Genomic DNA, 112,349 nt, shown 5'->3' on the forward strand with positions numbered 1-112,349 from the left:
ACGCCCGGTTACATTCCGAACCCGGAAGCTAAGCCTTACAGCGCCGATGGTACTGCAGGGGGGACCCTGTGGGAGAGTAGGACGCCGCCGAACAAATTTTGAGAAAACCCCCGTACCGGTTAATCGGTACGGGGGTTTTCTGCGTTTCGGCTACGGTGATCAGCATGAGCAGCATGAACTTCGAGATCCGTTCCATACGCGCCGACGAGTGGCCCGCCGTGAGGGAGTTGCGGCTGGTCTCGTTGCAGGACCCCGCCGCGCCCGTCGCCTTTCTGGAGACCTACGAGGACGCCGTCGCCCGGCCGGACTCCTTCTGGCAGGAGCGGGCCGCCGGGGGATCTGATCCGGCCGGTGGGGTTCTGCAGTTCGTTGCCGAGGCCGCTGACGGCACATGGGTCGGGTCCGTCGTCGTACTCATCGAGGAGGCCGGCTCCACCGACTGGGCCGGGTTCCCCGTGGAGCGGCAGCAAGGGCATGTCGTCGGGGTGTTCGTGCGGCCCGAGTGGCGTGGGGGCGGGGTGACCAAGGCGCTCTTCGACGCGGCCCTCGCATGGGCCTGGGGGCGTGGGGTCGAGGCTGTGCGGCTCATCGTGCACGAGGACAACCCGCGGGCACAGGGGTTCTACCGCAAGGCCGGGTTCGTGCCGAGCGGGAAGGTCGTGCCCTTGGAGGGGCATGAGGGGGAGAACGAGTTGGAGTTCGTCATGGAGGCGAGTTCAGACCGGTAGTTCGTCGTGCGGCCAGCGGGACCTTGCCTGTTCCCTGGAGCGGAGCAGGGCCAGGGTAGGCAGACCCCGGTCCGCTCCGGTGGTCAGGAGCTCCGGGAGCTGGGGAAGTGGGGCCACGGCGGCGACGTCGTCCAGGACGAGGGCCAGTGGTGGGTCGAGGCGACCGGATGATGACCGTTCGGCCATGCGCCGGCCACGCTCGACCACGCTGGAGACGAGGGCCGTCAGGAGTGGCATCGCGCCTGGGTTGGTCCTTGGGTCCTCGATGGACTCCCCCACTACGTAAAGCGTGCCCCCTTCATCGACGAAGGAATCCAAGGCGAGGCCATCAGTTCGGTTTGGAGTGCAGGCCTCGCGGATGTTGACCGTGAAGAGCGCGGAGAGAGCTCGGCCGGTCAACTCCTGGGCGATGTCCCGGCGTTCCGGGTGGGCCGTGAGGGTGGCCTCCAGTTCGCCCGCCGCGCCGGGGGCCGCCTTCGGGTTCGTACGGAGGATGCGGACCGCGTCCTGGATCTGGGTGCCCTGGGACCAGCGGTGGACGTGGCGGATGGTGCGGCCGTCTATGGCGGCGGCGTGCAGATAGCTTCGCAGGAGCGTTTCCGCGGTGTCGCTGACCGCTTGGTCGAGGCGGGCGGTCGGGCGGACCGGGGTGAGGAGCGCCGCGGCTCTCGCCTTCGCCGTCTCTCTGTCCTCGCAGCCTGCGGTGGGGGACCAGTGGAGGCGGGCCGGGGTGTCGCAGAGGTGGGTGGGGTCGTAGAGGTGGACGGGGCCCAGTTTGGCGCGGGCGTCCTTGGTGTCCGACCAGACCGCGGGGTTCGAGGTGACGACGAGGGTGGGGCCCTCCGCGTCGCGTACCGCCTGGATCGCCGTGAGATGGCGGGTCTCCCTGGGGGCGACCAGTACCTTCTCCACGCGCGCGGGTACCGCCACCGGCGTGGGCTCGGGTACCGGTTCCGTCCTCGGTGTCGGCACCTCGTGGTGGGTGACTCTCTCGACGGCGGGCTCGGGAGGCGTGCGTGGCTGCTCCACGGCATCGGTTCGCGGCGCCGGCTGAGGCGCTTCCCTTCGCGCCCGTCGTACCGCCTTCCAACGGGCGACCGTCCCCAGTACGAACACGGTGAGGACGACCAGCACCATCAACTGCCCGATGAGCAGGCCCCAGAACAGCCCGTACCCGGAGAGCTGGGCCGCCGGGGTCTCGGGCCACGCGCCCGGAATGTCGTGGGGGCGGCCGATCAACTGGCGCATGGCCAGGGGCGTACGGGTGAACGTGACGCCGTCGGGCCAGCCGCCGTGGGCGAACAGGCCGGCGAGACCGGTGGCCGACCAGACCAGCAGGGTCATGCCGATGAGGAAGGCGAGTATGCCGACCAACAGCCCGTCAGGGACGCCCCCTTGGCCTCCCTGACTCCCTTGGCCCTCCTGCCGACGGCGGTTGTCCGGTCTCACCACTGCCCGCCTCCCTGCCTACGCCACCGTCGACTCGGAGTCGCCCATGTGCTGCTCCATGTGCTGTTCCATGAAGGCCGCCGCCCGTTCCTCCGCCTCCAACTCGGCCGCGCGCAGGGCGTCGTCCGTGAGCGCGCGGTCGGCGGAGGACTCGGTCATCGCGCGGTCGGTGAAGACGAGCGGGCGTTCCGTCTCGGTGATCAGGTGTTTGACCACCTGGACGTTGCCGTTGACGTCCCACACGGCGATGCCCGGTGTCAGGGACGGGATGATCTCCACCGCCCAGCGGGGGAGGCCCAGCACCCGGCCGGTGGACCTGGCCTCGTCCGCCTTCTGGGCGTAGATCGTCCTCGTCGACGCCATCTTCAGGATCGCCGCGGCCTCCTTGGCCGCCGCTCCGTCCACGACGTCGGACAGATGGTGGACCACCGCCACGAACGACAGGCCCAGCCGTCGGCCGAACTTCAGCAGCCGTTGGAAGAGCTGGGCCACGAAGGGGCTGTTGATGATGTGCCAGGCCTCCTCGACCAGGAAGATGCGCTTCTTCCGGTCGGGGCGGATCCAGGTGTGCTCCAGCCATACGCCGACGATCGCCATGAGGATGGGCATGGCGATGGAGTTGCGGTCGATGTGGGACAGGTCGAAGACGATGAGCGGGGCGTCCAGGTCGATGCCGACCGTCGTCGGGCCGTCGAACATGCCGCGCAGGTCACCGTCGACCAGACGGTCCAGGACCAGGGCGACGTCGAGGCCCCACGCGCGTACGTCGTCTATGTCGACGTTCATCGCCTCGGCGGACTCCGGCTCGGGATGCCGTAGCTGCTCGACGATGTCGGTGAGGACCGGCTGGCGTTCGACGATGGTCTCGTTGACGTAGGCGTGCGCGACCTTCAGGGCGAAGCCGGAGCGCTCGTCCAGGCCGTGGCCCAGTGCGACCTCGATGATGGTGCGCAGCAGCGCGAGCTGGCCCGTCGTCGTGATCGCGGGGTCGAGGGGGTTGAGGCGGATCCCCATGTCCAGGGCGGCCATCGGGTCCAGGCGGATGGGGGTTATCCCCAACTCCTGGGCGATGAGGTTCCATTCACCGACGCCGTCCTCGCCCTGGGCGTCGAGGACGACGACCTGGCGGTCGCGGAAGCGCAACTGCCGTAGGACGTACGTCTTCTCCAGCGCCGACTTGCCGTTACCGGACTCGCCGAGCACCAGCCAGTGGGGTGCCGGGAGCTGTTGGCCGTAGAGCTGGAAGGGGTCGTAGATGTAGCCCTTGCCGGAGTAGACCTCGCGGCCGATGATCACGCCCGAGTCGCCCAACCCGGGTGCCGCCGTGGGCAGGTAGACCGCCTGGGCCTGGCCGGTGGAGGTGCGGACGGGCAGACGGGTGGTCTCGACCTTGCCGAAGAGGAAGGACGTGAAGGCGTCGGTCAGGACGGACAGCGGATCCCGCATCGGCGACTCAGCCCCTACCTTCGGATTCCGGTGGCGAACGGGAGTGTGTTCACGAAGGCGCGGTGGTGCTCGCGGTCGCACCACTCCAGCTTCAGATACGACTTTCCGGCAGAGGCCCGGATGGTCCGCTTGTCGCGCGCCAGCGCCTCGGGGTTGCGGGAGGAGACGGTGATGTAACCGACCAGGTTGACGCCGGCCGCGCCGCTCGCGAGGTCCTCGCCGCGCTGGTCGAGACGGTTGTGGGAGGCGACGTCACGGGGGTCGACGGTCCGGTTCATCTTGGCGGCGCGGGACGCCTCCGCCTCGTCGTTCGTCTTCTCCGTCAGCATGCGCTCGATGGCGACCTCGGTGGGTTCGAGGTCCATCGTCACGGCGACCGTGCGGATGACGTCCGGGGTGTGGACCAGGAGGGGCGCCAGGAAGTTCACGCCCACCGGGGTCATCGGCCACTCCTTCACCCAGGCCGTGGCATGGCACCAGGGTGCGCGGGTGGAGGACTCGCGTGTCTTCGCCTGAAGGAACGTCGGCTCCATGGCGTCGAGTTCGGCCGGCCAGGCGTTGCGCCTGGTCATCGCCTGGATGTGGTCGATGGGGTGGTCCGGGTCGTACATGGAGTGGATGAGCGAGGCGAGGCGGCCCTGGCCCAGTGGCTGTCGTACGCGGATGTCCGCCTCCTGGAGGCGGGAGCAGATGTCCGTCAGCTCGCGCGCCATGACCACCGCCAGGCCCGCGTCGCGGTCCAGCTTGCGGCCCGACTGGGGGCGCGCCGCGCGGGCCATCGCGTGGGCCTCGGCGGAGAGTTCGCGGGTGTAGTGCATACAGGCGACCAGGTACGCGCGGTGCTGCTCGCTGCTGGTGGAGACCATGGACTGCAACTGGTCGTACGACTGCATGAGCCAGCCCGGTGCCTTCTCGTCGCCGCGGACGGCCACGTCCTTGGCGTGGGCGTCGGGGTCGGCGGGGAGGGTGCGGGCGAGCATCTGGAGGCGGGTGACGAAGCCGTCGCCGTTGGCCACGTGCTTGAGGAGGGTGCCGAACCGGTCGACCAGCGCCTCCTGGTCCTCGGAGTCGCGCAGACCGACGCCGGGCCCCTCGATCTCGATCGCGGCCGTCACGGTCCTGCGGTCGGCGTGGAGCAGTACGGCGATCTCGTCGGGGCCGAAGGGGGCGGCCAGCCAGCTGATGCGGCCGATGCCGGGGGGCGGGCCGATCTCGACCTCACGGCCGTCGGTGCGGGTGCCGGCCTCCATGACGCCCGAGCGGTACACGGTCCCCTGCTTGAGGGTCCGCTTGTAGCTGCGGTTGATCTCGAACCACTTGTAGAACGTGCGGTGCTTGTACGGCACGTAGACCGCCGCGAGCGCGAGCAGTGGGAAGCCCATCAGCAGCACGATGCGCAGGGACAGTACCGGGACGATGAGCCCGCACATCATGCCGAGGAACGCGCCGCCGATGATGAGCGCGATCTCGCCGGTCTCACGATTTCTGCCGACGATCGCGTTCGGCCGGGCGCGGCCGATCAGATATGTACGGCGGGGCGTGACCGGATGGGACACGTGGGACTCGGTCGTCAACGCCCTTCACCTCCCGTGCGGTTGTTACTGCTGTTGCGGGTGTTGCTGGCATGGGGTGTGTTCACCGGGCTGCTCGACCGGGGCGAGGGGGCGGCGGAGGGGACAGATCCGCCGCCACCGCCGCCACCGTTCGAGCCGCGCGTGCTGTGGGCGGCGACGCCGCCGGAGGCCGGGTTGGAGGGGCGGGCACCGCCGCCGGAGGCTTGTCCGCCGCCGTTGTTGTCGGCGCGGGTGCTGTGGGTCTTGATGCCCTGGGCGACGAGGGTGGCCGGGGAGCTGATGACGGCCGCGGCCTTGCCTTCCGCGCCCTGCATGATGCGGTTGTTGCGGGAGCCGGCGATCTCGTCGCCGAAGCCGGGGACGAAGCGGTAGATCATCGCCGAGGCGAAGATGGCGAGCAGGATGATGGCGAGGCCGGAGACGACGGCGGAGAACGCGTCGGGGCCGTCGTCGGTGGAGAGCGCGCCGGCGAGGCCGAGGACGATGACGATCACCGGTTTGACGAGGATGACGGCGATCATGATGCCGGCCCAGCGGCGGACGTGGCCCCAGAGGTTCTTGTCGACGAGGCCGGCGTAGACGACGGTGCCGAGCAGTGCGCCGACGTAGAGCAGGGCGGCCCTGATGACGAGCTCCAGCCACAGGACGCCCGCGGCGAGGATGCTGACGAGGGAGACGACGATCAGCATGATCGGGCCGCCGCCGATGTCCTCGCCCTTGTTGAGGGCGCCGGAGAAGGTGCCGAAGAACGTGTCCGTCTGGTCGCCGGTCGACTTCGCGAGGACCTCGGTGATGCCGTCGGTGGCCGATACGACGGTGTAGAGGATCAGCGGGGTGAAGGCCGAGGCCAGGACGGTGAGCCAGAGGAACCCGATCGCTTCGCTGATGGCGGTGGTGAGGGGGACGCCTCGCACCGCGCGCTTGGCGACGGCGAGCAGCCACAGCAGCAGGGTCAGGACGGTGGACGCCGCGAAGACGACCGCGTACTGCTGGAGGAACTTGGGGTTCGTGAAGTCGACGTTCGCGGTGTCCTTCACGGCGTCACTGAGCTTGTCGACGGTCCAGGAGGCGGCGTCGGCACAGCCCTTGGCGAGGGAGGAGAGGGGGTCGAGGGAGGAGGTGGGGTCGAGGGTGGTGGATCCGCCGGAGCCGGTGCCCTGGCCTTTTTCGCAGTAGTCCTTGGCGGGGCCGTGGATCAGGTCGCAGGGGTCGTTGCTGCCTGAGGGCGACGGCGTGGGCGAAGGCGTGGGTGCGGCGAATGCGCGCGTGGCCATGAGAACGGCTGTGGTCTGCGCGGCCGTGATGACAGCAGAGAGCCTGAGTACGCGTCGGCTACCGGGCATAGGTGAACCCTCCGTACTCTTCGACGGCCTTAGCCATCTCGTCGGCGCTGGAGGCCCTGTCATCGCCGGGTACCGGCGAGGGGCCGTCCTTCTGGGAGTGCGTCACGATCTTCCAGTCACCACCGGTCCACTGGAGCTGCATGGTGATGGTGAACCAGGTGCTGGTGACCGGGTTGGTGGAGTTCTCGCCTGCCAGGCCGAGGAGGCCGCTGCACCAGACCTCGACGGTCGCGGCGTCGGCGGATGCCTGCGTGGCCTTGGTGCCGATCGGACTCGTACGGGATACGAAGGTGTAGCCCTGGGGTGTGGAGCCGTCCTCGTTGAGTCCGACGTTCTTGTTGAACTGGGGTGTGTATGCCTTGTCCAGGGTCGCTTCGAACTGCGAGACCCGGGAGGGCGTGATGATGGCGTTCAGGATGGCGTCACGCCGGGTCTTGTTGAACATTTCGGCCGAGCCCAGAGAAACCGCATAATTCGCCGCCGCACTCTGCGCCCCCTGCTCATCCCGCGCGAACCCCGACTTCACCGGTGTCTCCCCGGTCGCCGCCGTAGGTGAGGTCGCCGGTTTGTCGGTGCCGCCGGTTTTTGTGGCGGAGTCGTCTCCCCCGCGGTTCGCGAAGGCGATCGCGGCGATGAGGACCACCACCACGCCGACGACCGTGACGAGGCTTCGGGACGACGAGCGGCCGGCTCTGCGTGTCCCGCCGTACCCGTCGCCGCCACCGCTGTCCGGCAGGCGCGTGCGGGTCTGGCCCGTGCCCCCGTAACCGCCGGAGGTCTCGCGTTCGTCCCCGAGACTCATGCCGCGTACGCCCCCTCGACGTCGTGCGGAAACTCGTAGGCATACGACGGTAGCCGTGCTGGTTCCCGCGCGGGCGCGGTGTGGTGACTGGACATCAGGGAAACGCAACCTCAGCCGGTGGGCACGACGGGCGGGTGGGTGTTGGGGACGAGGTGAAGGGCCGGGCGTGCCCGGAGTGGCTAGACCGCCATGCCGTACACGATGGTGAACAGCGTGCCGAGTGAGCCGATGATGAAGACTCCGGTGAGGCCGGCGATGATGAGGCCCTTGCCCTGCTCGGCGCTGAAGGTGTCGCGGAGCGCGGTCGCACCGATGCGCTGCTTCGCGGCGCCCCAGATGGCGATGCCGAGGCAGAGCAGGATGGCCACCGCCATCACGACCTCGATCATCACCTTCGCCTCGTTGCCCAGGCTGCCGAAGGGGCCCCAGTCCGGAGCGATCCCGCCGATGATGGTGTTGATGTCTCCCTTGTCGGCCGCAAAGAGCATGTAAGTCACCGCCCCTGGTGGGTAGTTCCGCTTCCCCTGCGGGTGCGCAGAGGTCAGGCCTCATTGTCGCCGACAAATCCGCCGTCGTATGTCGACTTGGCGTCATTGATTGGCGGGTTTCGTACGAATGCTTGTCTGGTACTCGTCCGGTTACTCTGTGTATCACGGCAGGTCACGCCGGGCAATGAGGCCTGAGCGGAACCTGTCGTGTGGTTCCGTCGTTAGCCCCTCTTACGAGCTGGTGCGCTTGTGGCACCCATGTTCTGCGGGTGAAGGCTATCTCCCCCTACTGTTGCGGGCAGGGCGCTGAGTGACATAACCCGCTCCGAGGTGGAGAGGGCGACGCGGCTCGCGGTCGCTAGCGCGTCGTGCACTTGGGGTAGGCCGCTCCCTCGGCGCAGGAGTCGTATGCGCTGCTGCTGACGTCCACCTCCTCCTCGTCCCCGCTCTTCGTACGGACCGTCAGTTCGTACTCGGTGTGGCAGCTGCGGGTCTTCTTGCCGTTCTTCCGCTTCGTCTTGCACTCGTTGTCCGTGTCCTTGCCGACGACGGTGCCGGTGACGGGCTTCGAGTCGCTGCCGCAGGCTGTCAGCAGCGGTGCGGCGAGTACGGCGACGGTGGCAAGGGCTGCGAGTGTGCGCTTCATGTGAGCTCCCCCGTGGGTATCGGCCATGACGGACGAACGGGCCGCGGCTCGTCGCCACAGCCCGTTCCTCAGTATCAGTACCGGTGTCGGTACGGCGATACCGGTACCGCTCAGCCGGTGAAGGCCGTCACGCCTTCCGGGGTGCCCCAGCCGGTCGGGCCGTCGTAGCCCGACCTGGCGGTGCAGTAGTAGCTCGTGGTGCAGGTGCCGTTGTTGCCGGACGTGACGTCGTTGAGGGCTGAGGTGCCTGCCGCCGCGTAGGGGTAGGAAGCGGGGTAGTCGCTGCTGCCGGGCGTGCCCGCGAGGGCGTACACCGACGCGATGATGGGGGCCGAGGCGCTGGTGCCGCCGTAGGTGTTCCAACCGGTGCCGTCGGAGCCGTAGGAGTCGTAGACGGAGACGCCCGTGGCGGGGTCGGCGACGGCCGAGACGTCGGCGATCATGCGCTTGGTGCAGGTCGTGTCGGTCTGCCAGGTCGGCTTCGTGTCGTACGAGGAGCAGCCGGAGCCGGTGCCCTCGGTGCTGCTGGTGTTCCAGACGGACTCCGTCCAGCCGCGGCTGGCGGAGGAGGTGGAGAGCTTGGTGCCGCCGACCGCCGTCACGTACTTGGACGCGGCCGGGTACTCGGCGCCGTAGCCCTCATCGCCTGCACTGACCGTGATGGCTACGCCGGGGTGGTTGAAGTAGGAGGTGTCGTACGAGGTGTCGGAGGAGGACTCCGAGCCGCCGTAGGAGTTGGAGACGAACTTCGCGCCGAGCTTGACCGCCTCGTTCACGGCCGTGCCCAGGTTGGCCATGCTCGACGACTTCGCCTCCACGAGGAGGATGTTGGCGTTGGGGGCGATCGCCGAGACCATGTCGAGGTCGAGGGAGATCTCGCCGGCCCAGCCGCTGTCGGCGGTGGGCAGGGAGGTCGTGGAGCCGGTCTGGCTGACCTTCTTGAAGCAGCCGTTGGCCGTCGTGCAGGCCGGGAGGCCGTAGTACGAGCGGTAAGTGGCCAGGTCGGCAGCGGCGTTGGGGTCGTCGTACGCGTCGACGATCGCGATGGTCTCGCCGGAGCCGTTCGAGGCGGACGCGGACGTCAGGCCGTAGGCGGACTGGAGGTCGCTCGGGCCGTAGCCGGTGGGAGTGGCGGAAGTGGCGTTCGGCTTGAGGGACTTGGGGGTCGCGCCCTTCAGCGCGGCCTGCTTCTCCATGTACGCCGTGGTGCCCGCGGTGACGCGGAGCGCGTTGCAGGCCGCGTAGCCCTTCTTGGGGGTCGTGGCGCACGAACTCTCGTACCGAACATGCGCCTTGGCGACCTGGGCGGCGATGGCCGAGGGGCTCGCCCTGTGGGGGGTGGTGTCCGCGTGGGCCTGGGCGGCGGTGCCGAGGCCGGCGAGGAGGAGGGCGGTGGTGGCCGCGGCGGCGGAGCCCGCCTTGCGCCATCTGCCGGACATGTGGGGGTTGTTGGGCGTACGCAACGTACAGCCTCCTGTAAGTGGGGTTGCAGAGGCCTGCGGTGGGGGACCACCGGTGAGGTTCCCGGTGGGGGCGGCGACCCGCGAAGACCATCCCCTTGTTGAGTACGTGACAACAAGGCGCGTTGCGGAACTCTGACTTCCGCATGACTCAGGGGCGTGGGGGCTTACTGATCAATGGCGGCCCGATGGCCGTGTGTTGGCTGTGCCTTGACTGTGTGCACAGCGCACGCACAACAAGTGGCTATCGAGGCAACAGGCCGTGCAGCAGCAGGTGTACGAGGGTGTCGACCGCGTCGACGGCCGCCTGGGCGTCGGTGTGGCCGTTGGCCGCGAAGGTGGCGATGCCGTGCAGCGCGGCGCCCACGGTGAGGGTGAGCATGGCCGGGTCGCCCTCGATGATCTCGCCGCGCTCCTGGGCCGCGGCGACGATCGCCGCCAGGGATCCCACCGTGCGCTCGGCCGCCGCGGCCATCTGCTCGGAGGCGTCCGGGTCGTGCTTGAGGGAGTACATGAGCTCGATCAGCGCGGCGTTGTCGGTGGCGAACCGCAGATAGGCCCGGGTGAGCACGGTGAGGCGGGGCTGCAACGGGAGCGTGGCGTCGTCGGCGGTGGTGAGGGCCTGGAGGAGCCGGTCGTAGCCGTCGAGCGCCAGGGCGTCGAGCAGGGCCTGCTTGTCCTTGAAGTGCCGGCCGGGGGCGGCGTGGCTGACCCCGATGTCCCGGGCCAGCTCGCGCAGTGACAGCGCGACGGCGCCCTTGTCGCGCAGGGTGCGCTCGGCGGCGGTGAGCAGCGCTGAGCGCAGGTCTCCGTGGTGGTAGGGGCGGCTCATGGACATGGGCATCATCGTATCCGCATGTTGGCGCCGTCATCATTGTTGTCATTGACAGCATTGTTGGCAACGCCTACATTGAGGTCATGGCTGAGAAGCAGAACGCATGGAACCTGACCCACCTCCCTGACCTCGCGGGCCGTACGGCCGTCGTCACGGGAGCCAACAGCGGCCTCGGGCTCCGCACCGCGGAAGGGCTGGCCCGGGCGGGCGCGCACGTCGTGTTCGCCGTACGGGACGTGGAGCGGGGGCAGGCCGCGGCGGCGGGGGTGAACGGCAGCACCGAGGTGCGGCGGCTCGACCTCGCGGACCTCTCCTCCGTGCGGGAGTTCGCCGAGGGTTGGGAAGGCCGACCGCTGAGTCTGCTGATCAACAACGCCGGCGTGATGATGCTGCCCGAGCAGCGGACGCGGGACGGCTTCGAGATGCAGTTCGGCACCAACCACCTGGGGCACTTCGCGCTGACGAACCTTCTCCTGCCGTATGTCACGGACCGGGTGGTCACGGTGGCGTCGAGCGCGCATCGGCTCGGCGACCAGAAGATCCACTTCGATGATGTGAACCTGACCTCGCACTACAGCCCCACCCGCGCCTACGCCCAGTCCAAGCTGGCGAACCTGTTGTTCCTGCTGGAGCTCCAGCGGCGCCTGACGGAAGCGGGTTCCTCCGTGCGCGCCACCGCCGCCCACCCCGGCTGGGCCGCCACCAACCTCCAGAGCCACCACGCCAGTGCGCTGATGCGGCTGGGGATGGCGATCGGCAACAGGCTGATGGCCCAGGACGACCGAGCGGGTGCCCTGCCCACGCTGTTCGCGGCGACCGAGGACATCCCCGGCGCGAGCTATGTCGGCCCGGACCGGATGGGCGAGTGGCGGGGCGCCCCGACCCTGGTCAGCCGCTCCCGCGCGGCGAGCGACACGGTGGCCGCGCGGCGGCTGTGGGCGGTGTCGGAGGAGATGACGGGGGTGCGGTTCCCGCTGGAGGCGGCCGTACGGGGCTAGGGCCTTCCGCGGCAGGGGCCCCGGGGCGGCGACCGGGCCAGGGCCCTCCCGAGGCGCGGGCCCCTGCGGCCGGAGCGGTCCTGATGCTGCTCTCACCTTTGTCGGTCACAGTGGTTCTGATGAAGCACATGCCCCTCTGTGTCGCCCTTGTGCTGCTCGCCGTCACCTCCGCCTCCGAGGCGGCCGCCGACGACGGGCCGGGGCCCTTTGGTGTCACCGTCGTCGCGGCAGCGGGTGTGGAGACGGTGAGAGTCGGGGCGTTGTTCACGGGCGGTGAGCATTTCTGCACGGCGTCCGTGGTGCACAGCGCGCGCCGGGATCTCCTGGTGACCGCCGCCCACTGTCTCGACGGCGACGAGGACGACCTCGTGTTCGTGCCGGGTTACCGGAACGGCGAGGCTCCGTACGGGAGATGGCGGGTCACCGGGCGCGTTCTGCCCGACGGGTGGGACGAGGACAGTGACGTGGCCTTCGCGACGGTCGCCGAGCGGCAGGGCCGCGACATCGAGGACGTCGTCGGCGCGAACCGCTTCACCCCGGGCACCGCCACCGGCGCCACCGCCGTGACCGTCACCGGTTACCCCAACTCCCGTGAGGTGCCCGTCCGCTGCACCGACAAGCCGATCGCGCACAGCCGTACGCAACAGCGCATCGACTGCCCCGACTTCAGCGGCGGGACGAGCGGCAGCCCGTGGGTGAACGGGGACGGGCAGGTCGTCGGGGTGCTGGGTGGGCACGAGGGGGGCGGGGTCACGGACGACATCTCGTACAGCGTCGTTCTGGGGCGGCAGGCCGCGGAGTTGTACCGCCGGGCGGCCAACTGATCCATGTGGCAAGGTCACTTCGGTGGACGCACTGAGGGAACGGGACCCGGCGCACATAGGCGCGTACACCCTGCTCGCGCGGCTCGGGGCCGGTGGCATGGGGCAGGTGTATCTCGCGCGGTCGCCCGGCGGACGGCACGTCGCCGTCAAGGTCATCCGGGACGAGATCACCGACCATCCGGAGACGCTGGCGCGGTTCCGGCGGGAGGTGGAGACCGTGCGGGCGGTGCGCAGTGCCTACACCGCGCACCTCATCGACGCCTCGCTGGACACCGCGCCGTACTGGCTGGCCACCGAGTACGTCGCCGGACCCACGCTGAGCGCGGCCGTGGCCGCGCACGGGCCGCTGCCCGCCGACAGCGCACGGCGGCTCTTCGCCGCACTCGCCGAGGCGCTGGCCGCCGTCCACGCGTACGGCGTCACCCACCGGGACCTCAAGCCGCAGAACGTGCTCCTCTCCCCGCAGGGCCCGCAGCTCATCGACTTCGGTATCGCCCGGGGCGCCGCCGACACCGCCCTGACGCGGACCGGGCTCACGCCGGGGACGCCCGGATACACCGCCCCCGAGGTGCTGATCAGCGACCAGGTCGGCCCGGCGGCGGACGTGTTCGCGCTGGGCGCGACCCTCGCGTACGCCGTCAGCGGGCGGCCGCCCTTCGGGAGCGGGCCCGCGCACGCGGTGTCGTACCGCGTGGTGCACGAGAACATCGACGTGGCGGGGGTCGAGCCGGGGCTCGCCGCGCTGATCCAGGAATGCGTGGCCAAGGAGCCGGGGGCGCGGCCGGGGCCGGACGCCGTCATCGCGCGCTGTGCGGTGTCCTCCGCGCTCGCCGAGGATCCGTTCTACGGCCGTCTGGCCGCCGACTCCGTGGCCGCACCGTCCGACCTCCGGGCGGCGCGGGCGGCGGGCCTGGTGCCCCCGGGGCACGGCGTCCCGGCCGCCCCCGCGCACCGGCCGACCGTCGGCCCGGGCTACGTCCCGACCTACGTCCCGGCCCACGTCCCGACCTACGTCCCGACCCATGTGCCGACGACCGCGCCCGAGCCGCCGCGCCGCTCCCTTCGTAGACCCTGGCTGGTGGCCGTCTCCGTCGCGGCCGTGCTCGTCGCCGGGTCCGTGGTGGCGTGGCGGATGCAGGACGGGCGGGGCGACGGTGGGGCTCGGGCACAGGGCGGGGGTACGGCGTCGGCGTCCGCGAGCGGCTCGGCCACGGGGTTCGAGCCACCCGCCTACCTCGTGGACAACAAGGTCTCCAAGGACTTCTGGACGCTCTCGACCGACCCCGCCGAGGCCGCGGAGGGCAGGGGCGACTGCACGCCGGTCGCAGCGGCGAGCGCGCCGATGGAACTTCAGTTCAGCGCCACCGACGCGGACAGCCCCGACGGCGGGAACGTCCGGCAGCGGGCGAGGATCACCTTCCGGTTCAAGTACGCGGAGACGCTGAAGAAGAAGCCGGCGCCGTACTACGTCTCGGTCGGCGTGAAGTCGCCGCGCGACTTCGATCCGGAGACCGGCCTGCCGTACGAGGCGGGCGAGAACAAGACCATCGGCGCCACCAGCAGGCCGGCGGACATCTTCACCCACTGGAAGGAAGGCGGGGACGTCGAACTGGTCTACCCCGACGACTTCCAGGAGCACACGCCGGCCGGCAAGGCCTATGACGCCGTCCCCGTCGCCGACGACCCCGGCGACTGGACCGTCGTCTTCTACCACCTCACCGGCGGCGCCCCGACGGATTACGAGACGATCGGTTGCCACGGATTCCATGGGGGAAGCTCCTAAACTGACCCGGGCGGACTCCCGGCGGACTCCCGGGCGGCGAGGGGCGGTTGACGGTGCGTAAGGCGTGGCTCGTGGCGGGTGCCGCTCTCGGGGCGGGGCTGAGCTTCGTGATGCTGCTCGTGGTGGGGGTCTACGTCGCCGCGGGGAACCTGGCCAACGGGGTCGGGGGCGCGACGAAGGCGCTGGCCAAGGGGGCTGTGCCGGCCGCCTATTCGGGGCTGGTCCAGAAGTGGGGCAACCTGTGCACCGCCATCAACCCGGCCCTGCTCGCCGCCCAGCTGTACCAGGAGAGCGGGTTCAACCCGAAGGCGCAGAGCCCCGCGGCCGCGCAGGGGATAGCGCAATTCATCCCGGGCACCTGGGCCACGCACGGCATCGACGGTGACGGGGACGGGGACCGTGACGTATGGGATCCGAATGACGCGATTCCATCGGCCGCCTCCTACGACTGCAAGCTCGCCTCGTACGTGAAGGACGTCCCCGGGGACGCCACGAGGAACATGCTCGCGTCCTACAACGCGGGCGCCTACGCGGTCATCAAGTACGGGGGCGTACCGCCGTACAAGGAGACCCAGAACTACGTGAAGACGATCACGACGCTGGAGGAGAGCTTCGCCGCTCCCGTCACCCGCGTCGACCCGTCCAAGCAGGCCGCCGCCGCGATCACCTACGCGCAGAACAAACTCGGCACGCCCTACCTGTGGGGCGGTGACGGTACTGCTCAGGACGGGGGGCGGTTCGACTGCTCGGGGCTGACGAAGGCCGCCTACGAGAGTGTCGGAATCACGCTGCCGCGGGTCGCCAACGACCAGTGGAACGCGGGTCCGCATCCGGCCAGGGACGAGCTGCTGCCGGGCGATCTGGTCTTCTTCTCGGACGACCTCACCAACTCCCGCACCATCCGGCATGTGGGGATTTATGTCGGCGGCGGATACATGATCGACGCCCCGAGAACGGGTGCTGTGATCCGGTTCGACCCGATCGACACCCCTGACTACTTCGGTGCCACCCGGGTCACCGAAGATGGCGCGAAAGCGCTCCCGACGACGGTCTGAACGGGCTGTGAACCTACCCCCTGAGCTGCGGCGATGTGTCTCTCTTCGATAACGTCTGCGTGATCATTCAGTGGAGTGTGGAACGTATTAACGGGGACCGTGCGTTCCTGTTGTCGTAGCCGAACGCACATCGGATCTACATCCACGGGGGCCGAGAACGACGACGAAGGGGCCACAGCACCATGGCTGGACTCGCCGCATCCGGGTCGAACCCCGACGTCGAGCTGCTCTACGACATCAACGGCCTGGCCAAGGACGCGCCGCACTGGTTCGACCGGGTCATGGAGTTCGTGGGTGAGTACGGCATCCTGCTCGCCACCGTCCTGCTGGTGCTGTGGTGCTGGCTGTCCGTGCGCCGGCGCGGCGGAGAGGACGCCGCACCGTCCGTGGCCGCCCTCCTGTGGGCGCCGCTGGCCGCGGGCGTCGCCGTGCTGATCAACGTGCCGATACGAGGATTCGTGGAGCGGCCGAGGCCCTTCGTCGACCACGACGGCCTGGAGGTCCTGGTCAGCGGAAAGACCGACTACTCGTTCGTGAGTGATCACGCCACGATCACCATGGCCCTCGCCGTCGGACTGTTCGTCGCCAACCGGAAGTTCGGCGTCGCCGGCATCCTGCTCGCCCTGCTCGAAGGCTTCTGCCGGGTCTACATGGGCGTCCACTACCCGACCGACGTCCTCGGCGGCCTCGCCCTCGGCACCGCCGTCGCCCTCCTCCTCTCCCCGCCGGCCATGGCCCTGCTCACCCCCCTGACCAAGGCGATCGAGCGATCGCCGCGGGCAGGCCGGCTGATCCGGTCGAGGAAGTCCTCGGCGTACGGCGGCCAGGGCGCCGTCGTCCCCGGCGCGCGGAAGGGCTCCGGCGCCGAGGAGCGGGACCTCGCGGCCTGACCCGGTCGCTCAGAGCGCCTGCGGGAACGTGAAGAACCCCTGCGGGTCGTACTGCTTCTTCAGCGTCGCCAGCCGGGTCGCCGCGTCGCCGTAGTAGGCCTTCCGCCAGTTCGTCAGCGTCGGGTCCGTGTAGTTCTGGTACGCCGCTCCCGACGCGTACGGCTTCATCGCGTCGTGCGCCGCGGTCAGCCAGGACTGGCCGGTGGCGCCGGACGTGCCCGCCCGCCAGGACACGATGTACTGGGCCAGCATGCGGGAGCGGCGGTGGACGAACGCCGTGGCCGTCGGGGAGACGCGGTTGACCGCGCCGCCGAGCGCGGTCAGCGCGATGCTGCCGGAGCCGCCCCGGACCGTCTCCATCTGCTTCAGCAGGGCCTGGATGCCGGCCGTGGAGAGCGAGCGGTCGAAGAAGTCCGACTTCGCGGCGTACGTCTCCCGGTTGAGCGCGCCCTGCGGGGAGCGGCCGGGGGTCTTGCCGGGCAGATGGCACTGGGCGTCGGTGGCGAAGGAGGAGCAGCCGGCGTAGATCTCCATCGCCTCCTCGTAGGAGCGGCGGCGCAGGGAGACACTGCTCGCGGGGGCGCCCACCTTGTCGGCGAGGCGGTCGACCGCGTTCTGGAGCTCGCCGTAGGTGCCGAGGGAGAAGGCGGCGACGTTGATCGTGGTGTAGCCGCCGGTCGTGCCCGCCAGGTGCAGGGACGACCAGATCTCGTCCGACTGGTCCGGACCCCACTCCTGCCAGGCCTTCACCACCGCGGCCGCCTTCGACCAGGGCCAGGACAGATAACCGGTCACCGCCTGCGGGGCCGGGTGGGTCTTGAACTGGAGTTCCGTGACGATGCCGAAGTTGCCGTTGCCCGCGCCGCGCAGGGCCCAGAAGAGGTCCTTGTTCGTCGTGGCGTTCGCGACGAGCTGCTTGCCGTCGGCGGTGACGAGCGTGGCCTGGGTGAGGCTGTCGCAGGTCAGGCCGTAGGCGCGGGAGACGACTCCGTGGCCGCCGCCGAGGGTGAGGCCGGAGACGCCGACGGTGGGGCAGGAGCCGGCGGGGATGGTGACGCCCTTCGCGGTGAGAGCGCGGTAGACGTCGATGAGCTTGGAGCCGGCGCCGACGACCGCGGTGCCGCCGCTGGACCTGATCCTGTTGAGCTTCGACACGTCGATGATCAGACGACCGGTGCCGGAGGACCAACCCGCGTAAGAGTGGCCGCCGTTGCGGATCGCGACCTTGAGGTGGTGGGCGCGGGCGTAGGCGAGGGTGGTGCGGATGTCGTCGGTGTGGGCGACGTAGGCGACGGCGGTGGGCTTCAGGGAGTCGAAGCGGGTGTTGTAGAGCTGTTGGGCCGCGGGCCAGTTGGTGTCGCCGGGGCGCAGGAGGGGGCCGTCGAGGTCCCGGGCGAGGGCGGTCCAGTTGGCGGGGGCGGTGGGGAGGGCGGCGGACTTGGCGGACGTGGCGGCCGCTGTGCCGGAGGCGGTGGTGGTCTGGGCCGCGTCGGCGGAGTCGTTGCCGGTGCAGGCGGCTGTGGTGACCGTGGCTAGTGCGGCTACGCCGCCTGCGACGAACGTACGGCGTTCCATGGTGCGTGCCCTCCGTGGCCTCGGGTCGGCTGTCGTGGCTCTCGTGGAACGAGACGGGGTGCGGGAGGCCGGGGTTCCATGGTGCACGGAGTCGGGGCCGGGGCGGGTTTCGCTCGCCCGCGCCGGCGGGGTGCCGCCGCGCCCACCCGTGCCGCCCTGCGGCACGACTGCCCGCAGCTGAGCGCTCCGCGGGAAGTGCGGCGATGGGTCGTGGATCGTCTGCGGCGCCGCTGTGGCTGGTCGCGCAGTTCCCCGCGCCCCTTCAGGGCGCTGTGTCTACGTCGGCAGATGGTTCTGGGCGTCTGTCCTTGCCTGGCTTCTTGCCCTTCTCGCCGGGCCGCGCCAGCCGCAGGTGCAGCGGGCTGTGCAGAAGCGGCCCTGGTCGACCGTAGTCGTGAGGTGTTCCTGGGGGTCTGCGGGTGGGGGGACCCTGTCCTGCTGCGCCACGGGGACAACGTTACCGAGCCCGGGTAAAGGGGCGGTATGCGTGACGGCCCCACGGACCCGTCGTTAAGGGGAGCGACAGGGGGCCCGTGACGGAGGCAGGCGATGGCGGAGCGGCAGCACAGGGTCGGCGGGGCGGTCGCCGCGGGGGTCATGGTCTGGTGCGGGGTCAGTGGGTGCGCCGGGAGTGACACCGATCAGGACGCGCGGGGCGGTGATCCCGTCGCCGCGCTGCACGCCGCCGCCGCCCGCCTTGTGGAGGCCGGGAGTTCGAAGGCCAGCACGTCCATGGAGATGGCCACCGGCGGGACCCGCGTCACCATCCGGGGCGAGGGCGTCTATGACTACCGGCGGCAGATCGGGCAGTTGAAGGTGTTGCTGCCGCAGGACCCGGCCGGGCAGAGCGAGCACCGGCCGATCACCGAACTGCTCGCTCCCGGTGCCCTGTTCATGAAGAACCGGGGTGCCGGTGTCCCCGCGGACAAGTGGGTCCGCGTCGACACCGCCGGCCTCTCCGACGGGAACCTGGTCACCGGCGGTGCCACCGACCCGTTCGCCGCCGCCGAGTTGCTGCGCGGGGCGCGGACGGCGACCTACGTGGGGAAGACGGACGTGGCCGGGATCGACGTTCGCCACTATCGCGGGGTCGCCGATCTCACCGTCGCCGCGCGGGGGGCGACCGACGGGAACAAGGCATCGCTGGGGGCGGCGGCGAAAGGGTTCGCCACGGCGCGCGTTCCCTTCGACGTGTACCTCGACGACGACGGGCGCATCCGCAAGGTCAGGCACCGGTTCAGCTTCGTCAACGGGCAGCAGGAAGGCACCGTGGCCGTGGCGTCGACGACCTTGCTGTTCGACTTCGGCGTCGCCGTCGACGTACGCCTGCCGGACGGTGACGACATCTACGCCGGGAAGATCGTGGAGGAGTGAGCCGGGGGCCGGCCGGGGGCGAGCGGTCGTGACGGGCGTCAAGAACTAGCCCGTCCGTGCCATGCGCGGTGTGTAGACCGCTCCCTACTCTAGGAAGCGGTGACGGCAGAGAAGAGGTGATGCACGTGGCTCCGGTCGGCGGTACGGCAGTTCAGGACCACGTGGCCCTCGCCGAGATCGAGCTGTGCGGAGAGCTGATCATCGCGGCGTCGGCCGCCCAGGACCGGCTCAGTCTGGAGAGCATCGACGAGGTGCTGAAAGTGGCCGAGGAGCGCGAGGCCTCCGGCCGCTGAGCGGCCAAGGACGCCTGCCCCCCACCCGCTCGGTCAGGTCCGCATCATGCGGGCGATCGCCTTCGTGGCCTCTTCCACCTTCGCGTCGATCTCGTCGCCGCCCTTGAGGGCCGCGTCGGCGACGCAGTGGCGCAGGTGCTCCTCCAGCAGCTGCAGGGCGAAGGACTGCAGGGCCTTGGTGGAGGCGGACACCTGCGTGAGTATGTCGATGCAGTAGACGTCCTCCTCGACCATGCGCTGGAGGCCGCGGATCTGGCCCTCGATCCGGCGCAGGCGCTTGAGGTGCTCGTCCTTCTGCTTGTGGTAGCCGTGGGTGACGTTTTCGGTCACCGGCTCGGAGGGCGCCGTGGCGCCGGCCTCGGTCGTCGTCATCGCGTCCTCCACAGTTCCGGACAGGTATATACCCCTACTGGGTATATCGTACCGAACTTTGCTGGGTATAGGGCAGGCGGAAGGCCCCCGTGCCGACCACTGTGCCTGATGGGCGACACTGGGGGACGGCCCATTAGCCGTGGCCGGATGATGCACTTAGCATCAGCCTGACCGAAACCGATGCACCCCGAGGACCCCTTGTGCGCTTCCGTCTGACCCCCAGGGAGACGAGCTTCTATGACATGTTCGCCGCATCCGCGGACAACATCGTCACGGGCTCGAAGCTCCTCATGGAACTGCTCGGGGCGGACACCGCCGGCCGGGCCGAGATCGCAGAGCGTATGCGGGCCGCGGAACACGCTGGTGACGACGCCACACACGCGATCTTCCACCAGCTGAACTCCTCGTTCATCACGCCGTTCGACCGTGAGGACATCTACAACCTCGCGTCCTCCCTCGACGACATCATGGACTTCATGGAGGAGGCCGTCGACCTGGTCGTCCTCTACAACGTCGAGGAACTTCCCAAGGGCGTCGAGCAGCAGATCGAGGTGCTGGCGCGGGCGGCGGAGCTGACCGCCGAGGCCATGCCCAATCTGCGGACCATGGACAACCTCACCGAGTACTGGATCGAGGTCAACCGGCTGGAGAACCAGGCCGACCAGATCCACCGCAAGCTGCTGGCCCAGCTCTTCAACGGCAAGTACGACGCCATCGAGGTGCTGAAGCTGAAGCAGATCGTGGATGTGCTGGAGGAGGCGGCGGACGCCTTCGAGCACGTGGCCAACACGGTGGAGACCATCGCGGTCAAGGAGTCCTGAGCCCTTCATGGACACCTTTGCACTGATCGTGACCATTGGCGTCGCGCTCGGATTCACCTACACCAACGGCTTCCACGACTCGGCGAACGCGATCGCGACGTCCGTCTCGACCCGGGCGCTCACCCCGCGCGCGGCCCTGGCGATGGCCGCGGTGATGAACCTCGCCGGTGCCTTCCTGGGCAGCGGGGTGGCCAAGACCGTCAGCGAGGGGCTGATCGAGACGCCCGAGGGCTCGAAGGGGATGGGCATCCTCTTCGCCGCGCTCGTCGGTGCGATCACCTGGAACCTCATCACCTGGTACTTCGGGCTGCCCTCGTCCTCCTCGCACGCGCTGTTCGGCGGCATGGTGGGAGCGGCGCTCGCGGGCGGTACGACGGTCTACTGGCACGGGGTGCTGGAGAAGGTCGTCATCCCGATGTTCGTGTCGCCGTTCGTCGGTCTCATCGCCGGTTACCTGGTGATGACCGCGATCATGTGGATCTTCCGGCGTGCCAACCCGCACAAGGCCAAGCGCGGTTTCCGGATCGCGCAGACCGTCTCGGCGGCCGGTATGGCACTCGGGCACGGTCTGCAGGACGCGCAGAAGACCATGGGCATCGTGGTGATGGCGCTGGTCATCGCCGATGTCGAGGACTACGGCGATCCGATCCCGGTGTGGGTGAAGATCGTGTGCGCCGTGATGCTGTCGCTCGGTACGTACGCCGGTGGATGGCGGATCATGCGGACGCTGGGGCGGAAGATCATCGAGCTGGACCCGCCGCAGGGGTTCGCCGCGGAGACGACCGGTGCGTCGATCATGTTCACCACCGCGTTCCTCTTCAAGGCGCCGATCTCCACGACCCATGTCATCACCTCCGCGATCATGGGCGTCGGCGCGACGAAGCGGGTGAACGCCGTGCGCTGGGGAGTCGCGAAGAACATCGTCCTCGGCTGGTTCATCACGATGCCGGCGGCGGCGATCGTGGCGGCGGCGTCGTTCGGGATCGTGGATCTGGCGTTCCTGTAAGGCAGTACGCAAGGAGCCCGCCCCCTGATGAGCCAGGGGGCGGGCTCTTTTGCGTCCTCGCGGTGGCACCGCCATGCAGCACCGCGAGGGGTCCGGGTCGGCTCAGCCGAAGCGGCCGGAGATGTAGTCCTCCGTCGCCTGGACCGACGGGTTGGAGAAGATGCGCTCCGTCTCGTCGATCTCGATCAGCTTGCCGGGCTGGCCGACGGCGGCCAGGTTGAAGAAGGCGGTGCGGTCGGAGACGCGGGCCGCCTGCTGCATGTTGTGCGTCACGATGACGATCGTGAAGCGCTCCTTCAGCTCCCCGATCAGGTCCTCGATCGCGAGGGTGGAGATCGGGTCCAGGGCCGAGCAGGGCTCGTCCATGAGGAGGACCTTGGGCTCCACCGCGATCGCGCGGGCGATGCAGAGGCGCTGCTGCTGACCGCCGGAGAGGCCGGAACCCGGCTTGTTCAGGCGGTCCTTGACCTCGTTCCAGAGGTTCGCGCCCTTGAGGGACTTCTCGACCACGTCCGCGAGCTCGGACTTCTTGTACGAGCCGTTCAGACGCAGGCCCGCCGCCACGTTGTCGAAGATCGACATCGTGGGGAAGGGGTTCGGACGCTGGAAGACCATGCCGACCTCGCGGCGGACGGAGACCGGGTCGATCCCGTTGCCGTACAGGTCCTCGTCGTCCAGCATCACCTTGCCCTCGACCCGGCCGCCGGGGGTGACCTCGTGCATCCGGTTCAGGGTGCGCAGGAACGTCGACTTGCCGCAGCCGGAGGGGCCGATGAAGGCCGTCACCGAGCGGGGCTCGACGGTCATCGAGATGTCTTCGATCGCCTTGTGGGAGCCGTAGTAGGCGGTCAGTCCGCTTACGTCGATTCGCTTGGCCATGACTACTTCACTTCCAGAGATTCGTCGGTCGCTGTATGGCCGCGTCAGCGACCGGTCTTCGGGGCCTTCCAGCGGGCGATGCCGCGGGCCACCAGGTTCAGGATCATCACGAAGGCGATCAGCGTCAGCGACGCCGCCCAGGCGCGGTCGTACGCCGCTCCGGAACCCGCGCTGTTCGCGTACTGCTGGTAGATGTACAGCGGCAGCGACGCCTGCGCCCCTTCGAAGGGGTTGGTGTTGATGAACGGGTTGCCGAAGACGAGGAGCAGCACCGGAGCCGTCTCGCCCGCGATACGGGCGACCGCCAGCATGATGCCGGTCGTGATGCCGCCGATGGAGGTCGGCAGGACCACCTTCAGGATCGTGCGCCACTTCGGGACGCCCAGCGCGAGGGAGGCCTCGCGCAGCTCGTTCGGGACGAGCTTGAGCATCTCCTCGGTGGAGCGGACGACCACCGGCATCATCAGGATGGCCAGGGCCAGCGAGCCGGCGAAGCCGAAGGGCTGCATCTCGAACTGGAGCATCAGGCTGAGGATGAACAGACCCGCGACGATCGACGGGATGCCGGTCATGACGTCGACGAAGAACGTGATGGCCTTGGAGAGCTTGCCCCGCCCGTACTCGACCAGGTAGACGGCGGTGAGCACGCCGATCGGAGCGGCGATCAGGGCGGCGAGGCCGACCTGCTCCAGGCTGCCGATGATGGCGTGGTAGATACCGCCACCGGGCTCGGTGTCGGCGACCACACCCATGGAGTGGGTCAGGAAGTAGACGTCGAGGACCTTCACGCCGCGTGCGACGGTCACCCAGACCAGGGAGACCAGCGGGATCACGGCGAGCAGGAAGGCGACCCAGACCAGCGAGGTCGCGATGCGGTCCTTGGCCTGGCGGCGGCCTTCCACGCGGGCGGCGATGCCGTAGGTCCCGACGAGGAAGAGAAGCGCGGCGATCAGGCCCCACTGGACCTCGCTGTCGAGGCCGGCGGCCAGGCCGATGCCGACCGCGAGACCGAGCGAGCCACCCGCGATGGCGTACGGGGACCACTTGGGCAGACGGGCACCGCGCAGGGTGCTGACGGTTGCGGTGCTCATGCGTTGGCCCCCGAGTACTCCGCGCGGCGGGCGATGATCGCCCGGGCCGCGCCGTTGACCAGCAGCGTGATGACGAACAGGACCAGACCGGAGGCGATCAGCGCGTCCCGGCCGAACTCGGTGGCCTCGCCGAACTTGCTGGCGATGTTCTGCGCGAAGGTGCCGCCGCCCGGGTCGAGCAGGCTGGCCTGGATGTCGAAGGTCGGGGAGAGCACGGTGGCCACGGCCATCGTCTCGCCGAGCGCGCGGCCGAGGCCGAGCATCGAGGCGGAGATCACGCCGGAGCGGCCGAAGGGGATCACCGACATGCGGATGACCTCCCAGCGGGTGGCACCGAGCGCCAGGGCCGCCTCCTCGTTCATCCGCGGCGTCTGCCGGAAGACCTCACGGCTGACGTTGGTGATGATCGGCAGGATCATGATGGCGAGCAGGATGCCGACGGTCAGCATCGAGCGGGCCGCGCCGCCCTGCCAGGAGAAGATGCCGGTCCAGCCGAAGTAGTCGTCCAGCCAGCCGAACAGGCCGTTCATGTTCGGTACGAGGACCAGGGCGCCCCACAGGCCGTACACGATGGACGGTACGGCGGCGAGCAGGTCGATCACGTAGGCGATGGGACCGCTCAGCTTGCGCGGGGCGTAGTGGGTGAGGAACAGGGCGATCGCGACGGCGATCGGGACCGCGATGGCCATGGCGACGATCGAGGAGACGATCGTGCCGAAGGCGAGGACCGCGATGCCGAAGACCGGTTCCTGAAGGTTGGTGTTCCACTCGAAGGTGGTCAGGAAGTTGCCGTGGTCCTTGCTGATGGCGAGGGACGCGCGGTAGGTGAGGAAGACCGCGATCGCGGCCATGATCACCAGCAGGAAGATGCCCGAGCCGCGGGAGAGGCCGAGGAAGATCCGGTCTCCGGGGCGCGTGGCGCCGCGGGCGGCGCGCTTCTGCTCGGTCGCGGTGGGCTGGGCTGCGGGGGGAGGTGTGTCGGTTATCTGTGTGGTGTCCATCGGGTTCTCCGGTCTGCGGAGACGCACGGTGTGTGCGGCTCCTGGCGGCGGTGCACCGGACGGTGCGGCCCGGCCCCGGTGCGGGGACGGGCCGCACGCTCAGATCAGCTCAGGCCCTCGATGGTGGTGCGGACCTTGGCGATGATGTCGTCGGGGATCGGGGCGTAGCCGGCCGTGGAGAGCTGGCCCTGACCGTCCTCGGAGGCGATGTAGCGCAGGAACGCCTTGGTGCCGGCGAGGGTGTCCGACTTGTTGCCCTTGTCGCAGACGATCTCGTAGGTGACCAGGGTGATCGGGTAGGCGCCGTCGGCCTTGGTCGCGTAGTCCAGCTGGAGCGACAGGTCCTTGCCGGTGCCGACGACCTTGGCGGCCGCGATCGCCTTGGTGGCGTTCTCGACGGTGGCCTCGACCGGGGCGGAGGCGCCGGTGTCGATGGTGACCGGGACGATGCCGTCCTTGGCGTACGACAGCTCCATGTAGGAGATGGCGCCGGAGGTCTGCTTGACCTGCTGGGCGACACCGGAGGAGCCGGACGCCGACTGGCCGCCCTTGGCCTGCCAGGCCTTGCCGCCCTCGTACTTCCAGTTCGCCGGGGAGGCGGCGATCAGGTACTTGGTGAAGTTGTCCGTGGTGCCGGACTCGTCCGAGCGGTGGAACGCCTGGATCTTCAGGTCGGGGAGCTTGGCGTCGGGGTTGAGCTTCTTGATCGCCGCGTCGTTCCAGTTGGTGATCTTGCTGTCGAAGATCTTGGCGAGCGTCTCGGCGTTCAGGACGAGCTTGTCGACGCCGGGGACGTTGAAGCCGACCGCGATCGGGCCGCCGACCATCGGCAGGTCGATGCCCTGGCCGCCCTTGCAGACCGACTTGGAGGCGGTGACCTCTTCGGGCTTGAGCGCCGAGTCGGAACCGGCGAAGGCCACCTGGCCCTGGGTGAACGCGGTCACGCCGGCGCCGGAGCCGGAGCCCTTGTAGTTGATCTGCACACCGGAGCAGGAGGCCGTGAAGGCCTTCACCCAGGCGTCGATCGCGTTCTTCTGCGCGGAGGAGCCGTCGGCGAGCAGCTGACCCTTGGCGTCGTCGCACTTGATGGAGCTGTTGGCGGCGGTGGACGAGCTGGCGCCGTCCGAGGTGCCGGTGTCGTCGGAGCCGCACGCCGTGAGGGCCAGGGCGCCGGAGACGGCGAACGCGCCGAGAGCGAGAGCCCGCCGGTTCTTGCGCTGAAGCTTCACTGAGGGAGTTCCTTCCGAGAGCCGCCGTCCTGAATCCGGCGGCGTGCGAAGAGTGGGTGGCGCGGGCACGTCTTCGAGGTGTTCTCCCGACGCGCGGTCCGCACCGCGTAAGGCCGAAATTAGGCAGATCAGGTGAAGGCGCCGACTGGCGGAAATGAACGGGGGGTGAACCCCTGCGGAAGGTGCGGTTAGGTCACGGAACGGTTGCATTCCATACCGGCGCACCGGTCCTAGGCGAGGTGCAGCGCGGCCAGGAGATCGTCGATCAGCGCCCGGTCCCGCAGCTGGGTCAGCCGGTTCCGGGCCGCCGTCGGCGGGAGCCAGAGGATGCGGTCCACCTCGGTATTCGGGGTGAAGGACCCGGCCGCGGCCTCCGCCGCCCAGTAGCGGACCTGCTTGGGGCGGCCGTTCGCCACATAGCGGACGGTGGACAGCCGGGCACCCGGGGTCGCCTCGTAACCGGTCTCCTCCTCCACCTCGCGCAGCGCGCCGGCGAGCGCGTCCTCGCCGCGCTTCAGCTTGCCCTTCGGGTGGGACCAGTCGTCGTATTTCGGCCGGTGGACGAGGCAGATCTCCAGCTCGCCGTCGATGGGGGAGCGGCGCCACAGGACGCAGCCGGCGGCGTGGACGACGGTGGTGCCGGTCGGGTCGGTGTTGTCGGGAGAGCTCACTGGGCGCTCACCGTTCCTTCTCGGTTATGCGGTACTGACCGTTTCCTTCTGCCATGCCTGCTGGAACGCGAACCTCGCCGCCTCCACCTCGTGGCGCTGGTCGGCGTGGAGCACGCCGAGGGCGTACGCGGTCGCGGGGGCGATACGGGGCGTGCGCGCCGCCTGGGCCGCGGCGGCCGCCGCCTCCGACGCGTCCCGGTGCCGGTCCAGGGCCTCGCCGGTCGTCAGCAGGCGTACGTCGACGCAGTCGCCGTTCCGGAGGACCTCGCGGGCGTAGCGGTGCAGGCGCAGCAGCAGGCGGACCTGGTGCCAGGGGGCGTCCTGGGGGTGGGGGGACGGGTCCGGGGAGAGGCCGTGGATGAGGGCCTCGGCGTTGTAGGGGTGGCCCGCGGTGACCAGGGGGAGGGCGCTCACGGCGTCCCTGAGGCGGTCTTCGGCGGCGGCTGCGAGGGGGTGGAGGGGGATGGTGGTGGCCGTTGGGGAGAGGGGGACTTCGCTGGCGAGTACGGCGATGTTGTCGGCGACCGCGTGGAAGCGGGAGGAGCCGAGGGCCTGTAGGGCGGTGGAGTGAGCTCGGGTTCTCGCGAGGGTGAGCTGGCGGTCGAGGAGGGCGCCCGCTTTTGCCGCGCCCACTGTGAGGTTGCCGCGGTCCGGGGTGGGCGTACCGGGGTTTCCGCTCGCCGCGCCGGCGGGTGCCGCTGCGCCCACCCGTGCCGCCCCAGCGGCACGACTGCCCGCAGCTGGGGCGGAGGCGTCGACTGTGCCCGCCTGAGCCGGGAATGTCGCGCCCGACAACCTGTGCAGGGCCAGCAGCAGGCGTTCCAGCCTTGCCTCGTACGCGTGTTCCAGTGCCAACGTGCCCGACAGCCATGCCAGTTCGGGGCGGATGCGTTCCGACCAGTCCGGGTCGAGGAGCGGGCGGAAGGTGTGCAGGCTGGCGCTGATGCGGCGGGCCGAGCGGCGCAGGGCGCGGGCCGCGCCGACGGACGCCTCCGAACCGCCCGCCGCCGCACCGCCGTTCTCGCGGTGCTGGCGCAGGGCTCGGAGGAACTCCGTGGCCTGGGCGCGGAGATAGCCCGCGAGGGCGTCCGCCGTGACCGCCCCGGCCGTGGGGTCCGTCGGGTCAAGGTGTTGCTGTGCCACGCCGGCGCCTCCGGGCGTCTATGAGCATCTCCTGGACGTTGCGCAGGGGCTGGCCGTCCGCGTCGGTGGCGTGCCGCTCCCAGTCGCCGTCCGGGCCCAGGTGCCAGGAGGCGGTGGTGTCGGACATGCCGGTTTCCAGAAGGCGGTTGAGGGCTGCGCGGTGGGCCGGGTCGGTGACCCGTACCAGTGCCTCGATACGACGGTCCAGGTTGCGGTGCATCATGTCGGCGCTGCCGATCCACACCTCGGGCTCGCCGCCGTTGCCGAAGCCGAAGACCCGGGAGTGCTCCAGGAAGCGGCCGAGGATGGAGCGGACCTTGATGTTCTCCGACAGGCCCGCCACGCCCGGGCGGATCGCGCAGATGCCACGCACCCAGACGTCGACCGGCACGCCCGCCTGGGAGGCGCGGTAGAGCGAGTCGATGAGGGCCTCGTCCACCATCGAGTTGACCTTGATGCGGATGAACGCCGGGCGGCCCGCGCGATGGTGCTGGACCTCCTTGTTCACCCGCGAGATCAGGCCGTCACGCAGGGACTTGGGGGCCACCAGGAGACGGCGGTACGTCTCGCGGCGCGAGTAGCCGGAGAGGCGGTTGAAGAGGTCGGAGAGGTCCGCGCCGACCTGGGGGTCGGCGGTGAGCAGGCCGAGGTCCTCGTACAGGCGGGCCGTCTTGGGGTGGTAGTTGCCGGTGCCGACGTGGCTGTACCGCCGTAGCGTCTCGCCCTCCTGGCGGACCACCAGGGACAGCTTGCAGTGGGTCTTCAGACCGACGAGGCCGTACACCACATGGCAGCCCGCCTCCTCCAGCTTGCGCGCCCACTTGATGTTGGCGTGCTCGTCGAAGCGGGCCTTGATCTCGACCAGGACGAGGACCTGCTTGCCGGCCTCGGCGGCGTCGATGAGGGCGTCGACTATGGGGGAGTCGCCCGAGGTCCGGTACAGGGTCTGCTTGATGGCGAGGACGTCCGGGTCCTCGGCCGCCTGCTGGAGGAAGGCCTGCACGGAGGTGGAGAAGCTGTCGTACGGGTGGTGCAGCAGGACGTCACGGGCGCGCAGGGCCGCGAAGATGTCCGGCGCGGAGGCCGACTCGACCTCGGCCAGGTCGCGGTGGACACCGGCGATGAACTTCTTGTACTTGAGCTCGGGGCGGTCGAGCGAGGCGATGCGGAAGAGGCCGGTGAGGTCCAGGGGGCCGGGGAGGGGGTACACCTCGGCCTCGGAGATCTTCAGCTCGCGCACCAGCAGGTCCAGGACCTCGCGGTCGATGGACTCCTCGACCTCCAGGCGCACCGGCGGGCCGAAGCGGCGCCGCATGAGCTCCTTCTCCAGGGCCTGGAGCAGGTTCTCGGCGTCGTCCTCCTCCACCTCCAGGTCCTCGTTCCTGGTCAGGCGGAAGGCGTGGTGCTCCAGGACCTCCATGCCCGGGAAGAGCTCCTCCAGGTGGGCGGCGATGACGTCCTCGATGGGGACGTAACGGCCGGGGGAGCTCTCCAGGAAGCGGGACAGCAGCGGCGGGACCTTGACGCGGGCGAAGTGGCGGTGGCCGGTGACGGGGTTGCGGACGACGACCGCGAGGTTCAGGGAGAGGCCCGAGATGTACGGGAAGGGGTGCGCCGGGTCGACCGCGAGGGGGGTCAGGACCGGGAAGATCTGGTGCCGGAACAGGGTGAACAGGCGGGCCTGCTCCTTCTCCTGGAGCTCGTTCCAGCGGACGAGGTGGATGCCCTCCTCCGCGAGTGCGGGGGCGACGTCCTCGTGGTAGCAGGCGGCGTGCCGGGCCATCAGCTCACGGGAGCGGGCCCAGATCATCTCCAGCACCTCGCGCGGCTGGAGGCCGGAGGCGGAGCGGGTGGCGACGCCGGTCGCGATACGGCGCTTCAGTCCCGCCACCCGGACCATGAAGAACTCGTCCAGGTTGCTGGCGAAGATGGCGAGGAAGTTCGCCCGTTCGAGCAGCGGGGTGTTCGGGTCCTCGGCGAGCTCCAGGACGCGCTCGTTGAACGCGAGCCAGCTGCGCTCCCGGTCGAGGAAACGACCCTGCGGCAGGGGGACACCGTCTCCGGGGTCCTCCTCGTACGCGTCGAGGTCGGCGTCGATGTCGGGTTCCAGGTCGGAGACCGCGGCCGCGACGGTGTGCGGGCGGTGCGCGGCTATGGAGCCCACGGAGGGCTGCGCGTGCTGGACCTGTGCTGCCTGGGTGTTGGGCTGGCTCATGGACCCATTCTTCCGCGCCACGGGCGATACGGGCGCGTCGGACAGCGCGGGCGGGAGCGCGGCGGCGAGGCGGAGGTCCCCGTTCCCCGCGAACCCCTTGGGGGGCGGCGAAGGCTCTGGCACGGCGGGCGTCATTCGCCGAGCGTCGCAAGCCCGTCTGAACCGATGGTTACGGAGACATGGCGTGTGGGATATCGCGGGACGGCTCCCGGGCGTCCACCCGTCCGGCCGCGTGGCCGGGAACATGCCCGGGCCGCACCTCCCCCACCCCCGTGGGAGGACGTGCGGCCCGGAAGCGTGGCCCGTCCCGCCCGGATGTCAGGCGGTACGGCGGCGCAGCAGAAGGAAGGCGGCGAGGGTCGCGGCGGCTGCGACGGTGAGGAGGACGCCGGTCTCGACGTACTGGAGCGGCCAGTAGTGGGACACGGGGTGGTAGGTCAGACGGGTCTCGTCGGCCGACCAGTCGACCTGGTAGTACGAGCGCGGCGGCTCGAAGGCGCCGACGTGGGTGAGCGTGGGCCACAGGTTCCCGCGGAAGAGGTCCACGGTGTTGTACAGGACCAGACAGGCGACGAAGGCCGTCCCGGCGCCGGCCAGGGCGCGTCCGGTGAGCAGTCCGGCCAGGGTGCCGAGGGCGAGGCCCGCGAGGGCGTGGGCGACGGCGGCGGGGCCGGTGCCGATGAAGACGTCGGAGTAGTACCAGTCGCCGACCAGGTCGGGGTTGTCGTCGGTGCGGGCCCAGTTGCCGAGCAGGACGACCGTGGTGGTGCCCGCGGTGATCAGGGCGGCCGGGACGGTGAGCCGGGTCGCCAGCCAACGGGCCGGGGACGTCGACTGGGTCCAGGCGAGGCGGGCTGTCCCGGTCTCCAGCTCACGGCCGACGACCGCGCCCGCCCAGGCTGCCACCGGGAACATGAGGAGCGCCAGGCAGCCCGTGACCAGGGCGATGCCGTCGGCGTAGGTCGCGTCGGCGGTGATCGCCTCGACCGCCGAACACAGCGGCAGGTTGTCCTGGGCCGGTACGGCACAGGGGCTGACACCCTTGCGGGCCTCGTCGGCGAGGGCGTGCAGCCGGATCAGGTACCCGGTGGCGGCGGCCAGCGCGAGGGCCCACAGGATCGCGGCGGGGCGGTGCAGGCGCAGGGTGCTGCGGACGGCGAGCGTGGTGCGGACGTGGAGGGTGCTCACGCGGCGGCCCCGGTCTCCCGGCGCAGCAGCCGGAACGCGAGGGCGACGGCCACGGCGGCGACGGCGAGGAGGATGCCGGTCTCGATGAGCTGGAGGGGCCAGAAGTGGGAGGCGGGGTGGTACTCGGCGTAGAAGGCGACCGCGTGGTGGTCGGCCATGCACTGCGCGAAGTCGTCGCCGCAGTTCGGGTAGGGGATGTGGGCGCCGGTGGAGGTGAGCATGCCCTGGTCGCCGTACAGGACGTCGTCGCCGATGTTCGGCCACTGGGACTCCAGGGACGCGGTGGCGGTCTTCCACGGCCACAGGTCGGGGGTCACCAGGTCGGCCAGGTAGACGACGCCCCAGGTCACGGCGGTGCCGACGGCGAGGGCGGGCAGGGTGCGGCGCAGCAGCAGGCCGGTGAGGGCGCCGAGGGCGAGTCCGCACAGGGGCAGGGCGAGAGCGACGGGGCCGTTGGCGACGAAGGTCTCGGCGTCCATCCAGTGCAGGAACACCGGGAACGGGTTGTCCTCGTAGACCAGGCGGTGCAGCAGCACCAGCACGGTCATGCCGGCGGCGAGCACGGCGGCCGGTACGGTCAGCTTGGTGACCAGCCAGCGGGCCGGGGTCACGGACTGCGTCCAGGCGAGCTTGGCGGTGCCGTTCTCCATCTCGCGCCCGATGAGCGCGGCTCCGGCCCAGGCGGCGACGGGGAGGCACAGCCAGGCGAGGGCCATCTCGGGGAGGCGTACGGCCCGGTAGTAGCCGTTGATCGTGGTGTCCCACATACAGGCGTCGATGTCGTCGGGGCACTGCTGACGCCAGTTCGACCAGGCGTCGGTCGCGGCGGGGCCGTACGCCCACAGCAGGCTGCCCGCGGCGGCGGCCACGAGGAGCAGCCAGACGATCAGCGCGCCGCGGTGCAGGCGCAGCACGGTCCGGCCGGTGGCGGCGGGGCGCGCGGGTCTCGCCCGGACGGTCTCCGGGGCGGTGAGGGTCATACGGGGGCTCCTGGCGGGGCGTGCGGGCGGGGACGGGGCGGTGTGGTGCGGTGCGGTGTCCGGTCGGGCGGTACGCCGCCCGTGCTCATGAGGCGCGTCTGCGTGCGCCGGTCTCGCGGTGCAGCAGTCGGAAGGCCAGCAGGGTCAGCAGGGCGGTGAGGGCGAGGACCAGGCCGGTCGCGATCAGTTGCAGGGGCCAGTAGTGGGAGGCCGGGTGATAGGTGCGGTACCAGCCGACGGCGTCGAACCTGTCGTAGAACGCGAGGCATTCGTCGTTCTCGGAGTTGCCGCAGGTCAGGTTGGAGACGTGCGCTCCGGTGGCGGTGACGATGCCTTCGTCGACGCCGAGGCCGCCGCCGGTCGGGGCGAAACGCTTCAGATCGACCACGCTGGTGGACGTGGTCCACAGATGGGGCATGACCAGCTGGACGGCGTACCAGAGCAGGCCGGTGAAGCCGAGGCCCGCGACCAGGGCCGGCAGGGAACCGCGGCGGAGCAGGCCCGCGAGGGCGCCGCCGACCAGTCCGGCCAGGGCGAGGGCGACCACGACCGGGCCGTTGGCGTAGAAGGTCGGCAGGTCGTACCAGCTCTTGAGGGTGCCGATCCGGCCCTTGCCCGCCGACCACGCCAGGTGGTGCAGCAGGACCAGCAGGCCCGTGCCCGCGGTGACCACGGCCGCCGGAAGCGCCAGCCGGGAGGCGAACCAGCGGAGCGGGGAGGTGCTCTGCGTCCATGCCAGCCGGGCGGTGCCCGTCTCCACCTCGCGGCCGGTGAGGGCGGCGCCCGCCCAGGCGGCGACCAGGAAGGGCGCGGCGAGGACGGCGTAGGTCGTAAAGGAGTAGACGTCCTTGTAGTGGAGGATCGCGGCCTGGTCGTATCCGCAGGTCGCCGTGTGGCAGGCGTCGTACGCCCGCCAGGCCGCCGCGGACGCGTCCGCGAGCGGGCCGCGCAGCCACAGCAGGACGCCGGAGACGACGACCACGACGGCCGTCCACAGGAGGAGGGCCGGGCGGTGCAGGCGGATCAGCCAGCGGGTGAGATGCGCGGGGCCGGCCGCGGGCGGGGTGAGGGCGGTCACGCGACGGACTCCTCACGGGACTGCACCGCGGTGGTCGGCGTCGTCGCCCCGGGGTTGCGCAGATAGGAGAGGACCAGCTCTTCCAGGGTGGGTGTGCCGGTGCGCCAGTCGGCGGGGAGGGGCGCGGCCGGGCGGATCAGGGCGGTGAGCTGGCGGCCCGTGGTGCGGGACTCGACGACGGTGTGCGGGGCGAGGTCGGTGTCGGCGGTCGTCGACACGCGCGCGTGGGTCTCCAGCAGTTCGTCGATCTCCCCGGCGAGCCGGACCCGGCCGCCGCCGATGAGCAGGAGGTGGTCGCAGGAGTCCTCCAGCTCGGCCACCACGTGCGAGGACATGACGATCGTGGTGCCGTGCTGGGCCGCCTGGGACATCAGGACGCCCATCAGTTCATGCCGGGCCAGGGGGTCGAGGTCGGCCATCGGCTCGTCCAGGAGCAGCAGTTCGGGCCGTTTGCCGAGGGCGAGGGCGAGCGCGACGCGGGTGCGCTGGCCGCCGGACAGGGAGCGGACGCGGGCCTTCGGGTCGAGATCGCCGCCGGCCACGATGGCCTCGGCCGCGCGCGCGTCCCAGCGCCCGGGGTTGAGGTCGCCACCCATGCGGAGCGTCTCGGCGACGGTGAGCTGCGGGTAGAGCGGCTTGTCCTGGGCGACGAAGCCCACGCGTGCGCGTGCCTCGCCCGCGGGGCCGCCGAGGACGGCGAGGACGCCCTCGGTCGGCGCCATGAGGCCGGCGGCGAGGGCGAGCAGGGTGGACTTGCCCGCCCCGTTGGGGCCGACGACGGCACAGACGCGGCCGGCGGGGAGGGTGAAGGAGCAGTCCCGCAGGGCCCATCCGGCGCTCCGCCGCAGCCGGCCGAAGCGCTTGCCCAGCGCGGCTGCCTCGAGGGCGGTGTCGGTCATGAGGAGTCTCCCTGGCTGTGCTTGGTCGGGGCGGGCCGTTCGGAGAGTCGCTGCTCCGCGAGCCGCGGCGCCGAGAAGTGCTTGTCGAGTACGGCGGTGAAGAGTGCCGCCACGTCGTCCCGGTCGAGGCCGGACTCGAGGGCCTTCGCGGTCCAGTCCTCCAGCTCGGTGTGCAGGGGTGAGTCGGCGGGGGCGGCGCCGAGGCCGCGGCGCACGAAGGTGCCGAGCCCGCGGCGGGCCTCGACCAGTCCCTCGCGCTCCAGCTCTCGGTAGGCCTTGAGCACGGTGTTCGGATTGATGGCGGTTGCCTCGACGACCTCACGGGCCGTGGGCAGCTTGTCGCCGGGTTCCAGCAGGCCCAGGCGTAGCGCTTGTTTCGTCTGTTGCACGATCTGCACGTACGTGGCGACGCCGGAGTGCCGGTCGATGCGGTACTCGAGCACCCGTACAACCACCCTTTCACTAATTGAGTAGTGAAAGGGTGGTTCAAAGGTGGCCACAAAGTCAAGCCCGAATCCGTGAACCGATCGGTGGGGCTCGTGCGATGAGGGGTTGTGAGCGAGACGAGAAGCGACGGGGATCTGCTGCGGGCCGCAGCGGACGGGGACCGGCGCGCCTTCGAGGAGCTGTACCGGCGGTTCGCGCCCTGGCTGACCGCGCGACTGCGGGGCCGGTGCGCCGACGCCGGGATAGTCGACGACGTCGTGCAGGAGACCTTCCTCGCGATCTGGCGCGGCACGGCCCGCTACCGGGAGGACGGGGACGTGACCGGGTGGCTGTGGCGGATCGGGTCACGGCGACTGGTCGACGCGCTGCGCGGCGACGGCGCGCGGGGCCGGATGCGGCAGGCGCTGGCCCGGCTGCGGCATCGCCATGAGGCGTCCGCGGAGGAGCGCGTGCTCGCGGGGGTGGAGCACGGGGACCTCGCGGGCGCGCTGGTCCGGCTCTCCCCCGAACTCCGCGCGGTCCTCCAGGCGACGGTCATCGACGGACTGACCACCCGCGAGGCCGCCGTCGTCCTCGGCATTCCGCCGGGGACGGTCAAGACGCGGGCGCTGCGAGCCCGCAAGCAACTGCGAGAGGCGCTGGCATGAGCGGGCGGATGGACGGACGGGGCCCGGCTCTGCGGAGCCGTGGGCGGACGACGGAGGTGACGGCATGACGTGGCATGTGGATGCCGAGGATCTACGGGCCTACGCCCGGGGCGAGTTGGCGGCGCCCCGGCTCTGGTCCGCCGACACGCACCTGATGTCCTGCGCGGAGTGCCGTCAGACGCTCGCCTCGGTGAGCGACCCGGTCGCCCTCGACACCGGCTGGGAGCGGCTCGACGCCGAACTCGACGTCCCCCGAAGGGGGCTGTTCGAGGCGCTGCTCGTGCGTCTCGGCGTCGCCGACCATGTCGCGCGGTTGCTCACGGCGACACCCGTGCTGCGCCGCTCATGGCTGGCGGCGGTCGTGTTCCTGCTGCTGACCACCGTGGGCGTGGTCTACACCGCCGACTCGCCGACCCTCTTCCTCGCCCTGGCCCCGCTGCTCCCGCTCGCCGGCGTCGCGCTGTCGTACGGCCCCGCGCTGGACCCGACGTACGAGATGGCGGTCGTCAGCCCGGTGCACGGCTTCCGGCTGCTGATGATCCGCACGGTGGCGGTGCTCGCCGCGGGCCTGGGCCTCAACGGCCTGGCGACCCTCGCCCTCCCTTCCTACGGTCTGCGCGCGCTGGCCTGGCTGCTGCCCGCGCTCGCCCTGACCGCGACCGGCCTCGCGCTCACCCCGCGCCTGGGCCCGGTGCTCGCGCCGTCCCTGGTCGGCGGGGCGTGGATCGCGCTGCTCGTCGCCACCGACCGGGCCGGCGACGGCCCGCTCGTGCCGTTCACCGCGGCCGGCCAGGGCGTCGCCGCGGCGGTCGCCGCCCTCGCGGTCGGCCTGCTCTTCCTCGTACGTGACCGTTTCGACGTCTTCCACAGGAGTGCCGTATGACACCCACCGTCTCCGCCGAGGGGCTCAGTCTCCATTACGGCGGCACCCGCGCCCTCGACGACGTGTCGCTGCGGCTGACGCGAGGCGTCACCGGACTGCTCGGCCCCAACGGGGCCGGAAAGACGACCCTGTTGCGGGTGCTGGCCACGGCCGTCCCCGCCGACCGCGGCGCCTTCACGGTGCTCGGGAACGACCCGGGCACCGCGCGGGGCCGGCAGGAGGTCCGGCGCCGGCTCGGCTATCTGCCCCAGACCCCCGGCTTCCACCCGGACTTCACGGCCTTCGAGTTCGTCGACTACGTGGCGATCCTGAAGGAGCTCACCGATCGCGGCGCCCGCCATCGCGAGGTGCGACGCGTGCTCGACGAGGTCGACCTGGGCGACGTCCGCGCCAAACGCATCAAGAAGCTGTCCGGCGGTATGCGGCAGCGGGTGGCGCTGGCGGCGGCGCTCGTCGGCGACCCCGGTTTCCTGGTCCTGGACGAGCCGACGGTCGGCCTCGACCCCGAACAGCGCATGCGCTTCCGGGAATTGATCGCCCGGGCGGGCGAGGGCCGGACCGTGCTCCTGTCCACCCACCAGACGGAGGACGTGGCGATGCTCTGCCACCGTGTCGTGGTGATGGCGAGCGGCCGGATCCGCTTCGACGGCACCCCGGCCGAGCTGACCGCGGTGGCCGCCGGACGCGTGTGGCACAGCGCGGAACGCGACCCGGGCGCGAAGGCCGGCTGGCGCACCGGCACCGGCTCCTTCCGCAACGTGGGCAGCCCGCCCGCCGGCGCCGACCTCGCCGACCCCACGCTGGAGGACGGCTACCTGCTCACTCTCGACGACGCGGGCGTGGAGGTGGCGGCGGCATGAGCGCGGTACTGGAGACACCCCCGACCACCCCTGTGCACACCGGGCCCCGCACCTCCTGGGCGGCCGTGTTCGCCCTGGCGCGCTTCGAGGCCCGCCGGCTCCTGACGACCGTCCCGGTACTCCTCGGCTTCCTCGTCTACACGGCCTGGATCGTGTGGCGCGCCCAGGACTACGCGGACGGCTACCCGGCCCTCCAGGACGCCGACCGCGCCACCCAGGGCGGCCCCCTCCTCGTCGGCCTCGCGGTGCTGCTGGCCGTGAACCAGGCCGTGCTGAGATCCCGCCGCCACGACACGGAACGGCACTTCACGGTGCTGGTGATGAGCACGGCCCACCGGACGGCCGCGCATCTGCTGTCCGTGGTCCCGGCCGCGCTGCTCACCGCGGTGGGCGTGGCCGCGCAGTTCGGCTGGCAGGCGCTCAGGCCCGGTGCTCTCGGGCACGGTTCGCCGGGTGAGCTGCTGGTCGGGCCGCTGACGGTGCTGGCGTTCGGGGCGGCCGGGGTGCTGATCGCCCGCGTGATCAGGACGGCCTTCACGGCACCGCTGGTCGTGGTCTTCTTCCTGTTCCTCTTCCTCCTCAGCAGCGGCGCCGACGAGGGCTGGACGCGCTGGCTGACCCCGGTCATAGACGTGGCCAGCAGCAACACCCTGCCCTCCGACCTGATCGGCCGCCCCGCCGCCTGGCACGCGTTCTATCTCGCCGCGCTCGCCCTCACGGTGGCGCTGCTCGCGGGGCTGGCCGGCGGCGGACACCGGTCCCGGTCCGTGCAGGCCGGGTTCGCCGGGGCGCTGGCGCTGACGGTCCTCGGCGCGGTCTACCAGGGCCAGGGCGTCTCCCTGGAGGTCACGGCCGCCCGGGAGCGGGCCTCGCTCCACCCCGAGCAGGTGCAGACGTGCGTGGAGCGGGGCGGGTCGCGCTATTGCGCCTTCCCCGAGTGGCGGGGCCGGACCGCGGACTGGGCGCGGACCGTGGCCCAGGTGCAGTCCCTCGCCGGCGGCACGGCCCATGACCAGAGCCTGCTCGTCCGGCAGCGGATCGACGCCCGCTACGGCATGGACGGTGACGCCGCCCTCGACCCCGCCACGACCCCGCACCAGGTGACGGTCGGCACCGCCTGGGGCGGCAACCGCGTCCCGGAGTTCTCGGCCGCCGTCGCGGGAGTGCTGGTGGCCGGCGACGAGAAGACGACGGGTGAGCTGTGCGACGGCCGCATGGTCACCATCATGTGGCTGGCCCTGGCCGGACAGTCCGACCCGATCGGCAGCCTCAAGCACGTCCGCCTCGACGACAGCGTGAGCGGCTCGGCGATCGTCCTGTCCCAGACGAACCCGCTGTCGATGACCGCCGGTCAGACGACGGTCGTCCGCAAGCTGCTGGAGCAGCCCCGGGACGCGGTGGCGGCAAAGGTGAGGACGAACTGGACGGAACTGACGTCCCCGAGGGTGACGACGGCACGGGCGGCGGAGCTGCTGGGGGTCAGGGCGAAGGTGGGGGCGGACAAGTGCTAGCGAGGGGAGGGCCGGTGGTGCCGGTTCCGGGGGACGCCGGGGGTGGGCAGGTGCGGCTGATCGGCGCGCTGTTGGTTCCCGCCCTGCGCACCCTTCCCTGGCGGGCGCTCGGTGCCGCCGGAGCCGTGGGGCTGCTGATCGTCTCGATGGCGCGGCTGACGGAGGAGGCCGACGAGTTCCTGGCGCTGAACCTCCTGCGGGCCGCCGCGCTCGCCTTCGCCCTGGGCCTGGGCTTCCTGCTGGACGACCCGGCCCGGCACACCACGGCCGCGGTGCCGACCCGCAGACCCGTCCGGCACGCCCTGCGGCTGGCGCTCGTCGCGCCGGTCACCGCGATGTGGTGGTCGGCGGCGGTCCTGCTCGTGCCGGAGGACATACGGCCGCCCGTGGGTGACGTGACCCTGGAGGCGGGCGCGGCCTTCGCGCTGGCGCTCGCGGCGTCGGCGGCGGCCATCCGCTGCACCCAGGCGGCGGAGCCGGGGCAGGCGGTGGCCGGCGCGATGCTGACGACTGCCGTGCTCGGGCTGCTGCTCTGTCCGGAGCGATGGGCACTGTTCGTGGGGACGGAGGACCCGAGATGGGCGGCGGCGCACGACCGGTGGGGGATGGTGCTGGCCGGCGCGGTGCTGGTGTGGGGGGTGTGCGGGCCGGAGCCGCTGAAGCGGAGAGTGTCCTTGCGCCCGGTCAGGGCGTGAAGGTCCCTGCCCTGACTCACGTCTCCGTGCGGTACATCAGGTCCGTCTCATGGGTCACGAACCCCAGCCGCTCGTACACCGACACCGCCGCCTTGTTGTCCGCGTCGACGTAGAGCATCGCCGTCGGCAGCCCCTGCCCGGCGAGATGGCGCAACCCGATGGTGGTGAGGGACTTGCCGAGGCCGCCGCCCTGGACGCCCGGCTTCACCCCCAGCACATACACCTCACCCAGCCGCTCCGCCGCGTGGACCTTCGTCCAGTGGAAGCCGACGAGTTCGTCGCCGCGGAAGGCGAGGAAGAAGCCGGCGGGGTCGAACCAGGGCTCGGCCATCCGGTCGTCGAGGTCGCGCTGGCCGAGCGAGCCCTGCTCGGGATGGTGGGCGAACGCGGCGGAGTTCACGGCGAGCCAGGCGGCGTCATCGGTGCCGGGGACGAAGGACCGCACCGTCACACCGTCCGGCAGCACCGGGTCGGGCAGGTCCAGGTCGGTCAGGGACCGCCGCATCTGCCGTAGTTCACGGAACAGGGTCAGCCCGAGGACCTGCGCGAGATGCCGGGCGGCGGAGTGGCCGCCGTGGGCCCACACCCGCAGCCGCTTGCCGGAGGCGGCGAGCAGGGCGGAGCCGAGGGCCCGGCCGTGTCCGCGACCGCGGTGCGCGGGGTGGACGACCAGCTCGGCGGCCGGGGCCTCCACGGGGTCGGTGTCCTCCAGCTGGGCGTAGCCGATGAGTTCGTCGTCGACGGTCAGCAGCAGATGGTCCACGCCCTCGCGGGCGCCACCGCGCAGTTGCAACCGGCCCTGCTCCGAGACCGCCTGCTGGCCGTCGGTGCGGGCGGCCTCCGCGAGGAGCGCGAGGACGGCGTCGGTCTGGTCCGGGGAGAGCGCCGCGTGGTTCTGGATGGAGCGAGTGCTGCCGGGCCGCACGGTGTCGTCGCTGGTCATGCGTACGAGGGTACGGGGGAGAGCGCGCAAAGTGGCGGCACCGTAAACCCCGCAAAGTGCCTGCAAAGGAGAGGGCAAAGGGAAACCAGGATGTAACCAAGAAACCCCTGTCGCGCTACGCGCGTTGACTTTAGGCTGCGCCGGACGGGGCCCACTTGCTCAGACGACCCACAGGGGGGCGTATGCCAGCCATATCCCAGCCGCACCACCGCCGCAGACGGACCGTCCGACTGCTCGCCGCAGCCGCCGGTCTCGCCACCGCCGGTGCCCTCGCCGCCGCGCTGCCCTCGTCGGCCGCCCCGGTCGAATCGGGTAAACCGGGTAAGGCGCCCAGTCGTTACCAGGACGTCCAGCTGCTGTCCTTCAACGACCTGCACGGCAACCTGGAGCCGCCGTCCGGTTCCTCCGGCCGGGTCACCGAGCTCCAGGCGGACGGCACCACCAAGACCATCGACGCCGGTGGTGTCGAGTACCTGGCGACCCATCTGCGCGAGGCCCGGGCGGGCAACAAGTACTCCATCACCGCGGCCGGTGGCGACATGGTCGGCGCCTCCCCGCTGATCTCGGGTCTCTTCCACGACGAGCCCACCATCGAGGCGCTCAACAAGCTGGACCTGGACGTCACCTCGGTCGGCAACCACGAGTTCGACGAGGGCGCCAGGGAACTGGCCCGCCTCCAGAAGGGCGGCTGCCACCCGACGGCCGGCTGCTACACGGACGAGGAGTTCGAGGGCGCCGACTTCCCGTACCTCGCGGCGAACGTCCTGAACGAGAAGACCAACAAGCCGATCCTCAAGCCGTACTACGTCTGGCAGAAGAACGGCATCAAGGTCGGCTTCATCGGCGTCACCCTGGAGGACACCCCCGGCGTCGTCTCCGCCGAGGGCGTCAAGGGCCTGAAGTTCAAGGACGAGGTCGAGACGATCAACAAGTACGCCAAGGAGCTCCAGCGCCAGGGCGTGAAGTCGATCGTGGCCCTCATCCACGAGGGTGGCGCGCCGGCCTCCGGGTCGTACAACTACAACTGCGACTCCCCGGGCGCAGGCGACGGCATCTCCGGCCCGATCGTGGACATCGCCAAGAACATCACCCCGCAGGTCGACGCGCTGGTGACGGGTCACACCCACGCCGCGTACGCCTGCACCATCAACGACCCGGCGGGCAACCCGCGTACGGTCACCTCGGCCGCCTCCTTCGGCCGTCTCTACACGGACACGACGCTGACGTACGACCGTTGGACGGGCGACATCGCCCGTACGTCGGTGAAGTCGGCGAACCACGTGGTCACCCGGACCGTCGCCAAGGCGCCGGACATGACCGAGCTGATCGGCAAGTGGAACACCCTCGCGGCGCCCATCGGCAACCGCGCGATCGGCTACATCTCCGCCGACATCCCGAGCACCGGCACCGAGTCCCCGATGGGCGACCTGATCGCCGACGCGCAACTGGCGTACGGCAAGACACTCGACCCGGAGACCGACCTCGCGCTGATGAACCCGGGCGGTGTGCGCGCCGGGCTGACGTACGCGCAGAAGGGCACGGAAGGCGACGGAGTCGTCACCTACGCCGAGGGCTTCACGGTCCAGCCGTTCTCCAACACGGTGAACCTCCAGGACTTCACCGGCGCCCAGCTGGTCAAGGTCCTCCAGGAGCAGGTCAGCGGCTCCAACGCGGCCTCCCCGAAGATCCTCCAGCCGTCCTCGGGTCTCACCTACACCCTGGACCTGACGAAGACGGGCGCGGACCGGATCGTCGTCGACTCCATCAAGCTGGGCGGAGTCGCCCTCGACCCGACGGCCACCTACCGTGTCGCCACCAACAGCTTCCTCGCGGGCGGCGGCGACGGCATCACCACCCTGGGCCAGGGCACCAACGACCTCGTCGGCACGGACGACCTGGCGGCCCTGGAGCAGTACCTCACGGCCAACTCCTCGGCCACGAACCCGATCGCCCCGCCGGTGACGAACCGGATCACGATCACGCAGTAACCCCTCGGGGGCAGGAGAAGAGGCGGTCGCGTCGTATCGACGCGGCCGCCTCTTCGCGTATTAAAACCTGTGTGAGGAGAGGTTTGGTTCCGGGTTACTCCTGAAAACTTGTCTTAGCTGCAATTCATCGAGGTCTAAGAGGAATTGGCTTTTTCCGGGTTCGAGGTCCCGTAATGTTTTCCATGTCGAAACCGAACGGCGACGGAGAAATCGCCGTTATCCGCACCTGATAATCACCGAGGAGAATTCCATGAGCTTCCACAAGATTGCCCCCGTCGCCAAGAAGAACACCAAGCCCGCCGCCCCGGCGCCGAAGAAGAAGGCCCCTCAGCAGAAGAAGGCCGCTGCCACTTCGCAGCGTCGCCCGGTCGGCAACAAGAGTGGCAAGGGCTGCTGACACCCGAATGACGAGGCGGGGCCACCGACAGGGACTCGGTGGCCCCGCCTCGGGTATGTCCGAAGGGAGGGACGATGAAAGAGGTCCGTGCGGCCTTCCACCGGTTCTGGCCGCTCACCCGCGGCGACCGCAAGTGGCTGCTGGCGATCATCGCGTGTGTCGTGGTGTCGGCGCTCGCCGAGACCGCTTCCATTCTGTTGTTCGCGCAGCTGACCGACACCGCTCTCAAGGCCGGTTCGCTCGCCGCTTTCTGGGGTCCGGCCGGTGCCTGGCTCGCCGTCGCGGCGCTCGGTGCGCTCGTCGGCTACCTCGGCAACTCCCTCGCCACCTGGACCGCCGAGAGATTCGTGCTCCGGCTGCGGGCGAAGGTGTTCCGGCATGTGCAGGAACTGCCGCCGCATTTCTTCCAGCGGCACCGGCAAGGGGATCTCGTCGAGCGGCTGACCGGTGACGTGGAGGCCATCGAGCAGCTGGTCGTGTCCGGGGTCGTCGGTACCGTCTCCGCTGCCTTCTCGGCGGTCTTCTACTCCTGTGCAGCCCTCTGGCTCCGCTGGGACCTGGCCCTCGCCACCTTCGTCCTCGCGCCGCTGTTCCTGTTCGCCGCCCGCCGCTTCGCCGGGCGCGTCAAAAGCGCGTCCCAGGACGAGCGCGTCGCCGACGGCGCGATCACCTCGGTGGTGGAGGAGTCGCTCGGCAACGTGGTCCTCACCCAGGCCTACAACCGGTACAAGGACGAGGAGAAGCGGCTCGACCGGGAGGCCAGGGCCTGGATGCGGGCCAGTGTGCGCGGGGCCCGGCTCAGCGAGATGTACGAGCAGTTCGTCGAGGTCGTGGAGACGGTCTGCGTCCTCGCCGTCATCGGGCTCGGCGTGTGGGAGATCTCCGCCGACCGCATGTCCCTCGGTCAGCTTCTCGCCTTCGCCGCCTTCATCGGCTACCTCTACCCGCCCGTCCGCAACCTCGGCCAGCTCGGCCTCACCCTCACCGCCGCCACCGCCGGCGCCCAGCGCCTCAACGAGATCCTCGACGCCGAGCCCGCCGTCACCGACCCCGCCGAACCCGTACGGGAGTGGCCGGTGCGCGGGTGGGTCAGCGTCCACGGCGCGAGCTTCGGCTACCCGGGTGCCGGCACGGAGTCGCTCACCGACGTCACCTTCACCGCCGCCCCCGGCGAACTCGTCCTCGTCACCGGCCCGAGCGGCGCCGGCAAGTCCACCCTCGCCAAGCTGCTGCTCCGCTTCTACGACCCCTCGTCCGGCGTGCTCTGCCTGGACGGCGTCCCGCTGACGGACGTACCGCTCGCGTTCCTGCGCGAGAACATCGCCCTGCTCCCGCAGGAGACGCTGATCCTGCACGGCACCATCCGGGAGAACATCGCCTGCGGGCGGCCCGGGGCGAACCAGGAGGAGATCGAGAGGGCCGCCGCGGCCGCCGCCGCCCACACCTTCGTCACCGAACTCCCGGGCGGCTACGACACCGTCATCGCCCCCGGCACCGCCGCCCTCTCCGGCGGCCAGCTCAAGCGCATCGCCATCGCCCGCGCGATCCTGCGCGCCGCACCCGTCCTGATCCTCGACGAGCCGACGGCCGGCCTGGACGCGATGGCCGCGCGGCGGATCGTCCAGCCGCTGCGCCATCTGACGTCCGGCCGCACGACCCTCATGATCACGCACGATCTGAGCCTCGCCCCCGACGCCGACCGCATCCTCGTCGTGGACGGCGGACGGCTGGTGGAGGAGGGGACGCACGACGAACTCGTCCGGCGCGGCGGGACGTACGCGCGCCTGGCGTACGCCGGTCAGCGGGAGGTGCGGCCGACCGGTACCCCCGCCGGGCTCCTGAGCGTGTAGCCCAGCCCCCGCACGGTCTGGATGAGCCGCGGTTCGCCGCGGCTCTCCAGCTTGCGCCGCAGATACATGACGTACACGTCCAGGGTGTTGGAGGCGGGCTCGAAGTCGAAGCCCCACACCTCCTTGTGGATCTGCGCCCGGCTGAGCACCTTGGCCGGATGCCGCATGAGGTAGGCGAGCAGCGCGTACTCGGTCCGGGTGAGGTCGAGGGGACGGCCGCCGCGGGTGACGGCACGGGTACGCAGATCGATGGCGATGTCCTGGAACGACAGCTGTTCACTGGGTTGCGGCGGCACCACACGCGGCCGGCTGCGGCGCAGCAACGCCCTGACCCGGGCGAGGAGTTCCTCGGCGTCGAAGGGTTTGGCGAGATAGTCGTCGGCGCCGTTGTCGAGGGCGACGATGCGGTCGCCGACCGCGGCCCGTCCGGTGATCATCAGGATCGGGACGGTGGACCCGGAGGCCCGGATACGGCGGGTGGCGGCCAGCCCGTCGAGCTCGGGCATGGTGACGTCCATCAGCACCAGGTCCGGGCCGGCCGCCATGAGTTCCAGGGCACTGCGCCCGTCCCCGGCGAGGACGGTCTCGTACCCCTCGAACCGCAGCAGCAGCCCGAGCCCTTCTCGCACGGCCTCGTCGTCGTCGGCCAGCAGAATCTTCCGCGCCATCCGAACACGGTGTGACGAGAGCCTGTGGCGGAGCTGGCAACGCGATGAGCGTGGGCTTTAAGGCTCGGGACGACACCGGCGGGGCCGGCGGGGGCGCAGGGCGTCTCCTGGATGTCGTGCCACGCCCACTTCCGGGCCCGCACCGCTCCCACGACGGCCATCAGGACGGCTATCAGGAGCACCGCGACCCAGCCCGGCGTTCCCGCAAGGTCACACCCGAGCCGCCGCCGCCAGCAGCCCCTGCGGCAGATAGCCGGACCGGACACCGAGCTCCCAGCCATGGACCTGGACGGCGAGGCAGGCCGGCGCGAGGATGCCGAGGGGGAGGAGGGAACGGGGCGCGGGATCACCCGCATCGGCCTCGACGCCCTCCCGGTAGGCGGTCAGCCGGGCCGCGAGAGCCTGCTCGAAGGAGTCCTGGTCGTCGTCGAGAAGTACGCGCAGCAGCCGCTGGTCGGCGCTCAGTGAGTCGCCGGTCTCGTCCAGCCGCCGGGCGGCCTCCGCGCGCTCACCGGCCTCGGGCTTGCGCAGCGTGACGGCCGGCCAGTCGCGGGGCAGATGCCCGGCCGCCTCGGTGAGATAGAGGCAGAGCGCGTCCATGGCGGCGAGGTCGGCGGGCGCGGAGACGGAGGGGTACGGGTTGTAGGGGACGCCGTCACGGATGGCGGGTGCGTAGTCGCCCCGCAGCAGCAGACCGGTGACCCGGTCCCGGTCCCGCACGAGCCCGCTGACGACACACACCTCGAACATGTCGAGCCAGGTCCGCGCGGTGGGTGCCTCCTTGACGACATCCCGGAAGGTGAGGGGTCCGTCGCCGAATTCGTCGTCGTCGGGGTCCGTGCTGATCCGTTCCCTGATGAGGGGGAACCGGATCTCCTGGTCCCCGCCCGGGAAGCACAGGACGCTCAGCACTCCGTGCACACACTCCGCCGCGGTGACGGCGACCGCGCGCGCCTGCTCGTCGAGCCCCGGTTCCGTGCTCGCGCGGGCGGCGACATGGTCGAGGAGCTCGTCCGCCATGGCCTGTATCAGGGCCGGCGAGATGCTGCCGTACCGCAGGGAGTGCCAGCGCGAGTACGCCCGCCCGTGGATGTCGTCGAGCGCCTCGGCCAACCGCTGCTCACTGACCTGATGGCATGTCACGTCCTGCACGTGCCCCGTCCCTTCACACAGGTGCTGACTGGACGAGGCACGTTATCAACGGGCACCGACAGTGCCGGTGCCCGGCGTCAGGAAGCCGTCGGCGTCCAGTCGCCCAGCCAGTCCGCGACCTCCTGGTTCGCGGCCTGCGCGTCGGTCAGCTGGGGCCGGTCGCCGCTCGCTGCACCCGATCCGGCGCCCGTGTTCCTGTACTCGGCGAACCGGTCGTCCTTCCAGGAGAAGCCGCTCATGTCGGTCCACGGGGCCGATTTGATCGCCGCGCTCAGACTGGTGTTGCGGACGGTCGTCTGCGGGTCGAGGGTCGTGTCACCACCGGCGTGCCAGGGGCGGCCGAGGTAGAAGCTCGCGGCCGAGACATCGCCGTTGACCGTGGAGTTGGCGATCAGGAAGCCCTTGCGGTCGGCGGCCGTGCTGGGGGCGGTGACATAGCCGGCGGAGGTGCCGTTGTAGCGCTTCTTCAGCGTGATGACGGACTTGTCGATCACCGCGGTGGCGCGCCCGAAGATGAAGTCGACGTTGCCGATGACGTAGGAGTTGGTCAGGTAGACCCGGCCCAGCTTGTCCTTGGCGGCCGTGTCCACCAGCAGCGTGTCCTGGTCGCCGCTGACGATGACCCCGTCCAGGAACACCTTGTCGGCGCTGGTACGCAGGGCGACGGCCTGCTGGGCGATGTCGGTGTGGGCGGCCTCGTCGAAGTCGTTGGAGATGGTCAGGTTGCGCGCCTGGAAGTCATCGGCCTCGACGGCGACGGTGGCGCTGCCGCCGGTGCCGTAGGTCCCCGAGCCGTCCGGCTTCGGCGTCCCCGAGGCGTTGTTGTAGACGATCACCGTGTCCTTACGGCTGCCGCCCGTGCCCTGGATGGTGACGTGCGGCTTGTTGGACGGCACCTTCACCAGTTCGCGGTACGTCCCCGGCTTCACCTGGATGACGACCCGCGAGGCGTTGTTGGCCGGTACGGCGTTCACCGCGGCCTGCACGGTCGTGTACTGCCCGGAGCCGTCCTTGGCGACGGTGAGGGTGGTGGCAGCGGCGGCCAGGGTGGACGCGGTGGTGCCGATCGAACTCCTCGGCCCGGCCCCGGACTTGAGGAGCGAGGGCACATTGGCCGTCGCGTCGAGCGTGTAGGCGTAGTAGCTCTTCGGGTCGAAGGCGGTACCCCCGCTCTCGTTCCTCCCGCTCGTCCCGACGAAGGTGTTGCCCTTCTGGACGACGGTGGCGGTGCTGTCCTTGATGACGGGGTTGTTGATGCCCTGGAAGTAGGAGTTCTCCAGCACCATCTTGGTGGCGCCGCGCGAGTAGTTCCCGTACGACGACGTGATGTCGGTGCCCGCGACGTCCTCCAGGAAGTTGTTGTAGAGGTGGGCGTGCGCGGCGTTGTCCGTGGACGGGTTGCGCTGCTCGGTCTCCCGGATCCAGTTGTGGTGGATGGTGATGTCGGTGACGACGTTGTCGGTCCACCCGATGCCGAACGCCTTGTTGTCCTGGCTCATCTTGTTCCAGGAGACGGTCACGTACGTGCTGTCTTTCCGTACGTCGATGAGCCCGTCGGCCATGTGCCGCAGGTCGTTGTGATCGATCCAGACATGATGCGCGCCATCCATCTGGATGCCGTCGAAGTCATGCTCCTTGTCGTTCCAGACGCCCTGATAGGCGTCCCGGATGGTCAGGTTCCGGATGATGACGTTGTGGACGCCGCTGCCGAGGAAGAACCCACCGCCGACGATGTGCCCGGAGGTCCCGGAGCCGACGATGGTCTTGTTGGACTGCACCTTGATCTCTTTGCCGACCGGGTCCATGTTGATGGTGGCGGCGACGACGATGACGTACGGCTCGGCGGCCGTCGCGTACTTCTCCAGGTCGGCCGGCGTCTTCACGGTGACGATCTGGCCGTCCCGGCCGCCGTAGGTGCCGTTCTGTCCCAGGGCGTTGACCGAGGCGAAGCCGTCGGCGGTGGCGGTGGCCCAGGCGGGCGCGGCGGCGGTGGCGGCGGACGCGGCGTTCTCGGCGTCGTCACCGAAGACGGGGCTGTAGGCGAGAACACCGGCCGCCGTCAGGGCGAGGGGGGCGCCGACGACAAGAGCGGTCTTGCGCCGGCGATGGCGGGGCTTGCTGCGGGTGTCGGTCATCCGTACGGCTTCCGTTCCGTGGGGGTGCGGGACGGAACGTGGTTGCCGCGCGCGCCGGAAAGGTTGCCGGTACGGTCAGACCGTTTCCGGCGGAGGCGTCGGAGCCCCCGGCAGCCGTACGGTCGCGATCGTGCCGCCGCCGTCCGCGTGCCCCAGGGTCACCTGGCCGCCGGACTGCTCCACGGTGCGGGCGACGATGGACAGGCCGAGCCCCGAGCCGGGGAGGGCGCGGGCGCTGGGGGAGCGCCAGAAGCGGTCGAAGACGTGCGGGAGTTCCTCGGCGGGGATGCCGGGGCCGTGGTCGCGGACGGTGAGGACGCCGCCGTCCAGTCGTACGTCGATCGTGCCGCCCTCGGGGCTGAACTTCACGGCGTTGTCGAGGATGTTGACGACCGCGCGCTCCAGAGCAGCGGGCTCCGCACGGGCGTACCAGGGTTCCAGATGGGCGTTGATCGTCAACTCCGGCCCACGGAGCCGGGCCCGGCGCAGCGCCGACTCGACGGTGTCCTCCAGCGACACGACCTGCACGCGCTCGCCCCGCTGGCCCTCGGACCTGGACAGCTCCTGCAAGTCACCGATGAGCGCGGCCAGTTCGGTCATCTGCGCCTTCACGGACGCGAGCAGCGCCTTGCGATCCGCCTCCGGGATGGGCCGCCCCGTCTCCTCACTCCGGGTGAGAAGCTCGATGTTGGTCCGCAGGGAGGTGAGCGGCGTACGGAGCTCATGCCCGGCGTCGGCGATGAGCTGCTGCTGGAGGTCGCGGGAGTTGGCGAGGGAGGTCGTCATCGAGTTGAACGACCGCGAGAGCCGGGCGACTTCGTCCTCGGCGTCGTCCCGGACGGGGATACGGACACTCAGGTCCTCGGTACGGGCCACGTGTTCGACGGCCTCGGTGAGCTTGTCGACGGGACGGAGCCCCGCGCGGGCCACGGCGAGGCCGGCGGCTCCAGCGCCGAGGACTCCGATGCCGGAGACGAGGAGGAGGACGAGGGCGAGGTCGTTGAGGGTGTTCTGGGTGCCTTTCAGGGGGACAGCGACGCTGATCCCGATGTCGGGGCCGGCCTCTCCCGTAGCGGTGGTCGTGGTGCCGCTCAGATAGCGCGTCATCACCCGCACCGCGGTGCCGTCCTCGGCGGTGCCGTTCCGGAAGTAGACGTGATTGGGCTCCGCCCGTGCGATCACGTTCTTGTCGGCCTGGGTCACCTTGATCGCGCCCGCCGAGTCGTTGACGACACAGACCTTGCCGCCCTCCGTCACCACTTGTGTGTAGTCGCCGCGGGAGAAGGGGGTGCTCTGCGGAGTCTTGGAGCAGTTGTCGAGGGCGGACTGGGCCTGACTGATCTGCTTGAGCTGCGCGGGACCGCCTATGCCCCGCTGCAGGTCATTGTCCAGCTGGTCGTACAACTTCCCCTGCACGATGAACCAGCACGTCACCGAAACCGCCGCCACCGCGAACGCCACCGCCGCAGCCACCAGCAGCGACAGCCGTGCCCGGATCGGCAGGGTCTGGAACCGGCGCAGAACCCTTCTCACTCCGCGCCGCCCTGTCGGAGTACGTACCCCACGCCCCGTACCGTGTGCACGAGGCGGGGCTCGCCGCCCGCCTCGGTCTTGCGGCGCAGGTACATGACGTACACGTCGAGGGAGTTCGACGACGGCTCGAAGTCGAAGCCCCAGACCGCCTTCAGGATCTGCTCCCGGGTCAGGACCTGGCGCGGGTGCGCCATGAACATCTCCAGCAGCGTGAACTCCGTGCGGGTCAGCTCCACCGGGCGCCCGGCCCGGGTGACTTCCCGCGTCGCCAGGTCCATGCGGAGGTCCGCGAAGGTCAGCGCCTCGTCCTCCGGCACGGCCCCGGCCCCGGCCGCCGCGTACGAGCTGCGCCGCAGCAACGCACGGACGCGCGCGAACAGCTCGTCCAGCTCGAACGGCTTGACCAGGTAGTCGTCGGCGCCCGCGTCCAGGCCGGTCACCCGGTCGCCGACCGTGTCCCGCGCCGTCAGCATCAGGATCGGCGTGGTGGTGCCCGCGCCGCGCATCCGGCGGGCGGCGGTCAGGCCGTCCATGCGGGGCATCTGGATGTCGAGGACGACGAGGTCGGGCTGGTACGCGGTCGCCTTCTCCAGCGCGTCCGCGCCGTCGACCGCGACCTCCGTGTCGTAGCCCTCGAAGGCGAGGCTGCGCTGGAGTGCTTCGCGCACGGCCGGCTCGTCGTCGACGATCAGGATGCGCTGGGGGTCACGGTCGCCATCGGCGGGGCTCATCGCTCGCGGTTCCTCGGGGTGCGGTGGGACGTGGGCGCCTTCAGCGTCGCATGTCTGCCGGAGGTCGGGTCAAGCACGGGGCGGGTCAGGCGCGGCAGGTGCGTCAGGCGCGCACCCGGCGGCGCCGGGCCGTGCGGCGGGCGGCCGCCGTCGAGATCTCGGGGGCCCGGACCGCGGGAGCCGTCGGCGCGTGCAGTTCGTACGCCACTTCGAGGGCCAGCGTGAATCCGGCCGGGTCGTGGCCGGCCACCGTGTGGGAAACCTGCTTGATCATGACGTACTCCCTACGCGCTCAGTGGTTCAGCTGTCGGTGCCGCCGGCCCGCAGCTTCGCGAGGTCGGCCTTGACGGTGTTGATCGGGATGGCGAAGCCGAGGCCGACGCTGCCGGCGCTGGAGGAGGACGTGGAGTCCGCGGCCGAGTACATCGCCGAGTTGATGCCGATGATGTTGCCGTTCATGTCGATCAGCGCGCCGCCGGAGTTGCCGGGGTTCAGCGAGGCGTCCGTCTGGAGGGCCTTGTACGTGGTCGTCGAGGAACCCGTGTCGCCGTTGAACTGCTGGCCGCCGAACTCGAACGGCCACCCGCCGCCCTGCTGCTGTTGCTGCTGACCCTGGCTCTCGTCCGTCGAGACGGTCACGTCACGGTTCAGGGCGGAGACGATGCCGCTGGTCACCGTGCCGGTGAGGCCCTCGGGCGAGCCGATCGCCACGACCGTGTCGCCGACCTGGACGCCGTCGGAGTTGCCGAGGGTCGCGGTGGTGAGGCCGGAGGCGTTCTCCAGCTTGATCAGGGCGAGGTCCTTGGCGCTGTCGGTGCCGACGACCTTGGCCGTGTACTCCTTGCCGTCGCTCGTCGAGACCTTGATCGAGGTGGCGCCGGAGATGACGTGGTTGTTGGTGATGATCTCGCCGTCGCTGGTGATGATCACGCCGGAGCCGGTGGAGGAGCCGTTGCTGAGCGTCGCGTTGATCTCGACGATGCTCGGGCTGACCGCCTTGGCGACCCCGGAGACCGTGCCCTTGTCGGCGGACGGCACCACGTTGGTGCTGGTGCTGCTGGAGGTGACCGTGTCGTTGCCGGTCAGTTCCTGGATGCCGTACGCCGTACCGCCGCCGATCGCCGCGGCGACGATCGCGACGGCGGCCAGGAGGGCGAAGGGACCGCGGGCGCGCTTCTTCTGCGAGGGCGAGGGCGTGGGAGCCACCGGCTCCGCCGCCACCGCCGTCAGGACAGCGGTACCGCCGCCGTCGCCGTCACCGCCGGCGACCTGAGTCTGCGCCGGCCACACCGTGGTCCCCGGCTCCACCGTCACCGGCTGCGGCGCGGGGGGCTGGGTCGGCGGGGCCGGCCACTCGGGGTTGACGGGGGAGGAGGCGTGCTGCTGGGCGCCCTGGTAGGGGTTCGCGTACTGCTCGTACTCGCCGTCGCGGCGGAAGCTCTCGGTCATGACACTGAGCTTGTCGCCCGACCATGAGAGCTCCCTGAGTGCTCCCTGAGAACGCCGCCAGAACCTTGTTTGCCCGATATAAAGCCGGAACCGGCGCTATGGAGCGGCCTCTCAGAGAGGCTTAACAAAGGGCCCGGCGCGGTCTCATTCGCAGCCGCAGGACCGGCGTACGACCAGCTTCGACGGGAACACCTTCAACCGCTCCCGCCGCGACCCCGCCACCCGCAGCCCGTCGTCCAGGACGAGGTCCACCGCGGCCCGCGCCATCGCGGAGCGGTCCGATGCGATCGTTGTCATCGGCGGATCCGCGAGCGCGGCTTCCTTGATGTCGTCGAAGCCGATGACCGCCAGCTCGCCCGGCACGTCGATGCGCAGCTCGCGCGCCGCCCGCAGCAGACCGATGGCCTGGTCGTCGGTGGAGCAGAAGATCGCGGGGGGACGGTTGGGCCCCGACAGCAGTTCCAGCGCCACCTGGTAGGCGTCGTAGCGGTTGTACGGCGCCTCGAACAGCCGTCCCTCGGTGGGGAGACCGGCGTCCTCCATCGCGCGCCGCCAGCCCTCGACGTGGTCGGAGACCGGGTCGCCGACGGAGGGGGTGTCGGCGGTGCCGCCCATACAGGCGACGTAGGGGTGGCCGTGGCCCAGCAGATGCTCGACGGCCGCCTTCGCGCCGGTGAGGTCGTCGAGGACGACGGCGACGTCGTCGATCGCCTCGGGCCGCTCGTGCAGCAGCACCACGCGCGCGTCCCAGGCCTCGATCTCGGCGGCGGCCAGGTCGTTCAGGGCATGGCTGACGAGGATCAGGCCGGAGACCCGCATCCCGAGGAAGGCCCGCAGATAGTGGGTCTCGCGCTCGGCGACATAGTCGGTGTTGCCGACCAGGACCATCTTTCCGCGCTCGGCCGCGGCCTGTTCGACCGCGTGCGCCATCTCGCCGAAGAAGGGCTGACGGGCATCCGGGATGATCAGGCCTATGAGGTCCGTCCGGCGGGACGCCATCGCCTGGGCGACCCGGTCGGGCCGGTACCCCAGCTCCTTGATCGCGGCGAGAACACGCTCGCGCGTGGCCGGGGCGACCGGCCGGGGTCCGTTGTTGATGACGTAACTGACGACGGCAGTCGACGTCCCTGCCAGCCGCGCCACGTCATCTCGAGTCACCTTGGCCACGCGCGGAGTCTACGCGGATGGACCCGCTCTGGGCAGGGCGTACGCCGTCTTCCCTGTGCTCCGCCTGAGCGACCCCTGAGCATGCCGGACCCCGTCAGACGTCGACGTTGACCTCGGCGGCGTCCAGAGCGGCCGTCTCGTCCGCATCCTCCGCCTTTGACCGGTCGCTCCTGGCCTTGGCGTCGTCCGTCGCGCGCTCGCCCTTCTCCGGCGTAACGAATCGATAACCGACGTTCCGGACGGTTCCGATCAGCGACTCGTGCTCGGGCCCGAGCTTGGCGCGCAGCCGTCGTACGTGCACGTCCACGGTCCGGGTGCCACCGAAGTAGTCGTAGCCCCAGACCTCCTGGAGCAGCTGCGCGCGCGTGAAGACACGGCCCGGGTGCTGGGCCAGGTATTTGAGGAGCTCGAACTCCTTGAAGGTCAGGTCCAGGACCCGGCCCTTGAGCTTGGCGGAGTACGTCGCCTCGTCGACCGACAGGTCGCCGTTGCGGATCTCCATGGGGGAGTCGTCGTTGACGATCTGCTGCCGGCCCATGGCCAGGCGCAGTCGTGCCTCGACCTCGGCCGGTCCTGCGGTGTCGAGCAGGACGTCGTCGATGCCCCAGTCGGCGGTGACGGCGGCGAGGCCGCCCTCGGTGACGACGAGGATCAGCGGACAGCCAGGGCCGGTGGAGCGCAGGAGCTGGCACAGACTGCGGACCTGCGGGAGGTCGCGCCGGCCGTCGATGAGGATGACGTCGGCACCGGGGGTGTCGACGAGGGCGGGGCCTTCCGCCGGGGCCACGCGCACGTTGTGCAGGAGCAGGCCGAGGGCGGGAAGCACCTCCGTGGACGGCTGGAGTGCGTTGGTCAGGAGCAGCAGAGAACTCATACGGCTGGTTCCTCCTCGGTCCCGGCGAGGTCGTAGCTTTCGTATACAGGTGATCCGAAAGCACAAAAGGACCCGGGGGCTGCATTGCCCGAGTCCTCTGTTCAGGAGAATAGCCCACATGCACAGGGAGTCGGCAGGTCGTGTGGTGCGATCCACCTCAATTCCGCACTCTGAGACGAACAGAGGCACACCTATACGGACGTTTCTGTACACCGCCGACGGCGTGACGATCGATTCCGTATACGATCCGCCGGCCGTTGTATACGACAGCTCCCCGTCACCCTCCCGTGGCCTCGTGTTCGTCGTCGCGCACGGTTTCACGGGCGATGTGGATCGTCTTCATGTTCGCCGGGTGGTGGAGGCGTTCACGCAGTACGGGGCCGTGGTCACGTTCTCTTTCCGCGGCCACGGGGCTTCCGGCGGGGCCTCGACGGTCGGCGACCGCGAGGTGCTCGATCTGGCCGCCGCGGTGGAGTGGGCGCGCTCCCTCGGGCACGCGCGCGTGGTGACCGTGGGGTTCTCGATGGGCGGTTCCGTGGTGCTGCGGCATGCGGCGCTGTACCGAGATGAGCACGAGGGGCGCACGGGTGCGCACACCGACGCCGTGGTGTCGGTGAGTGCTCCCGCCCGGTGGTACTACCGGGGTACGGCGCCTATGCGAAAGCTCCACTGGCTGGTAACGCGGCCCGCCGGACGGCTGGTGGGGAGGTACGGATTCCGCACCCGCATCCACCACCGGGAGTGGGACCCGGTCCCGCTGTCCCCCGTGGCGGCCGTCCCGAGGATCGCCCCCACTCCTCTTCTCATCGTCCACGGCGACCGCGACGGCTACTTCCCCCTCGACCACCCCCGCATGCTCGCCGACGCCGCCCCCGGCCACGCCGAACTCTGGGTGGAGCACGGCATGGGCCACGCCGAGAACGCGGCCCCGGACGAGCTGCTGCGGCGCATCGGGGACTGGGCCGTCTCACAGGACGGCTAGCCTGACGGTGTTCAACACGGTCGAGTGAGGAAGCAGCGGAAGCAGATGCCAAAGGTCACGGTGCGCTACTGGGCCGCCGCGAAGGCCGCGGCCGGGGTCGCCGAGGAGGCGTACGACGCCGTCACCCTCGCCGAGGCGCTCGACGCGGTGCGCGAGCGACACCCCGGTGAACTCACGCGCGTGCTGCAGCGATGCTCGTTCCTCATCGACGGTGACCCCGTGGGCACCCGCGCACATGAGACGGTACGGCTGGCCGACGGCGGCACGGTCGAGGTGCTCCCGCCGTTCGCAGGAGGGTGAGCGATGACGAACCAGCCGTATGAGGGGCAGCAGGGGCAGCAGGGGTACGACCCTTACTGGCAGCAGGCGTACGAGGATCCGCACGCCGCCCAGCAGTACACCCAGCAGTGGCAGGGGCAGACCTGGGAGACGCAGATGCACGCGCCCGCCGCGCCTGCTCCGGCGGACACGGCGTATCTGCCGCCGCAGGGGTATGAGCCGGCCGGGTACCAGGAGCCTGTGTATCAGGAGCCTGTGTATGAGGAGCCCGCGTATCAGGAACCGGTCTCGGCGCCGGCTCCTGCCGCGGCTTCTTCCGGTGACTACGGACCCGCCACCCTCGGTGGCAACTCCCGTGTCACCGACGCCCAGCGCGCCCGCCTCGAAGGACGTTCGCCGATCATCGAGCCCGGGATGCAGCCCGCCGCCCTCACGGCGGTGCTGGGGCTGCTGCTCGCGGGTGCGGCGGCCGTCGGGTCGTACGCGCTGCTCGTGCCGCTCGTCCTCCTTCAGGCCGTGACGGCCGCCGGCTGGTTCCGGCTGAACGGCATGTGGCCCGCCCGGCAGGGCATCGCGCTGGCGTTCCTCGGGGCGGTCGTCGCGGACGTGGCGCTGCTGGCCGCCGACCGGTCGCCCGCGGCGATCCTCGGCACGCTGGGGGTGTGGGTGCTGCTGTGCCTGGTGCTCCAGCTGCGGTCGCACGCGGACCCCGATACCCGGATGTACGGCCTGATGGCGACCGTCGCCTCGTCGGCACTGGCGATCGTCGCGGGCGGGTACCTCGCCGCGTCGGCGGACGCGGTGTCGGTGGGCGCGGCCTCGGTCGCGGTGGCGGTGCTGGCGCGGGCACTGCCGCTGCCCACGGTGGCGTCGGTGGTCGTCTCGCTGCTGGCTGCGGCGGGGGCGGGTATCGCCGTCGGCGGGATGACCGGGGTGGGGGCGGAGGGTGCGTTGCTCGGGGTCGGCGCGGGGGTGTGTGCGCTGATCGGGCACCGGGTGGCCAGCTACGACTATCCGTCACGGTTCGTCCACTTCACCGCGGGCGTCGCGCTGCCGCTGGCCGCTGCCGCTCCGGCTGTCTATGTGCTGGGGCGGGCGCTCGGGTAGTCCGTCGGGGGCCGGACCGCGCCGGTTGCGGCTGTTACAGGTGATCAACAGTTTCGCGGGGTGCGTTGTCCGCGGCGCTACGGTGGCTGGGACGTAGACCGCCTCAGTGGGGGAACACAAAAGAATGCGCGCACTGCGAATACTGCTGATTGTTGTTGTCGTGCTGGGCGGGCTCTTCGTCATCGCCGACCGGGTCGCCGTGCACTTCGCCGAGGGCGAGGTGGCGGACAAGCTGCGGAACAGCGAGAACCTCGCCAGTACGCCGGATGTCTCCATCAAGGGCTTTCCGTTCCTGACCCAGGTTGTCTCCGGTGAGCTGGACGACGCCGAGGTGGGGATCAAGGACTACGAGGCGGCTGCCGGGACCGCGGGCGAGAAGATTCGGATCGACGACATCACGGCGAACTTCAAGGGCGTCTCGTTCTCCGGGGACTACAGCTCCGCCACGGCCGCCACGGCGAGCGGTACGGCCTCCATCTCCTACGACGAGCTGCTGAAGGCCGCCCAGTCCGAGCCGACGGAGATCTTCACCGGGGTGACCGCCGAGGTGGTCGGGCTCTCCGACGGGGGCAACGGCAAGATCAAGGTGAACGTCAAGGTCACGGCGCTGGGCAAGTCGACCACCTACCCCGTGCTCAGCACGGTCACCGTGGCCGGCGACACCGTGAAGGTGCACGCCGACAACCTGCCGAACCTGGTCGTCGAGGTCGCCGAGGGCAAGGTGCGGTCGATCACCGACTTCGAGCAGAAGATCGATGATCTGCCCGGCGGCATCCAGCTCGACAAGGTCGAGGCCGCGCCGGACGGTGTGGAGGTCACGGTGAAGGGTTCGAACGTCGAGCTGGCCGGGTAGGACCGCGTTCGGCGGACGGTGAGTGTCCGAGGAGCGAGACGGGCCGTCCGCGTACGTGGGTGTGATGACGGCCACCGGCGTCCGGAACCCGTGCGGACACGGCCCGGGCGCTGATCCATTCCCACATCGCGGACGATCGCGTCTCAAAATACGACACGCCGGTGACATGGCTGCTAGTCCGTCCCTACGATCGACGGCATGAAGCGACAGGCGGATCTCACAAAGCGGCGGGCAGTGGACCTGTGCCGCGTTGCCGCCATGCTCTGTCGCACTTTCTGAGCGGAAGCGCCGAGCGCCGTCCGCATCCCCCCGCCCTGAACCCAGGGCATCCGTGCGCCGAGGCCCCGTCGGCCCGCGCACCCTCACAGCCGTATGCCCCGCCGTAACTGCCCCGGAGGAGAAAGAGCATGAGCCGCAGCGACGTCCTGGTCGACGCCGACTGGGTCGAGGCCAACCTCGACAACCCGAACATCGCGATCGTGGAGGTGGACGAGGACACGTCCGCCTACGAGAAGAACCACATCCGCAACGCCATCCGCATCGACTGGACCAAGGACCTTCAGGACCCGGTCCGCCGTGACTTCGTCGACCAGGAGGGCTTCGAGAAGCTCCTGTCCGCCAAGGGCATCGGCAACGACACCCTGGTGATCCTCTACGGCGGCAACAACAACTGGTTCGCCTCGTACGCCTACTGGTACTTCAAGCTCTACGGCCACGACAGCGTCAAGCTCCTCGACGGCGGCCGCAAGAAGTGGGAGCTCGACGCCCGCGAGCTCGTCGAGGACGTGCCCTCGCGCCCGACGACCGAGTACCAGGCCAAGGCCCAGAACACGGCCATCCGCGCCTTCCGCGACGACGTCGTCGCCGCGATCGGCAGCCAGAACCTGGTCGACGTCCGCTCCCCCGACGAGTTCTCCGGCAAGCTGCTCGCCCCGGCCCACCTGCCGCAGGAGCAGTCGCAGCGCCCGGGCCACGTCCCGTCCGCGCGCAACATCCCGTGGTCGAAGAACGCCAACGACGACGGCACCTTCAAGTCGGACGACGAGCTCAAGGAGCTCTACGCCGAGGAGCAGGTCGACCTCGCCAAGGACACCATCGCCTACTGCCGCATCGGTGAGCGCTCCGCGCTCACCTGGTTCGTCCTGCACGAGCTGCTCGGTGTCGAGAACGTCAAGAACTACGACGGCTCCTGGACCGAGTACGGCAGCCTCGTCGGCGTTCCGATCGAGCTCGGCGCCAACAAGTAAGCAGACCCAGTCCCACCCCGACCGGCCTTCCTTCCGGTCAGACCTTCTGAATCTGGAGAAAGACATGTGTGGAGCGAAGGCCGGCGGCCCCGACGCCTCGACGATCAAGCCCGGTGAGACCACGATCCAGGGCCAGGTGACGCGTGACGGCGAGCCTGTGGTGGGCTACGTCCGCCTCCTGGACTCGACGGGCGAGTTCACCGCCGAGGTCCCCACCTCCGCGACGGGCCAGTTCCGCTTCTACGCGGCCGAGGGCACCTGGACCGTCCGCGCGCTGGTGCCGGGCGCGACCGCCGACCGTACCGTCGTCGCCCAGCAGGGCGGCCTCGCCGAGGTCGCGATCGCCGTCTGACGGACCTGTGTCGCACGAAGGGCCGCACCTCTCCGGGTGCGGCCCTTCGCCATGTCCCGGCCTACCCTGGACACATGCTGGCGCGCCGACGTCACGTCTACTTCGCCATGATGGGCACCTGTATCGGGCTCTTCGTCCTGGCCTGGGGTGTCGTACGTCTCTGGTCGATCCCGGTCGCTGTGGGGATGTGTGTGGTCGCCATGGTGATCCCGCCGGTCGCCGCCATGGTCGCCAACCGGCGCGGGCCGGACGACCGTTGGTGGGACGACCCCTCCGGCGACCCCAAGTCCGACGAGTGGTGGGACGAGCTGGACGGGAAGAAGCGGCGGCAGTAGGAAGGGGCCCATGTCGCCCATGAGGTTGTCGACCGTCGTACTCGACGCACCGGACGCCCATCAGCTCGCCGACTTCTATCAGCGCCTGCTCGGATTCGTGGTCCGCGAGGACGAGGCCGACTGGGTGCTCGTCGGGCCGCCGGGCGGAGGCGTGGGGCTCGCCTTCCAGACCGAGCCCGCGTACGTACCGCCCCGCTGGCCCGACCGCGAGCCCGGCGAGCAGCAGATGATGCTGCACCTCGACATCGAGGTCGACGACCTGGCGGCCGAGACCGCGCGGGCGATGGCCGAGGGCGCGCGCCTCGCCGAGTACCAGCCCCAGGACGACGTACGGGTGCTCTTCGACCCGGCGGGGCATCCGTTCTGTCTGTGGACGCCCTAGGGCCTGTCCGGCGGATCAGGTCGCGGGAAAGCAGCAGCGCCTCATCGACGCTGGTGAGCGGGGGCTGGCGCGTCGGAGTGCAAGGCGGAGGAGGGCGGCGACGCGGAGCGTCGGCAACCGACGACAACGCCGCAGGCCGGCGCGCCAGCCCCCGCGTCTGCGGCATGATCCGCCGGACAGGCCCTAGTAGACGAGCGCCTGTGTCTCGTCCGCGAGCGCTTCCTGTACGAACACCTGCGCGCCCGCGATCCGTACGCCCTCGATGACGTCCTTCTCCGTGATGTCCCGGCGGGCCGCGCACTGGGTGCACAGGGTCAGCGTGCCGCCGGCCAGGATCGACTCGATGAGGTCGGGGAGGGGGGCGGCGTGCGGCAGCTCGAACTCGGCGGCCCGGCCCGGCAGCGCGAACCACGCGGACTCGCCGGTCAGCCACAGGGAGACCTCGACCCCACTGGCCACGGCCACCGCCGCCACCGTGAACGCCTGCGAGCAGCGTTCGGGGGCATCGGCCCCCGCCGTCACCTTGATCACGAGCTTCTTCGCCATGACTGAATCGTAATCAACGCGGCTACAACCCAGGTCGCAGGCCGTGAGTCTTCTGTGCGCACATATGGAATGTGCACTTCACGTTCTGTGGGGGGACGTCTTGGAAGTACCTGAAGTTCAGGAAAACCCGGTACCTGACGAGGTGCCGGAAGTGCCGGAGCCGCTCGAAACGGCAGAGGCTCCCCGGCCCCGGCGGCGCGGCCGCACCACGCTGATCATCGCCGCGGCCGCCGTGCTCGGTGTCGTCGCCGGCACCTGCACCGGGTTCGTCGTACAGGCGAACCGCGAGCCCACCGCGCTGCCGCCGCTGTCGCAGCCGGTCGTCAAGCAGGCCAAGGGCGAGGTCGAGCCGCTGTCCGCCGCCCGGGACCGGCACGTCAAGGTGAACGGCGATCTGCGCAAGCTGCTGCTCAAGAAGCCCAAGGGAGCCCGGGAGCCCGACTTCGCGGCGGGCGTCGACGGCTGGATGGACATCGCCGAGTACGCGGACCTCTACGAGAAGCCGCAGAACGCCTTCGGCAACCTCGCGACCGACGAGTTCCGCCGGGCTGCCGTCACCGACTGGCTGGTCGGCGGCACGTACAGCGTCGAGATCGTGCTCACGCAGTTCCGCCAGGAGCGGGGTCTGACGGCCGCCGACTACACCGCGAACGAGCAGGGCTTCGCCGGTGACGAGGACGACACCGACAGCTGGCCCGTTCCCGGGACCGGTGACGGGTGGGCGTACGTCCACAACAAGCCGGACACGAAGCCCGGCTATCTGCCGCTGTACTCCGCCGAGGCGATGGCCACGCGCGGCGACATCGCCATGACGGTCTGGGTCTACGACACCAAGCCCATTCCCAAGAAGAAGATCATGGACCTGGCCAAGCGGCAGATGGAGCGGCTGTGAGCGAGACCGAGATCGCAGAGAACCCCGAGGTTCTCGAGGCTCCGCTTCCCGAGCCTGCGACCGTCGTGAAGAAGCGTTTCCCCCTTCGTCGCGTCGCCACCCTCACCGGCTCCGTCCTCCTCCTCGGCGCCGTCGTCGGAGGCACCGGCTACACCGTCGTGACCGTCCAGGACGCCGACCGGGACCCCGGGAAGCCGAGCTGGAAGTTCCCGAAGGCCGCCGCGGACCAGGGCACCGCGGAGGCGAAGGGGCTGCGCGGGATGCTGATGCCGTACGAGGAGAACGGGTTCGCCCAGGGCCCCGACATCGACGAGTTCGGCGCCGACGCCGAGCTCAGCGGCCGGCAGGCCACCGCCCTGCGCAAGGAGTCGCTCAAGGGACTCCCGCCCGCCGACCGGCGGAAGCTGGAGAAGCAGATCGACCGGCAGCGCATCAAGGGCGTCGTGATGCGCAGCTACCTCAACGCCAACGGCTACGCGGTCTACGACGACAAGGTGTCCTCGGTCAGCGTCACGCTGACGCAGATGGAGAGCCAGGCCGCCGTGCGGAACAGCTCGACGTCCGAGATCGAGTTCTTCGAGGCCCTCGGCATCATGCGCAAGGGCCCGAAGATCGACGGCCACAAGAACGCCAAGTGCTTCCTGTCGCCCAAGGACAAGGACGAGAAGATCGACTGGATGTTCTGCTCCGCCTACGTGGGAGACGTCCTGGTCGCCGTCAACGCGTCCGGGGTCGCCCCCCTCGACAAGGGCGGGATCGCCACCTTCGTCGCCGCCCAGCTCGACCGCATCGACGACCCGGGGAAGGCCGTATGAGCACCGAACAGCAGCAGCCGATCGGGGAGATCACCGAGGTCACCGAGGTCACCGAGGTCGCGGAGGCCGCGGAGGCGGGCGCTGGGACCACCGAGGGGTCACCGGTCGTCCCGGACGCCCCGGCCGTCCCGCCCACCCCGCCCGCCCCGGCCGTCAAGAAGGACCGACGGGTGCTGCGGGCCGTCCTGCGGTGGACCGCCGCCGTCGTGGTCTTCGCCGCGGCCGGGGCCGGGACGGCGTACGGGATCACACGGATGGAGCGGACGGACGTACCGGGACTCGCGACCGAGACGGACGGACGCTGGGAGTATCCGCCGATCGTGCAGCCGCCGCTGCCCGCCGGCAGCCCGCGGCCCTTCGACAAGGCGAACTCGTCCAACTCCCACTACGCCGACCTGCGCGCACTGCTCCTGCCCGCGCCCAAGGGCGCCAAGGCCGACAAGGCGCTCGACGGCGAGGACGGCTGGCTGGCGAGGAAGGACTTCCTCGCGGTCTACGAGGACAAGGACGACCGGGACGCCATCGGCCAGCTCCTGACCGACCAGGGGCTGCGGCACGTCGCCGCCCGGGGCTGGACCACGGCCGACGGCACGCACACCCGGATCTACCTGCTGCAGTTCGACACCGCGAGGGTCGTCGACTCCCTCCAGGAGAACAGCTTCACCGGCTACGACGCCCCCCAGTTCGCGCTGAAGGGCGCCTCCGAGGTGCACCTCGACGAGGCGTTCCCGGAGAAGGCCGAGGTGGAGAACGTACGGCACTACGCGTACGGCGAGGCCAAGCCGTACGGGGCGGAGCAGGTGCGGGAGGCGTATCTGGTCTCCGGCGACGTCCTCGGCCTGGTCGTGCAGTCGAGGAAGGGCGCGGCTGAGGCCGTACCGTTCCAGCAGACGGTGGTGCTGCAGAGCCAGCTGCTGGGCTGACGCCGTTGAGGTGTACCTCGCAGAGAAGGGCGGGCCCCGGCCGACTAAGCTGGGGCCCGGCTCTAGTACCGCCCGTTACCGCTCAGCAAGGAGCACCCCGTGCTTGAGGCATTCTTCGAAGCCCTGCTCGTCCTGGTCTGCGTCGGCGTCCTCGCCTTCGCCGGGCTGACGGTGAAGAAGCTGTACCAGGGCCAGCGCTGACCCGACGCTAGGAACTGTAGAAGCTCATGATCGAGATCCCGTCCGACCTCCACAAGGACCTCGTCCCCCTCGTCTTCCTGCTCGGCAACTGGGCGGGCGCGGGTGTGCACGACTTCCCCGGCTCCGAGAAGTGCAACTTCGGGCAGGAGGTCACCTTCTCCCACGACGGCCGTGACTTCCTGGAGTACCAGTCCCACACCTGGGTCCTGGACAACGACGGGAACAAGGTCCGTCCGCTGGAGTCCGAGCACGGCTTCTGGCGCGTCGACGCCGACCGCAAGGTCGAGGTGACGATGGTCCGCGACGACGGCGTCGTCGAGATCTGGTACGGCGAGCTGGCCAAGCAGAAGCCGCAGATCGACATCGTCACGGACGCGGTCGCCCGTACGGCCGCCTCCGGCCCGTACAGCGGCGGCAAGCGGCTGTACGGCTACGTCAACAGCGACCTGATGTGGGTCGGCGAGAAGCAGACCCCCGAGGTCGAGCTGCGCCCCTACATGTCCGCGCACCTGAAGAAGGTCGTCACCCCGGAGGACGTCGAGCGCTGGGCCAAGGCCCTCCCCGATGACATGCCTGACGACGGCATCGCCTTCTTCAAGTAAGCCCTCGCTCAAGTAGTCATACACTCGTCGGTGTGGTGAGCACCGACTGGAAGAGCGACCTCAGGCAGCGCGGCTACCGGCTGACGCCGCAGCGGCAACTCGTGCTCGAAGCCGTGGACACCCTTGAGCACGCGACCCCCGACGACATCCTCACGGAAGTGAAGAAGACCGCGTCGGGGGTCAACATCTCCACCGTCTACCGGACGCTGGAGCTCCTGGAGGAGCTGGGCCTGGTCAGCCACGCCCACCTCGGGCACGGCGCGCCGACGTACCATCTCGCCGACCGTCACCACCACATCCACCTGGTCTGCCGCGACTGCCAGAACGTCATCGAGGCCGACATCCAGGTGGCGGCGGAGTTCACCGCGAAGCTGCGCTCGACCTTCGGTTTCGAGACGGACATGAAGCACTTCGCGATCTTCGGCCGCTGCAAGGACTGTTCCCTGAAGGCTTCAACTACCGAGTCGTAGGCTTAGGCGTATGAAGAGCCCTCTGCTGTCCCTGCCCGGCGCCGTCCCCGGCGAAGGCGTGGACGAAGACGTCGCGGCCCACTACGGCGACCTGTTCCGCGAACAGCGCGCCCTCGCCGAGGGCACCGGATTCGTCGACCTCTCGCACCGCGGGGTCATCGCCGTGACCGGCGACGACCGGCTCAGCTGGCTGCATCTGCTGCTCACGCAGCATGTCGCCGAGCTGCCCGTCGGCGAGGCCACCGAAGCGCTGGTGCTGTCCGCCAACGGGCACATCGAGCACGCGCTGTACCTGGTGGACGACGGTGCGACGGTCTGGATCCACGTGGAACCGGGCACCCAGGAGGCGCTGATCGCCTACCTGGAGTCCATGAAGTTCTTCTACCGCGTCGAGGTCACCGACCGCACCGCCGACATCGCGGTGGTCCACCTCCCGGCGGGCTCCATCGCCGAGGTGCCCGAGGGCGTCGTGGTCCGTGAGACGGCGTACGGCCGCGACCTGTTCCTCCCCCGCGAGGACCTGGAGTCCTACGCGGCGAAGACGGGCCCGGCCGCCGGTCTCCTCGCCTACGAGGCCCTCCGCGTCGAGCAGCACCGCCCCCGCCTCGGCTTCGAGACCGACCACCGCACCATCCCGCACGAGCTGGGCTGGATCGGCACCGCGGTCCATCTGCAGAAGGGCTGCTACCGCGGCCAGGAGACGGTGGCCCGCGTCCAGAACCTCGGCAAGCCCCCGCGCCGCCTGGTCTTCCTCCACCTGGACGGCAGCGAGGTCCACCTCCCGCCCGCCGGCACGGACCTCCGCCTCGCGGCCGACGGCCCCGACGGCCGCAAGATCGGTTTCATCACGACGTCGGTACGCCACCATGAGCTGGGGCCGGTGGCGTTGGCGCTGGTGAAGCGGAACGTGGCCGTGGACGCGCCGTTGGTGGCGGGGGAGACGGCGGCGGCGCAGGAAGTGGTCGTCGAGCCTTAGACCGCTGGACCGGGAGGTCCTAGATCTCCAGCAGGACCGTGAACGGGCCGTCGTTCGTCAGGGACACCCGCATCTGGGCGCCGAACCGGCCCGTCGCCACCGTCGCGCCCAGGGCGCGGAGCTGGGCGACGACCTCCTCGACGAGGGGCTCGGCGATGTCGCCGGGGGCGGCTGCGTTCCAGGTGGGACGGCGGCCCTTGCGGGCGTCCCCGTACAGGGTGAACTGGCTGATGACCAGCAGGGGAGCGTCGGTGTCGCTGCACGACCGCTCGTCGTGCAGCATCCGGATCGACCAGAGTTTGCGGGCGAGTTGGGCCGCCTTCTCCTTGGTGTCCTCGTGTGTCACCCCGACGAGGACACACAGCCCCTCGCCGCGGATCTCCCCGACCGTCTCACCGTCGACCACGACGCTCGCGCCGTCGACCCTCTGCACCACTGCACGCATGGCCCCATGATGCCGTGCGACCGGCACGACATTCTTAGGGGGCTGTACGCGGCTTCTCAATGATCCTTAACCCCCCATCTGGGCCGTTCGGGGGCACTCGGTCACATAGCGGCCACTTGGGGTGGCACGATGCTCACACACGCCGGTCGAGGGGACGGTAGAGGCACATGAGCACACCGAGTACCGAGCAGCCACCCGGGTCCGCGGTCAGGCCACCCGCGCAGCGGCTGCCCGTGGACCCGCCGGAGCCCGACCTGACCGTTCTGAACCTGCCCGAGCTGCGCACGCTGCGCCGGGACGCCCAGCGTGACGAGGCGGACCTCAGCTATGTGCGGCGTCTGCTCCAGGGCCGTATCGACATCCTGCGCGCGGAGCTGGCCCGGCGCTCGCCGGCGGGCGAGGGGTCGGTGGTGGAGCGGCTCTCGGAGATCCTCACGGACGCCCCGGCCCGGCAGCGCTCCTCCGCCCGCCACGTCACGCTGGGCACCCCGCACAACGAGGAGTACCGGCGCCTCGCCGCCGACATGCTCGCCGAAGTCGAACTCTCCGACCTCGCCGCGCGTACGGACGCCGAGCTGAACGACGCGATGGGCCGCCTCGTCCGCTACGAACAGCAGGTCTCCCGCCGCCGACAGCACCTCCAGCGCACGACGGACGAGTGCAGCGGCGAGATCGCCCGCCGCTATCGGGAGGGCGAGGCGCAGGTGGACGACTTGCTGATGTGACACCGTTCCGCCTCCTCCAGCCCGTCCGGCGTTTGAGGACGAGGCCCTTTCGGGGCCGAATCGGGGGTCCGGGGGCGGCAGCCCCAGGGATGGGACGGGTGGGGGCGGCGGGGGCGAAAACAGTTGTGGCCCACACCCACCGCCCCCCTACCGTGACCCCATGACCACCCGCCACCGCCCGCACTCCGACATCGACGTCCGCCCCATCACCCAGGCCGACATCCCCGACTGGACCCGCGCCCTCCACACCGGCTTCCTCCGCAGCCCCGCCCCCACCCAGGAGGAAATCGACTCCCGCACCGGCTACCTCCTCGCCCACCGCACCCAGGGCGCCTTCGACACCGACCGCTGCGTGGCGACGTTCCGCTCCTTCGACCAGCAGCTCACCGTCCCCGGCGGCAACCAGATCCCCGCCGACGCCATCTCGAACGTCGCCGTCACCGCCACCCACCGCCGCCGTGGCCTCCTGACCCGCATGATGACCGAGGACCTCACCGCCGCGAAGGACCGCGGAGACGTCGCCGCCACCCTCATCGCCGCCGAGTACCAGATCTACGGCCGCTACGGCTTCGGCCCCGCCACCTGGATGACCGAGTGGACCGTCGACGTCCCCCGCGCCGGTCTCGACCCTCGCCGGTCCACTCCGGACGACGGCGGCCGTATCGACCTCGTCGACGCCGAGGACGTCCGCAAGCTCGGCCCCGACCTGCACGAGCGCCTCCGCCGCGGCCAGGCCGGCGCGGTCAGCCGCGACGACCGCTGGTGGCAGGTCAACACGGGCGTCATCCACCTGGATCCCACGCCGTGGGCGGAACCCTTCTACGCCCTGTACCGCTCCCCGTCCGGCGAACCCGAGGGCCTGGTGTCGTACCTCTGCGACGACACCTGGCACGACAAGCAGCCGCACGACACGGCCCAGGTGAAGTGGCTGATCGCGACGACCCCCGCCGCCGAACGCGCCCTGTGGCACTACCTCTGCTCGATCGACTGGGTCACCCAGGTGAAGACCGGCTGGCGCGCCCCCGACGACCTGCTCCCCTTCCACCTCCCCAACCCGCGGGCCGCGAGGGCCACCACGCAGGCGGACTGGCTGTGGGTGCGGCTGCTGGACGTCGTACGGGCTCTGGAGGCGCGTGCTTACGACGGGGAGGGCTCCCTGGTCCTGGAGGTGGCCGACGCGGCCGGGCTGGCCGGTGGACGGTACCGGCTGGAGGCGGCGGCGGACGGCGCGTCCTGCGTGCCGACCCGTGAGAGCCCCGAACTCTCGCTGGACATCGCCGACTTGGCGGCCCTGTGGCTGGGCGACGAGTCCGCCGTACGGCTGGCGGCGCTGGGCCGGGTCCGGGAAGAACGAGTGGGCGCCGCCCGGGTGGCCGACGCCCTACTGCGTACGTCCAGGCGACCGTGGTGCCCGGACATGTTCTGAGAACCCCCTTCGACGACGGACGACAAGAACGAATCCGTAGGTGTAGCTGTTGAGTCGTGCCTGTTCAGTTGTGGCTGTACAAAGCGATGTTCAGTTGTCGATGTTGAGTTGTGGCTGTGCTGTCTTCCGCTGACCGATCAGGCTCCCGGCTCCCCTCCGGAAGGGAGGCCGATCGGCCGGACTGACGTCGGACGTGGGCGGTCCCGTCAGCCGGACTGGGCGAGCAGCATCACGAGGATCGCCGCTCCGAGGCCGCCCACCATGGTGTTCCTGGCTTTGACGCCGACCGTGAGCAGCAGGAAGGCGATGATGCCCATCGGCCCCCATTTCCACTGCACGAGCTGCTCGAATCCGATGGCTAGGGCGGCGATGGCGATGGCGAACGGCATGACGATCCCCCCTGGGCGAAGCATGGTGTCGTGCGCGGCCTGCTGACGCCAACCACTTGGAAGTTTGACCATGTTGTGCAAGTTGGCGACCAACTTCACTGTACTTATCTCCGCTTGGATGCGTCTCATAACCACCTTCCTGCGAACTGCCCAAAGATGGCGGGAAGTTGTAGTGTTTGGTCGTGGACCCGAAACCCGCCTCCGTCAATGGGCTGGAGAAGGCGCAGCGGTCACAGAGGTCACCCCGTGCGGTGGCCGACGAGCTGCGTTCCCGTATCCGGTCCGGTGAGCTGCGGCCGGGTCAGCGCATGCCCACCCAGGCCAGGCTGGCGGACGAGTTCGGGGTGGAGCGCGGGGCCGTACGGCAGGCCCTGCGCATCCTGCAGTCGGAGCGGCTGCTCACCAACGTCTCCAAGGGCAGCCCCGCGACGGTCGCCCCCGACCTCGGCAGGGCGCTGACCGGCCCCGGAGCCCCGCCGCTGCCGACGATGGTCGCCCTCGCCCCGCGCGTGGCCGCCGCCTTCGCCGCCCCGCACGTCGAGATAGACGCCCTGTGTCTGACCTCGGTCTCCTTCAACCTCGCCCTCGGCGAACCGCTGCGCCAGATTCACGCCGGACGGCTGAAACCGGCCAAGGTCGACGTCCGTGTTCTGCTGCCGAGCCGGGACATCGACCTGGCCTTCCCGATCCCCGTGGACGCCTCGACGGACGGCCGGGTGCAGCGCCGCTGGCTGTCCCAGCGCAACGCCCAGGGGCAGGTGCTCCAGCACAACCTCCTCGCCCTGCGCGCCACCCACGGCATCGACGTCAAGGTCACCTTCCGGGCCCTGCCCTTCACCCCGCCGGTGAAGCTCTACCTGCTCAACAACACGGAAGCCCTCTTCGCCTACTACACGCTCACCAAGCGCGAGGAGGAGATCGACCACGAGCAGCTGGTGATGTACGACGCGGAGGGCACGCAGTCGATGCTGTTCGCCTTCGAGCAGGGTGCCGGGCTGCGGGACACCACCTTCGTGGAGCAGTCCCATCTGTGGTTCAACGCACTGTGGGAGACGATCAGTTCGGAGCTGACGCTCACGAGCTGAGGTCTCCCACAGGGGTGGATCCGGGTGGTTCCTCTTCATAGGGCGGGCCCCGCGACGAGGAGGGCGAGCATCACCGCGCCGACGGAGCTCAGGGCCGGGCTCTTGGCCTTGACGCCGACGCTGAGCAGCAGCAGGCCGAGGATGCCGGCGGCGCCGTACTTCCACTGGACGGTCTGCTCGACGCCGACGGCGAAGATGGCGGAGAGGAGGTAGATGGCGGGCATGTGGTTCCCCCCTTAGGGCGTGAGGCGGGGTGTGAGGCGGGGTTGGGCTACAAGGAGGCAAAACTTCCGCCAACTTGGGAAAGTTGGCAACCATCTCTAATCTAGTTGTCCCCACTTGGTGCCTACTTCGAAACAACTACCCGGCAACTCCCCATAGATGGGCGAGAGTTGTAGCGTTTGGTCGTGACCCAGGAGAACGTGGCAGTGAACGGCAGCAGAAAGCTCTCGCCTCAGGAGATCGCCGACATCCTCCGGGACCGGATCCGCGCCGGCGCCCTGAAGGCGGGCGACCGCCTGCCCACCCAGGCGGAACTCGCCGAGGAGTTCAACGTCGAACGCGGCACCGTCCGCCAGGCCCTGCGCGCCCTCCAGGAGGACGGCCTCCTCAGCAACGTGAGCAAGGGCAGCCCGCCCCGGATCGCGGAACCGGCACCGGTCAGGGGGGCGCCGCAGCCGACGATGGTCGGACTGGCGCCACGCCTGTCGGAGGCGTTCACGGCCCGCCACGTCCACGTGGACGTCGTGAGCCACACCTCCGAGACCCTGTTGCTGGCGCTCGGCGACTCCCTGCGCCGCATCCACGAGGGCGCGATCCGCCCCGAGTCCATCGACTTCCGCGTCCTGCTGCCGTCCCGGGACATCAACCTCGCCTTCCCGGTCCTGGTCGACCGCGACGCCGAGGAGGACCCGGTCCACCAGCGCTGGTTGGAGATGCGCAACGCGCAGGCCCACGTCCTCAAGCACAACCTCAACGCCGTCCGCGCCACCCACGGCATCGACGTCACGGTCACCTTCCGCGCCCTGCCCTTCACCCCGCCGGTGAAGATGTACCTGCTCAACGGGGACGAGGTACTGCTCGGCTACTACATGCTCGAACGCCGCGAGGAGGAGTACGAGAGCCAGACCCTGGAGATGTACGACGTCCTCGGCTCCCGCTCGGTCCTCTTCTCCTTCGTGAAGGAAGCGGGCCAGCGCGACGCGGCGTTCGTGGAGGAATCCCAGAAGTGGTTCGACGCCCTCTGGGAAACCATCACGACGGACCTGACACTCTCCTAGTGACTCCTGATACGACGCAGACTGATTCGGTGGCGGAAGAGACAGCGGAACTGCGAGAAGCGATCAAGCGGGCCAAGGTCGTGCTGTGGGACTTCGACGGCCCGATCTGCCGGCTGTTCGCGGGCCACTCTTCGGAGGAGGTGGCGGTGCGACTGGTCACCTGGCTGGAGAGCCGAGGTCTGCACGGCCTGGTGACGGAGGACGAACGCAGGTCCCTCAACCCGCAGGTGATCCTGGCCGCGGTCGACGCCCGGCATCCGGACAGCGACCTGGTCGCGGAGTTGGAGGAACGTCTCACCAAGGAGGAACTGCACGCCGCTTCCTCGGCGATGCCCACCATCTATGCCGACACGCTGATACGCACCTGGGCGGCAGTGGACGTCCGCCTGGCCGTCACGACGAACAATTCGGCGAAGGTGGTCCGTACCTACCTGGACGGACGCGATCTGCTCCGCTGCTTCGCTCCCCACATCTACGGCCGCACCCAGGACCTGAAGCAGCTCAAGCCGGACCCGTACTGCCTCAACCGTGCGCTCAACGCGACCGGTAGGGCCCCCTCGGAGGCCCTGATGATCGGCGACTCCCACTTCGACTGCCTCGCTGCCCGCAAAGCCAAGGTCCCGTTCGTGGGCTACGCGCGTAACGAACGCAAGGAGCGGGAGCTGCGCGAGGCAGGGGCCCTGATCGTGGTGCACTCGCTGGACGTCATCCAGTCCATGGTGAGGGATCAGCATCAGGCCTGAGTCATCATCGCCAGCCCCAGGGCCGCCCATGCCGCCAGCACCTGCCGGCCGACGGCGAGTTCCCCGAGCCCCTGAGTATCTGGATCAGAAGCATCCAGTCCCTCCTCGGGTCGCCGACGTGCTGCGCGGGCGGATGAGCGACGGCGCGTACGCGATGGGCTCCCCCCTGCCGCCACAGCGGGAGCTTGCCGAGGAGCTCGGCCCGCCTCGCGACGTGGCGTGACCCTCGGGCACCTTGTCGCCGACGCCTTCGAACGGCCCGAAGTCAGGCTGGACGTCTACACGTTGACCTCCGAGTCACTGGCCGCGCACATACGCTTCCAGGTGGACCGGGGCGAGGCCCGCGAGATTGCCCCGGAGCGCATCGCCGTACGACTGCTTCTGCCTCATCGGACAGAGCAGTTGGCCTATCCGCGGACCCAGGACGACCCCGAGGATCAGCGCCTTGGTGTCGTCCGTCGATCTCCAGGCGTTGTGACCGAGCGACAGATCGAACTGGACAGCGGAGAGGTCGTGGACGCTCTCGATGTCCTGGGCCTCGGTGCGACGCTGACTCGTCACCTGAAGGACGAGAGCAACCCGAATTCGCCCGGTTCCGTCTTCGTGGAGTCCATGTCCGCCTGGTTCGAGTCCGTCTGGAACCACCTCGCCAAGTGACCCCTCGCCGTGGCCGGGAAAACCGGCCGCATGCGATAGCATCCCCGAACCGCTTGAGCCAAACGCTCGGTCCCGCGCGTGTAGAGGGTGAGAACAACCTCATCCTCGGCCGGCCTGACGAGGTAGAGAGCCCGCCACCCGTAGTGGCTACTCGAGCTCGGCTCTGGTCGTGCCTGATAAAAACGGCATTTAGTGTTGCCTTGCCGTACCTAACCTCTCTCGCGCGAGTCATCCGGAGCGGCCCGTGGGCCCATCACCCCGTCCCCGTCCTCACCACGGGGGACGCGTCACGCCTGGCGTCGTCGAGGCCTTCGTCGCCCTGGCCGCGAGCGGAACCCCGGTTGCCGACGGACCGCACGGGCGGGTGTACGAACTGCCGTTGTCGCACGCGATGGCCCCCTTGGCGGGTCTCGCGGCCGGCACCCCGGTGATCGTGCGGGTCCGGCACCCCGAGACGCGGTCCACGACCATCAGGACCTGGCCCTACGAGGCGCAGGTCGTCCGAGCCGTCCGTGCCGTGCTGCCCGCTGTGCCGGAGCGGCTCTTCGGGGCCGAGGACTTCGTCGTCCACACGGCTGTGGACGGTCTCCCGCTCTCGGAGCTCTGCGGTGACGACAAGCACGTCGCCTCCCCGCTCATCGACGCCCTGACCGAGCAGCTCGCCCGGCTGACCCAGGTGCGGGGCACCGCGCTGCCGACCCTGCCGGTGGACTGGCCCGGCAACCACACGGACCGTCAGGGATTTCTGCGCATCCGGGCTCTCATGGCGCACCGGCAGGTCGTCCAGCCCAATTGGACTGCCTTCGGTGGCCTGTTCACCGCCCTCGGTGTCCCGGCGGACGCCATGCTGCGGCTGGCCGAGCAGGCTCCGGTCATGTCCCGGCGGCCGTACAGCGTGCTCCACACGGCCCTGAGCCGGGACAGCCTGATCATGCCCGGCGACGGCGGTTCACCCGTCCTCGTCGACTGGGAGTCGGCGACCTACGGCGATCCGCTCTACGAACTCGCCGCCCACGTCGTGCGTATGCGGTACCCGTCGGAGCAGTGGGACGAGGTGACCGAGTCGTGGGCGAAGGCGATGCGGTCGCCGCGTCCCGCGGCCGTCAACGGCCTGGGCAGGGATCTGCGCCACTACATCGCCTTCGAGCAGGCGCTGTGCGTGTACCAGACGGTGATGACGGCGGCGCGTTCCCTGCTCGACTCCTCCGGCGAGCGGCGGCTGGACGAGGCGACGGGGCGGGTGAGCCGGGCCCTGGAGGAAGGGGCGCGGTCGCTCGGCCTCGGCGGCGTTCCGGGCGAGCCCGAGCTCAAGCGGATCCTCTTCCGGTGGCGGGCGGCCAGAAACGGCGGTCGCGGCCTGTCGTTCAGCGTCAGCAGATGGAGCCAGGACCCGCGGCTCCCCGAGCACCCCGACTTTCCCCGCTCGGCCGTGCGCGAGGCCCTGATCGCGGAGGGCGCGGCACCTTCCGGCCAGGTCTTCAAAGGCACCGGGCACCTGAACTCGGTCGTGCGGGTTCCGGGGGTCGACTTTCCGGTCGTCGTACGGCGCAAGGTGGCGAACGTCTGCCGACGTGAGCGCGGCTTTCTGAGCGAGCACGCCGTGCTGCGGGCCATCGAGCGGTCCGGGGCCGGCGTGGCGGCGCCGAGGTTCCTGGCTCTGGGGTCGAGCTATGAGGGGGAACCTTTCGCCATCCACACCTACGAAGGGCCGCAGGACACGGACCAGCCGCCCAACCACCCCGTGCACGGCCTGCTGCCGCACGAGGCGGACGGGCTGGTGGACCAGCTCCACGCCCTGACCGTCGTGGACTACAAGCAGCTCGATCCCGCCGCGGGCCAGGGCGACTTCTATCCCTGGCTGAGCGAACAACTGGTCCTGCTCGTCGGCGGGCTGCCGAAGGAGTCCCAGCAGCTGGCCCGGATCCTCGGGCTGCCCGACGCCCCGCGTCTGCGCGAGATCCTGACCCGGCACCGGGTGAGCCACCGCACGCCCACCCTGCTGCACGGGGACCTGAACCCGTGGAACCTGGTGCGCCGCCCCGGCAAGCGGGCCCTGACCATCATCGACTGGGAGATGGCCGTCGTCGGCGACCCGCTCTACGACCTCGTCCGGCACATGCACCTCACCCCGACCCGGCCCGAGATCCGCGAGCGCATGTTCCGTCGTTGGTCGAGCCTGCTGTCCCCCGAGCACACCGTCGCGTGGGAGCGGGACTGGGACGTCTACCGCTGGATCGAGATCGTGCGCTCCGCCTACATCGACCTCGACCGCCTGGTCACCGGCGCGAGCCTGGACGCCCCCAACGTCCGCCGGGCGCTGGACTCCTACGCGATGACACTGGCGGCGGCGACGGCCTCCCTCGGTCTCCCGGCGCGCGCGACGGCCAGTCCGCACCTGGCCCGGGCGTTCGCGTAGCGCCTCCTCGCAAGGCGACTCACACCTTCAGCACTACCTTTCCCACCACGCCCCGCCCCTCGATCCGCGCATGCGCCTCCCCAGCCCGCTCCACCGGAAACACCGCCCCGACCACCACCCGCAACCGCCCCGCCGCGGCCTCGTCCAACGCCAGCGCCATGAGCCGTCGCACTTCCGCCGGCCCGAACTGCACGTCCCCGATGCCGTACACCTTGATGCCCCGCCGCTCGGCCTCGGCCGTGTCGACGGTCGCGAAGCCGCCGGTCGGCGCGCCGTGGGCCGAGAACCGTCCGCCGTCCGCCGTCAAGGCAAGGGCCACCGCGCCCAGTTGGCCACCCACCCCATCCAGGACCACGTCCGCCCCGTCCCGGCCCATCGCCTCCCGCACCCCGTCCCCGCCCCTCGCCTCCCGCACCCGTTCCGGCCAGTCGCCGGCCGTGATGTCCACCGCGGCCGTGGCCCCCAACTCCCGCACCAGCGCCAGCTTTTCCGCACCCCGGGCCAGGGCCGTCACCCGGGCGCCCCGGGATCGCGCCAGTTGGACGAGCAGCGTGCCCATTCCGCCCGACGCGCCCAGGACGAGCACCTGGTCGTCGGCGGTGACGGCGGTCAGCTCCAGCAGGCCCGTCGCCGTGACGCCGTCGTGGGCCAGGGCCGCCGCGGTGAGGAGGTCCAGGCCGGCCGGGACCGGCGTGAGGGAGGTGACCGCTGCCGTGGCCTTGGACGCGTAGCTGCCGGTGACGTGGGAGACGACGCGGCGGCCCAGCCAGGCGCCGTCCACGTCCGGACCCACGGCGGCGACGACTCCGGACACGCCGCCACCGGGGACGTACGGCGGTGTCGTCGGGAAGTACTCGCGGCCCCAGCCCGTGCGCAGCTGTGTCTCCACGAAGATCGTGTCGGCGTACGCGACCTCGATCAGTACCTCGCCCGGGCCGGGAACCGGGTCCGGGAGCTCCACCGGGACCAGCATCTCCGGGCCGCCGAACCCCTGCACCTGTGCCGCTCGCATGATCTGCCCCCATCGTTCGTCGTCGACGTGTCCGTGCGGGCAGTCTTCGACCTCGACCGGACTTGAGGTCAAGGGCGCCGGCAGGGGCATTGAGGGGTCTGTGCCGCGGCGCCCTTACGCTCGACCCCATGGACGAGATCGGGCTGCGCGAACGCAAGAGACAGCGGATGTACGAGACGGTCTCCGAGATCGCGATCCGGCTCTTCCTGGAGAAGGGCTACGACGCCGTCTCGGTCGCCGAGATCGCCGCCGCGGCCGAGATCTCCAAGCCGACCCTCTTCCGCTACTTCCCGGCGAAGGAGGATCTCGTCTTCCATCGCATCGCCGACCACGAGGACGAGGCCGCGCGGGTGGTGCGGGAGGGGCGGGGGGCGCCGCTGGAGTCGTTGCGGCAGAACTTCCTGGAGGGGGTCGCGCAGGCCGATCCCATCACCGGGGTCAGCGACCACCCCGCCGTCCGCGCGTTCTACGAGCTCCTCTACGGCACCCCGGCGCTCGTCGCCCGTATGTACGTCCACCTCGAACGTTCCGAGGAGGCCCTCGCCGCGGCCCTCGGCGGTGACCTCGACGCACGGCTGGCGGCCGGGCAGATCATCGCCGTACGCCGCGTCCTCGCTCAGGAGAACTGGCGGCGGATCGGAGCGGGGGAGTCCGTCGACGCGGTGCGGGCGGTGGCGCTCGGGGATGCCGAACGGGCCTTCGATCTGCTGGAGGCGGCGCTGCCGCGGTACTCCTAGGCCGACTCAGGCGAGCGCGTGATACTCGGTAAAAAAATTAACTCGGTTACGTTATGCCGGTAGGCTCGGTCCCATGACCTCACCCCACCCGGCCGCCCTCCCCGTTCTCCCCACCCTCCCCCTCGAACGCGCCCACCACGACATCTGCCGCGCCGCCCTCGCCGCCATGGTGGACGGCGCCCAGGAGCAGGTCGTCGTCGGTGAGAACGTCTCCGCCTCCGGGGCCGACGCCGAAGTCCTCGGGTACCAGCTGCGCAGCAAGGCCAAGGAGATGTGGGAGTTGCCCGAAGGGCCTTTGTTCTTCGGCCGGTTGGACTTCGACGGCGGTGAGCACGCCGGACAGGCGTACCACGTCGGCCGGCTCCGGATCAGTGAGCACCCCGCCGCCCCGCCCCTCGTCGTCGACTGGCGTGCCCCCGTCTCCCGCGCCTTCTACCAGGCGAGCGCCCACGATCCGCAGGGCGTCGCCGTGCGCCGGCGGTTCGGGTGGGCGCCGGGCAGCAAGGGGGAGTCACGGGACCTGACCGGTCACGAGGACGAGCACCTGAGCCGGGGGGAGGATCGCGCCAGCGACATCCTCGTCCGCGAGATCGAACGCCCCCGCGTCGGCCCCATGCGCGACATCGCCGCGACCATCCAGCCCGAGCAGGACGATCTCGTACGAGGGGACCTTGGCGTTTCCGTCTGCGTGCAGGGCGCCCCCGGCACCGGCAAGACCGCCGTCGGACTGCACCGGGCCGCCTATCTCCTCTACACCCACCCGCAGCGCATCCGGCGCGGCGGCATGCTGATCCTCGGTCCCAACCGCACCTTCCTCTCCTATATCGCGGAGGTGCTGCCCGCCCTCGGCGAGACCGGTGTACGGCAGTCCACGCTGCCCGAGGAGATCGGCCGGCACCCGGTCACCGGCCACGACGACGCACGCGCCGCCGCGCTGAAGCACGACCCGCGGATGGCGGAGGTGTTGCGGCGGGCGCTGTACGCGCGCGTGTCCGCGGCGAGGGCCGAGGAGATCGCGATTCCCGAGGGGGCGTACCGGTGGCGGGTGCCGGCCGGCGAGTTCGCGCGGATCGTGGCCGATGTACGGGCCGAGGAGCCGCCGTACGCCGTCGGGCGCGAGCGGGTGCGGACACGGGCGGTCGGCTATGTCCAGGCGCTGGCCGAGCGGCGGGCCGGGCCGCCGCCGCACGCGTGGGTGCGGAAGATGTCGACGGCGGTCAGGCCGTACGTCGACGCCGTCTGGCCACGGGTGCGGGCGGAGGAGGTCGTCGCCGAACTGCTCGGGACGGAGCGGGTGTTGGCGGCTGCCGCCGAGGGTGTGCTGGACGCCGAGGAGCAGCGGGCGCTGCTCTGGGCCGGGCCGCCGCGGTCATGGAAGTCGGCCCGCTGGTCGGCCGCCGACCTCGTGCTCCTCGACGAGGTCGGCGGACTGATCGAACATCCGGAGGGATACGGCCATGTCGTCGTCGACGAGGCGCAGGATCTCTCCCCGATGGAGTGCCGGGCCATCGCCCGGCGAGCCGCCTTCGGCTCGTTGACCGTGCTGGGGGATCTGGCGCAGGGAACCACGCCGTGGGCGGCCCGTACCTGGGGTGCGCTGCTCGCCCACCTCGGCCGGCCGGACGCCTCCGTCGTGCCGCTGACCACCGGATTCCGGGTGCCGGAGGCGGTCGTAGGGCTGGCCAACCGGCTGCTGCGACGCCTGGACGTCGACGTACCGGAGGCGCGATCCCTGCGCGCGGACGGGGAGTTGAGGATCCGGGAGGCGGGGGGCGACCTCTGCGGCGCGACCGTCGCCGCCGTGCGCGACGCTCTGGCCCGGGAGGGTTCGGTGGGCGTGATCACAGCCGACGCGGACCTGCCCCGGGTACGGGCGGCCCTCGACGCGGCCGGCGTCCCGGCGGCCGGACCCGACGACCTGGGCGCCCGTCTGACCCTGGTCCCGGCCTCGCTGGTCAAGGGCCTTGAGTACGACCACGTCGTCGCCGTCGAACCCGCGGCGATCGCGGAGGCGGAGGAACGGGGGCTGCACCGGCTGTACGTGGTGCTCACGCGGGCGGTGACGGGGCTGGAGGTGGTGCATGGACGGCGGTTGCCGTTCTGACCGCCCCCGGGAGTGGCGTGGCGCACTTTTGCAAGCGGGTGCTTGCAACAGTTAGCGGTCGTGCGGCACAGTGGAGCCATGGCATCGCTGAACGTCGGCAATCTCGGTGAGTATCTGCGTGAACAGCGGCGCAACGCGCAGCTGTCGCTCAGGCAGCTCGCCGACGCCGCCGGGGTGTCCAATCCGTATCTGAGCCAGATCGAGCGCGGGCTGCGCAAGCCGAGCGCGGAGGTCCTCCAGCAGGTCGCCAAGGCGCTGCGGATCTCCGCCGAGACGCTGTACGTCCGGGCCGGGATCCTCGACGCGGAGCGGGACCGGGACGAGGTGGAGACGCGTGCCGTCCTCCTCGCCGACCCGACGTTGAGCGGGCAGCAGAAGCAGGTGCTGCTCCAGATCTACGAGTCCTTCCGCAAGGAGAACGGATTCGGGACCGACGCCGACCCCGAGGCCGTCGAAGCCGACGGCACCACCGACATACAGGACCGCGGCGGCGACGCCGCGCCTGGCACCCGCACAGCCGACGGCAGCGACGCCGATCCGCAGCAGACGGCCAGTTGAGGCAGCCGCCCGACTGAGACAGGGCCCACTGACCGCGGAACCCGAAACCCTCATCTGCAAGCGACCCGGGAGAACCATCACCATGGCCATCACCGACGACCTCCGTAAGACCTTCAGCGACCCCACCCCCCTCTACTTCGCCGCCGGCACCGCCGACCTGGCCCTCCAGCAGGCCAAGAAGGTCCCCGGCATCGTCGAGCAGCTGCGCGCCGAGGCCCCGGCCAGGATCGAGGCCGTCCGCGGCACCGACCCCAAGGCCGTCCAGGAGAAGGCCGCCGCCCGCGCCAAGGAGGCCGGTGCCAAGGCCAAGGAGGCGCAGGAGTCCCTCCAGGCCAAGGTCGGCGAGTTCATCGCGAGCCTCGACGGCGACATCAAGAAGCTCGGCACCACCCTCGACGCCGATCTGAAGAAGTTCGGCGAGAGCGCCCAGGACTTCGCCCTGCGCAGCGTCGGCGTCGCCGCCGAGTACGCCGTGAAGGCACGCGAGACCTACGAGAAGGTCGCCGAGCACGGCGAGCAGGCCGTGAAGACCTGGCGTGGCGAGGCTGCCGAGGAGATCGAGGAACTGGCCATCGCCGTCGAGCCGAACGCCGAGCCCGTCGAGGTGAAGAAGGAGGAGCCCAAGCCGGCTCCCGCGCCCGCCGCCGCTCCGGCCGCCGCCGCTGCTTCGACGCCGGCCAAGAAGACGGCCGCCAAGAAGGCTCCGGCGAAGAAGACCACCGCCAAGAAGACGACGCCGCCCGCGAAGTAACCGACGGGCAGGAGTACAACGGGCCGGGCACCTCGGGGGTGTCCGGCCCGTTGTACGGGTACGGTGACCGCGTAATGACGAGCCGAGTCAGGTGGTGGACGTTGTGCTGATGCAGGGTTTCGCGGGATTGATGTGGCTGCTCTACCTCGCGATGCTGGCCTTCGCGGTGGTGGCCTTCGTGATGGCCGCCCTCTTCCGTGAGGACGCGTACCGCGCGGCCGACAAGCAGGGCAAGGGCTTCTGGCTGATCATCCTCGGCATCGCGGTGGCCGTGAACCTCCTGGTCCCGATGCTCTTCCTTCAGCTCGCGGGCCTGGTCGCGTCCATCGTCTTCTTCGTGGACGTCCGCCCGGCGCTGCGCCAGGTGTCCGGGGGGCGGGGCCGCAGGGGCGGCGGTTCGAGCAGCGACGGCCCGTACGGCCCTTGGAACGGCGGCAGGTAAGAGGCTCCTCGGGGCAGCGCGAGCATCGAGCGCGGGGCTGCGTCAGGCCGCCCGATCCAACAGGACAACCGCCACGTCATCGGCCAACTCGCCCCCGTTGAGCTCCCGCACCTCGTTCACGGCAGCCCGCAGCAACGCCTCGCCCCGCAGCCCTTCCCCGAGCTGTCGGCGCACCATCTCCACCATGCCGTCCTGCCCGAGCCGCTCCCGCCCCGCCCCGATGTGCCCCTCGATGAGCCCGTCGGTGTAGAGCATGAGGCTCCACTCCCGCCCCAGCTCCACCTGCATCCGCGGCCAGCGAGCCCCGGGCAGCAGTCCGAGGGCGGGGCCGTTGTTGTCGTACGGCAGCAGTTGTGCCGGCTGCCCGGGGCGGGCCACCAGTGGCGCCGGATGCCCGGCGAGGCACAGCCCGGCCCGGCGTCCGTCCGGCGCGATGTCGACCGTGCACAGCGTCGCGAAGATCTCGTCGTCGGCCCGCTCGTGCTCCAGGACCTGCTGGAGGGTCCCCAGCAGCTCGTCCCCGCACAGCCCCGCGAGGGTCAGCGCCCGCCACGCGATCCGCAGCTCCACCCCGAGGGCCGCCTCGTCGGGCCCGTGTCCGCAGACGTCGCCGATCATGGCGTGGACGGTCCCGTCGGCCGTGCGTACGACGTCGTAGAAGTCACCGCCGAGCAGGGCGCGCGAACGCCCCGGGCGGTACCGGGCGGCGAACCGCAGGGCGGACCCCTCCAGCAGCGGTGTGGGCAGCAGCCCGCGCTCCAGGCGCCGGTTCTCCTGCGCCCGCACCCGGCCCTCCGCGAGCCGCCGCTCGGCGGTGTCGGAACGTTTCCGCTCGACGGCGTAACGGATCGCGCGGCTCAGCAGCCGGCTGTCCAGTTCGTCCCGGAAGAGATAGTCCTGGGCGCCCACGCGCACGGCTTCGGTACCGCGCTCGGCGTCGCCGGAGGCGGTGAGGGCGAGCACGGCGTGCCGCGGGGCGAGCTGGAGCACGTGCTTGAGCACGGCGAGCTCGTCGTGGTCGTCGCCGCGCGCCGGGGCCGGCAGGGCCAGGTCGAGCAGGATGCAGTGGACGTCGTCGGTGAGCAGGCGCTCGGCCTCGGTGAGATTGCGGGCCGTGCGGACGCGGATGGGGTTGCCGGCCGAGTCCAGGAGCTCGGGCACGAGCGTCGAGCCGCCGGGATCGTCCTCGATCACCAGCAGCGTCAGAGGAGTGCCGTGGTGCTTCTCGACCGTGCCGTCCTTACGCGGGGCCTCGTTCTTCGGAGGGCCGCCGAGAGGGCTGCCGACCGGGCCGCCGACTGCTGTCGCGGCCTGCGCCTGACCACCTTCCACGGCCGGGATCGCTCTCTGCCGCGGTACGGGTACGGGCATCGTCTTGGGTTCCTTCCCTCCCCCCGAGGGCATGGTGGGGCGAGGGACCTCGACCCACCGACGGGGACCATAGCGGTAGTCGGCGCCGCAACGGAATGGTGCACGGCACGCGGCTCGGCGGGCGGCCACTGTCATATGCCGCGTTCCCTACCGCAGTTGGACACCCCGCCCGAGGTGCGGGAATGACGAACGTCACGTCCGCACCGCGTTTATACGACGCCCGAGGTGCCCTGCGTCACGTGACCCCGGTCTCAACCGCCCGCGGCCGGCTCACGCGTCCGGCCGTACCACCGCCAGGATCGGCATCGACCCCGCCCCCGCGATCGTCACCGTCCGCCCCGGCCGCGGGGCGTGCACGATCGCGCCGTCCCCCAGGTACATCGCGACATGGCTGGCATCGGAGTTGTAGATGATGAGGTCGCCGGGCCGCATGTCCTTGACGTCGATCTTCTTCAGCTGCTTCCACTGCTCCTGCGAGGTCCGCGGAATGGGCTGCCCGGCACTGGCCCAGGCCTGCGAGGTGAGCCCCGAGCAGTCGTAGGACCCCGGTCCCTCGGCACCCCACTCGTACGGCTTGCCGATCTGCGAGGTCGCGTACTCCACGGCCTTCTTGCCCTGCGCGGACGCCTTGCCGTTGATCTCGTCGAGTATCCCGGAGTCGAGCCAGGCGGTCTGCGCCTTGTAGGCGGCCTGCTGCTCCAGCCGCGCCAGGCGCTCCTTCTCCTCCTTCTCCAGCCTGGACTCGAGTTCCTCGGCGGCGGCGATCTGCTTCTTGACCTTCTTCTTGGCGGCGGCCTTGGCCTTCCGGTTGGCCTCCAGCTTGGTCCACTGCGAGGAGGCGTCCTCGGCGTACTGCTCCAAGTCCTGCTGGGTGCGGGTCATTTCCGCCAGCAGCCCTTTGGTGGCGCGCTGCCCCTGGAGCACCCGCCCGGCTCCGTTGAGGAAGTCCTCCGGGTCGTCGCTGAGCATCAGCTGCGCCTCGTCGGGCAGTCCGCCGCTGCGGTACTGGGCGGCGGCCGCCGCACCTGCCCGCTGCTTCAACTCGGCGAGCTTCTCCTGCCCCTTGACGATCTTCTTCGCCAACGCCACGATCGCGGCCGACTGCTGGTCGGCGGCCTCCTCGGCGGCGTTGTACTGATCGGTGGCGACGGCGGCGTCGTGATAGAGGGCGTCCAGCTGCTCCCGTACGGCCTCGAGGTCCTTGTTGGTCACGGCGGTGGCGGACGCCGAAGGCGAGGGTGTCGGAGTGGGACTCGGCGCCGCGAACGCCATACCCGGAGTCGCCAGCACCGTGACCGCACAGACCACGGTCACCGCCGCCGTCAACAGCCCCCGCTTGCCCGCACCCATACCCCAGCCCCCAAACCTGATTTACCGTCAGTAACTTACGGCCGCCTGGGGATCGTGCCATGTCGTGACAGAAAACGACAGAGTCAGTACGTGCCTCCCCCCGCCCCTCCCGTCGTAAGACGATCTCCCCGCCTTTGTGACGAACGACTCACGGAGATCGTTCCCTCCAGGTCAGCGGGGCGCCAACGCCTCCCACGCCACGGTCACTTCGCCCTGCCGCCACCGCACCGGCCCGTCCACCACCGGCCAGTCGGCCCGCAACTCCCGCACGGCCCGCATCCACCGCTGCCGAGCCCCGTACGACGCATAGGGCGCGGCAGCGGCCCACGCCCGGTCGAAGTCCCGCAGAAAGGCGTGCACCGGCTCCCCCGGAACGTTCCGGTGAATAAGGGCCTTGGGCAGCCGCTCGGCAAGATCGGACGGCCGCTCCAGCGACCCCAACCGCGCCGCGAAGGTGACGGTCGAAGGCCCCTCCACCCCGAGCGCGACCCACACATGCCGTCGCCCGATCTCGTCGCAGGTCCCCTCGACAAGCAGCCCACCCGGCGCGAGCCGGCCACAGATCCGCGCCCAGACCCCAGCCACCTCCCCCTCGTCGTACTGCCGCAGCACATTCGCCGCCCGCACCAACACGGGCCGCTCCGGGATCGGAATCTCGAACCCCCCGTGCCGAAACACGAGCCCCTCCCGCTCATAGGGCTTGGCCGCCACAACCCGAGCAGGCTCGATCTCCACCCCGACGACCCGCACACGAGGAGCGACCCCGCGCAACCTCTGCAACAACTCGACAGCGGTCCAGGGAGCGGCCCCGTACCCGAGATCCACAGCCACAGGCTCAACGGCACGCCGCAGCTCGGCCCCGTGGACGGCGGCGATCCAGCGATCCATGCGCCGCAACCGATTGGGATTGGTGGTCCCGCGCGTAACGGTGCCCACAGGACGACGGGCGGCGCGAGAAGTCATACGTACGAGGTTATGCGGCACGCGCGCGCGAACGGACCGGCACCCGGGCACGGCGGTGAGGGGACGTGTCGGGGGGTGTCCGCCCGCAGCGGTTGGCGCGTCAACACGGGGCCCTTTATAGGTGACCGATTCCGCGCCGTTCCGAGGACGGACACCCCCCGGCGCGGCCCCGCCCCCCACTCAACCCGAGCCGACCGCAACGCAACGCAAGCCCGAACAGTTGAGCGACTCACGGTAATGCGAGGGCAAAAACCACCCCACCCGGAATGGGAACGAGCCCCTCCGACGTTGCACCCCCTTGGAGGGCGCCCCACACCCTCCGTCCGGCATGCCCGCTGCAAGGAGGAAACGCCACGTGAGCCAGTACGTCAGCAGGCTCGGGCGTCGTTCCCCGGCCACGCCCCCGCGCCTCAGGCTGCACCGCCGCCCCCGCCGCGTGGCGATGCTCTCCGTGCACACGTCCCCCCTGCACCAGCCCGGCACCGGCGACGCGGGCGGCATGAACGTCTACATCGTCGAGCTCGCGCAGCGCCTCGCGGCGATCAACATCGAGGTGGAGATCTTCACGCGCGCCACCACGGCGTCCCTGCCTCCCACCGTCGAGCTCGCCCCCGGCGTCCTGGTCCGCCACGTCGACGCGGGCCCCTACGAGGGCCTCGCCAAGGAGGAGCTCCCCGCCCAGCTGTGCGCCTTCACACACGGCGTGATGCAGGCCTGGGCCGGCCACCGCCCCGGCTACTACGACCTCGTCCACACCCACTACTGGCTCTCCGGCCATGTCGGCTGGCTCGCCGCCCAGCGCTGGGGCGTCCCCCTGGTGCACGCCATGCACACCATGGCCAAGGTCAAGAACGCCAACCTCGCCGACGGCGACACCCCCGAGCCCGCCGCCCGGGTCATCGGCGAGACCCAGATCGTCGACGCGGCGGACCGCCTCATCGCGAACACCACCGAGGAGCGCGACGAACTCGTCCACCACTACGACGCCGACCCCGCCAAGGTCGCGGTGGTGCACCCCGGCGTGAACCTGGACCGCTTCTGTCCCGCCGACGGCCGCGCAGCGGCCCGCGCCCGCCTCGACCTCCCCCAGGACGCGCTCATCCCTCTCTTCGCGGGCCGTATCCAGCCCCTGAAGGCCCCGGACATCCTCCTGCGCGCGGTCGCCGTCCTCCTCGACGAGCGTCCGGAACTCCGCTCCCGCATGGTCGTCCCCGTGGTCGGCGGCCCCAGCGGCAGCGGTCTCGCCAAGCCGGAGGGCCTCCAGAAGCTGGCCGCCCGCCTGGGCATCGCGGATGTCGTACGCTTCCGCCCACCCGTCGGCCAGGACCAGCTCGCGGACTGGTTCCGAGCGGCGTCGCTGCTGGTCATGCCGTCGTACAGCGAGTCCTTCGGCCTGGTGGCGATAGAGGCACAGGCGGCCGGCACCCCGGTCCTCGCGGCGTCCGTCGGCGGACTGCCGGTGGCGGTCCGCGACGGCGAGACCGGTTTCCTCGTACGGGGCCACAACCCCGCCGACTACGCGCGCGTGCTCGCGCGCTTCGCCGACGACCCGCAGCTGGCCTCCCGCGCGGGCGCCGCCGCGGCCCGGCACGCGCAGTCCTTCGGCTGGGACACCGCCGCGGCGGCGACGGCCGACGTCTACACGGCCGCGACCCAGGCCCACCGCCGTCACGTACGCTCCCACCATGGCTGACACGGAGAACGCGGCGCGCGTCATCGAGGCCGTCCTCAAGGACAACGAGCTCGACTGGGAGAGCCCCACCCCCGGCACCTACGTCGTCCAGCTCCCCGGCACCCGCAAGCTGAAGACGACGGTCTCCCTCCTCGTCGGCCGCCACTCCCTCTCCCTGAACGCCTTCGTCATCCGCCACCCCGACGAGAACGAGTCCGGCGTCCACCGCTGGCTCCTGGAGCGCAATCTCAAGCTGTACGGCGTGAGTTACGCCGTCGACCGGCTGGGCGACATCTACGTCACCGCGAAGCTCCCGCTCGCCGCCGTCACCCCCGAAGAGATCGACCGCCTCCTCGGCCAGACCCTGGAAGCGGCGGACGACAGCTTCAACACCCTTCTGGAACTGGGCTTCGCGACCGCCATCCGCAAGGAGTACGAGTGGCGCGTGTCCCGCGGCGAGTCGACCCGCAACCTGGACGCGTTCACGCACCTCACACAGCGTCCGGCGGACGGCCCCTCAAGCTGACCTGGCGTACCGCCCCGGTGTGACCCCCACCAACTTCCGGAAGTGCCGGGTCAGATGGGACTGGTCGAAGAAGCCGGTGGCCGCCGCGACCTCGCCGGGCCGCCGCCCCTCCAGCAGCAGCCGGCGGGCGCGGTCGACGCGGCGGGCGTTGAGGTACTGGTGCGGGGCGATGCCGTACGCCGTGCTGAACGCCCGTACGAGATGGGCGGGATGGGCGTGCAGCAGGACGGCGGCCTCCTCCAGGGCGACCCCTTCGACGATCCGCGCGTCCAGCAGTTCACGCAGCCGGCGGGCGAGTCCCGGGTCGGCGTGCCGCCGGACGTCGATGACGAGGCGGGGCCGCAGATGGGCGGTGAGCCGCTCCCCGATGAACGTCAGCCGGCCGGCCGCCTCCAGCTCGTCACCGGGGTGGTCGAGGGTGTGGTGCAACTGGCCGACGCGCCGCCGCAGGAGCGGGTCCCGCAGATCGGGGGTGTCGACGGCGGGCCCCACGAGATCCTCGCCCAGCACCGTGGTGTCGAGATAGACGACGCGTTTGCGGAAGCCGCCGGGGCCGGCGGGGGAGCCGTTGTGGGGGACGTGCGGCGGCAGCAGCGACACGGTGTCGTGCGGGGTGCCGTGCTCATGCCGGTCGAGGTCGTACCGTACGGCCCCGTCGTCCACGATGAGCAGCGTCCACGCCTCGTGCACGTGCATCGGATAGGCGTACCCGGTGAAGTGCGCGTGGAAGACCTCCCTGACACCCGGGACGGCCGGGCGCCAGGCGGAGACTTCCTGCCGGGTGGCCATGCAAAGAACGTACAAGACGTCGTCGGACCACGCCCCGCAGGCTTCCCGCATGAGTACTGAACCGATGCGCTTCGACACCAAGATCGCCGTCCTGCTGCGCGAGGACCTGGAGACATGGCAGCGGCTGAACGTGACCGCGTTCCTCGTCAGTGGCCTCGGCACGGAGGTCCCCGAGGTGGTCGGGGAGGCGTACGGGGACGCGGACGGGGTGCCGTATCTGCCGATGTTCCGGCAGCCGGTGCTGGTCTTCGAGGGCGGCAAGGAGACGCTGAAGGCGGCCCACGCGCGCGTGCTGTCGCGTGCGCTGCCGCGGTCCGTCTTCACGAGCGATCTGTTCTCGACCGGCAACGACCGCGACAACCGGGCGGCGGTCCGGGCCGTGCGGACGGCCGACCTCGACCTGGTGGGGATCGCGGTGTACGGCCCGCGCAACGCCGTGGACAAGGTCATGAAAGGGGCGCGGATGCATCCGTGACGGAATCTGCACAGCGCTCGCGCAACCGGGCCGTGGGAGACGGCCGTTGGGGCGGGTTGTCCGATTCGCGGCTGTGGGGGTGGTCGCTGTCGGCTCCCTGTGTGGGGTGGGCTGTAGAGAAGCTGCCCCCAAATGGTGTGCGTGCCCTCATGGTTCGGTCGCCGGTCTGCGCAACTGCGGCGTTACGAAGGCCAGGGCACTGGATGCCGGGCACGCACGGTGGTTTGATCCTGTGCACCGCGCCCCGCCCGCTGTCCCCGCGGGGCGATTCCCCCCATGTGCAGTGCACCTCCATTCCATGCGAAGGGCAGTTCCCCATGAACTCCGCTCCCCAGGTCCGGACCCTCGACCTCTCCGACGCCGAGCTCGACACCGTCTCGGGCGGTCTGGCCCCGCAGATCACCGTCACCGCCGGTGACACGACGCTCAGCAGCGACGACGTCCTGGCCCAGCTCGACGGCGTCAAGGCCACGGCGCTGGGTGCCCTCGGCGGCACCCTCGGCGCGCTGCCGCACCAGGTCAGCGTGACGGCCGGTCTCTGATCCACCGAACGACGACAGGCCCCTTGCCCGCTGGGAAGTGCGGGCAGGGGGCCTGTCGCCTTTCGCTCAGGCGGCGCTGACCTCGGGCGTGGCGGAGGCGGCGACCGGCTCCGCGGGCGTCGGCTCCTCGGTCGGCAGCCGTCGCATCAGGACCGCGTACCCCACCCCCGCCACCGTCCCGACGACGGCGCACAGCCCCCACAGCCACTCGGCGCCGTAGTGGTCGATGACGAGCCCGGACATCAGCGGGGCGATGAGGGCGGCGGCGGCCCAGGACAGGGTGTACATGCCCTGGTAGCGGCCGCGGCCGTGCACGGGGGAGAGACGGACCACGAGGCTGGTCTGGGTCGGGGCGTTGACGATCTCGGCGAGCGTCCAGACGCAGACGGTGAGGGCGAAGACGCCGATGGACCCGGCGAAGGCGGTGAGCCCGAAGCCGTACCCGGCGAGCAGGGACGAGATGACGAGCAGCCGGCGCGGGTCGCGGTGCTGGATGAACCGGGTGACGGGAATCTGGAGCGCGACGATCAGAACTCCGTTGACGGCGATCGCCATGCCGTAGTCGGCGGGCGTGAACCCGGCCTCACCCATCGCCACCGGCAGTCCGACCGCGCCCTGCTGGAAGACGAGGGCGATGAGGAAGGACAGCCCGACGACGCCCATGTACCGCCCGTCGCGGAGCACGGTCCCGAGGCCGACGTCGGTGTCCGCCTTTTCCTCATCGGGCGTGCGCTCGGGCCGTGACTCGGGCAGCTTCAGGAAGACGACGATCGCGCAGACGGCGGTCATGGCGGCCTCGATGAGGAAGCCGGCGAGATAGCTGAACTCGGCGATGAACCCGGCGCCCATGGAGGAGACGGCGAAGCCGAGGTTGATGGCCCAGTAGTTGAGCGAGAACGCCCGCACCCGGTCCTCGGGACGCACGATGTCGGCCATCATCGCCTGCACGGCCGGCCGTGAGGCGTTGCTGGTCAGGCCGACGAGGAAGGCGACGGAGGCGATGGCGACGGGGTCGTGCATGAAGCCGAGCAGCGCGACGGAGCCGGCGGTGGAGGCCTGCGCGACGAGCAGCGTGGGCCGCCGGCCCAGCCGGTCCGTCATCACCCCGGCCCCGATGGACGACACGACTCCGCCGAGCCCGTGGAGCGAGGCGACGAGCCCGGCGTAGGCCGCGCTGTAGCCCCGGTCGAGCGTCAGATAGAGCGCCATGAAGGTGGCGACGAAGGCGCCGAGCCGGTTGACGAGGGTGCTTGTCCACAGCCACCAGAACTCGCGGGGGAGCCCGGAGACGGTCTCCCGCAGGGCGCGTCTCATGGTGACGAGTGGCATGGTGGATCCTCCCCCGGTGCGGTAAGTGTCTCAGGCGGCGACCAGAACTTACGGCGAGGGGCGTCGGGGAGGCCACTCATTTAACAGATCCCGTCAACAGTCCGCCCATCGAGCGCCCGCGCGGGCGTCGCGGCCCTTGGATTACGCTCATACGCATGGCCGACGCACCGTACAAGCTGATCCTCCTCCGCCACGGCGAGAGCGAGTGGAACGCGAAGAACCTGTTCACCGGCTGGGTGGACGTCAACCTCAACGAGAAGGGCGAGAAGGAGGCAGTCCGAGGCGGTGAACTCCTGAAGGACGCCGGCCTGCTCCCCGACGTGGTCCACACGTCCCTCCAGAAGCGCGCGATCCGCACCGCGCAGCTCGCCCTGGAGTCCGCCGACCGCCACTGGATCCCGGTCCACCGCAGTTGGCGCCTGAACGAGCGCCACTACGGCGCCCTCCAGGGCAAGGACAAGGCCCAGACCCTCGCCGAGTTCGGCGAGGAGCAGTTCATGCTCTGGCGCCGCTCCTACGACACCCCGCCCCCGCCCCTTGAGGACGGCACGGAGTTCTCCCAGTCCTCCGACCCCCGCTACGCCTCCATCCCGCCGGAGCTGCGCCCCCGCACGGAGTGCCTGAAGGACGTCGTCGTCCGCATGCTCCCGTACTGGTACGACGGCATCGTCCCGGACCTCCTGTCCGGCCGCACGGTCCTCGTCGCCGCCCACGGCAACAGCCTCCGCGCCCTGGTCAAGCACCTCGACGGCATCTCCGACGCCGACATCGCGGGCCTGAACATCCCGACGGGCATCCCGCTGTCCTACGAACTGGACGCGAACTTCAACCCCCTCACCCCGGGCGGCACCTACCTCGACCCCGACGCGGCAGCGGCGGCGATCGAGGCGGTGAAGAACCAGGGCAAGAAGAAGTAGCCTTCACGATCATGCCCCTGAGCCGCGCGAACAGCGTGACTCAGGGGCGTTTTCACGATCCGGGCCCGGGCGTTCGGCTCAGCAGGTGCGGCCCGTGTGGAGGCGGCCTCAGACCATCAGGGTCACCGCGTGGATCTCGTCCGCCTTGTGGCCCGCGCGCTGCCTTCCATGCCGTGGTGTACGTCCATGAACCGGGTCATGGTCCGACACCTCCTTCCCGTTCCGTGCCAGTGCTCGTGCTCCCCCCCATGCTGCGCCTGGCACCCCGCCCGTGCGACCGCACGCACGCACGGCCAAGGGCCCCGGCGCGCACACGCACACCGAGGCCCTTCATGCCGTACGAGAACGTGGGTCAGCCGCACTGACAGGGGTTGCCCGACTGGCACCCGCACCCGCAGCCCGAGCCGCAGCCGCACGCGCCTATCAGCATCAGGTTCCTGACCTCGGCGGGCTGCTCGGTCTCGCGTTCCTGCGTGGGGTCGGGCGTCTTGCTGGGGGATTCGGCCATGGGTCCCTCCTCGGAACAGGCTGGATGCCTGTGTTCATTGCATGCCCGCCCTGGAGGTCGCATCAACGGCGCACTGAGGCTTGTACGCGCCCCGAACAAGCGCCAGCACGCCCGGTTCAGGCGCCCTCGACGCCCGTCACCGGCTGGATGTCCGCCTGCAGCTCGTCCGCGTGCTCACCCGTCACCAGGTACACCACCCGCTTCGCGACCGACACCGCGTGGTCGGCGAACCGCTCGTAGTAGCGGCCCAGCAGGGTGACGTCGACGGCCGTCTCGATGCCGTGCTTCCAGCGGTCGTCCAGCAGATGCTGGAAGAGCGTGCGGTGCAGCAGGTCCATCTCGTCGTCGTCCTGCTCCAGCTGGAGCGCCAGGTCGACGTCCTTGGTGATGACGACCTCCGCCGCCTTCGCCATCAGGCGCTGCGCGAGCTGGCCCATCTCCAGGATCGTGGCGTGCAGGTCCGCCGGGATGGCGCGCTCCGGGAAGCGCAGGCGGGCCAGCTTGGCGACATGCTGGGCCAGGTCGCCGGAGCGCTCCAGGTCCGCCGACATCCGCAGCGACGTGACGACGATCCGGAGGTCCGTCGCCACCGGCTGCTGCCGCGCCAGCAGGGCTATGGCCCGCGCCTCCAGCTCGTGCTGGAGGTCGTCCACCTTCTGGTCGGCCTCGATGACGCTCTCGGCCAGCTTCAGGTCGGAGTCGAGGATGGCCGTCGTGGCGCGCCCGATCGCCGACCCGACCAGCCGGGCCATCTCCACCAGACCGTCGCCGATCGAGTCCAGTTCCTCGTGGTACGCGTCCCGCATCAGGGGTCCCTCTCTTACGTCTGCCTCGGGGGTTCCGGGGGCCAGAACCAGCCTCCGGGAAGCCCGGGAAGGCTCCGGAGAACCGGCGCTGTGAACCCCACGCTCCCACGTTCGACCCCGTACGCGTCGTTTTCCGCCACCCCAAATGAACCAACCCTGGCTCCAAGGTGAACTCTGGGCGACGAGTGTTCGAGGTCGCACCCCGATGGCTGTGGCCAGGACCGATCCCGTGCCTAACCTGGATGCATGGACGTGAACGCGGCGGTCGCCGCAGCGGCAGCGATCGCCGGAGTGCTCACCGGCGTGATCGCCATGCTGGCGTTCCGCTTCAGCGAGCGGGAGCAGAAGCGCCCCACACGTACCTCCCTGCACACCGACCCGGTGCTTCCGCCGGGCGTGGACACCGTCCTGTCCGTCCTCCGCTCCTCCGCGGTCGTCCTCGACGAGGCCGACTCCGTCGTCAAGGCCAGCTCGGCCGCGTACGCGCTCGGCCTGGTCCGGGGCGGGAAGCTGGCCGTGGAGCCCATGCTCCTGATGGCCCGGGACACCAGACGGGACGGGGAGATACGACAGGTCGAACTGGACCTCCCCAGGCGCGGCACCGGGCGCGGGGAGGCCCTCGCCGTCTCGGCCCGTGTCGCACCCCTGGGGTCGCGTCTGGTGCTGCTCCTCGTCGAGGACCTCACCGAGGCCCGGCGCATCGAGGCGGTACGGCGCGACTTCGTCGCGAACGTCAGCCATGAGCTCAAGACGCCGGTCGGCGCGCTCTCCCTGCTGTCCGAGGCCGTCATGGACGCGTTCGACGACCCGGAGGCCGTGACACGCTTCGCCGGCCGGATGCAGATAGAGGCGACCCGGCTCACCAACCTGGTCCAGGAGCTGATCGACCTCTCCAGGGTCCAGAACGACGACCCGCTGGAGGACGCCGAGCCCGTCCGCGTGGACGAGCTCGTCGCCGAGGCCATCGACCGCTGCCGCCACCAGGCCGGCACCAAGCAGATCACCATGGCCTCCGGCGGCACGGCCGACCTGAGGATCTGGGGCAACCGCGGCCAGCTCGCCGCCGCTCTCGGCAACCTCGTCGAGAACGCCGTCAACTACTCCCCGGCCCGCACCCGCGTCGGCATAGCCGCCCGCCGGGTGACCGCGCCCGGCGGGGACCTCCTCGAGATCGCCGTGACCGACCAGGGGATCGGCATCTCCGACAAGGACAAGGAGCGCATCTTCGAGCGCTTCTACCGCGTCGACCCGGCCCGCTCCCGCCAGACGGGCGGCACGGGCCTGGGTCTCGCGATCGTCAAACACGTGGCCGCCTCGCACGGCGGGGAGGTCACGGTGTGGAGCTCCGAGGGTCAGGGCTCCACCTTCACCCTGCGGCTGCCGGAGGCGGGGGCCGCCCGCGACCGCGCACCACACCACCCCGGACTCGATGACGAGACCGGCGGGCCCACCGACTCATCCCCGTACGAACCGCTTCCCGCCCCGGAGGTCCTTCCGTGACCCGAGTGCTTGTCGTCGAGGACGAGGAGTCCTTCTCCGACGCCCTGTCGTACATGCTCCGCAAGGAGGGCTTCGAGGTCGCAGTGGCGACCACGGGGCCCGACGGACTCGACGAGTTCGAGCGCAACGGCGCCGACCTCGTCCTCCTCGACCTGATGCTGCCCGGCCTGCCGGGTACCGAGGTCTGCCGCCAGCTGCGCGGCCGTTCCAACGTCCCGGTCATCATGGTGACCGCCAAGGACAGTGAGATCGACAAGGTCGTAGGCCTGGAAATAGGAGCCGACGATTACGTCACCAAGCCGTTCTCCTCGCGCGAGCTGGTCGCCCGTATCCGCGCCGTACTGCGCCGCCGCGGCGAGCCCGAGGAGGTCACCCCGGCCGCCCTGGAGGCGGGGCCGGTCCGCATGGACGTGGACCGTCACGTGGTCACGGTCTCCGGCTCGAAGGTCGACCTCCCTCTCAAGGAGTTCGACCTCCTGGAGATGCTGCTGCGCAACGCGGGCCGGGTCCTGACCCGCATGCAGCTCATCGACCGCGTCTGGGGCGCCGACTACGTGGGCGACACCAAGACCCTCGACGTCCACGTCAAGCGCCTGCGCGCCAAGATCGAGCCCGACCCGGGCGCGCCGCGGTACCTGGTGACGGTCCGGGGGCTCGGTTACAAGTTCGAGCCGTAAACCGTCGTACGACGAACGAAGGGCGGGACCTCCCGGAAAGGAGGTCCCGCCCTTCGTTCGTCGTACGGCTGGCTTACTGGGCCGCGCTCTCGCTCGCCGTCGCGGAGGCCGACGCCTCGCCCGACGGGGTCGCCGAGCCGGTGGCGGACTCGGTGGGGGAGGGAGAGGTCTGCGCGGGGGTCGACGGCATCTCGGTCGGGCCCCACTTCTCGAAGTAGCTCTGGGCCGGGACCACGAAGGCCTTCAGGCTCACGTCGCCGGTCTTGCTGAAGGAGAAGGTGACCTTCTGGGCGTTGCCGTCCTGGACGGCCTCACCGCTGTTCTCCAGGACCGCGGTGGCGTTGCCCTTGCCGCCGAGGACGAGGGAGCCGCCGGCCGGGATGGTCAGCTTGCCCTTGCCCTTGGCGGGGGAGAGCGCGGCGGTGCCGCCGCCGTCCACGGCGATCGTGTCCAGCGTCTGCGCGCTGGTGCCGTTGTTGAACAGGGTCGCGGAGATCACGGCGGGGCCGGTGGACTCCTGGTCGGGCTGGGTGATGACGACGGCGTTCTGCACCTTGATGTCGCCGACGGTGGTGGCCGCGTTGTCCGGCTTGATCTCCAGCGTCTGGGCGTTGGTGCCGGCGCCGCACGCGGCGAGCGAGGCGATCGAGAACGCGATGGCGGCGGCGGCGAGGGCGCCCCGTCGAAGGCTGCTGCTCACGGCGGCGGCAACTCCTTGACTCGAACGGGCGGGGACTGCATAAAGCCGCCCTAAGTGTCTGTCAGCGGCCTTAGGTTACCGAGCCGTTCCCGCGTCATCGCACCCGACCCTCCCCTCGGGGCGTCCGCTTCCCTCAGCAGGGCGTAGTCGGCGGTCGAGTCACTGCCTTCCCAAGTGACCCCCTGGTCACTTTGGAGCGGCACTCGTCCGGCATTCACATAAGAGCCCCGCGCATCCGCTCGCAAATCTTCCGTGAAGGAATCCGTGATCGCCCACGGAATTGATCAACGGGTGATCCGGTGGGTGCCGGTGATTGTGCGTGATCAATTCCGGATTCGGCGGGGAACGGACTCCGGGCACCGAACGGAGTAGCGGAAGTCGCACACCTGCAACCAGACATATGGGGACGTTCGTCCTCTCTCGAAGGGCTCCGGATGCGTGTAACGTACGCGTTTCACCTCCCCCGGAGAGCCGCTCCGACCTGCGAATACCTTCTTCCGCTCGGCCTCCGCAGCACGTTCCTGTTGCTGTTGTCAAGCCCCGAGATATGCCCTGACCTGCGAAAACGCCATTCAGAACCCGCAGTTTCCGTGTTACCCTGGATAGCCACGGAAGGGGTACCTGTCACATGACGTTCAAGGTTGGCGACACCGTGGTCTATCCCCATCACGGGGCCGCGCTGATCGAGGCCATCGAAACTCGCCAGATCAAAGGCGTGGACAAGACCTACTTGGTGCTGAAGGTCGCCCAGGGTGACCTGACGGTACGTGTGCCAGCGGACAATGCGGAGTTCGTCGGCGTGCGTGATGTGGTCGGTCAGGACGGGCTGGACCGGGTCTTCGAGGTGCTGCGCGCGCCGTACGCCGAGGAGCCCACGAACTGGTCCCGTCGCTACAAGGCAAATCTGGAGAAGCTCGCCTCCGGCGATGTCATCAAGGTCGCGGAAGTAGTCCGTGACCTGTGGCGTCGTGAGCGCGAGCGTGGACTCTCCGCCGGTGAGAAGCGCATGCTCGCCAAGGCCCGCCAGATCCTGGTGAGCGAGCTCGCCCTCGCGGAGAACACGAACGAGGACAAGGCCGAGGCCCTGCTCGACGAGGTCCTCGCGTCCTGACGACGCCCGCTGCCGCCAGGCCCGGCTCAGCACACTGATAAATGCCGCGGTGCCCGATGACGACGTAACAGCTGTCGCCGGGCGCTGCGGCATGTTCATGCCCGAAGGCATGTGCGCATGCGCAGGCAATCGCAGGCATTCATCCGCATGCCCGTAATTCTTCGAGGGAAGCCCCCGATACTTGGCGTGCCGGGCCCGGGCAGCTGGCTCGACCGGCGCGTCACGGAAGGGTCCGGTCAAGGCGTCGCGCCCGGCACGCTGTCTGTCGTACCCACGTTGGCCGAGCACACAAACCTGACAGGAACCGATGTCTGACGATTCGCGCTCCTCGCTCGCGACAAGCCGCGCGGAAGCCCGTACCGCCGTCGTGATCCCGGCCGCCGGCCGGGGCGTACGCCTCGGTCCGGGCGCCCCCAAGGCGCTTCGCGCGCTGAACGGCACCCCCATGCTGATCCACGCGGTCCGCGCGATGGCCGCCTCCCGCGCGGTCTCCCTGGTCGTGGTCGTCGCCCCGCCCGACGGCGCCGCCGAGGTCAAGAGCCTCCTCGACGCCCACGCCCTGCCCGAGCGCACCGACTTCCTGGTCGTCCCGGGCGGTGCCGAGCGCCAGGACTCCGTCAAGCTCGGCCTGGACGCCCTGCCGCCGGAGTACGACATCGTCCTCGTCCACGACGCCGCCCGGCCGCTGGTCCCGGTGGACACCGTCGACGCCGTCATCGAGGCCGTACGGGACGGCGCACCCGCCGTCGTGCCCGCGCTGCCCCTCGCCGACACGGTGAAGGAGGTCGAGCCGGCGTCGGTCGCGGGCGACCCCGAGCCGGTCGTCGCCACCCCCGAGCGCGCGCGGCTGCGTGCCGTGCAGACACCGCAGGGCTTCGACCGGGCGACCCTGGTCCGCGCCCACGAGACCGTCAGCGACAACGTCACCGACGACGCCAGCATGGTGGAGCAGCTCGGCCTCACCGTCGTGGTCGTCCCCGGTCACGAGGAGGCCTTCAAGGTGACCCGCCCCCTCGACCTGGTCCTCGCCGAGGCGGTTCTGGCCCGCAGGAGGCTCAACGATGGCTTCTGAAATTCTTGAAGGGATGCCGCTGCCCCAGGTCGGCATCGGCACCGACATCCACGCCTTCGAAGAGGGCCGCGAACTGTGGTGCGCGGGGCTGAAGTGGGAAGGCGAGGGGCCCGGCCTCGCCGGTCACTCCGACGCCGACGTCGTCGCCCACGCCGCGTGCAACGCGCTGTTCTCGGCCGCGGGGCTGGGCGACCTCGGGCAGCACTTCGGCACCGGGCGGCCCGAGTGGTCGGGCGCCTCCGGCGTCGTCCTGCTCACGGAAGCGGCCCGGATCGTGCGGGACGCCGGATTCCGGATCGGGAACATCGCCGTACAGGTCGTGGGACCGCGCCCGAAGATCGGCAAACGGCGGGACGAGGCGCAGAAGATCCTGTCCGAGGCGGCGGGCGCACCCGTGTCGGTGTCGGGCGCCACCACGGACGGACTCGGCTTCCCGGGACGCGACGAGGGGCTGATGGCGGTGGCTACCGCGCTCGTCGTCAGAACCGCAGGGTGACTGTTATCCACATCCGTCCGATGCACTAGGCATCGCCTACTACCCTGGACCCGTGACTATTCGCCTGTACGACACCAACGCCCGGCAGATCCGTGACTTCACCCCGCTCACAGCGGGCTGTGTCTCGATCTACCTCTGTGGTGCCACCGTGCAGGCCGCACCGCACATCGGGCACATCCGGTCGGGGCTCAACTTCGACATCATGCGCCGGTGGTTCGAGTACCGCGGCTACGACGTGACCTTCGTCAGGAACGTCACGGACATCGACGACAAGATCATCGCCAAGGCGGCCGAGCAGGGCCGCCCGTGGTGGTCGATCGGGTACGAGAACGAGCGGGCGTTCAACGACGGTTACACCGCGCTCGGCTGCCTCCCCCCGACCTACGAGCCACGTGCCACCGGGCACGTGACCGAGATGGTCGAGATGATGCAGGGCCTCATCGAGCGCGGCCACGCCTACGAGGCCGACGGCAACGTCTACTTCGACGTCCGCTCCTTCCCCGGCTACCTGGAGCTGTCCCGGCAGGAGCTGGACAACCTGCTCCAGCCCGCGAGCGACGGCGAGACCGGCAAGCGCGACCCGCGCGACTTCGCCATGTGGAAGTCCGCCAAGCCCGGCGAGCCCACCTGGGGCACCCCGTGGGGCCGCGGACGCCCCGGCTGGCACCTGGAGTGCTCGGCCATGGCGCACAAATACCTCGGCACCGCCTTCGACATCCACGGCGGCGGCCTCGACCTGATCTTCCCGCACCACGAGAACGAGATCGCCCAGGCCAAGGCCTTCGGCGACGACTTCGCCCAGTACTGGGTGCACAACGCCTGGGTCACCATGGCCGGCGACAAGATGTCCAAGTCGCTGGGCAACAGCGTGCTCGTCAGCGAGATGGTCAAGGCCTGGCGCCCCATCGTGCTGCGCTACTACCTCGGCACCCCGCACTACCGCTCGATGATCGAGTACAGCGAGGAGTCGCTGCGCGAGGCCGAGTCGGCGTTCGCCCGCATCGAGGGCTTCGTGCAGCGCGTGGTGGAGAAGGCCGGCCATGTCGAGCCCTCCGCCGAGGTGCCGCTCGCCTTCGCCGAGGCCATGGACGACGACCTGGGCGTCCCGCAGGCGCTCGCCATCGTCCACACCACGGTCCGCCAGGGCAACAGCGCCCTGGCCGCCGACGACAAGGAAGCCGCCGTGGCCCGCCTCGCTGAGGTCCGCGCCATGCTCGGCGTCCTCGGCCTCGACCCGCTCGACCCGCACTGGGCCGGCGAGACCGACCGCGGCGAGGATCTGCACGGGGTGGTCGACAGTCTCGTACGCCTCGTCCTCGACCAGCGCGAGGCCGCCCGCGGACGCAAGGACTGGGCCACCGCGGACGCCATCCGCGACCAGCTCAACCAGTCGGGACTGGCCATCGAGGACAGTCCCCAGGGCCCCCGCTGGAGCCTCGGCCCCCGCTGAGTCCCCTCCGGGTCACGAAGATCGATTGTGCCGTCCGGCTCTCCGGGCGGCACACTTCATAGACGTACGAACATTTCGACGACGTAGGACAGGTAGGTCATGGCAGCCAACAACCGCCGCATGTCCGGCAAGAAGGGCGCGCAGGTCGGCAGTGGCGGCCAGCGGCGCAAGGGTCTCGAGGGCAAGGGGCCGACGCCGCCCGCCGAGATGCGCAAGAAGCACAAGGCGAACCGCATCGCCAACGCGAAGGCGAAGCAGGCGGCGCGCCGCCCCGCGCCGCGTGGCCGGGGCGGCAAGGGCACGTCCGAGATGGTCGTCGGCCGTAACCCCGTGGTCGAGGCGCTGCGCGAGGGTGTGCCGGCTTCCACCCTCTACGTCCAGCAGTTCATCGACAACGACGAGCGGGTGCGCGAGGCGCTCCAGCTCGCGGCCGAGCGCGGCGGGATCAACCTCATGGAGGCCCCCCGCCCCGAGCTCGACCGCATGACCAACGGCCTCAACCACCAGGGCCTGGTCCTCCAGGTCCCGCCGTACGAGTACGCGCACCCCGAGGACCTCGCCAGCGCCGCCTACGACGACGGCGAGGACCCGTTGATCGTCGCGCTGGACGGCGTGACCGACCCGCGTAACCTCGGCGCCGTCGTCCGGTCGGTGTCGGCCTTCGGCGGTCATGGTGTCGTCGTGCCCGAGCGCCGCGCGGCCGGGATGACCGCCGGCGCGTGGAAGACGTCCGCCGGTACGGCCGCCCGGACGCCGGTCGCCCGCGCCACCAACCTCACGCGCGCCCTTGAGGGTTACAAGAAGGCCGGCATCGTCATCGTCGGCCTCGCCGCCGACGGCGAGCACGAGGTCGGCCAACTGGACGCCCTCGACGGCCCGGTCGTCATCGTGGTCGGCAGCGAGGGCAAGGGCCTGTCCCGACTCGTCGGCGAAACCTGCGACTTCCGGGTCCGTATCCCGATGCCGGGTGGCGCCGAGTCTCTCAACGCCGGTGTGGCGGCCGGGATCGTGTTGTACGAGGCGGCGCGCCGACGGGGCTGAACACGCGTGCCCGTCCTCACCCGTACGGGGTAATCGGGGTGTTCTGCGCAAGCTTGACGGGGTCCGGACAGATCCGGGCAGTCAAAGCAGTGTCCTAAACACACGTCACTCGGTTAGATGAGTGTGGACACCAGAACACCCCGCACACCCACGGGGGACCGCTCGTCGGGCTTCAACTCCGGATTCGCCTCCGGACTCGACGACGCTCCCGCGCTGAGCATGGTGAAGGTGCCGAGCGATCCGGCGCAGATCATCGTCAATCACGCCAGCTTCCGCGTGCAGTTGGGCGCGACGACGAGACGCGCGGCCCAATCCCCGCGGATCGCCCGGCACTTGAGCGCCAGCGAGGACACCGCCCGGATGCCGGCCGTCGGCGCCACGGGCACGGGCGCGGCGCGCCGCCGACCCGTCGTCTGGAGCGGCAGGTCCGCCCCCGACGACACCGGCGCCCACCGTCTGCTCCAGGCCGTGCGGGGCGGCGTCCGCCCGGTCGAGGAGCCGGCCGCGGACGCCGGAGCCACCCAGGTCATCCCCCGCATCGACGTCGACGGCGGCTACGACCCGGGCTACGACGACGCGTTGACCCAGACCGTCGAGACCCCCGTCGTCGGCGCCCAGCGCACCCATGAGCCCCTGCTGCCCGGCATGCGCACCGTCGGCAGTGCCTACGACGAGGAACTCGCCTACGCGGACGAACAGTTCGCCGAAGCCGTCGACGAGGAGACCGGCACCCCCGGCAGGCGCCACGGAGACGACCCCGCCCGGCACGCCTACTACCCGGGCCGCCGGATGAACCTCGGCGTCGTCCTCCTCCCGCTGCGCATCTTCCTCGGCTTCATCTCCATCTACGCCGGCATGGGCAAGCTCTGCGACCCCGTCTACTTCGACGGCGGCAAGCGCGGCTCCATGGTCAAGTGGCTCGACACCCTGCACCCCTGGGAAGTCGCCGAGCCACTGCGCCAGTTCGCCCTGCACCACCCCGTCGGCTCCGGCCTGGTCATCGCCTTCCTCCAGGTCATCGTCGGCGTCCTCACCATCCTCGGCTGCTGGCAGCGCGTCGCCGCCGTCGTCGGCGCCCTGCTCTCCGCCGCGCTGCTCCTCACGGTCAGCTGGAAGAGCGTCCCCGTCTACGACGCGCCGGACATCATCTACCTCGCCGCCTGGTCGCCGCTGATCATCGCCGGTGCACCCGTCTACTCCATCGACGGCCGCCTCGCCGGCAGCGCCTGGCGCCGCCTCGGACCCCGCTCCGACATCTGGGACCTGCGCCGCTACGTCCTGCGCCGCGGCGCCTTGGTCAGCGCCATCGTCATCGGCCTCACCCTGCTCATCGGCTCGCTCCTCGGCGGTGCCGTCCGCGACGCCGACCGGGTCGTCGTCCCGGGCCCCGGCGAGGCCCCGCGCAACGAACTCCCGGGCTCCCCGCTCCCGCAGGACCCGGCCAAGCACAAGAAGCGCCCCTCGGCCTCCACGTCCCCCACCCAGGGCGCCACGGCCGGCTCCACCCCGACCGGCGCCGCGACCACCCCGGGCGCCACCCGCGACACCAGCACGGCCGGCACCCCCAGCCAGACCCAGGGCACCGGCCAGGCGCCGCCCCAGCAGTCCTCCCCGGCCCAGCAGGCCCCCAGCACCAGTTCGGGACCGACCGGCTCCACCGGCGGCACCGGCACCGGCTCCAGCGGAGGAACGGACACGGGAGGCACGTCCTCCGGTGAACCGGGCCTGGTAGGCGGCCTGTTGGGGTAGACGGGCCGGTGGGAGGCATCCTCGGGCAACCCACCGGCTGAACCGCAGGCCCGACGACGAAAGGGCCCCGCACAGCGACTGTGCGGGGCCCTTCGTGACGTACAGGCTGCTGCTAGCGCCCCAGCGCCGCCAACTCCTTGGCGGCCTCCGTCAGATCCTTCGCCGTGTCGATCGCCCGCCAGTACGCGCCCTGCGGGATCGGGAAGCCGGCCAGCCGCAGCTCCCGCGCCAGATGGGGGAACGTCGTCCGCTCGTGGTCCCCGCGCTCCGGGAGCATCTCGGCGAACTCGGGCGAGAAGACGTACACGCCGGCGTTGATCTCGTACGTCGTCGGCGGGGCCTCGATGAAGTCGGTGATGTGACCGAACCCGTCGGTCTGCACGGCACCCCACGGGATCCGCGGACGCGCCAGCGCCAGCGTCGCCACCGCGTCGCGCTCGGTGTGGAAGTCCGCCATCTCGCGCAGCGAGAAGCGGGTCCAGATGTCACCGTTGGTCGCGTACCAGGGCCTGTCGGGGTGCGGGAGGTGCGCCGCCGCGTACTTGAGGCCGCCACCGCGGCCCAGCGGCTCCGGCTCGACGACGGTCGTCACGTTCACCGGCAGATCGGCCGAGTCGAGCCACTGCTGCAGGACATCGGCGAGATGGCCACAGCTGACCACCACGTCGGTCACGCCCTCCTCGGCGAGCCAGACAAGCTGATGGCCGATGATCGGCGTCCCCGTACCGGGGATCTCGACCATCGGCTTGGGCCGGTCGTCGGTGTAGGGGCGCAGCCGTGAACCCTGGCCGCCGGCCAGGACGACGGCTTGAACGGGGCGGGACGCGGCGTTCGGATCGGTCATGACCGAACTGTACGGCGCGTCCCGCTCGCGGCTTCTGCCGGTGACCGTTCAGCTGTCGCGGAGGCAGCCGCCTCAGGTGTGCGAGGCCGCCACACCCGTGGCGAAGGAGGTGTCGCAGACGGGCCGGGCGTACGACTGCGCACGCGTCGGGCCGTACACCCGCACCGCGGCACGGCCCAGCGCGCGGGCGATGGAGGCGCAGTGCTCCGCGAGGGAGGGACGGTCGTTGACCGCTTCCTGGAGGTGGGTGAGCGCGACACCAGGGTTCTCCTCCTGGAGCTCCGCGAGGAGCTTGTCACGCAGCACGTCCTGCGGGGCACGGGCCTTCGCACGCGCCGCCGAGATGTCGGAGGCGGTGAGCACCGAGTCCGAGGGGCTCCCCGTCCAGTTGACCCGGGTGACCGCGAGGGTTCCGGAGAGCACCAGGAAGACGGGCAGGACAAGGGCGAGCGTGCGGCCGATACGGCGGGCGGGGCCCCGGCCGCGTCGCGTCTGTTGGTTAGTGGAGTGCTTCACGCGTGTGAGGGTAGCGCGGGGTGATGATTTGGCGACATTTAGTCACCGGTTCGGGGGATGAAGTGGTGCCCCGAATTGGGTAAGGGGTTGACGCACACGGCTCGAAATGCCCGTTCTGCCGGGGTATTTGGCGGCCGTCTCCCGCGCACGACAAGGGCCCCGCAGACGTCTGCGGGGCCCTTGTCGTCAACCTGGGTGATTTACCCGGGATTCTGCTCAGTCCGACAGACGCGCGCCCGTCGAGGTCGAGAACACGTGGGTCTCGCCCGCGCGCGGCACGACGTGCAGCGTGCTGCCCTTCTCCGGGACGTCACGGCCGCTGACGCGGACGACGAGGTCCTTGGAGTCGTCGCCGACCTTCGCGGTGCCGTAGACGTACGCGTCGGCGCCGAGCTCCTCGACCACGTTGACCGTGACCGCGAGACCCTGCTCCGACTCCGCGCCGGCCACGTCGAAGTGCTCGGGACGGACGCCGACGGTGACGGTCTTGTCCGTGGCCGCGGAGAGCGCGTCACGGTCCACCGGCACGACCGACTTGCCGAACTTCACACCGCCGTCGGTGATCGGCACCTCGACCAGGTTCATGGCCGGGGAACCGATGAAGCCGGCGACGAAGAGGTTCGCCGGGCGGTCGTACATGTTGCGCGGGGTGTCGACCTGCTGGAGCAGACCGTCCTTGAGGACCGCCACGCGGTCGCCCATCGTCATGGCCTCGACCTGGTCGTGGGTGACGTAGACCGTGGTGATGCCGAGGCGGCGCTGGAGCGACGCGATCTGCGTACGGGTCGAGACACGGAGCTTGGCGTCGAGGTTCGACAGCGGCTCGTCCATGAGGAAGACCTGCGGCTCACGCACGATGGCGCGACCCATGGCGACACGCTGACGCTGACCACCGGAGAGCGCCTTCGGCTTGCGGCCCAGGTACTCGGTGAGGTCGAGGATCTTCGCCGCGTCTTCGACCTTCTGCTTGATCTCCGCCTTCGGCACGCCGGCGATCTTGAGCGCGAAGCCCATGTTGTCGGCGACCGTCATGTGCGGGTACAGCGCGTAGTTCTGGAACACCATGGCGATGTCCCGGTCCTTGGGCGGCAGGTGCGTGACGTCACGGTCACCGATGCGGATCGCACCGCCGTTGACGTCCTCCAGCCCCGCCAGCATGCGGAGCGAGGTGGACTTGCCGCAGCCGGACGGGCCGACCAGGACGAGGAACTCCCCGTCCTCGATCTGGATGTCGAGCGCGTCTACGGCGGGCTTGTCGGAACCCGGGTAGATCCGGGTCGCCTTGTCGAACGAGACAGTGGCCATGGTGATGGGCCCCCTTCTACCGGCAGGAACGTGCCGGACGATCCGTTGTAGGAAGGTGGTGGTGTAGTCCACGCGAGTGAACTTGGAGGGACGCTACCTGGCGTTTGCCGGATCTGTCAGTAGTCCGGGGCATGTGAACTTCGTCGAAATTTTCGAGAGGGCTCCGCCGGGACCTGGGTACACTGCACGGGCGCGTACGCGACAGACGTACGTCTGCCTCCTTAGCTCAGATGGCCAGAGCAACGCACTTGTAATGCGTAGGTCGTCGGTTCGAATCCGACAGGGGGCTCCAGCAGTCGTTGTTACCCCTGAGTGACCTGCCGGGTGCCAGGGTGGGGGCATGCGGGTACTGATCGTGGAGGACCACAAGGATCTCGCGGAGAGTGTCGCGAGGGGGCTGCGGCGGCATGCGATGGAGGTCGAGCTCGCGCATGACGGAGAGCAGGGGCTGAGCCGGGCCTCCAGCGGGGTCTACGACGTCGTCGTACTCGACCGTGACCTGCCGCTCGTGCACGGTGACGAGATCTGCCGGGCGCTGGTGCGGCAGGGCTGTCCGTCGCGGGTGCTGATGCTCACCGCCGCCGGGACGCTCGCCGACCGGGTCGACGGCCTCGATCTCGGCGCCGACGACTACCTCGCCAAGCCCTTCTCCTTCGCCGAGCTCATCGCCCGCGTCCAGGCCCTGGACAGACGCGACCAGCCCGCCGTACCCCCCGTCCTCGTCCGCGGGGACATCGAGCTCGACCCGGCCCGCCGCACCGTGCTGCGCGGCGGGCGCAGGCTGGAGCTGTCGCCGAAGGAGATGGCCGTCCTGGAGGTGCTGCTCGCCGCCGGGGGTGCCGTCGTCTCCGCCGAGGAACTGCTGGAGCGGGCCTGGGACCGGGACGCCGACCCGTTCAGCAACGCGGTCAAGGTCACCGTGAGCCGGCTGCGCCGCAAGCTCGGTGACCCGCCGGTCATCGAGACGCTCCCGCACGTCGGCTACCGGATCTGAGGCCCCCGGCGGGCGTTGTTGCGACCCGGGAGGCCGTACGCCAGCCTGTGAGGGAGGTAACCCGGGTGTGACCGGGGGTGCGGCAGCCTGAGGTCCGTGGCGCGTGTCTCGTAGGGGGAATGATGAGGGTACTGGTGGTCGAGGACCACACGGAGCTCGCGGACTCGATCACCAGAGTCTTCCGCCGCCAGGGCCTCGCTGTCGACACGGCCTACGACGGCGCGACCGCCCTCGACCTCGTCGAGGAGGTCGACTACGACGTCGTCGTCCTCGACCGTGACCTTCCCGACGTGCACGGCGACGAGGTCTGCGGTGAACTCGCCGCCAAGGGCGTGCGCACCAAGGTGCTCATGCTCACGGCCGCCGCCTCCATCGCCGACCGCGTCGAGGGACTCGGCCTGGGCGCCGACGACTACCTCGCCAAGCCCTTCGCCTGGCCCGAACTCCTGGCCCGCACCCGCGCGCTGGGCCGCCGCGCCCACCCGGAGCGGCAGCCCGAGCTCGTCCGTGGCGCCCTGCGCCTGGACCCCGCACGCCGTACCGTCAGCCATTCGGGCACCCAACTGCCCCTCACCACCAAGGAGTTCGGCGTGCTCGCCTATCTGCTCGGCGCCGAGGGACGGACCGTCCCGGCCGACGAGCTGCTCGCCAAGGTGTGGGACGAGGTCGCCGACCCCGGCACCACCACCGTGAAGGCGACCGTCAACCGGCTCCGGTCCAAGCTCCTCGACGCCTCCGTGATCGAGACCGTGCCCGGCCGGGGCTACCGGGTCTGACATGGCGCCGCCCCTCCGCACCCGGCTCGCCCGAGCCCGCGACCGCGCACTGCGCACCGCCCCCGCGTCCTGGCTGCGCGCCCTGGCCCGGCGCCTGACCCCGCGCCGGGTGCGGGTCCGCTTCGCGGTCCTCTTCGGCCTGCTGTTCATCGCCTCCGGCGCCGTCCTGCTCGGCATGACCTATCTGCTGGTCAACCGGCCCACCCACAGCAGCGTCGTCAAGTACGAGATCAACGGCGGCGACGGCGGGCAGCCCACGATCCACATACAACCCGGCGGCCAGGGCGGCGGCGACGCCCCGCCACCCGAGTTCGCCCTCGACGCCCAGCTGCGCGAACAAGCCGCCCGCATGCACGAGGCCCAGATGCACGACCTGCTCGTGCAGTCCTGTATCGCCCTCGCCATCATGGCCTGTCTCTCCGTCGCGCTCAGCTGGCTGCTGGCCCGCCGGGTGCTGCGCCCCATGCGCACCGTCACCGCCGGCATCCGCAGCATCTCCGCCCGCAACGTCCATGAGCGCCTCGCCGTCGAGGGACCCGGCGACGAGATCAGCGACCTGGCCGACAGCGTCGACGGCCTCCTCGACCGGCTGGAAGCCGCCCTGGAGTCCCACAAACGCTTCGTCGCCAACGCCGCCCACGAACTGCGCACCCCACTCACCGTGGAACGCGCCCTCCTGGAGGAGTGCCTGCTCGACCCCGACGCCACCGCCGAGTCGTTCCGCGAGAACTTCGAGCGGCTGCTGCGGATCAGCACCCACCAGGGGGCCCTGCTGGAGTCCCTGCTCACCCTGGCCGTCAGCGAGCGGGGCATGGACCGCACCGAGCCCGTCGACCTGGCCGAGGTCGTCGAGACCGTCCTGCTCACCCAGCTGCCCCGCACCGAACGGCAGGGCGTACGCATCGCCGACCGCACCGAGCCGGCCCAGGTCGCCGGTGACACCGCCCTGCTGGAGCGGCTGGTCGCCAACCTCGTCCACAACGCCGCCTACTACAACGTGCCCGACGGGACCGTGGACGTCACCGTGCGCCGCCACGACCGGCACGCCGTCCTCACCGTCACCAACACCGGCCCCGCCGTCCCCGAGGAGCGCGTCGGCCAGCTCTTCGAACCGTTCCAGCGTATGAGCCGCACCGCGGGCGACGGCCACCACGGTCTCGGCCTCTCGATCGTCCGGGCCATCGCCGCGGCCCACGACGCCGCCCTCACCGCCCGCCCCGGGCCGGCCGGCGGACTCGTCGTCGAACTCTCCTTCCCACTCCTTGTCAAGGACGGGGAGCGATATGCGGTCTGGCCGCAGACCCGCGCGGCAACCGCGTCCAAGTGACCAGAACGGCCGGTTGGACGACGCCGTCCGCTAGGTATCGTTCTGATTGACCGGCCCCGGTCGAGAACGGATTCAGGTGACGTTTCACCGGGCCTTTCGGTCCACGGGGTGAGATTCCCAGGAGCTTCCCGAGTGGAAGCTCTTTTCCTTTGGCAAGGGAATTAGGGGTGAGGGGCGGAAAATGAGCGAGCGAACCGGCGGCGGCATTTCCCTGTCCGACAGCCAGGAGGGCATCTGGCGGGCACAGCGCCTGGCGGGCCCCCGCGCGCTCTACAGCGTCGGGCAGGCCGTCGAGATCACGGGCCCGCTCGACGTGCCCGCCTTCGGGACCGCGCTGCGTCGCACGGTCGAGGAGACCGAGATCCTGGGCGTGCGCTTCACCGAGGACGCGGATGGTGAGGCGCGGGTCGTGCCGCGGGACGCCGGGCACCGAGGACCGGGAGCGCTGCGCTTCGAGGACTGGGACGAGGCCGACGGCGATCGGCAGGCGTGGCTCGAAGGCCGTATGCGTGCCGAACTCGCCGCGGTGGAGGACCCGCTTGCGGAACGGCTGCACTCGTTCGTGCTCTTCAGACTCGATTCCGATCGGTACTGCTGGTTCCAGGGCTATAACCACCTTCTCCTCGATGGATATGCGTGCACGCTGATCGCTCGCCGGGTTGCCGAGTTGTATTCCGCGATCGTGGCGGGCCGTGAATTCCCGCCGGCCGATGTCGTCTCGTTGAGCGAGGCCCTTGACGAGGAGGTGCGGTATCGGAACTCGGCCGAATTCACGGATGATCGGCGTTATCTGAACGGACGATTCTCGGACCGTCCGGAATTGGCGGAGGTCGCAGGGCTTTCCGGCGGCTCCGGCCAGGCCGTGCTGCGCGCGAGTGGCGCTCTGGACCCCGTCGCCGTGGACGCGCTGCTCACCGCCGCGGCCGACGCCGGCCTGCCGACGTCCCGGCTGCTCGTCGCCGCCGCCGGCGCCTTCGTGAGCGGCATGGCCGGGTCGTCCGAGGCGCTCCTCAGCCTGCCCATGACCGGCCGCGTGACCGAGACCGACCTGCGCGCACGCCTCACCCGGGCGAACATGCTGCCCCTGCGGTTCCCGGTCCCTGCCGGGGCGAGCCTGCTCGACCTCGCACGGACGGCCGACGAGGCCGTCGGCGAGCTGCGCCGACACCAGCGCTACCGGGGTGAGCGGCTGCGCCGGGAACTGGGCTGGCCGGAAGGCGACCGCTGGCACTTCGGCCCGTACGTGAACATCCTGCCGCCCGCCGGGGAGCTGGCCTTCGGCGACTGCCGGGGCGTGGCACGGGACGTGTCCACCCGGGTCGTCGAGGACTTCGGCGTGCTCATCGACCGGACGCCCTCGGGGATCGAGATCACCGTCGAGGCGAACGCGGCGCTCTACGACCAGGCGTGGACCCGGGCGGTCCACCGGTCCCTCGTCGGCTTCGTCGAGCGGGCGGTCAGGGAACCGGTGGCGCCGGTCCGGCGGGTCGGGGTGACGGGGGATGACGAACGCGGCCTGGTGGTGGGGGAGTGGAACGCCACGGGGCAGGTGATTGAGCCGGGTTCGGTGGTGGAGCGGTTCCGGGGGTGGGTGGCTGAGGCTCCGGGGGCGGTTGCGCTGTGGTCCGGGGGGCGTGCGCTGTCGTATGCGGAGGTGGATGCGCGGTCGGATGCGTTGGCGCGTGGGTTGGTGGCGCGTGGGGTGGGGGTGGAGTCGCGGGTGGGGCTTTGTCTGCCGCGTGGGGCCGAGATGGTCGTGGCGATTTTGGGGGTGTGGAAGGCCGGTGGGGCGTATGTGCCCCTGGACCCGGAGTACCCCTCCGACCGGCTGGCGTTCATGGTCGCGGACAGTGGTGCCGAGGTGGTGCTGGTCTCTGAGGAGACGGCCGGTCGTGTAGGCGAAGGTGTGCTGCTGGACGAGGTGGTGAGTGAGTCCGGTGTGCTGCCGGAGGTGGCCTCCGGTCAACTCGCCTATGTCATCTATACGTCGGGCTCGACCGGGCGCCCGAAGGGTGTGGCCGTCGCCCATGCCTCGGTGGCCAATCTGGCCTCGGCGATGCGTCCCGTCCTCGGCATCGAGCCCGGTGTCACGGCGTTGCAGTTCGCGTCGTTCAGTTTCGACGCGGCGGTGTTGGATGTGGCGGTCACGCTGGCGAGCGGGGGCACGTTGGCGATTGCCTCGTCCGATGAGCGCCAGGACGCGGTTGCGTTGGCGGCCATGGTGGAGGCGGCCGGGGTGACGGTGGCGAGTGTGGTGCCGTCGCTGCTGGGGGCGTTGGAGCCGGGGGCGGTGGCCGGTGTCGGGAACTGGGTGCTGGGCGCTGAGCGGCTTGAGGCGGGGCTGGCGGCGAAGTGGCGTGCGGGTGCTCGGGTTTGGAACACGTACGGGCCGACTGAGGCGACCGTGATCACGACTGCGGTGTTGTTGGAGGAGGGCATCACCGGCGAGGACGTCCCGCCTGCGATCGGCCGGCCTTTGGGCAATGTCCGCACCTTTGTGCTGGATGCGTTTTTGCGGCCGGTGCCGGTGGGTGTGGTGGGTGAGTTGTATGTCGCTGGTGGTGGTCTGGCCCGTGGATACGTCAACCGTCCTGACCTGACGGCGGAACGGTTCGTCGCGTGTCCGTTCGAGGTGGGTGGGGGGCGGATGTATCGCTCTGGTGACCTGGCTCGGTGGACGGTGGATGGCCAGCTGGAGTTCGTGGGGCGTGCGGATGCGCAGGTGAAGATCCGTGGGTTTCGAGTGGAGTTGGGTGAGGTCGAGGCTGTTCTCGCCGCTCACCCGCAGGTCGAGCGGGCGGTGGCCGTCGTACGGGATGGCCGTCTGGTGGGGTACGTCGTCGGTGGCGTGGAGGGTGAGGACGTACGGGCGTATGCCGGTACTCGGTTGCCGGAGTACATGGTGCCGTCGGTGGTCGTCGTGCTCGACGCGTTCCCGTTGACGGTGAACGGCAAGGTGGATCGGGCCGCGCTGCCGGTGCCCGAGGGTGCGGTGCGGGCTGGGCGGGCTCCGTCCACTGCGGGCGAGGAGGTGTTGTGCGCCCTGTTCGCGGAGCTGCTCGGGGTGGAGCGCGTGGGCGTGGAGGAGAGCTTCTTCGCGCTGGGCGGTGACTCGATCACGGCGATGCTGCTGGTGTCGCGGGCTCGGCGGGCGGGTCTGGTGGTCGGGGCCCGGCAGGTGCACGAGCTGCGGACGCCTGCGGCGCTGGCCGCGGTGGCGGGAGCGGTCGGCGGTCCGGTCGGCGGGGCGGCTGGTGGTTCGGCTGATGGTTCGGCTGGTGGTGCCCGGCCGGTGGACTCGGCGGTGGGTGAGGTCCCGCTGACGCCGGTGATGCGGGAGGTGCTGGACCGCGTCGGCGCTGACGGTGTGCGCGAGGTCGTGCAGTCGATGGTGGTGGAGGCGCCGACTGGGCTGGACGAGGAGGCGCTGCGGGGTGCGGTGGCCGCTCTGGTCGAGCGGCATGAGGTGTTGCGGGCGCGGCTGGTGGCCGAGCGCGGGGTGCTCGTGGTGCCCGAGCGGCTGGTGGTGCCGGTCGAGGGGGTGGTGACGCGGGTTCCGGACGGCGGTGCGGATCCGGCGGCATCGGCTGAGGCGGAGGTCGCCGCCGCGGTGCGACGGCTGGATCCCGCGGCCGGAGTGATGGTGCAGGTGGTGTGGGTGGACGCGGGGGCCGAGGCGGCGGGGCGACTGGTCGTGGTGGCCTGTCATCTGGTCGTCGACGCGGTGTCCTGGCAGGTGCTGCTGCCGGATCTGTGGTCCGCGTACGAGGGCCTCGCCGAGGGGCGGGCCGTGGAATGGGACCCGGTTCCGGTGCCGTTCCGCGCATGGGCACGGGAGTTGGCGGCACAGGCGGGGCGGCCGGAGCGGGTGGCCGAGCTGGCGGCCTGGCGGGCGGTGCTGGACGGTCCGCACGCACCGCTCACGGACGTCTCGCTGGACCCGGCCCTGGATGTCGGCGCGACGGTGCGCGAGGTGTCGGTGTCGGTGCCGGCGGACGTCACGGCCGCGCTGCTGACGGTCGTGCCGACGGCTTTCCATGCCGGGGCGGACGAGGTGCTGCTCGCGGGTCTCGCCGACGCGGTCGGCGCGTGGGCCGGGGTGGACGGGTTCCTGGTGGACGTCGAGGGACACGGCCGCGAGCCGTTGTCGGACGGCGTCCAGGACCTGTCCCGGACGGTGGGGTGGTTCACGTCCTCGCGTCCGGTGCGGTTGCGGGCGGGCGCCGATGTGTCGGTGCCCGAGGTGAAGGAGCGGGTGCGGGCCGTTCCAGGGGACGGGCTCGGCTATGGGCTGCTGCGGTACGGCCGTCCGGACACGGCAAGGGAGTTGGCGGACCTGCCCTCGGCGCAGATCGGCTTCAACTTCCTCGGGAGAGTGGGCGCCGGGGAGGGCTTCGGAGCCGGGAGCGCGCCGGACGCCTCGGTGATGCACGCCCTGGAGCTGCTGAGCGCGGTGCGCGACACGGCGGACGGTCCGGTGCTGGAGCTGCGGATGGACTGCCCGGCGCGGCTGCTGGGCGAGGGCCGGGCGCGTGGACTGCTGGAGGCGTGGGCGGACCGGCTCGCCACGCTGGTCGAGGACGTCCGGCGTGGGGCGGGTGGTCACTCGCCGTCGGACTTCCCGCTGGTCGCACTGGACCAGGCGGGCGTCGAGGAGATCGAGGCGGCGGTCACGGGACTGGTGGACGTTCTCCCCGTCGCGCCGCTCCAGGAGGGCCTGCTGTTCCACTCCCTCTTCGACGAGGACGGCGTGGACGTCTATGTCGAGCAGCTCGTCCTGACGCTCGACGGCGAAGTGGACGGAGCCCGGCTGCGCGCCTCCTGGCAGACGCTGCTCGACCGGCACACAGCGTTGCGGGCCGGATTCGTCCAGGTCGCGGGCGCGGCGGGGCCTGTGCAGGTCGTGGTCGACCGGGCCGAACTGCCGTGGCGCGAGGTCGATGTGACGGGCCTGGACGGCACCGCGGCCGACGAGGTGGGCCTCGCGGAGCGGGCCGCGCGGTTCGACCTGGCGGCACCGCCGCTGCTGCGGGTGGCGCTGGTCCGGGAGGGCGTGGCCGGCGTGGCGCGGTCGCGGATGGTCGTCACGCTCCACCATCTGCTGCTGGACGGCTGGTCGTTGCCGCTGGTGCTGCGGGAGTTGTGGACGCTCTACGCGGCCGGTGGCCGGGCGGACGGGCTCGGTACGCCGGTGTCGTCGCGCCCGTACTGGGCGTGGCTCGCCGGACGTGACAAGACCGCGGCGCTGGCGGCGTGGCGGGCCGAACTGGCGCCGGTGGAGGAGTCGGTGCTCGTCGCCCCGGCCGAGCCGAGCGCGGCGGCCTCCGTCGTCCTGGACCGGGTCACCGAGTGCACGAGCGTCGACCTGCTGCGCGATCTGGAGCGGCTCGCCCGTGGCACCGGCGTGACCCTGAACACGGTGGTGCAGCTGGCCTGGGGGCTGGTGTTGGGGCAGCTCACGGGCCGGCGCGCGGTGACGTTCGGAGCGACGGTGGCGGGACGCCCGGCGGAGCTCACCGGCATGGAGACGATGCTCGGCCTGTTCATCAACACCCTGCCGGTGCGCGTCGATCTGGACCCGGCCCGTTCGGTGGGCGAGGCCCTGACGGAACTGCACGCACGGCAGTCGGCGCTGCTCGACCATCAGCACGTGGGGCTGAGCGAGGTACAGCGCGCCGCGGGCCCCGGCGCGACCTTCGACACCCTGCTGGCCTTCGAGAACTACCCGGGCGACCTCGACGCCCA

111 protein-coding genes, 1 tRNA gene and 1 rRNA gene (1 of these 113 running past the window's edge) are annotated in these 112,349 nt (G+C 70.4%); 64 read left to right on the top strand and 49 right to left on the bottom strand.

The features are described from left to right. Positions 1-93, top strand: a 5S ribosomal RNA gene (rrf, locus tag ACIHIX_RS32680); the annotation flags it as partial. 80 nt (positions 94-173) lie between these two features. Beyond that, a complete protein-coding gene (locus tag ACIHIX_RS32685; protein WP_399962994.1) occupies positions 174-728 on the top strand; it encodes a GNAT family N-acetyltransferase in 555 nt (184 codons plus the stop codon). On the opposite strand, the gene ACIHIX_RS32690 is transcribed toward ACIHIX_RS32685, so the two are convergent. The 9 genes from ACIHIX_RS32690 to ACIHIX_RS32730 all read right to left on the bottom strand — a co-directional run bounded on the left by ACIHIX_RS32690 (position 717) and on the right by ACIHIX_RS32730 (position 10,783). After that, a complete protein-coding gene (locus ACIHIX_RS32690; protein ID WP_399962548.1) occupies positions 717-2,177 on the bottom strand; it encodes a TraM recognition domain-containing protein in 1,461 nt (486 codons plus the stop codon). The genes ACIHIX_RS32685 and ACIHIX_RS32690 overlap by 12 nt on opposite strands. Positions 2,178-2,195: 18 nt before the next feature. After that, complete coding sequence (locus ACIHIX_RS32695) at positions 2,196-3,623, bottom strand: ATP-binding protein (protein WP_399962550.1); 1,428 nt, start codon at positions 3,621-3,623, stop codon at positions 2,196-2,198. Positions 3,624-3,637: 14 nt separating this feature from the next. Then, complete coding sequence (locus ACIHIX_RS32700) at positions 3,638-5,197, bottom strand: SCO6880 family protein (protein ID WP_399962551.1); 1,560 nt, start codon at positions 5,195-5,197, stop codon at positions 3,638-3,640. Further along, positions 5,194-6,540, bottom strand: coding sequence for a hypothetical protein (locus tag ACIHIX_RS32705; RefSeq protein ID WP_399962553.1), 1,347 nt, complete (start codon positions 6,538-6,540; stop codon positions 5,194-5,196). The genes ACIHIX_RS32700 and ACIHIX_RS32705 overlap by 4 nt, the downstream gene beginning before the upstream one ends. Next, positions 6,530-7,342: a hypothetical protein gene (locus ACIHIX_RS32710; protein ID WP_399962555.1), complete on the bottom strand. Its 813-nt coding sequence runs from the start codon at positions 7,340-7,342 to the stop codon at positions 6,530-6,532. The genes ACIHIX_RS32705 and ACIHIX_RS32710 overlap by 11 nt, the downstream gene beginning before the upstream one ends. A 179-nt stretch (positions 7,343-7,521) precedes the next feature. Beyond that, positions 7,522-7,830, bottom strand: a complete 309-nt coding sequence (locus ACIHIX_RS32715) for a hypothetical protein (protein ID WP_003991275.1) — start codon at positions 7,828-7,830, stop codon at positions 7,522-7,524. A 358-nt stretch (positions 7,831-8,188) separates the two neighbouring features. Further along, positions 8,189-8,476: a hypothetical protein gene (locus ACIHIX_RS32720; RefSeq protein WP_399962557.1), complete on the bottom strand. Its 288-nt coding sequence runs from the start codon at positions 8,474-8,476 to the stop codon at positions 8,189-8,191. 110 nt (positions 8,477-8,586) lie between these two features. Continuing rightward, positions 8,587-9,915, bottom strand: a complete 1,329-nt coding sequence (locus ACIHIX_RS32725) for a peptidase S8 (protein ID WP_399962559.1) — start codon at positions 9,913-9,915, stop codon at positions 8,587-8,589. 265 nt (positions 9,916-10,180) lie between these two features. Continuing rightward, entirely contained in the window at positions 10,181-10,783 is a 603-nt protein-coding gene (locus tag ACIHIX_RS32730) for a TetR/AcrR family transcriptional regulator (protein WP_399962561.1), read from the bottom strand. Positions 10,784-10,854: 71 nt separating this feature from the next. On the opposite strand from ACIHIX_RS32730, the gene ACIHIX_RS32735 reads away from it, so the two are divergent. The 5 genes from ACIHIX_RS32735 to ACIHIX_RS32755 all read left to right on the top strand — a co-directional run bounded on the left by ACIHIX_RS32735 (position 10,855) and on the right by ACIHIX_RS32755 (position 16,321). Beyond that, positions 10,855-11,769: an oxidoreductase gene (locus ACIHIX_RS32735; protein ID WP_399962563.1), complete on the top strand. Its 915-nt coding sequence runs from the start codon at positions 10,855-10,857 to the stop codon at positions 11,767-11,769. Positions 11,770-11,888: 119 nt separating this feature from the next. Next, positions 11,889-12,593 carry a trypsin-like peptidase domain-containing protein gene (locus ACIHIX_RS32740; protein WP_399962565.1) on the top strand — a complete coding sequence of 235 codons (705 nt, stop codon included), beginning with the start codon at positions 11,889-11,891 and terminating at the stop codon, positions 12,591-12,593. Positions 12,594-12,615: 22 nt separating this feature from the next. Further along, on the top strand, positions 12,616-14,376 hold the full coding sequence (locus ACIHIX_RS32745; RefSeq protein ID WP_399962567.1) for a serine/threonine-protein kinase: 1,761 nt from the start codon (positions 12,616-12,618) through the stop codon (positions 14,374-14,376). Positions 14,377-14,423: 47 nt separating this feature from the next. Further along, the gene (locus ACIHIX_RS32750; protein WP_399962568.1) at positions 14,424-15,431 is read left to right on the top strand and encodes an NlpC/P60 family protein; all 1,008 of its coding nucleotides are present in this window, start codon (positions 14,424-14,426) and stop codon (positions 15,429-15,431) included. 182 nt (positions 15,432-15,613) lie between these two features. After that, entirely contained in the window at positions 15,614-16,321 is a 708-nt protein-coding gene (locus ACIHIX_RS32755) for a phosphatase PAP2 family protein (RefSeq protein WP_399962570.1), read from the top strand. 9 nt (positions 16,322-16,330) lie between these two features. Here ACIHIX_RS32755 and ACIHIX_RS32760 read toward each other — a convergent pair whose 3' ends face one another. Beyond that, entirely contained in the window at positions 16,331-17,896 is a 1,566-nt protein-coding gene (locus ACIHIX_RS32760) for an FAD-binding oxidoreductase (protein ID WP_399962572.1), read from the bottom strand. Positions 17,897-18,445: 549 nt separating this feature from the next. Here ACIHIX_RS32760 and ACIHIX_RS32765 point away from each other — a divergent pair. Both ACIHIX_RS32765 and ACIHIX_RS32770 read left to right on the top strand, forming a co-directional pair. Then, entirely contained in the window at positions 18,446-19,270 is an 825-nt protein-coding gene (locus ACIHIX_RS32765) for a hypothetical protein (protein ID WP_399962574.1), read from the top strand. A 119-nt stretch (positions 19,271-19,389) separates the two neighbouring features. Next, the gene (locus ACIHIX_RS32770; RefSeq protein WP_399962576.1) at positions 19,390-19,563 is read left to right on the top strand and encodes a hypothetical protein; all 174 of its coding nucleotides are present in this window, start codon (positions 19,390-19,392) and stop codon (positions 19,561-19,563) included. Between the two features lie 33 nt (positions 19,564-19,596). Here ACIHIX_RS32770 and ACIHIX_RS32775 read toward each other — a convergent pair whose 3' ends face one another. Next, entirely contained in the window at positions 19,597-19,935 is a 339-nt protein-coding gene (locus tag ACIHIX_RS32775; protein WP_329337497.1) for a metal-sensitive transcriptional regulator, read from the bottom strand. A gap of 200 nt (positions 19,936-20,135) precedes the next feature. Between ACIHIX_RS32775 and ACIHIX_RS32780 the strand changes: the two genes are divergently transcribed. Together ACIHIX_RS32780 and ACIHIX_RS32785 are read left to right on the top strand one after the other, a co-directional pair. Then, the gene (locus ACIHIX_RS32780; RefSeq protein ID WP_059195745.1) at positions 20,136-20,756 is read left to right on the top strand and encodes a DUF47 domain-containing protein; all 621 of its coding nucleotides are present in this window, start codon (positions 20,136-20,138) and stop codon (positions 20,754-20,756) included. A 7-nt stretch (positions 20,757-20,763) separates the two neighbouring features. Further along, positions 20,764-21,762, top strand: a complete 999-nt coding sequence (locus ACIHIX_RS32785; protein ID WP_399962578.1) for an anion permease — start codon at positions 20,764-20,766, stop codon at positions 21,760-21,762. Positions 21,763-21,864: 102 nt separating this feature from the next. Here the strand turns inward: ACIHIX_RS32785 and pstB are convergent, their stop codons facing one another. The 12 genes from pstB to ACIHIX_RS32845 form a co-directional block, all read right to left on the bottom strand. After that, on the bottom strand, positions 21,865-22,641 hold the full coding sequence (gene pstB / locus ACIHIX_RS32790; RefSeq protein ID WP_399962580.1) for a phosphate ABC transporter ATP-binding protein PstB: 777 nt from the start codon (positions 22,639-22,641) through the stop codon (positions 21,865-21,867). Positions 22,642-22,685: 44 nt separating this feature from the next. Next, positions 22,686-23,732, bottom strand: a complete 1,047-nt coding sequence (pstA, locus tag ACIHIX_RS32795) for a phosphate ABC transporter permease PstA (protein ID WP_399962582.1) — start codon at positions 23,730-23,732, stop codon at positions 22,686-22,688. Then, positions 23,729-24,733: a phosphate ABC transporter permease subunit PstC gene (gene pstC, locus ACIHIX_RS32800; RefSeq protein WP_399962996.1), complete on the bottom strand. Its 1,005-nt coding sequence runs from the start codon at positions 24,731-24,733 to the stop codon at positions 23,729-23,731. Before pstC ends, pstA begins: the two co-directional genes overlap by 4 nt. Before the next feature lie 104 nt (positions 24,734-24,837). Beyond that, positions 24,838-25,962 carry a phosphate ABC transporter substrate-binding protein PstS gene (gene pstS, locus ACIHIX_RS32805; RefSeq protein ID WP_399962584.1) on the bottom strand — a complete coding sequence of 375 codons (1,125 nt, stop codon included), beginning with the start codon at positions 25,960-25,962 and terminating at the stop codon, positions 24,838-24,840. Between the two features lie 230 nt (positions 25,963-26,192). Next, a complete protein-coding gene (locus ACIHIX_RS32810) occupies positions 26,193-26,633 on the bottom strand; it encodes an NUDIX hydrolase (protein ID WP_399962586.1) in 441 nt (146 codons plus the stop codon). Between the two features lie 24 nt (positions 26,634-26,657). Beyond that, positions 26,658-27,776 carry a CHAD domain-containing protein gene (locus tag ACIHIX_RS32815; protein WP_399962588.1) on the bottom strand — a complete coding sequence of 373 codons (1,119 nt, stop codon included), beginning with the start codon at positions 27,774-27,776 and terminating at the stop codon, positions 26,658-26,660. Further along, positions 27,757-29,991, bottom strand: a complete 2,235-nt coding sequence (locus tag ACIHIX_RS32820; protein ID WP_399962590.1) for an RNA degradosome polyphosphate kinase — start codon at positions 29,989-29,991, stop codon at positions 27,757-27,759. Before ACIHIX_RS32820 ends, ACIHIX_RS32815 begins: the two co-directional genes overlap by 20 nt. A gap of 318 nt (positions 29,992-30,309) precedes the next feature. Continuing rightward, positions 30,310-31,179: a hypothetical protein gene (locus ACIHIX_RS32825; RefSeq protein ID WP_399962592.1), complete on the bottom strand. Its 870-nt coding sequence runs from the start codon at positions 31,177-31,179 to the stop codon at positions 30,310-30,312. Beyond that, on the bottom strand, positions 31,176-32,159 hold the full coding sequence (locus tag ACIHIX_RS32830) for a hypothetical protein (protein WP_399962594.1): 984 nt from the start codon (positions 32,157-32,159) through the stop codon (positions 31,176-31,178). Before ACIHIX_RS32830 ends, ACIHIX_RS32825 begins: the two co-directional genes overlap by 4 nt. Positions 32,160-32,244: 85 nt before the next feature. Next, positions 32,245-33,237, bottom strand: coding sequence for an ABC transporter permease (locus ACIHIX_RS32835; protein WP_399962596.1), 993 nt, complete (start codon positions 33,235-33,237; stop codon positions 32,245-32,247). Then, entirely contained in the window at positions 33,234-34,136 is a 903-nt protein-coding gene (locus tag ACIHIX_RS32840; RefSeq protein WP_399962598.1) for an ABC transporter ATP-binding protein, read from the bottom strand. The genes ACIHIX_RS32835 and ACIHIX_RS32840 overlap by 4 nt, the downstream gene beginning before the upstream one ends. After that, complete coding sequence (locus tag ACIHIX_RS32845) at positions 34,133-34,579, bottom strand: GntR family transcriptional regulator (protein ID WP_399962600.1); 447 nt, start codon at positions 34,577-34,579, stop codon at positions 34,133-34,135. The genes ACIHIX_RS32840 and ACIHIX_RS32845 overlap by 4 nt, the downstream gene beginning before the upstream one ends. 111 nt (positions 34,580-34,690) lie before the next feature. Between ACIHIX_RS32845 and ACIHIX_RS32850 the strand changes: the two genes are divergently transcribed. The 5 genes from ACIHIX_RS32850 to ACIHIX_RS32870 all read left to right on the top strand — a co-directional run bounded on the left by ACIHIX_RS32850 (position 34,691) and on the right by ACIHIX_RS32870 (position 39,179). Continuing rightward, positions 34,691-35,230: an RNA polymerase sigma factor gene (locus ACIHIX_RS32850; RefSeq protein ID WP_329337525.1), complete on the top strand. Its 540-nt coding sequence runs from the start codon at positions 34,691-34,693 to the stop codon at positions 35,228-35,230. A gap of 64 nt (positions 35,231-35,294) precedes the next feature. Then, entirely contained in the window at positions 35,295-36,113 is an 819-nt protein-coding gene (locus ACIHIX_RS32855) for a zf-HC2 domain-containing protein (protein WP_399962602.1), read from the top strand. Continuing rightward, positions 36,110-36,973, top strand: a complete 864-nt coding sequence (locus ACIHIX_RS32860; protein ID WP_329337529.1) for an ABC transporter ATP-binding protein — start codon at positions 36,110-36,112, stop codon at positions 36,971-36,973. Before ACIHIX_RS32855 ends, ACIHIX_RS32860 begins: the two co-directional genes overlap by 4 nt. Further along, on the top strand, positions 36,970-38,484 hold the full coding sequence (locus ACIHIX_RS32865) for an ABC transporter permease (RefSeq protein WP_399962604.1): 1,515 nt from the start codon (positions 36,970-36,972) through the stop codon (positions 38,482-38,484). The genes ACIHIX_RS32860 and ACIHIX_RS32865 overlap by 4 nt, the downstream gene beginning before the upstream one ends. Before the next feature lie 17 nt (positions 38,485-38,501). Next, positions 38,502-39,179, top strand: coding sequence for an ABC transporter (locus ACIHIX_RS32870; protein ID WP_399962605.1), 678 nt, complete (start codon positions 38,502-38,504; stop codon positions 39,177-39,179). Positions 39,180-39,195: 16 nt separating this feature from the next. Here ACIHIX_RS32870 and mshD read toward each other — a convergent pair whose 3' ends face one another. Continuing rightward, positions 39,196-40,122, bottom strand: a complete 927-nt coding sequence (gene mshD, locus ACIHIX_RS32875; RefSeq protein ID WP_399962607.1) for a mycothiol synthase — start codon at positions 40,120-40,122, stop codon at positions 39,196-39,198. Between the two features lie 182 nt (positions 40,123-40,304). On the opposite strand from mshD, the gene ACIHIX_RS32880 reads away from it, so the two are divergent. From ACIHIX_RS32880 to ACIHIX_RS32890, 3 genes are all read left to right on the top strand, one after another. Further along, positions 40,305-42,110 carry a bifunctional metallophosphatase/5'-nucleotidase gene (locus tag ACIHIX_RS32880; protein ID WP_399962609.1) on the top strand — a complete coding sequence of 602 codons (1,806 nt, stop codon included), beginning with the start codon at positions 40,305-40,307 and terminating at the stop codon, positions 42,108-42,110. 250 nt (positions 42,111-42,360) lie between these two features. Next, on the top strand, positions 42,361-42,507 hold the full coding sequence (locus tag ACIHIX_RS32885; protein WP_399962611.1) for a hypothetical protein: 147 nt from the start codon (positions 42,361-42,363) through the stop codon (positions 42,505-42,507). A 74-nt stretch (positions 42,508-42,581) separates the two neighbouring features. Continuing rightward, positions 42,582-44,357: an ABC transporter ATP-binding protein gene (locus tag ACIHIX_RS32890; protein ID WP_399962613.1), complete on the top strand. Its 1,776-nt coding sequence runs from the start codon at positions 42,582-42,584 to the stop codon at positions 44,355-44,357. On the opposite strand, the gene ACIHIX_RS32895 is transcribed toward ACIHIX_RS32890, so the two are convergent. From ACIHIX_RS32895 to ACIHIX_RS32935, 9 genes are all read right to left on the bottom strand, one after another. Next, positions 44,306-45,025 carry a response regulator transcription factor gene (locus ACIHIX_RS32895; RefSeq protein ID WP_399962615.1) on the bottom strand — a complete coding sequence of 240 codons (720 nt, stop codon included), beginning with the start codon at positions 45,023-45,025 and terminating at the stop codon, positions 44,306-44,308. The two genes, ACIHIX_RS32890 and ACIHIX_RS32895, sit on opposite strands and share 52 nt — an antisense overlap. A 210-nt stretch (positions 45,026-45,235) precedes the next feature. After that, positions 45,236-46,177 carry an immunity 49 family protein gene (locus ACIHIX_RS32900; RefSeq protein ID WP_399962617.1) on the bottom strand — a complete coding sequence of 314 codons (942 nt, stop codon included), beginning with the start codon at positions 46,175-46,177 and terminating at the stop codon, positions 45,236-45,238. 77 nt (positions 46,178-46,254) lie between these two features. Then, positions 46,255-48,312 (bottom strand): pectinesterase family protein, encoded by a 2,058-nt coding sequence (locus ACIHIX_RS32905; protein WP_399962619.1) that lies wholly within the window; start codon positions 48,310-48,312, stop codon positions 46,255-46,257. Between the two features lie 75 nt (positions 48,313-48,387). Next, positions 48,388-49,845, bottom strand: coding sequence for a sensor histidine kinase (locus ACIHIX_RS32910; RefSeq protein ID WP_399962621.1), 1,458 nt, complete (start codon positions 49,843-49,845; stop codon positions 48,388-48,390). Beyond that, complete coding sequence (locus tag ACIHIX_RS32915; RefSeq protein ID WP_399962623.1) at positions 49,842-50,576, bottom strand: response regulator transcription factor; 735 nt, start codon at positions 50,574-50,576, stop codon at positions 49,842-49,844. Before ACIHIX_RS32915 ends, ACIHIX_RS32910 begins: the two co-directional genes overlap by 4 nt. Positions 50,577-50,679: 103 nt before the next feature. After that, positions 50,680-50,850 (bottom strand): hypothetical protein, encoded by a 171-nt coding sequence (locus ACIHIX_RS32920; RefSeq protein ID WP_399962625.1) that lies wholly within the window; start codon positions 50,848-50,850, stop codon positions 50,680-50,682. Between the two features lie 26 nt (positions 50,851-50,876). Then, the gene (locus ACIHIX_RS32925; protein ID WP_399962627.1) at positions 50,877-52,025 is read right to left on the bottom strand and encodes a S1C family serine protease; all 1,149 of its coding nucleotides are present in this window, start codon (positions 52,023-52,025) and stop codon (positions 50,877-50,879) included. Between the two features lie 144 nt (positions 52,026-52,169). After that, positions 52,170-53,192, bottom strand: a complete 1,023-nt coding sequence (locus ACIHIX_RS32930) for a LacI family DNA-binding transcriptional regulator (RefSeq protein ID WP_399962629.1) — start codon at positions 53,190-53,192, stop codon at positions 52,170-52,172. Positions 53,193-53,286: 94 nt separating this feature from the next. Then, positions 53,287-54,066 (bottom strand): winged-helix domain-containing protein, encoded by a 780-nt coding sequence (locus tag ACIHIX_RS32935; RefSeq protein WP_399962631.1) that lies wholly within the window; start codon positions 54,064-54,066, stop codon positions 53,287-53,289. Positions 54,067-54,184: 118 nt separating this feature from the next. Between ACIHIX_RS32935 and ACIHIX_RS32940 the strand changes: the two genes are divergently transcribed. The 9 genes from ACIHIX_RS32940 to ACIHIX_RS32980 all read left to right on the top strand — a co-directional run bounded on the left by ACIHIX_RS32940 (position 54,185) and on the right by ACIHIX_RS32980 (position 59,603). Continuing rightward, entirely contained in the window at positions 54,185-55,048 is an 864-nt protein-coding gene (locus ACIHIX_RS32940; protein WP_399962632.1) for an alpha/beta hydrolase, read from the top strand. A 45-nt stretch (positions 55,049-55,093) separates the two neighbouring features. Then, positions 55,094-55,348, top strand: coding sequence for a MoaD/ThiS family protein (locus ACIHIX_RS32945; protein WP_399962634.1), 255 nt, complete (start codon positions 55,094-55,096; stop codon positions 55,346-55,348). Between the two features lie 3 nt (positions 55,349-55,351). Beyond that, on the top strand, positions 55,352-56,434 hold the full coding sequence (locus ACIHIX_RS32950) for a hypothetical protein (protein WP_399962636.1): 1,083 nt from the start codon (positions 55,352-55,354) through the stop codon (positions 56,432-56,434). Between the two features lie 124 nt (positions 56,435-56,558). After that, complete coding sequence (locus ACIHIX_RS32955; RefSeq protein ID WP_399962638.1) at positions 56,559-57,287, top strand: DUF2993 domain-containing protein; 729 nt, start codon at positions 56,559-56,561, stop codon at positions 57,285-57,287. Between the two features lie 198 nt (positions 57,288-57,485). Then, a complete protein-coding gene (locus ACIHIX_RS32960; RefSeq protein ID WP_350310325.1) occupies positions 57,486-57,566 on the top strand; it encodes a putative leader peptide in 81 nt (26 codons plus the stop codon). A 128-nt stretch (positions 57,567-57,694) separates the two neighbouring features. Next, entirely contained in the window at positions 57,695-58,534 is an 840-nt protein-coding gene (locus ACIHIX_RS32965) for a sulfurtransferase (RefSeq protein WP_399962640.1), read from the top strand. A 64-nt stretch (positions 58,535-58,598) separates the two neighbouring features. Then, a complete protein-coding gene (locus tag ACIHIX_RS32970) occupies positions 58,599-58,886 on the top strand; it encodes a DUF1416 domain-containing protein (RefSeq protein ID WP_020122955.1) in 288 nt (95 codons plus the stop codon). 74 nt (positions 58,887-58,960) lie between these two features. Continuing rightward, positions 58,961-59,221: a DUF3099 domain-containing protein gene (locus ACIHIX_RS32975; protein WP_031051809.1), complete on the top strand. Its 261-nt coding sequence runs from the start codon at positions 58,961-58,963 to the stop codon at positions 59,219-59,221. Positions 59,222-59,231: 10 nt separating this feature from the next. Further along, entirely contained in the window at positions 59,232-59,603 is a 372-nt protein-coding gene (locus tag ACIHIX_RS32980; protein ID WP_399962642.1) for a VOC family protein, read from the top strand. Positions 59,604-59,786: 183 nt separating this feature from the next. Here the strand turns inward: ACIHIX_RS32980 and ACIHIX_RS32985 are convergent, their stop codons facing one another. Next, positions 59,787-60,149 (bottom strand): DsrE family protein, encoded by a 363-nt coding sequence (locus tag ACIHIX_RS32985; RefSeq protein WP_399962644.1) that lies wholly within the window; start codon positions 60,147-60,149, stop codon positions 59,787-59,789. 64 nt (positions 60,150-60,213) lie between these two features. Between ACIHIX_RS32985 and ACIHIX_RS32990 the strand changes: the two genes are divergently transcribed. From ACIHIX_RS32990 to ACIHIX_RS33015, 6 genes are all read left to right on the top strand, one after another. Beyond that, positions 60,214-61,041 carry a hypothetical protein gene (locus tag ACIHIX_RS32990; protein WP_399962646.1) on the top strand — a complete coding sequence of 276 codons (828 nt, stop codon included), beginning with the start codon at positions 60,214-60,216 and terminating at the stop codon, positions 61,039-61,041. After that, entirely contained in the window at positions 61,038-61,856 is an 819-nt protein-coding gene (locus tag ACIHIX_RS32995; RefSeq protein WP_399962648.1) for a hypothetical protein, read from the top strand. Before ACIHIX_RS32990 ends, ACIHIX_RS32995 begins: the two co-directional genes overlap by 4 nt. Further along, positions 61,853-62,779 (top strand): hypothetical protein, encoded by a 927-nt coding sequence (locus ACIHIX_RS33000; protein WP_399962651.1) that lies wholly within the window; start codon positions 61,853-61,855, stop codon positions 62,777-62,779. The genes ACIHIX_RS32995 and ACIHIX_RS33000 overlap by 4 nt, the downstream gene beginning before the upstream one ends. Positions 62,780-63,006: 227 nt before the next feature. Beyond that, the gene (locus ACIHIX_RS33005) at positions 63,007-63,582 is read left to right on the top strand and encodes an FABP family protein (RefSeq protein ID WP_329337573.1); all 576 of its coding nucleotides are present in this window, start codon (positions 63,007-63,009) and stop codon (positions 63,580-63,582) included. 32 nt (positions 63,583-63,614) lie between these two features. Continuing rightward, a complete protein-coding gene (locus ACIHIX_RS33010) occupies positions 63,615-64,052 on the top strand; it encodes a Fur family transcriptional regulator (protein WP_399962653.1) in 438 nt (145 codons plus the stop codon). A 10-nt stretch (positions 64,053-64,062) separates the two neighbouring features. Beyond that, on the top strand, positions 64,063-65,028 hold the full coding sequence (locus ACIHIX_RS33015) for a YgfZ/GcvT domain-containing protein (RefSeq protein WP_399962655.1): 966 nt from the start codon (positions 64,063-64,065) through the stop codon (positions 65,026-65,028). Between the two features lie 19 nt (positions 65,029-65,047). On the opposite strand, the gene dtd is transcribed toward ACIHIX_RS33015, so the two are convergent. Then, on the bottom strand, positions 65,048-65,473 hold the full coding sequence (dtd, locus tag ACIHIX_RS33020) for a D-aminoacyl-tRNA deacylase (RefSeq protein ID WP_399962657.1): 426 nt from the start codon (positions 65,471-65,473) through the stop codon (positions 65,048-65,050). A 167-nt stretch (positions 65,474-65,640) separates the two neighbouring features. On the opposite strand from dtd, the gene ACIHIX_RS33025 reads away from it, so the two are divergent. Beyond that, positions 65,641-66,198: an aerial mycelium formation protein gene (locus ACIHIX_RS33025; RefSeq protein ID WP_399962659.1), complete on the top strand. Its 558-nt coding sequence runs from the start codon at positions 65,641-65,643 to the stop codon at positions 66,196-66,198. Positions 66,199-66,358: 160 nt separating this feature from the next. Beyond that, complete coding sequence (locus ACIHIX_RS33030; protein ID WP_399962661.1) at positions 66,359-67,624, top strand: GNAT family N-acetyltransferase; 1,266 nt, start codon at positions 66,359-66,361, stop codon at positions 67,622-67,624. A gap of 206 nt (positions 67,625-67,830) precedes the next feature. Here the strand turns inward: ACIHIX_RS33030 and ACIHIX_RS33035 are convergent, their stop codons facing one another. Beyond that, positions 67,831-68,013 (bottom strand): hypothetical protein, encoded by a 183-nt coding sequence (locus ACIHIX_RS33035; RefSeq protein WP_329337584.1) that lies wholly within the window; start codon positions 68,011-68,013, stop codon positions 67,831-67,833. 176 nt (positions 68,014-68,189) lie between these two features. Here ACIHIX_RS33035 and ACIHIX_RS33040 point away from each other — a divergent pair, with 176 nt between their 5' ends. Further along, positions 68,190-69,098 (top strand): winged helix-turn-helix domain-containing protein, encoded by a 909-nt coding sequence (locus ACIHIX_RS33040; protein WP_399962663.1) that lies wholly within the window; start codon positions 68,190-68,192, stop codon positions 69,096-69,098. 35 nt (positions 69,099-69,133) lie between these two features. Here ACIHIX_RS33040 and ACIHIX_RS33045 read toward each other — a convergent pair whose 3' ends face one another. Beyond that, the gene (locus ACIHIX_RS33045; protein ID WP_329337587.1) at positions 69,134-69,322 is read right to left on the bottom strand and encodes a hypothetical protein; all 189 of its coding nucleotides are present in this window, start codon (positions 69,320-69,322) and stop codon (positions 69,134-69,136) included. Positions 69,323-69,499: 177 nt separating this feature from the next. Here ACIHIX_RS33045 and ACIHIX_RS33050 point away from each other — a divergent pair, with 177 nt between their 5' ends. The 4 genes from ACIHIX_RS33050 to ACIHIX_RS33065 all read left to right on the top strand — a co-directional run bounded on the left by ACIHIX_RS33050 (position 69,500) and on the right by ACIHIX_RS33065 (position 74,194). Further along, on the top strand, positions 69,500-70,378 hold the full coding sequence (locus ACIHIX_RS33050; RefSeq protein WP_399962665.1) for a GntR family transcriptional regulator: 879 nt from the start codon (positions 69,500-69,502) through the stop codon (positions 70,376-70,378). A 29-nt stretch (positions 70,379-70,407) separates the two neighbouring features. Next, positions 70,408-71,121 (top strand): HAD family hydrolase, encoded by a 714-nt coding sequence (locus tag ACIHIX_RS33055; RefSeq protein ID WP_399962667.1) that lies wholly within the window; start codon positions 70,408-70,410, stop codon positions 71,119-71,121. 219 nt (positions 71,122-71,340) lie between these two features. Then, positions 71,341-71,778, top strand: coding sequence for a hypothetical protein (locus ACIHIX_RS33060; protein WP_399962669.1), 438 nt, complete (start codon positions 71,341-71,343; stop codon positions 71,776-71,778). A 244-nt stretch (positions 71,779-72,022) separates the two neighbouring features. Then, a complete protein-coding gene (locus ACIHIX_RS33065; RefSeq protein WP_399962670.1) occupies positions 72,023-74,194 on the top strand; it encodes a phosphotransferase in 2,172 nt (723 codons plus the stop codon). 19 nt (positions 74,195-74,213) lie between these two features. Here ACIHIX_RS33065 and ACIHIX_RS33070 read toward each other — a convergent pair whose 3' ends face one another. Next, complete coding sequence (locus ACIHIX_RS33070) at positions 74,214-75,206, bottom strand: zinc-binding dehydrogenase (RefSeq protein ID WP_399962672.1); 993 nt, start codon at positions 75,204-75,206, stop codon at positions 74,214-74,216. A 128-nt stretch (positions 75,207-75,334) separates the two neighbouring features. Here ACIHIX_RS33070 and ACIHIX_RS33075 point away from each other — a divergent pair, with 128 nt between their 5' ends. From ACIHIX_RS33075 to ACIHIX_RS33095, 5 genes are all read left to right on the top strand, one after another. Then, positions 75,335-75,943: a TetR/AcrR family transcriptional regulator gene (locus ACIHIX_RS33075; protein ID WP_399962674.1), complete on the top strand. Its 609-nt coding sequence runs from the start codon at positions 75,335-75,337 to the stop codon at positions 75,941-75,943. Between the two features lie 73 nt (positions 75,944-76,016). Continuing rightward, on the top strand, positions 76,017-78,047 hold the full coding sequence (locus tag ACIHIX_RS33080) for a HelD family protein (RefSeq protein WP_399962676.1): 2,031 nt from the start codon (positions 76,017-76,019) through the stop codon (positions 78,045-78,047). 78 nt (positions 78,048-78,125) lie between these two features. Continuing rightward, complete coding sequence (locus tag ACIHIX_RS33085) at positions 78,126-78,605, top strand: helix-turn-helix domain-containing protein (RefSeq protein ID WP_399962678.1); 480 nt, start codon at positions 78,126-78,128, stop codon at positions 78,603-78,605. Positions 78,606-78,687: 82 nt separating this feature from the next. Then, positions 78,688-79,356 (top strand): hypothetical protein, encoded by a 669-nt coding sequence (locus ACIHIX_RS33090; RefSeq protein WP_399962680.1) that lies wholly within the window; start codon positions 78,688-78,690, stop codon positions 79,354-79,356. Between the two features lie 109 nt (positions 79,357-79,465). Continuing rightward, a complete protein-coding gene (locus ACIHIX_RS33095) occupies positions 79,466-79,798 on the top strand; it encodes a DUF2516 family protein (RefSeq protein WP_228049618.1) in 333 nt (110 codons plus the stop codon). A 42-nt stretch (positions 79,799-79,840) separates the two neighbouring features. Here ACIHIX_RS33095 and ACIHIX_RS33100 read toward each other — a convergent pair whose 3' ends face one another. The 3 genes from ACIHIX_RS33100 to ACIHIX_RS33110 form a co-directional block, all read right to left on the bottom strand. Further along, entirely contained in the window at positions 79,841-81,169 is a 1,329-nt protein-coding gene (locus ACIHIX_RS33100; RefSeq protein ID WP_399962682.1) for a PP2C family protein-serine/threonine phosphatase, read from the bottom strand. Between the two features lie 270 nt (positions 81,170-81,439). Next, positions 81,440-82,519: a C40 family peptidase gene (locus tag ACIHIX_RS33105; protein ID WP_399962684.1), complete on the bottom strand. Its 1,080-nt coding sequence runs from the start codon at positions 82,517-82,519 to the stop codon at positions 81,440-81,442. Between the two features lie 171 nt (positions 82,520-82,690). Further along, a complete protein-coding gene (locus ACIHIX_RS33110) occupies positions 82,691-83,482 on the bottom strand; it encodes a class I SAM-dependent methyltransferase (protein WP_399962686.1) in 792 nt (263 codons plus the stop codon). 355 nt (positions 83,483-83,837) lie between these two features. On the opposite strand from ACIHIX_RS33110, the gene mshA reads away from it, so the two are divergent. Both mshA and ACIHIX_RS33120 read left to right on the top strand, forming a co-directional pair. Continuing rightward, entirely contained in the window at positions 83,838-85,175 is a 1,338-nt protein-coding gene (gene mshA / locus ACIHIX_RS33115; protein ID WP_399962688.1) for a D-inositol-3-phosphate glycosyltransferase, read from the top strand. Further along, positions 85,168-85,680 (top strand): YbjN domain-containing protein, encoded by a 513-nt coding sequence (locus ACIHIX_RS33120; RefSeq protein WP_399962691.1) that lies wholly within the window; start codon positions 85,168-85,170, stop codon positions 85,678-85,680. The genes mshA and ACIHIX_RS33120 overlap by 8 nt, the downstream gene beginning before the upstream one ends. Here the strand turns inward: ACIHIX_RS33120 and ACIHIX_RS33125 are convergent. Further along, complete coding sequence (locus tag ACIHIX_RS33125) at positions 85,672-86,469, bottom strand: AraC family transcriptional regulator (RefSeq protein WP_399962693.1); 798 nt, start codon at positions 86,467-86,469, stop codon at positions 85,672-85,674. The genes ACIHIX_RS33120 and ACIHIX_RS33125 overlap by 9 nt on opposite strands. 49 nt (positions 86,470-86,518) lie before the next feature. Between ACIHIX_RS33125 and ACIHIX_RS33130 the strand changes: the two genes are divergently transcribed. Both ACIHIX_RS33130 and ACIHIX_RS33135 read left to right on the top strand, forming a co-directional pair. Then, positions 86,519-86,944 (top strand): DUF2000 family protein, encoded by a 426-nt coding sequence (locus tag ACIHIX_RS33130; protein WP_399962696.1) that lies wholly within the window; start codon positions 86,519-86,521, stop codon positions 86,942-86,944. Between the two features lie 317 nt (positions 86,945-87,261). Continuing rightward, complete coding sequence (locus ACIHIX_RS33135; RefSeq protein WP_399962698.1) at positions 87,262-87,486, top strand: hypothetical protein; 225 nt, start codon at positions 87,262-87,264, stop codon at positions 87,484-87,486. A gap of 66 nt (positions 87,487-87,552) precedes the next feature. On the opposite strand, the gene ACIHIX_RS33140 is transcribed toward ACIHIX_RS33135, so the two are convergent. Continuing rightward, entirely contained in the window at positions 87,553-88,815 is a 1,263-nt protein-coding gene (locus ACIHIX_RS33140) for an MDR family MFS transporter (protein ID WP_399962700.1), read from the bottom strand. Between the two features lie 155 nt (positions 88,816-88,970). Here ACIHIX_RS33140 and ACIHIX_RS33145 point away from each other — a divergent pair, with 155 nt between their 5' ends. Next, positions 88,971-89,732, top strand: a complete 762-nt coding sequence (locus tag ACIHIX_RS33145; RefSeq protein WP_399962702.1) for a phosphoglyceromutase — start codon at positions 88,971-88,973, stop codon at positions 89,730-89,732. Positions 89,733-90,084: 352 nt separating this feature from the next. On the opposite strand, the gene ACIHIX_RS33150 is transcribed toward ACIHIX_RS33145, so the two are convergent. Both ACIHIX_RS33150 and phoU read right to left on the bottom strand, forming a co-directional pair. Next, positions 90,085-90,240: a hypothetical protein gene (locus ACIHIX_RS33150; protein ID WP_329337621.1), complete on the bottom strand. Its 156-nt coding sequence runs from the start codon at positions 90,238-90,240 to the stop codon at positions 90,085-90,087. A gap of 116 nt (positions 90,241-90,356) precedes the next feature. Further along, positions 90,357-91,046, bottom strand: coding sequence for a phosphate signaling complex protein PhoU (phoU, locus tag ACIHIX_RS33155; RefSeq protein WP_399962704.1), 690 nt, complete (start codon positions 91,044-91,046; stop codon positions 90,357-90,359). Between the two features lie 246 nt (positions 91,047-91,292). Here phoU and ACIHIX_RS33160 point away from each other — a divergent pair, with 246 nt between their 5' ends. Further along, positions 91,293-92,546: a sensor histidine kinase gene (locus ACIHIX_RS33160; RefSeq protein WP_399962706.1), complete on the top strand. Its 1,254-nt coding sequence runs from the start codon at positions 91,293-91,295 to the stop codon at positions 92,544-92,546. Next, positions 92,543-93,223 carry a response regulator transcription factor gene (locus ACIHIX_RS33165; RefSeq protein WP_015659563.1) on the top strand — a complete coding sequence of 227 codons (681 nt, stop codon included), beginning with the start codon at positions 92,543-92,545 and terminating at the stop codon, positions 93,221-93,223. Before ACIHIX_RS33160 ends, ACIHIX_RS33165 begins: the two co-directional genes overlap by 4 nt. A 73-nt stretch (positions 93,224-93,296) precedes the next feature. Here ACIHIX_RS33165 and ACIHIX_RS33170 read toward each other — a convergent pair whose 3' ends face one another. Beyond that, positions 93,297-93,923 (bottom strand): DUF461 domain-containing protein, encoded by a 627-nt coding sequence (locus ACIHIX_RS33170; RefSeq protein ID WP_399962708.1) that lies wholly within the window; start codon positions 93,921-93,923, stop codon positions 93,297-93,299. A 628-nt stretch (positions 93,924-94,551) separates the two neighbouring features. Here ACIHIX_RS33170 and ACIHIX_RS33175 point away from each other — a divergent pair. From ACIHIX_RS33175 to ACIHIX_RS33200, 6 genes are all read left to right on the top strand, one after another. Continuing rightward, complete coding sequence (locus ACIHIX_RS33175; protein ID WP_003953493.1) at positions 94,552-95,034, top strand: CarD family transcriptional regulator; 483 nt, start codon at positions 94,552-94,554, stop codon at positions 95,032-95,034. A gap of 307 nt (positions 95,035-95,341) precedes the next feature. After that, positions 95,342-96,106 (top strand): 2-C-methyl-D-erythritol 4-phosphate cytidylyltransferase, encoded by a 765-nt coding sequence (gene ispD / locus ACIHIX_RS33180; RefSeq protein WP_399962710.1) that lies wholly within the window; start codon positions 95,342-95,344, stop codon positions 96,104-96,106. After that, on the top strand, positions 96,096-96,602 hold the full coding sequence (ispF, locus tag ACIHIX_RS33185) for a 2-C-methyl-D-erythritol 2,4-cyclodiphosphate synthase (RefSeq protein ID WP_399962712.1): 507 nt from the start codon (positions 96,096-96,098) through the stop codon (positions 96,600-96,602). The genes ispD and ispF overlap by 11 nt, the downstream gene beginning before the upstream one ends. A gap of 52 nt (positions 96,603-96,654) precedes the next feature. Beyond that, complete coding sequence (gene cysS, locus ACIHIX_RS33190; protein WP_399962714.1) at positions 96,655-98,052, top strand: cysteine--tRNA ligase; 1,398 nt, start codon at positions 96,655-96,657, stop codon at positions 98,050-98,052. Between the two features lie 99 nt (positions 98,053-98,151). Further along, on the top strand, positions 98,152-99,093 hold the full coding sequence (gene rlmB / locus ACIHIX_RS33195) for a 23S rRNA (guanosine(2251)-2'-O)-methyltransferase RlmB (RefSeq protein ID WP_399962716.1): 942 nt from the start codon (positions 98,152-98,154) through the stop codon (positions 99,091-99,093). 117 nt (positions 99,094-99,210) lie between these two features. Then, complete coding sequence (locus tag ACIHIX_RS33200) at positions 99,211-100,842, top strand: DoxX family membrane protein (RefSeq protein ID WP_399962718.1); 1,632 nt, start codon at positions 99,211-99,213, stop codon at positions 100,840-100,842. Positions 100,843-100,954: 112 nt separating this feature from the next. Here ACIHIX_RS33200 and ACIHIX_RS33205 read toward each other — a convergent pair whose 3' ends face one another. From ACIHIX_RS33205 to ACIHIX_RS33215, 3 genes are all read right to left on the bottom strand, one after another. After that, positions 100,955-101,686: an NDP-sugar synthase gene (locus ACIHIX_RS33205; RefSeq protein ID WP_399962720.1), complete on the bottom strand. Its 732-nt coding sequence runs from the start codon at positions 101,684-101,686 to the stop codon at positions 100,955-100,957. A 72-nt stretch (positions 101,687-101,758) separates the two neighbouring features. After that, positions 101,759-102,202: a hypothetical protein gene (locus ACIHIX_RS33210; protein ID WP_399962722.1), complete on the bottom strand. Its 444-nt coding sequence runs from the start codon at positions 102,200-102,202 to the stop codon at positions 101,759-101,761. 216 nt (positions 102,203-102,418) lie between these two features. Next, positions 102,419-103,507 carry an ABC transporter ATP-binding protein gene (locus ACIHIX_RS33215; protein ID WP_399962724.1) on the bottom strand — a complete coding sequence of 363 codons (1,089 nt, stop codon included), beginning with the start codon at positions 103,505-103,507 and terminating at the stop codon, positions 102,419-102,421. 215 nt (positions 103,508-103,722) lie between these two features. Here ACIHIX_RS33215 and ACIHIX_RS33220 point away from each other — a divergent pair. From ACIHIX_RS33220 to ACIHIX_RS33240, 5 genes are all read left to right on the top strand, one after another. Then, positions 103,723-103,799: transfer RNA gene (locus ACIHIX_RS33220), tRNA-Thr, on the top strand. 48 nt (positions 103,800-103,847) lie between these two features. Next, a complete protein-coding gene (locus ACIHIX_RS33225) occupies positions 103,848-104,501 on the top strand; it encodes a response regulator transcription factor (protein WP_399962726.1) in 654 nt (217 codons plus the stop codon). A gap of 122 nt (positions 104,502-104,623) precedes the next feature. Continuing rightward, complete coding sequence (locus tag ACIHIX_RS33230) at positions 104,624-105,277, top strand: response regulator transcription factor (protein WP_399962728.1); 654 nt, start codon at positions 104,624-104,626, stop codon at positions 105,275-105,277. A 1-nt stretch (position 105,278) separates the two neighbouring features. Further along, positions 105,279-106,604 carry a sensor histidine kinase gene (locus tag ACIHIX_RS33235; RefSeq protein ID WP_399962730.1) on the top strand — a complete coding sequence of 442 codons (1,326 nt, stop codon included), beginning with the start codon at positions 105,279-105,281 and terminating at the stop codon, positions 106,602-106,604. A gap of 181 nt (positions 106,605-106,785) precedes the next feature. Beyond that, positions 106,786-112,349 carry the 5' portion of an amino acid adenylation domain-containing protein gene (locus tag ACIHIX_RS33240; protein WP_399962732.1) on the top strand. The gene runs 4,231 nt beyond the window's last position, so only the first 5,564 of its 9,795 coding nucleotides appear in the window; it begins with the start codon at positions 106,786-106,788; its stop codon lies off the right edge, out of view.

The sequence above is a fragment of the Streptomyces sp. NPDC051913 genome (genome assembly GCF_044593635.1).
GTDB lineage: Bacteria > Actinomycetota > Actinomycetes > Streptomycetales > Streptomycetaceae > Streptomyces.

Coding starts and splice junctions, on each gene's coding strand:
- ACIHIX_RS32685 (WP_399962994.1), top strand. CDS start 174: ATGAACTTCGAGATCCGTTCCATACGCGCCGACGAGTGGCCCGCCGTG.
- ACIHIX_RS32695 (WP_399962550.1), bottom strand. CDS start 3,623: ATGCGGGATCCGCTGTCCGTCCTGACCGACGCCTTCACGTCCTTCCTC.
- ACIHIX_RS32705 (WP_399962553.1), bottom strand. CDS start 6,540: ATGCCCGGTAGCCGACGCGTACTCAGGCTCTCTGCTGTCATCACGGCC.
- ACIHIX_RS32710 (WP_399962555.1), bottom strand. CDS start 7,342: ATGAGTCTCGGGGACGAACGCGAGACCTCCGGCGGTTACGGGGGCACG.
- ACIHIX_RS32715 (WP_003991275.1), bottom strand. CDS start 7,830: ATGCTCTTTGCGGCCGACAAGGGAGACATCAACACCATCATCGGCGGG.
- ACIHIX_RS32720 (WP_399962557.1), bottom strand. CDS start 8,476: ATGAAGCGCACACTCGCAGCCCTTGCCACCGTCGCCGTACTCGCCGCA.
- ACIHIX_RS32725 (WP_399962559.1), bottom strand. CDS start 9,915: ATGTCCGGCAGATGGCGCAAGGCGGGCTCCGCCGCCGCGGCCACCACC.
- ACIHIX_RS32730 (WP_399962561.1), bottom strand. CDS start 10,783: ATGATGCCCATGTCCATGAGCCGCCCCTACCACCACGGAGACCTGCGC.
- ACIHIX_RS32735 (WP_399962563.1), top strand. CDS start 10,855: ATGGCTGAGAAGCAGAACGCATGGAACCTGACCCACCTCCCTGACCTC.
- ACIHIX_RS32740 (WP_399962565.1), top strand. CDS start 11,889: ATGAAGCACATGCCCCTCTGTGTCGCCCTTGTGCTGCTCGCCGTCACC.
- ACIHIX_RS32755 (WP_399962570.1), top strand. CDS start 15,614: ATGGCTGGACTCGCCGCATCCGGGTCGAACCCCGACGTCGAGCTGCTC.
- ACIHIX_RS32760 (WP_399962572.1), bottom strand. CDS start 17,896: ATGGAACGCCGTACGTTCGTCGCAGGCGGCGTAGCCGCACTAGCCACG.
- ACIHIX_RS32765 (WP_399962574.1), top strand. CDS start 18,446: ATGGCGGAGCGGCAGCACAGGGTCGGCGGGGCGGTCGCCGCGGGGGTC.
- ACIHIX_RS32770 (WP_399962576.1), top strand. CDS start 19,390: ATGCACGTGGCTCCGGTCGGCGGTACGGCAGTTCAGGACCACGTGGCC.
- ACIHIX_RS32775 (WP_329337497.1), bottom strand. CDS start 19,935: ATGACGACGACCGAGGCCGGCGCCACGGCGCCCTCCGAGCCGGTGACC.
- ACIHIX_RS32785 (WP_399962578.1), top strand. CDS start 20,764: ATGGACACCTTTGCACTGATCGTGACCATTGGCGTCGCGCTCGGATTC.
- pstB (WP_399962580.1), bottom strand. CDS start 22,641: ATGGCCAAGCGAATCGACGTAAGCGGACTGACCGCCTACTACGGCTCC.
- pstA (WP_399962582.1), bottom strand. CDS start 23,732: ATGAGCACCGCAACCGTCAGCACCCTGCGCGGTGCCCGTCTGCCCAAG.
- pstC (WP_399962996.1), bottom strand. CDS start 24,733: ATGGACACCACACAGATAACCGACACACCTCCCCCCGCAGCCCAGCCC.
- ACIHIX_RS32820 (WP_399962590.1), bottom strand. CDS start 29,991: ATGAGCCAGCCCAACACCCAGGCAGCACAGGTCCAGCACGCGCAGCCC.
- ACIHIX_RS32830 (WP_399962594.1), bottom strand. CDS start 32,159: ATGACCCTCACCGCCCCGGAGACCGTCCGGGCGAGACCCGCGCGCCCC.
- ACIHIX_RS32840 (WP_399962598.1), bottom strand. CDS start 34,136: ATGACCGACACCGCCCTCGAGGCAGCCGCGCTGGGCAAGCGCTTCGGC.
- ACIHIX_RS32855 (WP_399962602.1), top strand. CDS start 35,295: ATGACGTGGCATGTGGATGCCGAGGATCTACGGGCCTACGCCCGGGGC.
- ACIHIX_RS32860 (WP_329337529.1), top strand. CDS start 36,110: ATGACACCCACCGTCTCCGCCGAGGGGCTCAGTCTCCATTACGGCGGC.
- ACIHIX_RS32865 (WP_399962604.1), top strand. CDS start 36,970: ATGAGCGCGGTACTGGAGACACCCCCGACCACCCCTGTGCACACCGGG.
- mshD (WP_399962607.1), bottom strand. CDS start 40,122: ATGACCAGCGACGACACCGTGCGGCCCGGCAGCACTCGCTCCATCCAG.
- ACIHIX_RS32880 (WP_399962609.1), top strand. CDS start 40,305: ATGCCAGCCATATCCCAGCCGCACCACCGCCGCAGACGGACCGTCCGA.
- ACIHIX_RS32885 (WP_399962611.1), top strand. CDS start 42,361: ATGAGCTTCCACAAGATTGCCCCCGTCGCCAAGAAGAACACCAAGCCC.
- ACIHIX_RS32890 (WP_399962613.1), top strand. CDS start 42,582: ATGAAAGAGGTCCGTGCGGCCTTCCACCGGTTCTGGCCGCTCACCCGC.
- ACIHIX_RS32895 (WP_399962615.1), bottom strand. CDS start 45,025: ATGGCGCGGAAGATTCTGCTGGCCGACGACGACGAGGCCGTGCGAGAA.
- ACIHIX_RS32905 (WP_399962619.1), bottom strand. CDS start 48,312: ATGACCGACACCCGCAGCAAGCCCCGCCATCGCCGGCGCAAGACCGCT.
- ACIHIX_RS32915 (WP_399962623.1), bottom strand. CDS start 50,576: ATGAGCCCCGCCGATGGCGACCGTGACCCCCAGCGCATCCTGATCGTC.
- ACIHIX_RS32920 (WP_399962625.1), bottom strand. CDS start 50,850: ATGATCAAGCAGGTTTCCCACACGGTGGCCGGCCACGACCCGGCCGGA.
- ACIHIX_RS32925 (WP_399962627.1), bottom strand. CDS start 52,025: ATGACCGAGAGCTTCCGCCGCGACGGCGAGTACGAGCAGTACGCGAAC.
- ACIHIX_RS32935 (WP_399962631.1), bottom strand. CDS start 54,066: ATGAGTTCTCTGCTGCTCCTGACCAACGCACTCCAGCCGTCCACGGAG.
- ACIHIX_RS32940 (WP_399962632.1), top strand. CDS start 54,185: ATGCACAGGGAGTCGGCAGGTCGTGTGGTGCGATCCACCTCAATTCCG.
- ACIHIX_RS32945 (WP_399962634.1), top strand. CDS start 55,094: ATGCCAAAGGTCACGGTGCGCTACTGGGCCGCCGCGAAGGCCGCGGCC.
- ACIHIX_RS32950 (WP_399962636.1), top strand. CDS start 55,352: ATGACGAACCAGCCGTATGAGGGGCAGCAGGGGCAGCAGGGGTACGAC.
- ACIHIX_RS32955 (WP_399962638.1), top strand. CDS start 56,559: ATGCGCGCACTGCGAATACTGCTGATTGTTGTTGTCGTGCTGGGCGGG.
- ACIHIX_RS32960 (WP_350310325.1), top strand. CDS start 57,486: ATGAAGCGACAGGCGGATCTCACAAAGCGGCGGGCAGTGGACCTGTGC.
- ACIHIX_RS32965 (WP_399962640.1), top strand. CDS start 57,695: ATGAGCCGCAGCGACGTCCTGGTCGACGCCGACTGGGTCGAGGCCAAC.
- ACIHIX_RS32970 (WP_020122955.1), top strand. CDS start 58,599: ATGTGTGGAGCGAAGGCCGGCGGCCCCGACGCCTCGACGATCAAGCCC.
- ACIHIX_RS32975 (WP_031051809.1), top strand. CDS start 58,961: ATGCTGGCGCGCCGACGTCACGTCTACTTCGCCATGATGGGCACCTGT.
- ACIHIX_RS32980 (WP_399962642.1), top strand. CDS start 59,232: ATGTCGCCCATGAGGTTGTCGACCGTCGTACTCGACGCACCGGACGCC.
- ACIHIX_RS32985 (WP_399962644.1), bottom strand. CDS start 60,149: ATGGCGAAGAAGCTCGTGATCAAGGTGACGGCGGGGGCCGATGCCCCC.
- ACIHIX_RS32990 (WP_399962646.1), top strand. CDS start 60,214: ATGGAATGTGCACTTCACGTTCTGTGGGGGGACGTCTTGGAAGTACCT.
- ACIHIX_RS33000 (WP_399962651.1), top strand. CDS start 61,853: ATGAGCACCGAACAGCAGCAGCCGATCGGGGAGATCACCGAGGTCACC.
- ACIHIX_RS33005 (WP_329337573.1), top strand. CDS start 63,007: ATGATCGAGATCCCGTCCGACCTCCACAAGGACCTCGTCCCCCTCGTC.
- ACIHIX_RS33015 (WP_399962655.1), top strand. CDS start 64,063: ATGAAGAGCCCTCTGCTGTCCCTGCCCGGCGCCGTCCCCGGCGAAGGC.
- dtd (WP_399962657.1), bottom strand. CDS start 65,473: ATGCGTGCAGTGGTGCAGAGGGTCGACGGCGCGAGCGTCGTGGTCGAC.
- ACIHIX_RS33025 (WP_399962659.1), top strand. CDS start 65,641: ATGAGCACACCGAGTACCGAGCAGCCACCCGGGTCCGCGGTCAGGCCA.
- ACIHIX_RS33030 (WP_399962661.1), top strand. CDS start 66,359: ATGACCACCCGCCACCGCCCGCACTCCGACATCGACGTCCGCCCCATC.
- ACIHIX_RS33035 (WP_329337584.1), bottom strand. CDS start 68,013: ATGCCGTTCGCCATCGCCATCGCCGCCCTAGCCATCGGATTCGAGCAG.
- ACIHIX_RS33045 (WP_329337587.1), bottom strand. CDS start 69,322: ATGCCCGCCATCTACCTCCTCTCCGCCATCTTCGCCGTCGGCGTCGAG.
- ACIHIX_RS33070 (WP_399962672.1), bottom strand. CDS start 75,206: ATGCGAGCGGCACAGGTGCAGGGGTTCGGCGGCCCGGAGATGCTGGTC.
- ACIHIX_RS33075 (WP_399962674.1), top strand. CDS start 75,335: ATGGACGAGATCGGGCTGCGCGAACGCAAGAGACAGCGGATGTACGAG.
- ACIHIX_RS33080 (WP_399962676.1), top strand. CDS start 76,017: ATGACCTCACCCCACCCGGCCGCCCTCCCCGTTCTCCCCACCCTCCCC.
- ACIHIX_RS33085 (WP_399962678.1), top strand. CDS start 78,126: ATGGCATCGCTGAACGTCGGCAATCTCGGTGAGTATCTGCGTGAACAG.
- ACIHIX_RS33090 (WP_399962680.1), top strand. CDS start 78,688: ATGGCCATCACCGACGACCTCCGTAAGACCTTCAGCGACCCCACCCCC.
- ACIHIX_RS33095 (WP_228049618.1), top strand. CDS start 79,466: ATGCAGGGTTTCGCGGGATTGATGTGGCTGCTCTACCTCGCGATGCTG.
- ACIHIX_RS33100 (WP_399962682.1), bottom strand. CDS start 81,169: ATGCCCGTACCCGTACCGCGGCAGAGAGCGATCCCGGCCGTGGAAGGT.
- ACIHIX_RS33105 (WP_399962684.1), bottom strand. CDS start 82,519: ATGGGTGCGGGCAAGCGGGGGCTGTTGACGGCGGCGGTGACCGTGGTC.
- ACIHIX_RS33110 (WP_399962686.1), bottom strand. CDS start 83,482: ATGACTTCTCGCGCCGCCCGTCGTCCTGTGGGCACCGTTACGCGCGGG.
- ACIHIX_RS33120 (WP_399962691.1), top strand. CDS start 85,168: ATGGCTGACACGGAGAACGCGGCGCGCGTCATCGAGGCCGTCCTCAAG.
- ACIHIX_RS33125 (WP_399962693.1), bottom strand. CDS start 86,469: ATGGCCACCCGGCAGGAAGTCTCCGCCTGGCGCCCGGCCGTCCCGGGT.
- ACIHIX_RS33130 (WP_399962696.1), top strand. CDS start 86,519: ATGAGTACTGAACCGATGCGCTTCGACACCAAGATCGCCGTCCTGCTG.
- ACIHIX_RS33135 (WP_399962698.1), top strand. CDS start 87,262: ATGAACTCCGCTCCCCAGGTCCGGACCCTCGACCTCTCCGACGCCGAG.
- ACIHIX_RS33140 (WP_399962700.1), bottom strand. CDS start 88,815: ATGCCACTCGTCACCATGAGACGCGCCCTGCGGGAGACCGTCTCCGGG.
- ACIHIX_RS33145 (WP_399962702.1), top strand. CDS start 88,971: ATGGCCGACGCACCGTACAAGCTGATCCTCCTCCGCCACGGCGAGAGC.
- ACIHIX_RS33150 (WP_329337621.1), bottom strand. CDS start 90,240: ATGGCCGAATCCCCCAGCAAGACGCCCGACCCCACGCAGGAACGCGAG.
- phoU (WP_399962704.1), bottom strand. CDS start 91,046: ATGCGGGACGCGTACCACGAGGAACTGGACTCGATCGGCGACGGTCTG.
- ACIHIX_RS33160 (WP_399962706.1), top strand. CDS start 91,293: ATGGACGTGAACGCGGCGGTCGCCGCAGCGGCAGCGATCGCCGGAGTG.
- ACIHIX_RS33175 (WP_003953493.1), top strand. CDS start 94,552: ATGACGTTCAAGGTTGGCGACACCGTGGTCTATCCCCATCACGGGGCC.
- ispD (WP_399962710.1), top strand. CDS start 95,342: ATGTCTGACGATTCGCGCTCCTCGCTCGCGACAAGCCGCGCGGAAGCC.
- ispF (WP_399962712.1), top strand. CDS start 96,096: ATGGCTTCTGAAATTCTTGAAGGGATGCCGCTGCCCCAGGTCGGCATC.
- rlmB (WP_399962716.1), top strand. CDS start 98,152: ATGGCAGCCAACAACCGCCGCATGTCCGGCAAGAAGGGCGCGCAGGTC.
- ACIHIX_RS33200 (WP_399962718.1), top strand. CDS start 99,211: ATGAGTGTGGACACCAGAACACCCCGCACACCCACGGGGGACCGCTCG.
- ACIHIX_RS33205 (WP_399962720.1), bottom strand. CDS start 101,686: ATGACCGATCCGAACGCCGCGTCCCGCCCCGTTCAAGCCGTCGTCCTG.
- ACIHIX_RS33215 (WP_399962724.1), bottom strand. CDS start 103,507: ATGGCCACTGTCTCGTTCGACAAGGCGACCCGGATCTACCCGGGTTCC.
- ACIHIX_RS33225 (WP_399962726.1), top strand. CDS start 103,848: ATGCGGGTACTGATCGTGGAGGACCACAAGGATCTCGCGGAGAGTGTC.
- ACIHIX_RS33230 (WP_399962728.1), top strand. CDS start 104,624: ATGAGGGTACTGGTGGTCGAGGACCACACGGAGCTCGCGGACTCGATC.
- ACIHIX_RS33235 (WP_399962730.1), top strand. CDS start 105,279: ATGGCGCCGCCCCTCCGCACCCGGCTCGCCCGAGCCCGCGACCGCGCA.